123 protein-coding genes and 2 pseudogenes (2 of these 125 running past the window's edge) are annotated in these 109,041 nt (G+C 70.0%); 68 read left to right on the top strand and 57 right to left on the bottom strand.

Annotated features, from left to right (window positions below; translation table 11 throughout):
- From PW734_04510 to PW734_04460, 11 genes and pseudogenes are all read right to left on the bottom strand, one after another.
- A protein-coding gene (locus PW734_04510; GenBank protein ID MDE1170463.1) for a hypothetical protein crosses the window boundary here: on the bottom strand, positions 1–548 show its beginning. It extends 1,150 nt beyond the left edge of the window; only the first 548 of its 1,698 coding nucleotides appear in the window; its start codon is at positions 546–548; the stop codon falls past the left edge of the window.
- Between the two features lie 14 nt (positions 549–562).
- Entirely contained in the window at positions 563–1,588 is a 1,026-nt protein-coding gene (locus PW734_04505; GenBank protein ID MDE1170462.1) for a hypothetical protein, read from the bottom strand.
- Positions 1,575–2,015: a biopolymer transporter ExbD gene (locus PW734_04500; GenBank protein ID MDE1170461.1), complete on the bottom strand. Its 441-nt coding sequence runs from the start codon at positions 2,013–2,015 to the stop codon at positions 1,575–1,577. The genes PW734_04505 and PW734_04500 overlap by 14 nt, the downstream gene beginning before the upstream one ends.
- The gene (locus PW734_04495; protein ID MDE1170460.1) at positions 2,012–2,434 is read right to left on the bottom strand and encodes a biopolymer transporter ExbD; all 423 of its coding nucleotides are present in this window, start codon (positions 2,432–2,434) and stop codon (positions 2,012–2,014) included. The genes PW734_04500 and PW734_04495 overlap by 4 nt, the downstream gene beginning before the upstream one ends.
- A complete protein-coding gene (locus PW734_04490) occupies positions 2,431–3,201 on the bottom strand; it encodes a MotA/TolQ/ExbB proton channel family protein (GenBank protein MDE1170459.1) in 771 nt (256 codons plus the stop codon). The genes PW734_04495 and PW734_04490 overlap by 4 nt, the downstream gene beginning before the upstream one ends.
- A 5-nt stretch (positions 3,202–3,206) precedes the next feature.
- Positions 3,207–4,046, bottom strand: coding sequence for a hypothetical protein (locus PW734_04485; GenBank protein MDE1170458.1), 840 nt, complete (start codon positions 4,044–4,046; stop codon positions 3,207–3,209).
- A gap of 55 nt (positions 4,047–4,101) precedes the next feature.
- Positions 4,102–4,746, bottom strand: a complete 645-nt coding sequence (locus tag PW734_04480) for a hypothetical protein (protein MDE1170457.1) — start codon at positions 4,744–4,746, stop codon at positions 4,102–4,104.
- 117 nt (positions 4,747–4,863) lie between these two features.
- Entirely contained in the window at positions 4,864–5,532 is a 669-nt protein-coding gene (locus PW734_04475) for a hypothetical protein (protein MDE1170456.1), read from the bottom strand.
- 9 nt (positions 5,533–5,541) lie between these two features.
- A complete protein-coding gene (locus PW734_04470) occupies positions 5,542–5,757 on the bottom strand; it encodes a hypothetical protein (protein ID MDE1170455.1) in 216 nt (71 codons plus the stop codon).
- Between the two features lie 34 nt (positions 5,758–5,791).
- Positions 5,792–6,400, bottom strand: coding sequence for an RNA polymerase sigma factor (locus tag PW734_04465; protein MDE1170454.1), 609 nt, complete (start codon positions 6,398–6,400; stop codon positions 5,792–5,794).
- A gap of 136 nt (positions 6,401–6,536) precedes the next feature.
- A pseudogene (locus tag PW734_04460) lies at positions 6,537–6,980 on the bottom strand (chemotaxis protein CheW).
- A gap of 153 nt (positions 6,981–7,133) precedes the next feature.
- Here PW734_04460 and PW734_04455 point away from each other — a divergent pair.
- The 9 genes from PW734_04455 (at position 7,134) to PW734_04415 (ending at position 11,333) form a co-directional block, all read left to right on the top strand.
- Positions 7,134–7,868: a TraR/DksA C4-type zinc finger protein gene (locus PW734_04455; protein MDE1170453.1), complete on the top strand. Its 735-nt coding sequence runs from the start codon at positions 7,134–7,136 to the stop codon at positions 7,866–7,868.
- Between the two features lie 18 nt (positions 7,869–7,886).
- A complete protein-coding gene (gene rpsR, locus PW734_04450; GenBank protein MDE1170452.1) occupies positions 7,887–8,132 on the top strand; it encodes a 30S ribosomal protein S18 in 246 nt (81 codons plus the stop codon).
- A 23-nt stretch (positions 8,133–8,155) separates the two neighbouring features.
- Positions 8,156–8,419 carry a 50S ribosomal protein L28 gene (gene rpmB, locus PW734_04445; protein ID MDE1170451.1) on the top strand — a complete coding sequence of 88 codons (264 nt, stop codon included), beginning with the start codon at positions 8,156–8,158 and terminating at the stop codon, positions 8,417–8,419.
- Positions 8,420–8,464: 45 nt separating this feature from the next.
- A complete protein-coding gene (locus PW734_04440; GenBank protein MDE1170450.1) occupies positions 8,465–8,674 on the top strand; it encodes a hypothetical protein in 210 nt (69 codons plus the stop codon).
- Between the two features lie 98 nt (positions 8,675–8,772).
- Positions 8,773–9,678, top strand: a complete 906-nt coding sequence (locus tag PW734_04435) for a permease (GenBank protein MDE1170449.1) — start codon at positions 8,773–8,775, stop codon at positions 9,676–9,678.
- On the top strand, positions 9,675–10,424 hold the full coding sequence (locus PW734_04430; GenBank protein MDE1170448.1) for a TIGR03943 family protein: 750 nt from the start codon (positions 9,675–9,677) through the stop codon (positions 10,422–10,424). Before PW734_04435 ends, PW734_04430 begins: the two co-directional genes overlap by 4 nt.
- Complete coding sequence (locus PW734_04425) at positions 10,424–10,672, top strand: hypothetical protein (GenBank protein ID MDE1170447.1); 249 nt, start codon at positions 10,424–10,426, stop codon at positions 10,670–10,672. Before PW734_04430 ends, PW734_04425 begins: the two co-directional genes overlap by 1 nt.
- Positions 10,669–10,980, top strand: coding sequence for a hypothetical protein (locus PW734_04420; GenBank protein ID MDE1170446.1), 312 nt, complete (start codon positions 10,669–10,671; stop codon positions 10,978–10,980). Before PW734_04425 ends, PW734_04420 begins: the two co-directional genes overlap by 4 nt.
- 2 nt (positions 10,981–10,982) lie before the next feature.
- Positions 10,983–11,333 (top strand): hypothetical protein, encoded by a 351-nt coding sequence (locus PW734_04415; GenBank protein MDE1170445.1) that lies wholly within the window; start codon positions 10,983–10,985, stop codon positions 11,331–11,333.
- A 1-nt stretch (position 11,334) separates the two neighbouring features.
- On the opposite strand, the gene PW734_04410 is transcribed toward PW734_04415, so the two are convergent.
- From PW734_04410 to PW734_04400, 3 genes are read right to left on the bottom strand one after another with little or no spacing between them, the layout of a single operon-like run.
- On the bottom strand, positions 11,335–11,829 hold the full coding sequence (locus PW734_04410) for an RDD family protein (protein MDE1170444.1): 495 nt from the start codon (positions 11,827–11,829) through the stop codon (positions 11,335–11,337).
- 12 nt (positions 11,830–11,841) lie between these two features.
- A complete protein-coding gene (gene dcd, locus PW734_04405) occupies positions 11,842–12,411 on the bottom strand; it encodes a dCTP deaminase (protein ID MDE1170443.1) in 570 nt (189 codons plus the stop codon).
- Between the two features lie 41 nt (positions 12,412–12,452).
- Positions 12,453–12,719, bottom strand: a complete 267-nt coding sequence (locus PW734_04400; GenBank protein ID MDE1170442.1) for a hypothetical protein — start codon at positions 12,717–12,719, stop codon at positions 12,453–12,455.
- A 246-nt stretch (positions 12,720–12,965) separates the two neighbouring features.
- Here PW734_04400 and PW734_04395 point away from each other — a divergent pair, with 246 nt between their 5' ends.
- The gene (locus PW734_04395; protein ID MDE1170441.1) at positions 12,966–13,193 is read left to right on the top strand and encodes a hypothetical protein; all 228 of its coding nucleotides are present in this window, start codon (positions 12,966–12,968) and stop codon (positions 13,191–13,193) included.
- 464 nt (positions 13,194–13,657) lie between these two features.
- Here the strand turns inward: PW734_04395 and PW734_04390 are convergent, their stop codons facing one another.
- Positions 13,658–14,725, bottom strand: a complete 1,068-nt coding sequence (locus tag PW734_04390; protein MDE1170440.1) for a ribonucleotide-diphosphate reductase subunit beta — start codon at positions 14,723–14,725, stop codon at positions 13,658–13,660.
- Between the two features lie 84 nt (positions 14,726–14,809).
- Positions 14,810–17,758, bottom strand: a complete 2,949-nt coding sequence (locus PW734_04385) for a ribonucleoside-diphosphate reductase subunit alpha (GenBank protein ID MDE1170439.1) — start codon at positions 17,756–17,758, stop codon at positions 14,810–14,812.
- A 481-nt stretch (positions 17,759–18,239) separates the two neighbouring features.
- Here PW734_04385 and PW734_04380 point away from each other — a divergent pair, with 481 nt between their 5' ends.
- The gene (locus tag PW734_04380; protein ID MDE1170438.1) at positions 18,240–20,168 is read left to right on the top strand and encodes an ATP-binding protein; all 1,929 of its coding nucleotides are present in this window, start codon (positions 18,240–18,242) and stop codon (positions 20,166–20,168) included.
- Here the strand turns inward: PW734_04380 and PW734_04375 are convergent.
- Entirely contained in the window at positions 20,165–21,904 is a 1,740-nt protein-coding gene (locus PW734_04375) for a tetratricopeptide repeat protein (protein ID MDE1170437.1), read from the bottom strand. The genes PW734_04380 and PW734_04375 overlap by 4 nt on opposite strands.
- Entirely contained in the window at positions 21,901–24,045 is a 2,145-nt protein-coding gene (locus PW734_04370; GenBank protein MDE1170436.1) for a PcfJ domain-containing protein, read from the bottom strand. The genes PW734_04375 and PW734_04370 overlap by 4 nt, the downstream gene beginning before the upstream one ends.
- A gap of 103 nt (positions 24,046–24,148) precedes the next feature.
- Here PW734_04370 and uvrA point away from each other — a divergent pair, with 103 nt between their 5' ends.
- The gene (uvrA, locus tag PW734_04365; GenBank protein MDE1170435.1) at positions 24,149–29,803 is read left to right on the top strand and encodes an excinuclease ABC subunit UvrA; all 5,655 of its coding nucleotides are present in this window, start codon (positions 24,149–24,151) and stop codon (positions 29,801–29,803) included.
- On the opposite strand, the gene PW734_04360 is transcribed toward uvrA, so the two are convergent.
- Positions 29,757–30,209 (bottom strand): thioredoxin family protein, encoded by a 453-nt coding sequence (locus PW734_04360; GenBank protein ID MDE1170434.1) that lies wholly within the window; start codon positions 30,207–30,209, stop codon positions 29,757–29,759. The genes uvrA and PW734_04360 overlap by 47 nt on opposite strands.
- 78 nt (positions 30,210–30,287) lie before the next feature.
- Between PW734_04360 and PW734_04355 the strand changes: the two genes are divergently transcribed.
- Genes PW734_04355 through PW734_04340 form a run of 4 tightly spaced genes read left to right on the top strand, consistent with a single transcriptional unit; the run spans position 30,288 to position 33,433 of the window.
- Entirely contained in the window at positions 30,288–30,926 is a 639-nt protein-coding gene (locus tag PW734_04355) for a LysM peptidoglycan-binding domain-containing protein (protein MDE1170433.1), read from the top strand.
- A 6-nt stretch (positions 30,927–30,932) separates the two neighbouring features.
- A complete protein-coding gene (locus PW734_04350; GenBank protein MDE1170432.1) occupies positions 30,933–31,868 on the top strand; it encodes an MBL fold metallo-hydrolase in 936 nt (311 codons plus the stop codon).
- Positions 31,865–32,440: a 5-formyltetrahydrofolate cyclo-ligase gene (locus PW734_04345; protein ID MDE1170431.1), complete on the top strand. Its 576-nt coding sequence runs from the start codon at positions 31,865–31,867 to the stop codon at positions 32,438–32,440. Before PW734_04350 ends, PW734_04345 begins: the two co-directional genes overlap by 4 nt.
- Positions 32,441–33,433 carry an ATP-dependent 6-phosphofructokinase gene (locus PW734_04340; GenBank protein MDE1170430.1) on the top strand — a complete coding sequence of 331 codons (993 nt, stop codon included), beginning with the start codon at positions 32,441–32,443 and terminating at the stop codon, positions 33,431–33,433.
- A 73-nt stretch (positions 33,434–33,506) separates the two neighbouring features.
- Here the strand turns inward: PW734_04340 and PW734_04335 are convergent, their stop codons facing one another.
- Positions 33,507–33,845 carry a hypothetical protein gene (locus PW734_04335; protein MDE1170429.1) on the bottom strand — a complete coding sequence of 113 codons (339 nt, stop codon included), beginning with the start codon at positions 33,843–33,845 and terminating at the stop codon, positions 33,507–33,509.
- 79 nt (positions 33,846–33,924) lie between these two features.
- Here PW734_04335 and PW734_04330 point away from each other — a divergent pair, with 79 nt between their 5' ends.
- The 8 genes from PW734_04330 (at position 33,925) to alr (ending at position 39,837) form a co-directional block, all read left to right on the top strand.
- Positions 33,925–34,164: a glutaredoxin family protein gene (locus PW734_04330; GenBank protein MDE1170428.1), complete on the top strand. Its 240-nt coding sequence runs from the start codon at positions 33,925–33,927 to the stop codon at positions 34,162–34,164.
- The gene (locus PW734_04325) at positions 34,161–34,586 is read left to right on the top strand and encodes a DUF309 domain-containing protein (GenBank protein ID MDE1170427.1); all 426 of its coding nucleotides are present in this window, start codon (positions 34,161–34,163) and stop codon (positions 34,584–34,586) included. The genes PW734_04330 and PW734_04325 overlap by 4 nt, the downstream gene beginning before the upstream one ends.
- Before the next feature lie 471 nt (positions 34,587–35,057).
- On the top strand, positions 35,058–36,062 hold the full coding sequence (gene sppA / locus PW734_04320) for a signal peptide peptidase SppA (GenBank protein MDE1170426.1): 1,005 nt from the start codon (positions 35,058–35,060) through the stop codon (positions 36,060–36,062).
- A 9-nt stretch (positions 36,063–36,071) separates the two neighbouring features.
- Positions 36,072–36,860 (top strand): type II CAAX endopeptidase family protein, encoded by a 789-nt coding sequence (locus tag PW734_04315; GenBank protein MDE1170425.1) that lies wholly within the window; start codon positions 36,072–36,074, stop codon positions 36,858–36,860.
- The gene (thiL, locus tag PW734_04310) at positions 36,857–37,741 is read left to right on the top strand and encodes a thiamine-phosphate kinase (protein MDE1170424.1); all 885 of its coding nucleotides are present in this window, start codon (positions 36,857–36,859) and stop codon (positions 37,739–37,741) included. The genes PW734_04315 and thiL overlap by 4 nt, the downstream gene beginning before the upstream one ends.
- On the top strand, positions 37,719–38,129 hold the full coding sequence (tsaE, locus tag PW734_04305) for a tRNA (adenosine(37)-N6)-threonylcarbamoyltransferase complex ATPase subunit type 1 TsaE (GenBank protein MDE1170423.1): 411 nt from the start codon (positions 37,719–37,721) through the stop codon (positions 38,127–38,129). The genes thiL and tsaE overlap by 23 nt, the downstream gene beginning before the upstream one ends.
- Positions 38,126–38,719, top strand: coding sequence for a tRNA (adenosine(37)-N6)-threonylcarbamoyltransferase complex dimerization subunit type 1 TsaB (gene tsaB, locus PW734_04300; protein MDE1170422.1), 594 nt, complete (start codon positions 38,126–38,128; stop codon positions 38,717–38,719). The genes tsaE and tsaB overlap by 4 nt, the downstream gene beginning before the upstream one ends.
- Positions 38,716–39,837 (top strand): alanine racemase, encoded by a 1,122-nt coding sequence (gene alr, locus PW734_04295; GenBank protein MDE1170421.1) that lies wholly within the window; start codon positions 38,716–38,718, stop codon positions 39,835–39,837. The genes tsaB and alr overlap by 4 nt, the downstream gene beginning before the upstream one ends.
- A 270-nt stretch (positions 39,838–40,107) precedes the next feature.
- On the opposite strand, the gene PW734_04290 is transcribed toward alr, so the two are convergent.
- The 3 genes from PW734_04290 to PW734_04280 all read right to left on the bottom strand — a co-directional run bounded on the left by PW734_04290 (position 40,108) and on the right by PW734_04280 (position 41,787).
- Positions 40,108–40,680, bottom strand: a complete 573-nt coding sequence (locus tag PW734_04290; GenBank protein MDE1170420.1) for a peptide deformylase — start codon at positions 40,678–40,680, stop codon at positions 40,108–40,110.
- On the bottom strand, positions 40,677–40,961 hold the full coding sequence (locus PW734_04285; protein MDE1170419.1) for a biopolymer transporter ExbD: 285 nt from the start codon (positions 40,959–40,961) through the stop codon (positions 40,677–40,679). Before PW734_04285 ends, PW734_04290 begins: the two co-directional genes overlap by 4 nt.
- Before the next feature lie 157 nt (positions 40,962–41,118).
- Positions 41,119–41,787 carry a MotA/TolQ/ExbB proton channel family protein gene (locus PW734_04280; protein MDE1170418.1) on the bottom strand — a complete coding sequence of 223 codons (669 nt, stop codon included), beginning with the start codon at positions 41,785–41,787 and terminating at the stop codon, positions 41,119–41,121.
- An 88-nt stretch (positions 41,788–41,875) separates the two neighbouring features.
- On the opposite strand from PW734_04280, the gene PW734_04275 reads away from it, so the two are divergent.
- Positions 41,876–42,184: a hypothetical protein gene (locus PW734_04275; protein MDE1170417.1), complete on the top strand. Its 309-nt coding sequence runs from the start codon at positions 41,876–41,878 to the stop codon at positions 42,182–42,184.
- 16 nt (positions 42,185–42,200) lie between these two features.
- Entirely contained in the window at positions 42,201–42,569 is a 369-nt protein-coding gene (locus tag PW734_04270; protein MDE1170416.1) for a hypothetical protein, read from the top strand.
- On the opposite strand, the gene PW734_04265 is transcribed toward PW734_04270, so the two are convergent.
- On the bottom strand, positions 42,556–43,566 hold the full coding sequence (locus PW734_04265) for a hypothetical protein (GenBank protein MDE1170415.1): 1,011 nt from the start codon (positions 43,564–43,566) through the stop codon (positions 42,556–42,558). The two genes, PW734_04270 and PW734_04265, sit on opposite strands and share 14 nt — an antisense overlap.
- A gap of 160 nt (positions 43,567–43,726) precedes the next feature.
- Here PW734_04265 and PW734_04260 point away from each other — a divergent pair, with 160 nt between their 5' ends.
- Entirely contained in the window at positions 43,727–43,987 is a 261-nt protein-coding gene (locus PW734_04260) for a DNA-binding protein (GenBank protein ID MDE1170414.1), read from the top strand.
- 50 nt (positions 43,988–44,037) lie between these two features.
- On the opposite strand, the gene PW734_04255 is transcribed toward PW734_04260, so the two are convergent.
- Positions 44,038–44,970: a HEAT repeat domain-containing protein gene (locus PW734_04255; GenBank protein ID MDE1170413.1), complete on the bottom strand. Its 933-nt coding sequence runs from the start codon at positions 44,968–44,970 to the stop codon at positions 44,038–44,040.
- A gap of 205 nt (positions 44,971–45,175) precedes the next feature.
- On the opposite strand from PW734_04255, the gene PW734_04250 reads away from it, so the two are divergent.
- The 5 genes from PW734_04250 to PW734_04230 are packed head-to-tail and all read left to right on the top strand — an operon-like array spanning position 45,176 to position 48,308.
- Positions 45,176–46,225 carry a polyprenyl synthetase family protein gene (locus PW734_04250; protein MDE1170412.1) on the top strand — a complete coding sequence of 350 codons (1,050 nt, stop codon included), beginning with the start codon at positions 45,176–45,178 and terminating at the stop codon, positions 46,223–46,225.
- On the top strand, positions 46,222–46,815 hold the full coding sequence (locus PW734_04245; protein MDE1170411.1) for a sigma-70 family RNA polymerase sigma factor: 594 nt from the start codon (positions 46,222–46,224) through the stop codon (positions 46,813–46,815). The genes PW734_04250 and PW734_04245 overlap by 4 nt, the downstream gene beginning before the upstream one ends.
- 48 nt (positions 46,816–46,863) lie before the next feature.
- A complete protein-coding gene (locus PW734_04240) occupies positions 46,864–47,031 on the top strand; it encodes a hypothetical protein (protein MDE1170410.1) in 168 nt (55 codons plus the stop codon).
- The gene (locus PW734_04235) at positions 47,015–47,260 is read left to right on the top strand and encodes a hypothetical protein (protein ID MDE1170409.1); all 246 of its coding nucleotides are present in this window, start codon (positions 47,015–47,017) and stop codon (positions 47,258–47,260) included. The genes PW734_04240 and PW734_04235 overlap by 17 nt, the downstream gene beginning before the upstream one ends.
- Entirely contained in the window at positions 47,241–48,308 is a 1,068-nt protein-coding gene (locus PW734_04230) for a S1C family serine protease (protein ID MDE1170408.1), read from the top strand. Before PW734_04235 ends, PW734_04230 begins: the two co-directional genes overlap by 20 nt.
- A gap of 125 nt (positions 48,309–48,433) precedes the next feature.
- On the opposite strand, the gene PW734_04225 is transcribed toward PW734_04230, so the two are convergent.
- On the bottom strand, positions 48,434–49,018 hold the full coding sequence (locus PW734_04225; protein ID MDE1170407.1) for a class II fructose-bisphosphate aldolase: 585 nt from the start codon (positions 49,016–49,018) through the stop codon (positions 48,434–48,436).
- Between PW734_04225 and PW734_04220 the strand changes: the two genes are divergently transcribed.
- From PW734_04220 to PW734_04210, 3 genes are read left to right on the top strand one after another with little or no spacing between them, the layout of a single operon-like run.
- Entirely contained in the window at positions 48,999–49,421 is a 423-nt protein-coding gene (locus PW734_04220; GenBank protein MDE1170406.1) for a hypothetical protein, read from the top strand. The genes PW734_04225 and PW734_04220 overlap by 20 nt on opposite strands.
- Entirely contained in the window at positions 49,324–50,235 is a 912-nt protein-coding gene (locus PW734_04215; GenBank protein ID MDE1170405.1) for a CbiX/SirB N-terminal domain-containing protein, read from the top strand. Before PW734_04220 ends, PW734_04215 begins: the two co-directional genes overlap by 98 nt.
- The gene (locus tag PW734_04210) at positions 50,213–50,770 is read left to right on the top strand and encodes a DR2241 family protein (GenBank protein ID MDE1170404.1); all 558 of its coding nucleotides are present in this window, start codon (positions 50,213–50,215) and stop codon (positions 50,768–50,770) included. The genes PW734_04215 and PW734_04210 overlap by 23 nt, the downstream gene beginning before the upstream one ends.
- 52 nt (positions 50,771–50,822) lie before the next feature.
- On the opposite strand, the gene efp is transcribed toward PW734_04210, so the two are convergent.
- Positions 50,823–51,380: an elongation factor P gene (efp, locus tag PW734_04205; protein MDE1170403.1), complete on the bottom strand. Its 558-nt coding sequence runs from the start codon at positions 51,378–51,380 to the stop codon at positions 50,823–50,825.
- Positions 51,381–51,397: 17 nt separating this feature from the next.
- A complete protein-coding gene (locus PW734_04200; GenBank protein ID MDE1170402.1) occupies positions 51,398–52,369 on the bottom strand; it encodes a KpsF/GutQ family sugar-phosphate isomerase in 972 nt (323 codons plus the stop codon).
- A 71-nt stretch (positions 52,370–52,440) separates the two neighbouring features.
- On the opposite strand from PW734_04200, the gene PW734_04195 reads away from it, so the two are divergent.
- The gene (locus tag PW734_04195; GenBank protein MDE1170401.1) at positions 52,441–54,756 is read left to right on the top strand and encodes a hypothetical protein; all 2,316 of its coding nucleotides are present in this window, start codon (positions 52,441–52,443) and stop codon (positions 54,754–54,756) included.
- On the opposite strand, the gene PW734_04190 is transcribed toward PW734_04195, so the two are convergent.
- Complete coding sequence (locus tag PW734_04190; GenBank protein ID MDE1170400.1) at positions 54,736–55,815, bottom strand: glycosyltransferase family 9 protein; 1,080 nt, start codon at positions 55,813–55,815, stop codon at positions 54,736–54,738. The genes PW734_04195 and PW734_04190 overlap by 21 nt on opposite strands.
- 58 nt (positions 55,816–55,873) lie before the next feature.
- Between PW734_04190 and PW734_04185 the strand changes: the two genes are divergently transcribed.
- The 3 genes from PW734_04185 to PW734_04175 all read left to right on the top strand — a co-directional run bounded on the left by PW734_04185 (position 55,874) and on the right by PW734_04175 (position 59,446).
- Positions 55,874–56,602 (top strand): polyprenol monophosphomannose synthase, encoded by a 729-nt coding sequence (locus tag PW734_04185; GenBank protein ID MDE1170399.1) that lies wholly within the window; start codon positions 55,874–55,876, stop codon positions 56,600–56,602.
- Between the two features lie 516 nt (positions 56,603–57,118).
- Positions 57,119–58,285 carry a cysteine desulfurase NifS gene (gene nifS, locus PW734_04180; protein MDE1170398.1) on the top strand — a complete coding sequence of 389 codons (1,167 nt, stop codon included), beginning with the start codon at positions 57,119–57,121 and terminating at the stop codon, positions 58,283–58,285.
- A 117-nt stretch (positions 58,286–58,402) separates the two neighbouring features.
- Positions 58,403–59,446, top strand: a complete 1,044-nt coding sequence (locus tag PW734_04175; protein MDE1170397.1) for an aminotransferase class V-fold PLP-dependent enzyme — start codon at positions 58,403–58,405, stop codon at positions 59,444–59,446.
- Here the strand turns inward: PW734_04175 and PW734_04170 are convergent.
- Genes PW734_04170 through PW734_04150 form a run of 5 tightly spaced genes read right to left on the bottom strand, consistent with a single transcriptional unit; the run spans position 59,398 to position 63,942 of the window.
- Positions 59,398–60,108, bottom strand: coding sequence for a phosphatase PAP2 family protein (locus PW734_04170; protein MDE1170396.1), 711 nt, complete (start codon positions 60,106–60,108; stop codon positions 59,398–59,400). The two genes, PW734_04175 and PW734_04170, sit on opposite strands and share 49 nt — an antisense overlap.
- A complete protein-coding gene (locus PW734_04165) occupies positions 60,080–60,799 on the bottom strand; it encodes an ABC transporter ATP-binding protein (protein ID MDE1170395.1) in 720 nt (239 codons plus the stop codon). The genes PW734_04170 and PW734_04165 overlap by 29 nt, the downstream gene beginning before the upstream one ends.
- Before the next feature lie 6 nt (positions 60,800–60,805).
- Positions 60,806–62,104, bottom strand: a complete 1,299-nt coding sequence (locus PW734_04160) for an ABC transporter permease (protein ID MDE1170394.1) — start codon at positions 62,102–62,104, stop codon at positions 60,806–60,808.
- A gap of 12 nt (positions 62,105–62,116) precedes the next feature.
- On the bottom strand, positions 62,117–63,310 hold the full coding sequence (locus PW734_04155; protein ID MDE1170393.1) for an efflux RND transporter periplasmic adaptor subunit: 1,194 nt from the start codon (positions 63,308–63,310) through the stop codon (positions 62,117–62,119).
- The gene (locus PW734_04150; protein MDE1170392.1) at positions 63,307–63,942 is read right to left on the bottom strand and encodes a TolC family protein; all 636 of its coding nucleotides are present in this window, start codon (positions 63,940–63,942) and stop codon (positions 63,307–63,309) included. Before PW734_04150 ends, PW734_04155 begins: the two co-directional genes overlap by 4 nt.
- Before the next feature lie 7 nt (positions 63,943–63,949).
- Here PW734_04150 and PW734_04145 point away from each other — a divergent pair, with 7 nt between their 5' ends.
- Positions 63,950–64,684 carry a hypothetical protein gene (locus PW734_04145; protein ID MDE1170391.1) on the top strand — a complete coding sequence of 245 codons (735 nt, stop codon included), beginning with the start codon at positions 63,950–63,952 and terminating at the stop codon, positions 64,682–64,684.
- On the opposite strand, the gene PW734_04140 is transcribed toward PW734_04145, so the two are convergent.
- A complete protein-coding gene (locus tag PW734_04140; protein ID MDE1170390.1) occupies positions 64,672–66,552 on the bottom strand; it encodes a TolC family protein in 1,881 nt (626 codons plus the stop codon). The genes PW734_04145 and PW734_04140 overlap by 13 nt on opposite strands.
- A gap of 117 nt (positions 66,553–66,669) precedes the next feature.
- Positions 66,670–67,683 (bottom strand): GDP-mannose 4,6-dehydratase, encoded by a 1,014-nt coding sequence (gene gmd / locus PW734_04135; protein MDE1170389.1) that lies wholly within the window; start codon positions 67,681–67,683, stop codon positions 66,670–66,672.
- Positions 67,684–67,758: 75 nt separating this feature from the next.
- Here gmd and ychF point away from each other — a divergent pair, with 75 nt between their 5' ends.
- Entirely contained in the window at positions 67,759–68,871 is a 1,113-nt protein-coding gene (gene ychF / locus PW734_04130) for a redox-regulated ATPase YchF (GenBank protein MDE1170388.1), read from the top strand.
- Between the two features lie 29 nt (positions 68,872–68,900).
- Positions 68,901–69,509 (top strand): L,D-transpeptidase family protein, encoded by a 609-nt coding sequence (locus tag PW734_04125; GenBank protein ID MDE1170387.1) that lies wholly within the window; start codon positions 68,901–68,903, stop codon positions 69,507–69,509.
- Position 69,510: 1 nt separating this feature from the next.
- Here the strand turns inward: PW734_04125 and PW734_04120 are convergent, their stop codons facing one another.
- The 3 genes from PW734_04120 to mutL are packed head-to-tail and all read right to left on the bottom strand — an operon-like array spanning position 69,511 to position 72,588.
- Positions 69,511–70,017 carry a hypothetical protein gene (locus tag PW734_04120; protein ID MDE1170386.1) on the bottom strand — a complete coding sequence of 169 codons (507 nt, stop codon included), beginning with the start codon at positions 70,015–70,017 and terminating at the stop codon, positions 69,511–69,513.
- Positions 70,018–70,027: 10 nt separating this feature from the next.
- Positions 70,028–70,729: a hypothetical protein gene (locus PW734_04115; GenBank protein MDE1170385.1), complete on the bottom strand. Its 702-nt coding sequence runs from the start codon at positions 70,727–70,729 to the stop codon at positions 70,028–70,030.
- Positions 70,730–70,746: 17 nt separating this feature from the next.
- Positions 70,747–72,588: a DNA mismatch repair endonuclease MutL gene (gene mutL, locus PW734_04110; protein ID MDE1170384.1), complete on the bottom strand. Its 1,842-nt coding sequence runs from the start codon at positions 72,586–72,588 to the stop codon at positions 70,747–70,749.
- 239 nt (positions 72,589–72,827) lie between these two features.
- Here mutL and PW734_04105 point away from each other — a divergent pair, with 239 nt between their 5' ends.
- Positions 72,828–73,709, top strand: a complete 882-nt coding sequence (locus tag PW734_04105) for a hypothetical protein (protein ID MDE1170383.1) — start codon at positions 72,828–72,830, stop codon at positions 73,707–73,709.
- Between the two features lie 39 nt (positions 73,710–73,748).
- Entirely contained in the window at positions 73,749–74,261 is a 513-nt protein-coding gene (locus PW734_04100) for a CAP domain-containing protein (protein ID MDE1170382.1), read from the top strand.
- On the opposite strand, the gene PW734_04095 is transcribed toward PW734_04100, so the two are convergent.
- The 3 genes from PW734_04095 to PW734_04085 are packed head-to-tail and all read right to left on the bottom strand — an operon-like array spanning position 74,258 to position 76,558.
- Positions 74,258–75,034: an ankyrin repeat domain-containing protein gene (locus PW734_04095; protein MDE1170381.1), complete on the bottom strand. Its 777-nt coding sequence runs from the start codon at positions 75,032–75,034 to the stop codon at positions 74,258–74,260. The genes PW734_04100 and PW734_04095 overlap by 4 nt on opposite strands.
- Before the next feature lie 5 nt (positions 75,035–75,039).
- Entirely contained in the window at positions 75,040–75,822 is a 783-nt protein-coding gene (locus tag PW734_04090; protein ID MDE1170380.1) for an ankyrin repeat domain-containing protein, read from the bottom strand.
- Positions 75,806–76,558 carry an ankyrin repeat domain-containing protein gene (locus tag PW734_04085; protein MDE1170379.1) on the bottom strand — a complete coding sequence of 251 codons (753 nt, stop codon included), beginning with the start codon at positions 76,556–76,558 and terminating at the stop codon, positions 75,806–75,808. The genes PW734_04090 and PW734_04085 overlap by 17 nt, the downstream gene beginning before the upstream one ends.
- Before the next feature lie 102 nt (positions 76,559–76,660).
- On the opposite strand from PW734_04085, the gene PW734_04080 reads away from it, so the two are divergent.
- From PW734_04080 to PW734_04055, 6 genes are read left to right on the top strand one after another with little or no spacing between them, the layout of a single operon-like run.
- The gene (locus PW734_04080; GenBank protein ID MDE1170378.1) at positions 76,661–77,515 is read left to right on the top strand and encodes a sulfurtransferase; all 855 of its coding nucleotides are present in this window, start codon (positions 76,661–76,663) and stop codon (positions 77,513–77,515) included.
- Position 77,516: 1 nt separating this feature from the next.
- Positions 77,517–77,984, top strand: coding sequence for a Fe-S metabolism protein SufE (locus PW734_04075; protein MDE1170377.1), 468 nt, complete (start codon positions 77,517–77,519; stop codon positions 77,982–77,984).
- On the top strand, positions 77,981–78,697 hold the full coding sequence (locus PW734_04070; GenBank protein MDE1170376.1) for a DciA family protein: 717 nt from the start codon (positions 77,981–77,983) through the stop codon (positions 78,695–78,697). The genes PW734_04075 and PW734_04070 overlap by 4 nt, the downstream gene beginning before the upstream one ends.
- Positions 78,698–78,756: 59 nt before the next feature.
- Positions 78,757–78,888: a hypothetical protein gene (locus PW734_04065; protein MDE1170375.1), complete on the top strand. Its 132-nt coding sequence runs from the start codon at positions 78,757–78,759 to the stop codon at positions 78,886–78,888.
- Positions 78,889–79,482 (top strand): hypothetical protein, encoded by a 594-nt coding sequence (locus PW734_04060; GenBank protein MDE1170374.1) that lies wholly within the window; start codon positions 78,889–78,891, stop codon positions 79,480–79,482. It begins immediately after the preceding gene.
- Positions 79,483–79,525: 43 nt separating this feature from the next.
- A complete protein-coding gene (locus PW734_04055; GenBank protein ID MDE1170373.1) occupies positions 79,526–80,452 on the top strand; it encodes a hypothetical protein in 927 nt (308 codons plus the stop codon).
- Here PW734_04055 and PW734_04050 read toward each other — a convergent pair.
- Positions 80,394–81,089 (bottom strand): ubiquinone/menaquinone biosynthesis methyltransferase, encoded by a 696-nt coding sequence (locus tag PW734_04050; protein ID MDE1170372.1) that lies wholly within the window; start codon positions 81,087–81,089, stop codon positions 80,394–80,396. The two genes, PW734_04055 and PW734_04050, sit on opposite strands and share 59 nt — an antisense overlap.
- 37 nt (positions 81,090–81,126) lie before the next feature.
- Between PW734_04050 and PW734_04045 the strand changes: the two genes are divergently transcribed.
- Positions 81,127–81,825 (top strand): CehA/McbA family metallohydrolase, encoded by a 699-nt coding sequence (locus PW734_04045; GenBank protein MDE1170371.1) that lies wholly within the window; start codon positions 81,127–81,129, stop codon positions 81,823–81,825.
- Between the two features lie 742 nt (positions 81,826–82,567).
- Positions 82,568–83,092 carry a glycosyltransferase gene (locus PW734_04040; GenBank protein ID MDE1170370.1) on the top strand — a complete coding sequence of 175 codons (525 nt, stop codon included), beginning with the start codon at positions 82,568–82,570 and terminating at the stop codon, positions 83,090–83,092.
- On the opposite strand, the gene PW734_04035 is transcribed toward PW734_04040, so the two are convergent.
- A complete protein-coding gene (locus PW734_04035) occupies positions 83,080–83,721 on the bottom strand; it encodes a carotenoid biosynthesis protein (GenBank protein ID MDE1170369.1) in 642 nt (213 codons plus the stop codon). The genes PW734_04040 and PW734_04035 overlap by 13 nt on opposite strands.
- Entirely contained in the window at positions 83,718–85,160 is a 1,443-nt protein-coding gene (crtI, locus tag PW734_04030) for a phytoene desaturase family protein (GenBank protein MDE1170368.1), read from the bottom strand. Before crtI ends, PW734_04035 begins: the two co-directional genes overlap by 4 nt.
- Before the next feature lie 81 nt (positions 85,161–85,241).
- Here crtI and PW734_04025 point away from each other — a divergent pair, with 81 nt between their 5' ends.
- The 9 genes from PW734_04025 to PW734_03985 all read left to right on the top strand — a co-directional run bounded on the left by PW734_04025 (position 85,242) and on the right by PW734_03985 (position 93,767).
- A complete protein-coding gene (locus PW734_04025; protein MDE1170367.1) occupies positions 85,242–86,282 on the top strand; it encodes a hypothetical protein in 1,041 nt (346 codons plus the stop codon).
- An 89-nt stretch (positions 86,283–86,371) separates the two neighbouring features.
- Positions 86,372–87,556 (top strand): FIST N-terminal domain-containing protein, encoded by a 1,185-nt coding sequence (locus PW734_04020; GenBank protein ID MDE1170366.1) that lies wholly within the window; start codon positions 86,372–86,374, stop codon positions 87,554–87,556.
- A gap of 1 nt (position 87,557) precedes the next feature.
- Positions 87,558–87,998, top strand: coding sequence for an NUDIX domain-containing protein (locus PW734_04015; protein MDE1170365.1), 441 nt, complete (start codon positions 87,558–87,560; stop codon positions 87,996–87,998).
- A 41-nt stretch (positions 87,999–88,039) separates the two neighbouring features.
- A complete protein-coding gene (locus tag PW734_04010) occupies positions 88,040–88,426 on the top strand; it encodes a GntR family transcriptional regulator (GenBank protein MDE1170364.1) in 387 nt (128 codons plus the stop codon).
- Positions 88,423–89,337, top strand: a complete 915-nt coding sequence (locus tag PW734_04005; GenBank protein ID MDE1170363.1) for an ABC transporter ATP-binding protein — start codon at positions 88,423–88,425, stop codon at positions 89,335–89,337. The genes PW734_04010 and PW734_04005 overlap by 4 nt, the downstream gene beginning before the upstream one ends.
- Positions 89,334–91,376 carry a hypothetical protein gene (locus tag PW734_04000; protein MDE1170362.1) on the top strand — a complete coding sequence of 681 codons (2,043 nt, stop codon included), beginning with the start codon at positions 89,334–89,336 and terminating at the stop codon, positions 91,374–91,376. Before PW734_04005 ends, PW734_04000 begins: the two co-directional genes overlap by 4 nt.
- Before the next feature lie 28 nt (positions 91,377–91,404).
- Complete coding sequence (miaB, locus tag PW734_03995; protein MDE1170361.1) at positions 91,405–92,757, top strand: tRNA (N6-isopentenyl adenosine(37)-C2)-methylthiotransferase MiaB; 1,353 nt, start codon at positions 91,405–91,407, stop codon at positions 92,755–92,757.
- Entirely contained in the window at positions 92,754–93,305 is a 552-nt protein-coding gene (locus PW734_03990; protein ID MDE1170360.1) for a hypothetical protein, read from the top strand. The genes miaB and PW734_03990 overlap by 4 nt, the downstream gene beginning before the upstream one ends.
- A gap of 3 nt (positions 93,306–93,308) precedes the next feature.
- On the top strand, positions 93,309–93,767 hold the full coding sequence (locus PW734_03985; protein ID MDE1170359.1) for a hypothetical protein: 459 nt from the start codon (positions 93,309–93,311) through the stop codon (positions 93,765–93,767).
- Here the strand turns inward: PW734_03985 and PW734_03980 are convergent.
- Positions 93,730–96,603 (bottom strand): phosphoenolpyruvate carboxylase, encoded by a 2,874-nt coding sequence (locus PW734_03980; protein MDE1170358.1) that lies wholly within the window; start codon positions 96,601–96,603, stop codon positions 93,730–93,732. The genes PW734_03985 and PW734_03980 overlap by 38 nt on opposite strands.
- A gap of 78 nt (positions 96,604–96,681) precedes the next feature.
- Between PW734_03980 and PW734_03975 the strand changes: the two genes are divergently transcribed.
- Entirely contained in the window at positions 96,682–97,065 is a 384-nt protein-coding gene (locus PW734_03975; protein ID MDE1170357.1) for a response regulator, read from the top strand.
- 9 nt (positions 97,066–97,074) lie between these two features.
- Here the strand turns inward: PW734_03975 and glmM are convergent, their stop codons facing one another.
- Genes glmM through folP form a run of 4 tightly spaced genes read right to left on the bottom strand, consistent with a single transcriptional unit; the run spans position 97,075 to position 100,227 of the window.
- Positions 97,075–98,427 (bottom strand): phosphoglucosamine mutase, encoded by a 1,353-nt coding sequence (gene glmM / locus PW734_03970; GenBank protein ID MDE1170356.1) that lies wholly within the window; start codon positions 98,425–98,427, stop codon positions 97,075–97,077.
- Positions 98,424–98,645 (bottom strand): hypothetical protein, encoded by a 222-nt coding sequence (locus PW734_03965; protein ID MDE1170355.1) that lies wholly within the window; start codon positions 98,643–98,645, stop codon positions 98,424–98,426. The genes glmM and PW734_03965 overlap by 4 nt, the downstream gene beginning before the upstream one ends.
- Before the next feature lie 4 nt (positions 98,646–98,649).
- A complete protein-coding gene (gene cdaA, locus PW734_03960) occupies positions 98,650–99,390 on the bottom strand; it encodes a diadenylate cyclase CdaA (protein ID MDE1170354.1) in 741 nt (246 codons plus the stop codon).
- A gap of 6 nt (positions 99,391–99,396) precedes the next feature.
- Complete coding sequence (gene folP / locus PW734_03955; GenBank protein MDE1170353.1) at positions 99,397–100,227, bottom strand: dihydropteroate synthase; 831 nt, start codon at positions 100,225–100,227, stop codon at positions 99,397–99,399.
- An 83-nt stretch (positions 100,228–100,310) separates the two neighbouring features.
- On the opposite strand from folP, the gene PW734_03950 reads away from it, so the two are divergent.
- A complete protein-coding gene (locus PW734_03950; GenBank protein ID MDE1170352.1) occupies positions 100,311–100,709 on the top strand; it encodes a hypothetical protein in 399 nt (132 codons plus the stop codon).
- Positions 100,706–102,790 carry a VWA domain-containing protein gene (locus tag PW734_03945; protein ID MDE1170351.1) on the top strand — a complete coding sequence of 695 codons (2,085 nt, stop codon included), beginning with the start codon at positions 100,706–100,708 and terminating at the stop codon, positions 102,788–102,790. The genes PW734_03950 and PW734_03945 overlap by 4 nt, the downstream gene beginning before the upstream one ends.
- On the opposite strand, the gene PW734_03940 is transcribed toward PW734_03945, so the two are convergent.
- The 7 genes from PW734_03940 to PW734_03910 form a co-directional block, all read right to left on the bottom strand.
- On the bottom strand, positions 102,783–103,484 hold the full coding sequence (locus PW734_03940) for a hypothetical protein (protein MDE1170350.1): 702 nt from the start codon (positions 103,482–103,484) through the stop codon (positions 102,783–102,785). The genes PW734_03945 and PW734_03940 overlap by 8 nt on opposite strands.
- On the bottom strand, positions 103,484–103,873 hold the full coding sequence (locus tag PW734_03935) for a hypothetical protein (GenBank protein ID MDE1170349.1): 390 nt from the start codon (positions 103,871–103,873) through the stop codon (positions 103,484–103,486). Before PW734_03935 ends, PW734_03940 begins: the two co-directional genes overlap by 1 nt.
- Before the next feature lie 45 nt (positions 103,874–103,918).
- Positions 103,919–104,695, bottom strand: a complete 777-nt coding sequence (locus tag PW734_03930; GenBank protein ID MDE1170348.1) for a hypothetical protein — start codon at positions 104,693–104,695, stop codon at positions 103,919–103,921.
- Positions 104,692–105,501 carry a hypothetical protein gene (locus PW734_03925; GenBank protein ID MDE1170347.1) on the bottom strand — a complete coding sequence of 270 codons (810 nt, stop codon included), beginning with the start codon at positions 105,499–105,501 and terminating at the stop codon, positions 104,692–104,694. The genes PW734_03930 and PW734_03925 overlap by 4 nt, the downstream gene beginning before the upstream one ends.
- On the bottom strand, positions 105,498–106,274 hold the full coding sequence (locus tag PW734_03920; GenBank protein ID MDE1170346.1) for a hypothetical protein: 777 nt from the start codon (positions 106,272–106,274) through the stop codon (positions 105,498–105,500). Before PW734_03920 ends, PW734_03925 begins: the two co-directional genes overlap by 4 nt.
- A complete protein-coding gene (locus PW734_03915; protein MDE1170345.1) occupies positions 106,271–107,038 on the bottom strand; it encodes an ankyrin repeat domain-containing protein in 768 nt (255 codons plus the stop codon). Before PW734_03915 ends, PW734_03920 begins: the two co-directional genes overlap by 4 nt.
- Before the next feature lie 74 nt (positions 107,039–107,112).
- Complete coding sequence (locus tag PW734_03910) at positions 107,113–108,027, bottom strand: hypothetical protein (protein MDE1170344.1); 915 nt, start codon at positions 108,025–108,027, stop codon at positions 107,113–107,115.
- 176 nt (positions 108,028–108,203) lie between these two features.
- On the opposite strand from PW734_03910, the pseudogene rpmH reads away from it, so the two are divergent.
- From rpmH to yidC, 4 genes and pseudogenes are all read left to right on the top strand, one after another.
- Positions 108,204–108,320: pseudogene (gene rpmH / locus PW734_03905) on the top strand (50S ribosomal protein L34).
- Between the two features lie 34 nt (positions 108,321–108,354).
- A complete protein-coding gene (locus PW734_03900) occupies positions 108,355–108,738 on the top strand; it encodes a ribonuclease P protein component (protein MDE1170343.1) in 384 nt (127 codons plus the stop codon).
- A complete protein-coding gene (gene yidD / locus PW734_03895; protein ID MDE1170342.1) occupies positions 108,722–108,982 on the top strand; it encodes a membrane protein insertion efficiency factor YidD in 261 nt (86 codons plus the stop codon). Before PW734_03900 ends, yidD begins: the two co-directional genes overlap by 17 nt.
- A gap of 4 nt (positions 108,983–108,986) precedes the next feature.
- Positions 108,987–109,041 carry the 5' portion of a membrane protein insertase YidC gene (gene yidC, locus PW734_03890; GenBank protein ID MDE1170341.1) on the top strand. It continues 1,673 nt past the right edge of the window, so the window shows 55 of its 1,728 coding nt (coding positions 1–55); it begins with the start codon at positions 108,987–108,989; its stop codon lies beyond the right edge, outside the window.

Below are 109,041 nucleotides of genomic sequence, written 5' to 3'. Positions count from 1 at the left end.
TTGACCTGTGTCAGGGAGCCGGTCTGCCAGGAGAGCGGCGCGTTGCGGCCGATGGCCAGGCGGATCGGCGGCAAGCCCGGCCCGAACGGGCCGATCCAGACCGCCCCCTTATTGATGCGGATCTCGTACGCCCAGCGGCGGACCATCTCCATGGGGTCGTCCTGCTCCGATTCCTCCCCCTGGTCCTGCGCCGTCTGCGGAAAGGCGTGGTCCAGGGCGTTGAGGAAAACCTGCGGCCGCACCAGCTCCACCAGGCGGAAACGGCGGTGCAGGATCAGGTATTTCCACTTCCACTCGATCCCGATCGCCTCCGCCGTGAAATAGTCCCCCATGGAGACGCCCCGCAGCTCCACCCGGTGCAACGCCTTCCAGCGCACACGGTCGATCTGCATGTCGACCCCCGCCACCCGCGCGCCGAGGGTCACCAGGGGCCCCAGGAAAAAGCCGATCAGAAACAGGCCGACGACAATCGTGACCAGGCAGGCCGCAAGAGCGCGCGCGCCGCGGTGGCGGAAGAGCCGCCGCCAGAATTCCCGGTCCGTCAACATCCCTGGTACCTTCCTCAAGGTTCGCCGCGCGTCAAGGTCGCGCCTTCCAGGAAAACCAGATTGCCGCCGGTGTCCGCCGCCAGGCGGCGCATGGCGGCCTCCTCCCCGGGCCGGGTCCGGGAGGTGCGGAAAAAGAAGACGTCGACCCGGGGACCCGGCCCCAGCTCCCCGGCCAGCCGGGCCAGCGCGGCGGCGTCCAGGAGGACCAGATGCGCCTCCCCGGAGGGAAGCTGGATGTCCCACTGGCCGTCCGTGACCACCACGATCCGCTCCGGCCCCAGCGCCCAGGCCTGCCGGAGCATCACGTCGCCCCGGGTGCCGTCCCCCTCCACGCGGCGCGTCCCCTCGCCCGAGCGGACGGAGAAATTCCGGCCCCGGGCCGCCTGCCTCTCCAGCCACGCCCGCGCGTCCCGGCGGTTTTCCGGCGTGGCGTCCGCCAGATCCGGCTTCCACGCCAGCACCCCGTCCTTGAAGGCCAAAAGGCCGAAGCGGGCCTGCGGGCCGAGGCCCTCCACCGCGCGGGCCGTCCCCGCCATGAGGCGGGCCGCCGCGTCCGCGTCCCGCATGAACATCGAGCTGGAAAGGTCGACCGCCACAACGATCCGCCCGCCCGCGCCCGCCTCCGCGCCGAAGAGGGAAAAGCCCGCCCCGGAGCCGCTCCCCACGCCCGTTCCCGCCCCGCCGCCGGAAACGCCGCCGCCCCGGCCACCGGGGAGCGAGCCGGGCGGAGCGGGCTCCGCCGCCGTCCACGCCGGCAGCGGCGCGGCGGACGGCGGGATCTCCGTCACGGCGGGCGCGGGCGGAAGGGCGGAAGAGGAGGCCGGGCCGCCCGGACGCCCGCCCGGCTCCTCCGGCGGCAGCCCCGGCGGGGGCACGGCCGCGCGCAGCGCCACGGCAGCGGGCGGCCGGTGCCAGGCGCGGGAAACGACCCAGCAGGCCGCCCCCGCAGCCAGCACGGCGTGGAACAGGAGGCTGGCCAGCAGGACCCGGGAGAGGGTCCGGTGCCGCCGGAAAAATTCCTGGAAACTAAGGCGCGCCATCGGGACCGGCCAGGGTGACGCCGGAGACGCCCGCCCGGGCGCAGGCGGCCAGGACGTCGGCGATCCGCTGGTGGACCGCCGCATCGTCCGGGACCAGGATGACGCGCGCGGGAATCCCGTCGGCGGCGCAGGCCGCGCGGAAGCGGGCCAGGATGGCGGCAAGGCGCGGCAGCTCCCGGTCGGACGGGGCACCGACGGGCAGCTCGTTGAGCAGCACCTCGCCCCCCGCGCGGAGGACGATCCGCTGCGCGTCGGGCAGGGGCACCGGCGCCTCCTGCGCCGCCGTGCCGGGCAGCTCCAGGGCCAGCTCCCCTTCCGGGCGGGAAAGCGGCTGCACCATGAAGAAGACCAGGAGCAGGAAAAGAACGTCGACGAACGCGGCGATCTGCAGTTCCGGCGCGGGCAGGGAGCGGCGCGCGATCCTCACCGCTCCGCCTTTCGGTCCGGCTCCTGCGCCGTGCCCAGGATCACCTCCGCCGCGCCCGCCTCCGCGCTCCAGGAGACGATCTCCCGGATGCGCCGCGCCGGCGTGGCCGCGTCCGCCCGCAGGAGGACGCGCAGCGGGGCGGGCCGCTCCCGCAGGGCCTGGCGGAACGCGGCGGGATCGATCTCCCGCCGCCCCAGATAGAGGCGGCCCGCGCCGTCCAGGTTGGCGACGAGCCGCCCTCCCTCCCCGTCCTGCGGGGCGGACGCCGCGGCGGCCTCCGGCAGGCGCACGGGCAGGGACCGCTCCCGGCCCGCGAGATGGGCGGTGAGAAGGAAGAAGGTGAGGACGAGGAAGATCACGTCGCACATCGGCGCGATCTGCAGCCCCACCGGCTCCGTTTCCCGGCGGCGGATCCTCATGCGTGCGGCGTCCCGGGAGACGACGCCTCCAGGGCGTCATAGAGGCGGCCGATGCGGCGGCCCGCCTCCGCCGCCTGGGTGGAAAGGCGGTTGCGGTAGTGGAAGAAAAGGAACATGGCCGGGATGGCCAGGAGGAGGCCGGTGGCGGTGGCCACCATCGCCTCGCCGATGCCGCCCGCCAGGTCGGCCGGGGCGGAGCGGCCGCTTTTAAGCTGCTCGAAGCTGGCGATCATGCCCGTGACCGTGCCGAGCAGGCCGAGCATCGGCGCGAGCGTGGCGATGACGTTCAGGTAATGGACCCAGGTGAGGAGCTTTCCCTCCTCGTAATAGACGACGTCGGCAGCCGCCGCCTCCATGGCGGGCCTGCCGGCGGCGATGCGGGAGAGCCCGGCGGCCAGGCTCTTGGAAAGGAGGGAAGTCCCTTCCCGCGCGCGCCGCCAGGCCTCCGCCCACTGTCCCTGGCTGAGGTAGGCGTGGAAGGCGGCCTCCTCCTCCGGCGGCAGGAGCGCCCGGCGGGAAAGGGAAAGCTGGAGGTAGAGGGCGATGGCGACCATCGCCACCGAGGCCGCCGCCAGCGGATGCATGACGAAGCCGCCCGTCCGGTAGAGGTCAAGGAGCGTCCGGTCCTTCGCCGGGGCCGGGACGGCGGGCAGGGCGGGCGCCGGAGCCGCCTCCGCCGGGGCCGCCAAGGGCGGCAGCGGCGGGGGCGTTTCCGCAAGGGCAGGCGGGAGAAGGAGGAGGAACAGCAGGAGGGCGGAGCGGATCATAAAAGTCAAAGGGAGGCGCGCAGCGTCCGCGCGGCGGGCAGGGAGGCCGGATCGGGAAAGGCGCGCAGGAGGTCCTCCGCATAGCGCCGGGCCGCCGCGCCGTCTCCGGCGGCGGAGGCGAGGCGGGCGGCCTCCAGCAGCCCCCGGGCCGCACGGGCCCGGTCCCGGGGAAGAAAAACGGAGGGGCGCAGGAGAGCGTCGGCGGCCTCCTGATAGAGCGCGGCGCGCTCGGGACCGGGAGGGAGGGCGCGCCAGCGCGCGGCGGCGCACCGGCCCAGGGCAAGCCACCCGTCCGCCCGCGCGGCGGGATCGGCGGGCGGGCGGGCCAGGAAGGCGCGGGCGGCCTCGGCGGAGCGGGCCTCCGCCGGAGGCATCGCCTCCAGCGCCACGGCTTCCGCCCGCTCCCGGCAGGCGGGGGCAAAGGCCCCGGCCTGCACCTGCGCTGCGATTTCCGCCGCGGCGGCGGAATCCCCCTCCCGCAACAAAGCCCCGGCCAGGCCGAGGCCCGCCTCCGCCGCATCGGAACCGGAAAGCCCCAGAAACGCGCGGCGCTTTTCCCACCAGGCGCGCCAAGCGGGCGCGGAACCGTCTTCCCGCAGAAGCCGCTCCTCGGCCGGGGTGCGGGCCAGGGCGATCCGGGCGATCTCCGCCGGGGCGCAGGAAAGCTCCGCCCGGCCTTCCGGGCCGGGGAGGCTTAGGGAAAGGGTCAGCGCGTCACCCGCAGCGGAAAGGACTCCCTCCAAATGGCGCCCGTCCTTCAGCCACACCTCGTCGGCGCGCAAGAAGACGGGGAATAGAAGGAGAAGGCCCCCGGCCAGCCAGCACGACAAAGACAGCAGCGGCACCCCCTTCATTTGGGGGTTCAAACTACCGCCCCGCCCGGGAGCGGCAAGCCCCGGATCAATGGAAGCTCGTCGCGGCCTGCGTCGCCCCGTGAGGGTCGGTCATCGAATCGCCCGTGTCGTCGACGTCGTCGTCCTGCGGGTCGGTCGATTGGACTTGGCCCTTGCCGTCGGCGCGGACATTCCGGCGCTTCGTCGCGCGGTGGGCCAGCTGGGCCAGGACGGCGTATTCCTCCGCGTGCTCGGAGGTGGGATGGAAGGCGGCCGTGGGCAGCTTGCCCGGCGCGAGGGGGGCGGCGGAATGGCCCTTGGCCTCGGCCGCCTCGGCGGCGCGGTCTTTCTCGACCTCGCTCAGCTTCTGGCGCAGCTCCAGGACGCGGGCCCGCTGCTCACGCAAACGGTTTTGGAGAGTGTGGTAGCCGGGAGTGGCCCGGTTTTTCCGCTCGCCCTCGATGGCGGCCTGCAGGGCGCGGACCTCCGGGTCGTCCGCCATGTGAGGATAGGCGGCAACGAAGGCGCGCAGGTCGCGCAGCGCCTCGGCTTCCAGCACTTGGGCCATTTCCTGTTCCCGGCGCAGGTCGGTTTTTTCCTGGACCGGCAGGGGCGGCGGCATGACCAGCGGCGCGGCGGCCACGGGATCTTTCAGATCTTTTTCCTGCCTCGGAAGCGGCATCGGCTTCGAAGACTCGAGCTTCAGCTTCATCCTCTTCATAATAGATAATTCGGCTATTGGCCGATGGGCGAATCTTAAACCGCTGATAATCAACAGTCAAACTCTGCCCCACCCCTTTCCCCCGGATTCTCCGTAAAAAGCTGGTCCTCAACGGCCTGCGGCAGGAGGAAAAAGCCCCGCTTCCCGCACCGCCCGGTAGAGGCCGTCATAGGGAAGCGGGTGGGCCTGGATCAGCTCCAGGAAGGCCTGCCGCCGCTTTTCCAGAAGGCGGCCCAGCTCCGCTTGCTGATCGGGGGTAAGGGCGAGCCGCTCGGTGAAGATATGGAGCGTGGGCGTATACATGACGATCCGCATGACCCGCATCAGGAGGCGGCGGGGATCCCGGGCGGGCGACGGCGGCGCGGGCGGCTGGCCGGAACGCTCGGCCGCCATCTGATTGAACTCGCCCACCCAGTCGATCGCCTCCTCCGGGCGGCGGAAGGCGCGGGCCTTTTGTTCCGGGGTAAGGAGCGCCTCGAAAGAAGCGTGGAAATCGTTTTCCAGGACGTCGAAGCCCTTTTGGAAAGCCTCCAGCTGCGGCTGGAGGGCGGCGACCGCCCTTTCCAGCTGGGCCGCCTGCTGCGGGGTGGGGCGGGGACGCGGGCCGGGGGGATGCCCCGGGCCGCCGGGGCCGGGCCCCGGGCCGAAGGCGCCGAAAGGGGGCGGAGGCGGCAGCGGGCAATCCCAGGCCAGGCGGTAGCCCAGGAAAAGGCCGCCGCCGAAAAGCGCCAGCGCCATCAGGACGGCCAGGACCCGCTGCTTCGTCACAATGCTCACCCCTATCTCTTAATCGACTTCGTAGCTCTGCGTCCAGGCCGCAACTTGGGCCCAGGCCGCCTGCCGCTCTCCGGCCAGCCGGTCGACGCCGGCCAAAAGGGTGCCCGCCGCCAAGGCGCAGACCAACCCGGCGGCCAGCATCGTGCGCGGCATCTGCCAGGCCTCCCGGTCCGCGCGGACGCGCGCCGCCTCCGCCAGGACGCGGGCGGCCAGATTCGGCCTCAATCCGGCGGCTCCCGCCGCTTTCAGGGCCTCTAGATCATGCCAAACTGTTTCGTCTCCGGTCTTCATCGGCTTCCTCCTGTTTTCTCATCCGTTCCATCCGTTCTTTCAACGCCCGGCGCGCGCGGTGGACCCGCGTCTTGAACGCGCCGACGGTCAATCCCAGCGTCTCCGCCGCCTGGCGGTAGTCGCCGTCCCGGTCCTGCGCCAAAAGGAGGAGCGCCCGCTCCTTCTCCGGCATCGCCGCCAGGGCGGCGCGGAGCCGGATCAGGTCCTCCGGCGGCTCCGCCGCCGGGGCGGGCGGCGCGGCGACCTCGTGGTGCGTCTCGGAAAGGGGGAAAAAGAGGCGCCGGAATTTTTCCCGCCGCAGATAGGAAAGGCAGTGATTGCGCGCCAGACGGAAAAGCCACGGCTCGAAGCGGGCCGTCTCCCGTAGTTTCGGCAGGGAGAGGACCATCTTCACGAAGATAGCCTGGCAGAGGTCGTCAACGGGGGCGGACTGGGAGATCAGCCCGTAGACGAACCCGCCCAGTCGGCGCTGGTAACTTTCGACAAGAAACTGCTGGGCGGCCTCCTCCCCGGCCTGGGCCCTCTGGACCCACGCCTCCAAGGCGGGATCGGCCGGTTCCAGGGTCGTTTCTTTCACGGCAGCCATCTCAGGCAGGTCAAAGCCTACCTCCTCCCAAAAGGGGCGCAATCCGGGAAACGGCCTCTCTAAAACCAGGGTATGCATGGGGTTCCCTAGGCCGGACGCCCCGAAAGAGCCCCGGTTACAAAAAAGTTCAGGAAACGGCCAAGACGGCCAAAGCGTCGGCGGTGCCGATCCGGTCGATATTCAGGAGAGTCATCACCCGGCCCTTGGCCTGGGCCATCCCCAGAAGATAATCGGCCTGCAAGGGAGTGCCGAACTGGGGAACCGCACCCAAATCGGCCGGGCCGAAGGGGAGAACCTCCTCCACGGCATCGACAATGAGCCCCATCAAAGCCTCCTCCCCCTCTCCATGAACGACTTGCACCACAACCGCACAAACCCGCCCCCGATTTTCCAGAGGCCCCAGGCCGAAGCGGACCCGGAGGTCGACAACGGGAATGATCTTCCCCCGCAGGTTGATAACCCCCCGGACGTAGGGGGGAGTCTGGGGAACGGGGGTTACCTCCTCCGGCATGCGGAGAATCTCCCGGACCTTCCCCACGGGGATGCCGTAAGCGTCCCGGCCCAGGGTGAAGGTGAGGTATTTCCCCGGCGGCGGGAGGGCGGCGGAGTCCGGGGTTCATGGCGGGCTTCCCGAATCTATCCGGGAAAGGTCTTCTCCCGCAACCGATTTCCCCTCCTTTTTTTCTTGGCAAGGGAGGCCCCCTCCACTAGAAACGACCCCCCTATGGCGAAAGCGGACCGTAAAAAAGCACCGATCAAGAAGGCTTCCCCCAAGCCCGTGAAGGCGAAGGCGGCCGCTCCCAAGGCCAAGCCCGCGCCGAAGAAGGCCGCTCCCGCCAAGGCGAAGCCGGCCAAGGCCGCGGTCGTCAAGGTTCAAGCCGCCAAAGCCCCCGCCGCCAAGCCGGCCCCCAAGGCCAAGGCGCCCGCGAAGGCCGCCCCCGCCGTGGCCGAGCGCGCGCCCGTGCCGATCAAGCAGCCCTACAACAACGATTTCCTGGAGCGCCAGAAACAGCGCCTCCTGGAACTGCGCGACCACCTGCTCAACCAGATGCAGGGCGTTGCCCAGGACACCCTCCGCGTCCGCGCCGAGGGGAGCGAAGCCTCCGCCTTCGGCATGCACCAGGCCGACGCGGGCAGCGACGCCTACGACAAAGATTTCGCCCTGAGCCTCCTTTCCCAGGAGCAGGACGCCCTCTACGAGATCGAGGAGGCCCTCAAGCGCATCGAAGGACGCACCTACGGCGTCTGCGAGATGTCGAACAAGGCCATCCCCAAGGTCCGCCTGGAGGCGATTCCCCACGCCCGCTTCACCGTTGAATGCCAGGCCCAGCTCGAGCGCGAGAACAAAGGCCGCCGCCGCTGGGACACCATCCCGCAGTTCATGGATTCGGCCGAGACGCTGGTCGACGAAGAGGATGACTCCTCCGAGGAAGACGACCGCCGTAAGGAAAAGGATTAAACCAAAAGAGAGAACGCAATGAGCCAGACCAAAGACACCGGCAAAGACGGCAAGCGCCGCCGCCGTCCGCCCAAGAAAGTCCACAAGAAGCGGATCAACATCAACAAAGAGGCCCTCGACTTCAAGAACACCGAGACCCTCAAGAAGTTCATCACGGAGAGCGGCCGCATCCTGCCCCGCCGCGTCACCGGCATGCCGGCGAAGCTCCACCGCAAGCTGACCCAGGAGATCAAGCGCGCCCGCAACGTGCTCTTGGTCAAATAAGGGCTTAACCAGGAATACACATCATGTCCCGTCGTTGCTCCATCACCAATGTCGGCCCCACCAAGGGCCACCGCATCATCCGCAGCGGTAAGGCGAAGAAAAAAGGGGGTATCGGTACCCACGTCACCGCCAACACCGCCCGCGTCTTCATGCCCAACCTGAAGACCAAGCGCGTCTTCGTCCCGGAACTCGGCCGCACGGTCTCCGTCAAACTGACGGCCCGCGCCCTGAAGACCTTGACGAAGAACGGCGGCTACCAGACCTTGAAGAAGGCGGGCCTGATCTAAGCAGGCCGCGCCCGAAACCAACCAACCCTAAACGAGGAATCCGACATGGCCTTCAGCGTCAAAAGCAACAAGAACGGAAAGACCTTCTACCTGCACGGCCGCGAGCAGACTCTGCGCGGCGGCACCAAAGTGAAGCTCTACTACTTCGGCGGCGAAGCGAAGGAAGGCGCCCTGGACGCCCTCCCCGAAGGCTACGAGGTCAGCGAGAACAGCCGCACCGGCCTCCCGATCCTCAAGAAGAAGGCCGCCAAGTAGGCGACCGCTTCTCTCTTCACAAAACCCCGCCCGTTGAAACGGCGGGGTTTTTTGTTGCCCTCCCCCGTCCTGGGCGGTTCCATCTCAAGGAAAGGCCCGTGAGCACGTCCTGGTTTTCCTTTCCCGACTTCTTCCTCTCCTTTTCCGCCCTCCTCCTGGAAGGGCTCCCCTTCCTCCTGGTCGGCGCGCTCGGCTCCGCCCTGGTCGACCTCTTCCTGCCGGAATCGTGGCTCCGCCGCTTCCTGAAACTCGGCCCGGCCGCCGGCATCGGCGCCGGGATGGCCGCCGGGCTCCTCTTCCCCATCTGCGAGTGCGGCGCCCTCCCCGTCGCCCTCCGCCTCATCCGCAAAGGGGTGCCCCTGCCCAGCGCCGCCGCCTACCTCTTCGCCGCGCCGCTCTTCAACCCCCTCTCCATCCTCAGCACCTACCTGGCCTTCCGCACCCGCCAGCCCTGGCTCATGACCGGCCTGCGGCTCGGCATGGGGGCCCTCCTCGTCGGCTCCCTGGCCCTCTGGATCCGCAGCCGGGACAGCCGGGAAATCCTCCGCCTCCGCCCCGCCGCAGAGGGGGCCGCCCTCCCCGCCGACCCGGAGGAACCCGCCTGGCGGGCCCGCCTGCGGCAGACCGTCCGCAGCGTCGGGGAAGACCTCCTCTCCGTCGCCGCCTTCCTGGCCCTCGGCGCCGCCGTAGCCGCCTTTCTCAACACCAGCATCAACCGGGCTTGGCTCCAGCCGCTGGCCCAGAACGGCTTCTGGGGGCCCGTCGCCGCCGTCCTCCTGGCCCAGCTCCTCTCCCTCTGCAGCACCACCGACGCCTTCGTCATCGCCGCCCTGCCCCAGTTCACCCGCGCCGCCGCCCTCGCCTTCCTCGTCGCCGGCCCCATCTTCGACCTCAAACTCTGGTGGATCTACCAGGCCCTCTTCACCCGCCGCGCCGTCCTCCAGATTTGGCTCCGCGTCACCGCTGGCGCATTGGTCCTGGCGTGGCTATATTCCCTATTATGATCCGGGCGCAGCTCGACCACTTCCGCGCTCCCCTGGTCCTCGGCGCCCTCGGCGCGGGGCTCCTCCACGCCTACGTCACCGGACAAGTCGGCACCCTCCTCCACCCCCTCCTTCAGCCGTGGGTCCTGGCGGGAGCCGTCGGCCTCCTGGCCGCCGCCCTTCTCCACCTCCTCCTGGCCCCCGCGCCTGAATTCCGGCCCGCACCGGAACTCGCCCTCCTGGCCAAACGCCTGGGGCGCGACACCCTGGTCGTCGCCGCCCTTCTGGGCGGCCTGGCCCTGGCCCCGCGCGACTTCTCCTCCCTGGCCCTGGCCAACCGCCAAGGAGCCGACCCCGCCCTTCTCCTCCCCCAAACCGCCGACGCCAAACCCCCGGAATGGAAAGCCGACGCCACCGGCGCGATCCCCGTCGAAACGACCGACCTGGCCCTGGCCGCCGAGCACGCCGACACCACCGCCGCCCTGGAAGGCCACGTCGTCCGCCTCCACGGCCAGCTGGCCCCCGTTCCCGGCCAGGCGGGGGCATTCCAAGTCGTCCGCTTCCTCATGTTCTGCTGCGCCGCCGACGCCCAGCCCGTCGCCGTCCGCGTGAGGGGGGAGGCCCCCGCCGCCGTCCGCCCGATGGGGTGGGTCGAGGTCAGCGGCCCCGTCCACTTCGTCCTGGGCGCGGAAGGAAAGATGGAGCCCGTCCTCACCCTCCAAGCCGCCCAATCCATCCCCGCCCCCGCCGACAAATTCCTCTACTGATGCCCCTCGACCCCGCCCTCCTCGCCCTCCTCTGCTGCCCGGAAAACCTCCAGCCCCTCTCCGAGGCCGACGCCGCGCTCGTCGCCCAAGTCAACGCGCGGATCGCCTCCGGCGCGCAGCGCAACCGCGCGGAAAACCCCGTCACGGAACCCGTCGACGCCCTCCTGGTCCGGGAAGACCGCGCCTGCGGCTACCCCGTGCGCGGCGGCATTCCCGTCCTCCTCGTCGAGGAGGCGCTGCCGTTGTGAGCGCGCCGGGCACCACCGGCTTCGTCCTGACGGCGAGCCCGGCCAGCCCGCGCTTCGACGCCTGCCTGGAAGCCCTCGACCGCGCCGCCGCGGCGGAGGAGGAAGTCTTCTTCTACCTCCTGGACGACGGCATCATCGCCGCCGTCGACCCCCGCCTGACCGGCCGCCTCGGGCCCAGATTCCACCTCCTGGGCTGCGCCTACGCCGCCGAGCAGCGCAGCCTCCCCCGCGTGCCGGAAGTGACCTACGGCGGCCTCAAAATGCTGGGGGACCTCATCGCCCACACCGCCCGGTTCGAGGCCTACTGAAAATGGAAAAGAAAAAGGTCCTCCTCCTCGCCGCCAGCGACCCGCGCCAGGGAGGCCGCGTCGCGGAAGCCTTCCGCGTCGCCGACGGCCTTTCAATCGCGGATGAGCTGGACGTCGCCCTCCTCCTCACCGGCGCCGCCGCCCAGGCCTTCGCGGAGAAAGCGGGCCTTTCCCAGGACTGGCAGGACGGCGCCGGCCTCCTCCGCCATCTCGCCGCCCTCCGGCGGCGGCACATCCCCCTCTTCGTCGAAGGGGAGGCCCGCGCCGCCCTGGAAGAAGCGGGCATAAAAACAGCGGCGCCCGGGGAGGCCGAAGCCCTCCGCCGAAACGCCGCCGTGGTGATCGAGTTCTGATCTACGACACTTTCTCCGCCTCCTCGTCATAAATAACAAGGGTCCTGGCAAGATAGTCGTGGAGCGCCTGTTTCTTCGGGGTGAAGGCGATGAGAAGACCATTGGCCAGGACAATCAACCCCACCACCCCGGCGGTCATCGGTGTCGCCCCAAAATCTCGCTGCAGTTTCCGGATAAGAATTATCCACATCCCAACTGCCAGCCATCTTCCCACGGAGTGAAGAAAAGAAAGGCGCTCCCCCTGGTAATTGACCACCTTGATACCGCACCACCTCATCCCGAGCGTGGCTTGCCACAAGGAAGCAACCAACAAAATTTCGTAAAGCGAATTTGTAATGCGAACCGTATCACCCCAGAAGCGAAAAACCGCGCCCGGAACCCCCATCTTCCTGGCCGCCACCGCGGCCAGGGTCAGCATCGCAAAAATTGAAAAGTCCCAAAACCCCGCCGCCAACCGGATCCAAAATCCGGCGTAGCGGGGGCCCCTCTCCGTCATGCGCGGAAGGAACTACATCCGCGGCACGGTGATGCCGCGCTGCTTCATGTATTTGCCGCCCCGGTCGGCGTAGGAAGTCTCGCAGATCTCCTCCGCCTCGAAGAAGAGAACCTGGGCCAGGCCCTCGTTGGCGTAGATCTTCGCGGGAAGCGGGGTGGTGTTGGAGATTTCCAGGGTGACGTGGCCCTCCCACTCCGGCTCGAAGGGGGTGACGTTGACGATGATGCCGCAGCGGGCGTAGGTCGACTTGCCCAGGCAGACGGTCAGCACGTTGCGCGGGATGCGGAAGTATTCGACCGAGCGGGCCAGGGCGAAGGAGTTCGGCGGGACGATGCAGACGGGGGCCTTGATGTCGACGAACGACTGCTCGTCGAAAGCCTTCGGATCGACGACCGAATTGAAGACGTTGGTGAAGACCTTGAACTCGTCGGAGACGCGCAGGTCGTAGCCGTAGCTGGAGACGCCGTAGCTGATGAGGCGGCCGCCGTCCTCGCCGTGGCGGACCTGCCCCTCGGCAAACGGCTCGATCATCCCCTTTTCCAGCGCCATGCGCCGGATCCAACTGTCAGCGTGAATGCCCATCGGGAAACTGTACCGGCCGCCCCGCGGAAGGCAATGCGCGGCTACTTGCTCGCCCTCGGTTTCCGCTTCGGCTTGGCGTAGCTGACGGACCGGGGGGCTTCCATGACCTCGAACTGGCCCGCCCCCGCATGCTCGGCGACCTTGAGGGCGCCCTCTTCCGAAACACCCAGCTCCTTGGCCAGGCAATAGCGGTAGAAGCCCGACTTGGTCATGCCCCGGCGCTTGGCTTCCAGGTGGGCGGCCCGCAACAGCTCCCGCGAGGCGCTGAACGCGTCAACAGCTTGGTCTTCTCTGCGCTCCCGGGTCATGCGTGACCCCATTTATACGGATTATTAAAACCCTGGCAACCCAGGCTCGACAGGCCAAATGCGTATCGTTATACGGTTTATTACGATGAAGGGGAGGCCCAAGGAGTTGGAGGGGGAGACGGCGTCGGCGGCGTTTCGGCTGCCCAAATGGATGCGGGATCTGGCCCGCAAGCAGGCGCGGGCGGAGGGAATCACGTTCAGCCAGTATATGCGCCGAACGCTGCGGCGGGAACTGACCCGAAAGCGATGAGCGCCATTCCCGAAGGCAACCGCCGGGCGTTGGAGGGCCATGTCGATGCGCTGGTGGTGCGGCGTCTTTTGGAGCTGGCCCAAGCGCTGGCCCGCTCCCGCCAGCCCTTTGCCGAAGGACAAGCCCGCCTCTTTTTGGCCCGAGTGGTCGCCGCACCGCCCACGGACCGGGACCGAGTGATCGAGGAAGCCCGCCGCTATCTGGCCGAAAAAGCCCAGGAATGAAGCCGAAGGCGCGCCCGCCTCTGCTGGCCGGGGCCGCTCATTTCGAGCCGGTTCCCCGGCGGCGGCGCCCACAAAGCAAGCCCCCCTCGCCTCCCCCTTCGGACGAAAAGACGGGCTGAGCGCCGGCGTCCGGCTAGGGAAAACCACCCGCCGAATCCTCGCCCGCCGAGGGATCTCCCGGGGCCCCCAGTCCATCCCAACCCGTGTCCCGCTTGGCTTGTTTAAATGCCTCGTCTCGACTGGCTCCTCCCCGCTGGTAATGGGCCGCGCGCTCGTTGAGCGCGGCGAGGCCTTCACTCTGCGTGGAGGGCCCCAGTTGAGTCTGGGGCGTGCGGAAAGGGGAAAAGGGCGGGGGCGTGTTCTCGGCGGTGGGCGCATGCAGGGCGGAGCATCCCCCCAACAAACAGAGGATGCCCCATCGCGCCCACTTCATACGCCGCGCCGAACGCGAAGCGAAAAAGCCCCTACCAGGTCGAATTCAGCGCGCTGCCGTGCTGGTACTCGGTGACACGGGTTTCGAAGAAGTTCTTCTCCTTGCCCAGGTCCATGGTCTCGCTCATCCAGGGGAAGGGGTTCTTGGAGCCGTACTTGGCCTTCAGGCCGATGCGCTCCAGGCGGCGGTCGGCGATGTGCTGGACGTACTCCCGGAAGAGGCCGGCGTTGAGGCCCAGGATGCCGCGCGGCAGGCAGTCCTGCGCGTAGGCGATCTCCAGCTCGACGGCCTTCTCGATCATGGCCTCGATCTCCGCCTGGAAGGCGGGGGTCCAGACGTTGGGGTTCTCTTCCTTGATGCCGTTGATGAGGTCGCAGCCGAAGTTCAGGTGGATGGTCTCGTCGCGCAGGATGTATTCGAACTGCTCGCCGATGCCGACCATCTTGTTCTGCCGCTTGAAGGAGAGGATCATCACGAAGCCGGAGTAGAAGAAGATCCCCTCCATGATGACGTAGAAGCCGATAAGGTTCTTGAGGAACTTCTGCACGCCCTCGACGGTGTCGGTCCGGAAGTCGTCCTTCACGATCTCCGAGGTGAGGGTCATCTCGAAGGCGTCCTTGTCGTGGATCGAGTTGACCTCATGGTACATGTTGAAGATCTCCCGCTCGTCCAGGGCGAGGGATTCGACGATGTAGTGGAAGGTGTGGGTGTGGACGGCCTCTTCAAAGGCCTGGCGCAGGAGGTATTGGCGCGCCTCCGGGTTGGTGACGTGCTTGAAGATGGCCAGGGTGATGTTGTTGCCCACCAGGCTCTCCGCCGTGCTGAAGAAGCCGAGGTTGCGCAGGATGACCTGGCGCTCGTCCGGGGTGAGGGTGTTGGACTTCCACAGCTCGATGTCGCGCTGCATGGGCACTTCCGAGGGCATCCAGTTGTTGGCGCAGCCGTTGAGGTAGTGCTCCCAGGCCCACTTGTACTTCAGGGGCATGAGCTGGTTGACGTCGACGGTGTTGCAGTTGATGAGGCGCTTGTCGTCGACGTTGATGCGCTTGCTCAAGTCGTGAGGCTGGGGGCGCTCGTCGGAAACGTTGCAGCAGGACATATTAGAAACTCCTTAGGGTAATGTTGGAAGAGGGAATCCAAAGGAGAGGAACCTGGGTTCCTCCCCTTTGCGTCTGGTTTCAGATCACTGGCAGCTTTCGCAGCCCGGATCGGTGATGGAGCAAGCCTTCGGCAGGGTGTCGGCGGTTCCGGCGGTGACGGTTTCCAGGTTGCCGTCTTCCTTCGCCGCGACGGCGACGGCGGGGGCGGCCTCCGGGCGGTCGATCTTGATGTTGGCCGACGCGCTCTTGTTCTTCATCCAGCGGGGCTGGACGCCGCGGCGGTTGACGTCGAGGGTCGACTTTTCCACGGAGGTGGCGGCGACGGAGCGGAGGTAGTAGGTGGTCTTCAGCCCCTTGCGCCAGGAGAGGAAGTACATGTCGTTCAGCTTCCGGCCGCTGGGGGCGGCGATGTAGAGGTTGAGCGACTGGCCCATGTCGATCCACTTCTGGCGGCGGCTGGCCGCCTCGATGATCCACTCGGGATCGATCTCGAAGGAGGTGCGGTAGACTTCCTTGATGGGGTCGGGGATGCGCTCGATCTCCAGGACGGAGCCGTCGAAGTATTTGAGGTCGTCGAGCATCTCCGGGTCCCACAGGCCCAGGGCCTTGAGGTCCTCGATGAGGTAGGTGTTCACGGTGGTGAACTCTCCGGAGAGGTTCGACTTGGCGTAGAGGTTCTTGTAGGTCGGCTCGATCGACTGGGAGACGCCGGTGATGTTGGAGATGGTGGCGGTGGGGGCGATGGCCATGCAGTTGCTGTTCCGCATGCCGTGCTTCTTCACCGACTCCCGGACGGGGGCCCAGTCCTTCGAGACGCTCAGGTCGACCTGGAAGTCGCCCGGGGCGCGCTCTTTCTCCAGGAGCTTGAGGGTGTCGATGGGCAGGAGGCCGCGGTCCCACTTGGAACCCTTGAAGGACTGGTAGGCGCCGCGTTCCGCCGCCAGCTCGGAGGAGGAGAGGATGGCATAGTAGGAGATGGCCTCCATGCTCCGGTCGGCGAAGTCGACGGCGGCCTGGCTGGCGTAGGGGATGCGCATCTTGTAGAGCGCGTCCTGGAAGCCCATGAGGCCAAGGCCGACGGGGCGGTGCCGCAGGTTGGCGGTCTGCGCCTCCGGGGTGGGGTAGAAGTTGATGTCGATGACGTTGTCGAGCATCCGCATGGCGGTGCGGATGGTCTTGGCCAGGAGGGCCTCGTCGAACTGCCCGTTTTCCCCGATGTGGTTGGGCATGTTGACGGAGGCCAGGTTGCAGACGGCGGTCTCCTCCGCCGAGGTGTTGAGCAGGATCTCGGTGCAGAGGTTGGAGTTGTGGACGACGCCGACGTGGTCCTGCGGGGAGCGGACGTTGGACGGGTCCTTGAAGGTGACCCAGGGATGGCCCGTCTCGAAGAGCATGGTGAGCATCTTGCGCCACAGGTGGGTGGCGTCGACGCGCTTGAAGAGGGCGATCTCGCCGCGGTCGGCCATGGCCTCGTATTCCTCATAGCGCCTCTCGAAGGCGGCGCCGTAGAGCTCGTGCAGGTCGGGCACGTCGCTGGGGGAGAAGAGGGTCCAGGTGGCCTGGGCGGCCAGGCGCTTCATGAACAGGTCGGGGATCCAGTTGGCCGTGTTCATGTCGTGGGTGCGGCGGCGCTCGTCGCCGGTGTTCTTGCGCAGCTCCAGGAAGTCCTCGATGTCCAGGTGCCAGGTCTCCAGGTAGGCGCACATGGCGCCCTTGCGCTTGCCGCCCTGGTTGACGGCCACGGCCGTGTCGTTGGCGACCTTCAGGAAGGGGATGACGCCTTGGCTGCGGCCGTTGGTGCCGCGGATGCGGGAACCGGTGGCGCGGACGTTCGTCCAGTCGTTGCCGAGGCCGCCGGCCCACTTGGAGAGCTTGGCGTCGTCGGAGATGACCTTGAAGATGTGGTCCAGGTCGTCCATGACCGTGGAGAGGTAGCAGGACGAGAGCTGCGGATGGAGCGTGCCGGAGTTGAAGAGGGTGGGCGTGGAGGAGGTGAGGAGGAACTTGGAGAGCACCTCGTAGAACTCGATGGCGCGGGCGTTCTTGTCCTCCTCCTTCATGGCCAGGCCCATGGAGACGCGCATCCAGAAGTACTGCGGGGACTCGATGCGGCGGTCTTTCTCGTGCAGGAGGTAGCGGTCGTAAATGGTCTGCAGGCCCATGTAGGTGAACTTATCGTCCCGCTCCAGGCGGAGGGCGGCGGCGACCCGGTCCAGGTCGAACCCGGCCAGCTCCTTCGTCAGGCGGCCGACCTGGATGCCGTGGGTGATGTAGTCCTTGAAGTGGGCGCGGTGGGCCGCGGCGACTTCCAGCGGGGCGAAGCCCGCCGGCAGCACTTCCTTATAAATGGTGTTCAGCAGGAGGCGGGCCGCCACGTAGGTGTAGGCGGGTTCGCGCTCGATGCGGGCCTTGGCCGTCATGATGAGGGCCTGCTCCACCTCGGAGCTGCGGACGCCGTCGTAGAGGCTGGTCATGACCTCTTCCGCCATCTCGCGCCAGGAGCAGCGGTCCTCCAGGCCGCGGCAGGCCTGCATCAGGTCGCGGCGGATGCGCTGGGGGTCGAGGGGCTGGACGGTGCCGTCGGCCAGGGTGATCTTGATCTCCGCCTGGGGCTGGCCGTCCACGTCGCGGTCGCCGCGCAGGGCGCGGGCGCGGCGGCGCTCCTCCCGGTACAGGATGAAGCGGCGGGCGATGGCCAGATGGCCGTCCTGCATGAGCTCCAGCTCCACCAAGTCCTGGATCCGCTCGACGCTCAGGTCCTCGCCCTGGACGGCCAGGCCCTTGGCGTGGCCGGCCACCCGGTCGGCGATGTCGCGCACGGTGGCCAGGAGGCCCTCCGGCAGCGCCGCGTCCTTCACCACATCGTGCTCGACCTTGAACGTCGCCTCGATCGCCAGGAAGATCCGCTCCTCGTTGAACGGCTCGACGCGGCCGTCGCGCTTGCGGATCGAAAACTCGCGGTTCTGGAGCGGGTCGATCCCGGCAAGGTCAAGCTGGCCCTGGGGACGGTCGGAAGAGGCGGGGAAGGTCATAGGCGAGGGGGCTGGATTGGGGTTTCTTAAGTTTTTGTAGTAAAAATTTTCGGTGGACTCCGAAGGGCGAGGCAAGGCGGTCGGGGGGAAGGGTTCGTGGAGGGCGGGAACTGCGTTATTTCCTGAATCGTTTCGGCAATCTCAAACTCTCTATCTTGATTCTTCGGAAACCCTAACGAACTTTTTTACTTCTTTTTTGCTAAAATTATACTTTCCGTGGGAGATGGCAAGCCAAATTACCCCACTAATGGGGTTTTTGCCACCCGCGAGGGACTCATTTGCCGGAGCAAAGGGAGGGTGACAAGCGTTTTCTGTTTTTTTTGGCGAAGGAGGGCCATTTTCCACTTTCCGTAGGGGCCACAAAGCTAAAACTATGCCACAAATGGTGGTCGGAGTATTTAGTTAATACGCATAAATTTTTAATTTAAAATCATCGGTAAGTTGACAGTACGGAGGCAATTAGGGAGAATGGCCGACCGGAATGCTGCCCGCCCCGACCCCCCACCGGTTGATGCAGCGCAATACGGCGCTGGCTTCCCTCTTCTCTCCCGCCAGCGGGGCCAACCCGCTGGCCATGATCGTCGCCGCCCTGGACCAGGCCAAGGAAGGGTATCTGGTGATGACGCCGGACGGCGACTTGGAAGCGGGCCGCATCACCTACGTCAACCGCGTCTTCTGCCAGATCACCGGCTACGCCGCCGACGAGCTGCGCGGCCGTTCCCCGGCGCTTCTCTACACGCCGGAGATCGAGGACACGCTGCGGCGCGAGGTGCGGCCGCACCTGGAAAAGCACGACTCCTTCGTCCGCGAACTGTCGCTGCTCACCAAGCGCGGCGAGGCGGCGTGGATCGAGCTGCAGATCGTCCCCGTCGACCTCCCGCCCCACGTCGCGCGGCACTGGGTGTGGATCGTGCGCGACATCTCCGAGCGCAAGCGCGTGGAGCAGCACTTGGAGCAGATGGCCAACTTCAGCCGCTTCAACCCGAACCCGATCTACGAGATCGCCGAGACGGGCGAGGTCCTCTACTCCAACGAGGCGGCGCGCCGCCTCTCCGCCTCCTTCGACCTGGAGGACCCGGCCGACATCCTCCCCGCCGACGCCGCGCGGCTGGCGCAGGACTGCCTGCGCACGGGCGAGCCGATCGTGGGGCGCGAGGAAGGCCGGGGCGAGCGGACGCTGACCTGGGCCTTCTTTCCCATCCCGGAGACGCGCGTGGTCCACTGCTACGCGGGCGAGCTGACGGAGCGCCGCCGCCTGGAAAGCCAGCTGCGCCAGGCGGAGAAGCTCAAGTCGATCGGCCAGCTGGCCGGCGGCGTGGCGCACGATTTCAACAACATCCTGACCGTCATCCACGGCTTCTCCTCCCTCCTCCTTTCCAAGGAGCACGCCGACCCCGCCGTGGGGCAGCAGCTGGAGCAGATCGCCACCGCGGCGGAGCGCGCCCGGGACCTGACGCGCCAGCTCCTCACCTTCAGCCGCCGGCAGATGATGAAGCCGACGACCCTGGACCTCCACGCCATCATCCGGGAGATGGGCCAGATGCTCACCCGCCTCCTGGGGGAGCAGGTGGAGCTGTGCGTCGCCTGCCGGCCGGAGGAAATCCTCATCGAGGGGGACCGCAGCATGATCGAGCAGATCATCCTCAACCTGGTCACCAACGCGCGCGACGCCATGACGCGCGGCGGCCTCGTCACGGTGGAGACCTCGGTCGTCGACATCCCGCCCGACGCCCCGCTGGGGCCGGAGGCGCGGCCCGGCCGCTTCGCCCGCCTCTCCGCGCGGGACACCGGCTGCGGCATGGACGCGCGGACGCTCTCCCGCATCTTCGAGCCCTTCTTCACCACCAAGGAAACCGGTAAGGGAACCGGCCTGGGCCTGGCCACCGTCTACGGCGCGGTCAAGCAGCACGACGGCTGGGTCGAGGTCCGCAGCGAGCCCGGCGCGGGCAGCACCTTTGACGTCTACCTTCCCCTCTCCACGGAGCGGCGGGAAGCCGTCCAGACTCCCGCGCGGGAAGGCAAAGCCCCCGGCGGGCAGGAAACCGTCCTCGTCGTGGAGGACGAGGCCGCCGTCCGCCAGCTGGCCGTCACCATCCTCAAGAGCGCGGGCTACACCGTGCTGGAGGCCAAGAACGGCCTGGACGCCATCGGCGTCATGGAGCGGGAGGGCGGCCGCGTCGCCCTGGTGCTGACCGACCTGGTCATGCCGGGCCTCATCTCCGGCATCGACCTGGGGGAAAAGCTCTCCGCCGAATACCCGGGCGTGAAGGTCGTCTACACCAGCGGCTACAGCCCGGACATCGTCGGCGGCGGCGCCGCGCTCAAGGACAAGCCCTTCCTGAGCAAGCCCTACACCCCGCCCAGCCTCCTGCGCCTCATCCGCAACGTGCTGGACGGCGTTCTGGCTTAGGCCGCCAATTCCTTCAGCGCCGCCGCGACCGCCGGAGCCCACGCCCCGCGCGCGGGCTGGCGGAAAAGCCGCGCCGTGGGATACCAAGGGGAGTCGGCCCGGTCCAGGAGCCAGCGCCAGTCGGCGTAGAAGGGCAGCAAAACCGAGGCCGGCCGCGCCAAGGCCCCCGCCAAATGCGCGGGGCTCGAGTCGACGGCGACGACGTGGTCGAGCACGGACAGGAGGGCCGCCAGGTCGTCCAGATCGGCGGCGTCGGCGACGGCCGCGCGGGGATACCGCGCCAGGAGCGCCCGCTCCGCCTCCGTCAGCCCCTTTTGAAAAATCACCGGCAGGAAATCCTCCCGCTCCAAAAACGGCAGGAAGTCCTCCAGCCGCGCCGAGCGCCAGCGGTCGCGCTCGTGGGTGGGGCTGCCCCGCCAGGCCAAGCCCACGCGGCGGCCCTTCCCGGACGGCAAGGCGGCGCGCCAATGGGCCGCGCGCGCCCCGTCGGGGGTGAGGTAGGGGACGCGGCCCGGGATGTCGGCCACCGTGTCGGTCCGCAGGGCCAGGGGGAGGCTCATCATCGGGATGCGGCGGGCGGCGCCCGGGGGCACCGCCACGTCGGAAAAGACCCGCGCGGCGGGAAAGCTCCGCGCCGCCAGCGCGCGCAGCGTCTCCGGCACCTGGAGCCAGCAGGCCGTGCCGCGCGCCTCCAGGAGCGGGACGTAGCGGAGCATGTGGATCGTGTCCCCCAGCCCCTGCTCCGCCTGGAGGAGAAGCGGCCCCGGCCCCGGCTCCCCTTCCCCGAGCCAGAGGGGGCAGCCGGCCGGCGGCGGCGGCGAGATCGGCCTGCGGCCGCTCCAGCGCCGTTCGTAGCTCTCCCAGCCCCGCCGCAGCTCCCCGCGGGCCAGGAAAACCCCGGCCTGGATCCAGAGCGCCTCCTCATGCCCGGGGTGAAAGGAAAAAAGCCGCTCGTGGACGGCGAACATCTCTTCCACGCGGTTCATCTCCAAAAGCGCGTTGGACCAGTTGTAAAGCGCGCCCGCGTCGTCCGGCTGGAAAGAAAGCGCCTCCTGATAGAGAGCCACGGCATCCTCATGCCGGTTGAGCTTCTGCAGGATTGCCCCCGCGTTGACCCTCCCCCGGACGTAGCGGGGATCGGCGGCGAAGGAGGCGAGGTAAGAGGCCAGCGCTTCTTCCAGCTTCTCTTGCGCTTCCAGCGCCGCGCCCAGGTTGTTGTGCGCCGCCGCCAGGCCGGGCTCGAGTTCCAGCGCCCGCCGGTGCGCGGCCACGGCCTCCCCCAGCCGGCCCAGGTCCTTCAGCAACGCGCCGAAATTCGTCAGCACGCCCGCGTCCTGCGCCAGCACCAGGATCCTTTTGTAAGCCCGCACCGCCTCCTTCAACCGGCCCAGCTTTTGGAGCGCCTCCGCCAGGCCGCGCCAGGCGTAGGCCTCTTCCGGCCGGATGACCAATAGCCGCTGGTAAACGTCGGCCGCCTCCGCAAAGCAGTCCGTGGCGCCCAGCGCGGCGGCCAGCCCGCCGAGCATATCCGCGTCCTGCGGGCGAAAGGCCGCCGCCCGCCGGAGCCACGGCAGCGCCTCCGCCGCCTTGCCCTCCTGCAGGAACGTGACCCCCAGCAAATGAAGCGCGACGGGGTTGTGCGGCGCTTGCTGCAGAACGCGGGCGTAGGCGACGCGGGCGTCGGAAACCCGGCCCTTTTGGTGCAGCGCGATGGCCGCCTGAAGATCGTTACTCAATCTTCCCGCACTCTAGCAAAAGGACGGTCGGCCACAAGGAGCGCGCGCAAAGCGGGAGCGCGGCTGGGGAAGACGGCGCCCACCAGGGCGGCGGCCAGCTCCCGCCGTCCCGCCGCCCGGATCGCCGCGTCCTGCAGCGGCTCCTGCCGGTCCAGGACGGCCAGGGCCTTTTCCCGCAGGCCGCTGGCGCGGAACCATTCCCGCGCGGAAAGGTCGTGGAGGCGGAGGCTCTTGCCCGTCCGCCTCCCGTCGGGGCCGATCTCCTCGGCGCTTCCGGCGATGAAATCGGTCCGGCGGCTCTGCCGGTCCCAGGCGTGGGTCTCCGGGTTGCACTCGTACGCGCGGCGGCGCGGCTCCTTGTATTCGGCAAAGGCGGCCTCCACGTTCGGCTGCGCCAGCTCGTAACCGATCGCGCGCAGCAGGAGGGGCCGCTTGTGAGCGCGGCGGCTGGCCTCCGTCTCCCCGCGCCAGGGGCGGGCGTCGAGGCGGCCCGCGTCGTAGGCGTCGCGGAACCAGTCGAGGGCGGCCCGCTCCGCCGCGCCCGGCGCGGCATTGTGAAGCGCCCGGTGCTGGTGGACGACGAGCTTGCCCCGCTCGACGGAGACCTCGGCGGTGGAACGGGCCAGCCCGCCCGGGTCGCGGACGGAGAGAATCTGCCGCTTCCCCGCCAGGCACTGGCTGCCGTAGGAGCCCCAGCCCACGCAGTGCGAGAGGTCGCTCCCCTCCTTTTTCAGCTCCTCGTCGGTGGTGAGGACGTGGACGGAAAAGCCGTTCGGGGCCGGGTGGGCTTTCGTCTCCGTCAGCGGCTCCCAGGAGCCCTCGACGGCCAGGGGGAGGAGGACGTCGGGAAAGCCGTTGCGCTCGCGGTCGTGCCAGGCGTGGGCCAGGCCGGTGATCTTGTCCAGGCTCCGCCCGGCGTGGAGGACGCGCTGGACATCGGGCAGGAGCGCCTCGGAAAGCCTGGCCGCGTCGAGCTTCTTCAAGACGCCGTCGCCCAGGGGGACGCCGGTCTTTTCCGACCAGGCGACGAGGGCCTGCGGCAGGACGACGCGCTGGACGAATTCCTGCCCGGGATCGGTCAGATAGCCGTGGGCCGGAACGTAGATGCCGTCCCAGAACGCCCGCCGCTGGGCGGCGTTGCCATGGAGATAGGGCTCCGCCAGCGCCTCGAGCGTGGCGGGGAGGCGCCCCTCCGCCGCGCCGAAGAGAGAGCGATGGGCGTCGAGGACGTGCCTAAAAAGAGCGCGCCCGTAGCGCTCCTCCTGCCGCTCCGGATCGAACAGCTCGCGGACGGCCTTGTAGAAGCGCCGCTCGCGCGGATCCAGATCGGGCCGCCGGAGGATCGCGTCGAGGACCAGGCAGGACTGGCCGTCGGCCCGCGCGCGGTCGTGGTCCCACATCTCGTCGCTCTTCCACGCGCCGAGGAAGAGCGGCTGGCCGTCCACGAGCCAGCCGAAAGGGGAGGCCCCCTTCTCCAAAAGATGGGCGACGAGGGCGCGGTTGTCGCCCCGGGCCTCCATGGCGTTCAGGAGGAGCCGGTCGGCGGGCACGCCGACTTCCATCAGCCGGTCGGCCAGCGCCCGCTGGCGCGGGGCCCTCTCCTCCGCCTGGTAAGCATCGTGAAACATGAGGCCGCCCGCCATCCGCGCGACGCGCTCCTTCTCCACATAGGGGAGAACCTCCTCGAACAAAAACGCGTCCAGATCGCCCAGCGCCTGGTGGAGGAGGGAATCCTCGCTCTCAAAGGCGCGCTCCTTGTCCTTGAAATGCTCCGGCGCGAGGCGGTCGAGCGCGGGAAGCGCCAGCTCCGGCGGCGGATCGCCCTCCCGCTTCCGGTAGCCCGCCGCGGCGAGAAACGCCTCCCGCTCCGGCGAGGTGCGCCCCGCGTAGTGGCCGCCCTCCGGCCCCACGAAGGAAAGGGTCAGGCCGCTGCCGGGGTGGAACGGGGTGGAAATGAAGTAGTCCCCCAGCGCGGGCAGGCGGGCCGCCACGGCCTCTTCCGCGCCCGGATGGACTCCCAGCCGGCCGCCGCCCCCATAATGATAGAGACCGTCCAACTTCATCCACAGCCCGTCGGGAAAAGAGAGGCCCCACTCTTGGGCGCGGGCCGCATAGGCGGCGGCAGGGGGCGGGTTGGGCATGTACCCAATTCGGCTTTTGCCCCGCCGCCCTGAGTAAATTTATTCATTTGAATAATTCAGGATGCGCGGCGCCGTTTTTCTGGTAGATTGAGGGTTCCGCTCCATGGCCCTGTCCTGCATCTCGATCCGCGGCGCGCGCGTCCACAACCTGAAGGGCGTCGACGCCGACATCCCCCACCGCGCGCTGACCGTCATCACCGGCCTTTCCGGCTCGGGGAAGTCGTCGCTCGCCTTCGACACCCTCTACGCGGAGGGGCAGCGCCGCTACGTGGAGACCTTCTCCCCTTACACGCGGCAGTTCCTGGAGCGGGTCGACAAGCCCCAGGCCGACTCGATCGAGGGAATCCCGCCCGCCATCGCCATCGAGCAGGCCAACGCCGTCCGCACCTCCCGCAGCACTGTGGGCACGATGACCGAGGTGGCCGACCACCTGAAGCTCCTCTACGCCCGCCTGGCCGTGGGGAGCTGCCCGGACTGCGGCCGGGACCTCCGCGCCTGGACGACGGCCCAGATCGTCGACGAGGCCGCCGCGCGCGGGGGCGAGGCGCTCGTCCTCTTCGCCGTCCCCTTCCCGGCCAAGACCCCCTTCGCCGAGGCGGCCGCCTTCGTCGGCGCGCAGGGCTTCCTGCGCGTCTGGCACGAGGGGCAGGCCGCCCGCCTGGACGAGCTTTCCCAAACCCTGCCTCACGCGCCGCGGGAAATGCTCGTCGTCCAGGACCGCGTCGCCGACGCCGCGCGGGACCGCGCCCGGCTGGCGGAGGCGGTGGAAGCCGCCATGCGCCTGGGCAAGGGCCAGGTCCGCCTCCTCTGCGGGCCGGACCGCGCCGAGCACCGCTACAGCCGGGAGGCCGTCTGCCCCCACGACGGCGCGCGCCTGCCGGAGCCGACCCCCGCCCTCTTTTCCTTCAACCATCCGCGCGGGGCCTGCCCGGCCTGCCGCGGCTTCGGCCGCACGATCGAGATCGACTACGACCTGGCCCTGCCGGACAAGAGCCTCTCCATCCGCCAGGGCGTCGTCCGCGCCTTCCAGGGCTCCCAGATGGGCGAGTCGCAGAAGGACCTCCTGCGCGCCTGCCGCCGCCAAGAGATCGACGTCGACGTTCCCTTCGCCCAATTGCCGAAGGCCGACCAGCGCTTCGTCCTCGACGGGGAGGGCGGCGACCCGGAGAGCGGCGCCTGGTACGGCGTGAAGGGCTTCTTCCAGTGGCTCGAGTCGCGCACCTACAAGATGCACGTGCGCGTCCTCCTTTCCCGCTACCGCTCCTACCGCACCTGCCCGGCGTGCGACGGCGCCCGCTTCCAGCCGGAGACGCTGGCCTACCGGCTGCGCGGGAAGGAGGAGAGCCACTCCATCGCCGCGCTCAACGCGCTCCCCCTCGGCCAGGCCCTCGCCTTCGTGGAGGGGCTGCCGCTTTCCCCGCACGACGAGCCCTCCCGCCGCCTGCGGCAGGAGGTGGCCGTCCGCATCGGCTACCTGCGGGACGTCGGCCTCGACTACCTGGCGCTCGACCGCGCCACGCGCACCCTCTCCGGCGGGGAGGTGGCCCGCGTCAACCTCACCTCCTGCCTGGGCAACTCGCTGGTGAACACCCTCTTCGTCCTCGACGAGCCGACCATTGGCCTCCACCCGCGGGACACCGGGCGGCTCCTCGACGTCATCGAGCGGCTGCGCGACCGGGGAAACACCGTCGTCCTCGTCGAGCACGACGAGGCCGTGATGGCCCGCGCCGACCACGTCCTCGACCTCGGCCCCGGCCGGGGCGAGCAGGGCGGCCGGATCCTCTACGCCGGGCCCTACGCCGGCCTGGCCGCCGATCCCCAGTCGGTCACCGGCCGCTTCCTTTCCGGCCGGGCCTCCATCCCCGTCCCCACAAAACGCCGCGCGCCCCGCCCCGGCGCCGCCCTCCGGCTGGAGGGGGCGCGGCTCCACAACCTCGACGGCCTCGACGTCGAGATCCCGCTCGGCCTCCTGGTCGCCGTCACCGGCGTCTCCGGCTCGGGGAAAAGCACCCTGGTCAACGAGGTCCTCGCGGAAAACCTGGCCCTGGCCGGGCGCCTGGCGAAGGAGCGCGGCTCGGCGCAGAAGACCGTCTCCAGCCCCACCCTGGACAAGCTGACCGGCCACGGCCTCCTCTCCGGCGTCATCCGCGTCGACCAGTCGCCCCTCACCCGCACCTCCCGCTCCAACCCCGTCGTCTACCTCGGCGCCTACGCGCCGGTCCGGGAACTGCTGGCCGCCACGGAGGGGGCGGAAACCGCCGGGCTGCGCGCGGCCGACTTTTCCTTCAACGGCGGCGCCGGGCGCTGCCCCCGCTGCGGCGGCGCGGGCGTCGAGAAGGTGGAGATGCAGTTCCTGGCCGACGTCTTCCTGACCTGCCCCGCCTGCGAGGGGAAGCGCTTCCTCCCCCACGTCCTGGACGTCCGCTACCGGGGGAAGAATATCGACGACATCCTGGGCCTGACGGCGGAGGAGGCCCGCGCGTTCTTCGATCCCGACGCGGAGGCGGCCCCCGCGCAGGCCGCCCAGCACCGGAAAATCTGCGTCGCCCTCGACCTCCTGCGGGACGTCGGCCTGGGCTACCTCCGCCTGGGCCAGCCGCTCACCCAGCTCTCCGGCGGGGAGGCGCAGCGGATCAAGCTGGTCCGCCACCTCTCCGGCGCGGCGGGCGAGGACGAGGAGGACGGGGAAACCCAAGGCGCGTCCGGCGCGGAGGCAGGCACGCGCCTCTTCATCCTCGACGAGCCGACGACCGGCCTCCACTTCGAGGACGTCCGCCTCCTCGTCCAGGTCTTCCGCCGCATGGTGGAGCGCGGCGACTCGGTCCTGGTCATCGAGCACCACCTCGACGTCATCAAGGCGGCCGACTGGGTGATCGAGCTGGGCCCGGAGGGCGGCGCGGCGGGCGGCAGGCTCGTCGCCGCCGGGACGCCGGAGGCGGTCGCCGCCGACCCGGCCAGCCGCACCGCGCCCTTCCTCAAGGAAAAGCTGGCCCCCGCGAAAAAGGCCTCCGCCCCGCGCGCGCCGAAGAAGGCCCCCCTCCGCCTGCGGGAGGAAGGGCCGGAGGAGATCGTCATCCGCAACGCGCGGCACCACAACCTCAAGAACCTCTCCCTCTCCATCGCGCGGGGGGAGATGACCGTCGTCACCGGCCTCTCCGGCTCGGGCAAGTCGACGCTGGCCTTCGACATCCTCTTCGGCGAGGGGCAGCGCCGCTACCTGGACAGCCTCAACGCCTACGCCCGCCAGTTCGTCGAGCAGATGGAGAAGCCGGAGGTCGACTCGATCACCGGCATCCCGCCCGCCGTCGCCATCGAGCAGCGGCTCTCCCGCGGCGGCGGCAAGAGCACCGTGGCCACCGTCACGGAGGTCCACCAGTTCCTCCGCCTCCTCTACGCCAAGCTCGGCACCGCGCACGACCCGGAGACGGGGGAAGCCGCCGTCCACCAGACCCCGGCGGAGGTCGCCGCGCGGCTGGAGAAGCACCTGCGCCAGGCGAAGGAGCTGACCCTCCTCTCCCCCCTCATCAAGGCGCGCAAGGGCCTCCACACGGAGGTGGCCGCCTGGGCGCGGAAGAAGGGCTACCCCGCCCTGCGCGTCGACGGAAAGTGGGTGGAGCCCGCCAAGTTCAAAGCCCTCGACCGCTTCCGGGAGCACACCCTCGACGTCGTCCTGGGGAACCTCTCCGCCAAGGCCCCGCCCGCCGAGCGCCGCCGGAAGGTGGAGGAGGCCCTGGCCCTGGGCCGCGACACCTTCTACGCCCTCGACAACCGGGGGAAGGAGACGATCTACAGCACCGCCCTCTACTGCCCCGGCTCCGGCCGCGCCTTCGACGAGCTCGACCCGCGCCTCTTCTCCTACAACTCCCCCCACGGCTGGTGCCCGGACTGCATGGGCTACGGCACGGTGGCCGACGTCCCCGCGCCGGACGAGAGCCGCTCCGCCGTGGAGCAGGAGCTGGATCTGGAGCGCGCCCGGGAAAACGGCGCGGAGGAGGAAGTCCTTTGCCCGGCCTGCGGCGGCGCCCGCCTCAACCCCCTGGCCCGCGCCGTCCGCCTTCCCCACGGGAAGGGGCCTTGGCTCAGCGCGGGCGGGCCGACGCTGCCCGACCTGGGCCGCCTCTCCATCGCGGAGGCCGCCGCCTTCTTCGCCACCGTGAAGTGGAAGGGCCGCGCCGCCGCCGTCGGCCGCGACATCCTGCCGGAAATTTCCCAGCGCCTCCGCTTCCTGGCGGAGGTCGGCCTCGGCTACCTCACCCTGGACCGCGCCGCGCCGACCCTCTCCGGCGGGGAATCCCAGCGCATCCGGCTGGCCGCCCAGCTAGGCTCCAACCTGCAGGGGGTCCTCTACGTCCTGGACGAGCCGACCATCGGCCTCCACCCGCGCGACAACGCGCGGCTCCTCGACTCCCTCGACGCGCTCAAGGCCAAGGGGAACACCCTGGTCGTCGTCGAGCACGACGAGGAGACGATGCGCCGCGCCGACCGGATCATCGACCTGGGCCCCGGCGCGGGGCGCGACGGCGGCCACATCGTCGCCGACGGCACCTGGCGGGAAATCGCCGCCCACGCCACGTCCCCCACCGGCCTCCTCCTGGGCAATCCGCTCCCCCACCCCATGCGCGGCGCGCGCCGCCCCTGCGGGAAGGAGACCGCCTTCCTGCGCGTCACCGGCGCGCGGGCCAACAACCTGGACGGCCTCGACTTCGCCATTCCGCTGGAACGCCTCACCGTCCTCTGCGGCGTCTCCGGCGCGGGGAAGAGCACCCTCATGCAGGAGGTGCTCAAGCCCGCCGTGGAAGCCGCCCTCGCCGCGCGCGGACGGAAGAAAAAAGAGGCCGGCCCCCGCTGCTGGAAGACCGTCTCCGGCGCGGAGGAACTCTCCGGCGTCTGCGAGGTCGACCCCTCCCCGATCGGCAAGACCTCCCGCTCCACCCCGGCCACCTACCTGGGGCTCATGGACGGGCTGCGGAACCTCTACGCCCAGACGCCGCTGGCCCGCCAGCGCGGCTACGACGCGGGCCGCTTCTCCTTCAACAGCGGCCCCGGCCGCTGCGAAAGCTGCCAGGGCCAGGGCACCATGAAGGTGGAGATGCAGTTCCTCCCCACCGTCCTCCTCCCCTGCGAGGCGTGCGGCGGCAGGCGCTACAAGCCGGAGACGCTGGAGGTCCTCTTCAACGAAAAGAACATCGCCGAGGTGCTGGCGATGAGCGTGGAGGAGGCCGCCGGGTTCTTCGCGGGCGTGCCGCGCCTTCAGCGGCCGCTGGAACTTTTGCAGAAGACCGGCCTGGGCTACCTGACCCTGGGCCAGCCCAGCCCCACCCTCTCCGGCGGGGAGGCGCAGCGGCTCAAGCTCGTCACCCAGCTCTTTGGCTCCCTGGAAGCGACGCTGCAGACCCGGCTGAAGAGCCGCGCCCTAATCCAGCCGCGCCAGCTCTTCCTCCTGGAGGAACCGACGATCGGCCTCCACCTGGCCGACGTGAAGCGCCTCCTGGAAGTCCTGCACGAGCTGGTCGAGGCAGGCCACACCGTCGTCGTCATCGAGCACCACCTCGACGTCATCGCGGAGGCCGACCACCTGATCGAGCTGGGCCCGGAAGCGGGCGCGGCGGGCGGAAAGATCATCGCCTCCGGCACGCCGGAGGAGGTGGCGCGGGCACAGGGATCGCCGACCGCGCCCTTCCTCAAGGAAACGCTGGACCGGAAGCCGAAGCCTAAGGCCGGTAAGGCGACCCGGCGTCCTTCTTCAGCCGCTCGATAAAGGGCTGGGGGCCGCCCTCCTGGTAGCCGTCGAAGCGGGCCAGCACCTTCTCCGTCGGGGAGATGAGGAGGAGGGTGGGAAAGCCGTCGACCTTGTATTTTTGGGCCAGGCTTTGGTTCTGCTGCGTCAGGGCGACCGGCAGGGGATGCTTCTGCGGGAAATCGGCCCGCAGGAGGACCAGCTTATCCTGCGCGTAGGCCTCAAACTCCGGCGTGGAGAGGACCTCCTTGTCGAACTTGACGCACCAGCCGCACCAATCGGAACCGGTGAAGTCGATGAAGAGGGGTTTCTGTTCCTTGCGGGCGGTGTTGATCGCCTGGACGTAATCGGTCAGCCAGACGGCCTCCGCACGCAGCCCACAAAGGGCGGTTCCCCACACGAGCGCGAGCAGCAGGAGCCGTTTCATGAATAAAGATTACCCCCATTGAAGATTCCGCGCCAAGCTTGCTTGGGCCCGGTTTTCCCTTAAAAGTACGGTCCCCTCATGAAATGGTCTTTTCTGGCCCTCGCCGGACTCCTCGCTCTTTCCCCCCTGCTCTCCGCCCAGGTCGATCCCGGCGCCGCCCAGGACGCCGAGGCCGAGCGGAAGCGCCTGCTGCGCGCCGCCGACGAAACCGCCGCCCTCCAGGCCGCCGCCGATTCCCAGACCGCCCAGCTCACCTCCCTCAAGCAGCAGGTCGACGACCTCCGCGCCGCCCTCCAGGCCGCGCAGGGGGACCTGGCCTCCCTGAAGGGCGACAACGCCTCCCTGCGGGAGACAGTGCAGAAGATGGAGGCCGCCCGCGCCGAGGAGCGGAAGGTCCTCCTGGCGGAGGTCGGCAAGATCGTGGCCGATTCCTCCTCCAAAAAGGACGCCGACGCGCCCGCGCCCGCTCCGAAGCCCGCCAAGAAAAAGGCCGCCAAGGCCGCCACGCCCGCCGCCGACGCCCCGGCCTCCGCCCCCGACAAGCCGGAGGAGGGCTACGACTACGTGGTCTCCAAGGGGGACACGCTCCATGCCATCGCCGCCGCCTACCAGGACCACGGCGTGAAGGTGACGGTGGCCGACATCCGCGCCACCAACCACCTCTCCCGCACGGAATCGATCCACGTCGGCCAGAAGCTTTTCATCCCGAAGAAATAGGGAGCCATGTCCTCCGCCCCGCACCACCATCCGGCCTCCCACTTCCGGGGGGACGAGACCGGCGCGCAGATCGACGCCCTGCGCAAGCCGCGCCCGGGCCGGGGAAAGAACTTCATCACGGAGGTGCTCCTGCCCTCCCTCCTCATGCGCAAGCAGGGGACGCAGCACAAGCCGATCTTCCCGAAGGTGGGCAAGGGCCAGGTCTGCCTGACCTGGATCGGCCACGCCTCCTTCCTGATCCAGACGGAGCAGCACAACATCCTCATCGACCCGAACTGGGCCAACTGGATGCTCGTCATCCGCCGCCTGCGCCACGCCGGGCTCTCCATCCAGGACCTGCCGAACATCGACCTGGTCCTGGTCACCCACGCCCACTTCGACCACCTCAACCGCCGCTCCCTACGGCAGGTGGCGGCGCGGCAGCCCATCGTCGTCCCCTCCGGCGTCTCCAACCTGGTCCACGACCTCGGCTTCGAGAAAGTGCACGAGATGAACTGGTGGGACTCCTGGCAGTTCCGGGGCCTGAAGATCACCTTCACCCCGGCCAAGCACTGGGGGGCGCGCGTCCTCACCGACCGCCACCGGGGGTACGGCGGCTTCTGCGTGGAGTACCAGGGCCGCTCCATCTTCCACTGCGGCGACACCGCCTACTGCCCGGAGCTGAAGGAGATCGGCAAGCGGCTCAAGCCGGAGATCGTCCTCATGCCCATCGGCGCGTACGAGCCGCCCTCCCGCCGGGACGTCCACATCGGCCCGGAGCAGGCGGTCCTGGCCTTCCGCGACCTGCAGGCGCAAATGATGATCCCGATGCACTTCGGCACCTACCGGATGAGCTACGAGCCCCTGCACGAGCCCGCGCAGCGCCTGCTCGTCGCCGCCGCCAAGGTCGGCATCACCCAGCAGATCAAATTCCTCTTCGAGGGGATGCCCCAGATTTTTTGAGCGCCAAAGCCGTCCAGCGGGCCGAACTGGCGGAGCGCCTCCGCGCCCTCTCCCTGCCGGAGCGGGACGGCGGCTCGGCCGCCATCGCCGCCCGCCTCCGCGCCCTGCCCGCCTGGCAGGCGGCGATCGCGCGGGGGGAGGGGCTGGCCCTCTTCCTCCCCTTCGGCGCGGAGCCGGACTGCGGGCCGCCGCCCGGGCCCGCCGCCTACCCGCGCCTTGCGGAAGGCGGCATAGAACTGGCCCTGGTGGAAAACCCCGCCGACCCCGCCGCCTGGGAGTGGACCCGCACGGCGCAGGGCCACCGCTTCCGCCAGCCCGCGGCCGCCGCGCCGCGCGTCGCGCCGGAAACCGTCACCCTCATCGCCGTCCCCGGCGTCGGCTTCGACCGGCGGCTGCGCCGCCTGGGCCGCGGCGGCGGCTGGTACGACCGGCTTCTGGCCGGTCTGCCTCCGGGCGCCCTGAAGGCGGGCCTTTTCTTCTCCTGCCAGGAACTTGCGGAAATCGCCGCCGCCGGGCATGATGTCCCCTTGGACCTCGTCCTGACCGAACACGAAACGATCGAAATAACGTAAATGAAGCGCTTTGCCGTCCTTACCTCCGGCGGCGACTCGCCGGGAATGAACCCGGCCATCGCCTCCGTCACCCGCACCGGCCTGAACTTCGGCTTGGAAGTCGTGGGCATCCAGAATGGATACCAGGGCATCTTTGACGAGCAGTTCGTCCCCCTCGACGCCCTGAAGGTCAGCGGGAAAAACCGCGATCCCGGAACCTTCCTGCAAACCAGCCGCTGCCTGGAATTCCGCGAGGAAGCGGGCCAGCGCCGCGCCGTGGAGGTGCTCCGCCGCCAGGGGATCGAGGGGCTCATCGTCATCGGCGGGGACGGCTCCCTGACCGGCGCGCAGAAGCTCCACCAGCTCGGCTTCCCCGTCGTCGGCCTTCCCGGCACGATCGACAACGACATCTACGGGACCGACATGGGCATCGGCGTCGACACGGCGCTGAACACCATCATCCACCTCGTCGACATGATCCGCGCCACGGCGGCCAGCCACCGGCGCTGCTTCATCGTGGAGGTCATGGGCCGCGACAGCGGCTACCTGGCCCTCATGACGACGATCTCCACCGGCTCCCAGATCGCCGTCATCCCGGAGTACAAGCTCAACGCCCCGCGCATCCTGGAAAAGCTGGCCCGCCGCTTCGAGCACAACCACAACAACAGCGTCATCATCGTGGCGGAAGGCGTCTGCAGCGGGGAGGAGCTGATGAAGCGCCTGCACGACGCAGGCCCCATTCGTCAGGAAATGCGTTTGACTGTCCTGGGCCACGTCCAGCGCGGCGGCGTGCCCACCCACTTCGACCGCCTGCTGGGCAGCCGGATGGGGGAACGCGCCGTCCTGGCCCTCACGGAAGGACAGAGCGGCGTGATGGTCGCCCAGGCCCAGGGGCAGATGCAGCTGCGCGCCCTCTCCGACATCCTGGGAAAGAAAAAACCCCTGCCCGCCGACGCGATCCGCGTGGCGCGCAACCTGGGCACCGAGTTCGGCGACCCGTTCGACGAGGCGTAGGAAAATCCCGGCACGAAAAAACCCAGCGGCGCCTTGCCGCTGGGTTTTTTTGTTTCGGGTGATTCGGGAAAGATTACTGGGAAGACTCGGTCGTCTTCGTCGTTTTCGTGGTCTTCTTGGCCTTCTTCTTCTTTTTGGCCTTCTTCTTGGAGGAGGAAGACTTCTTGGCCGTGGTCTTCTTGGCCGCCGCCTCCGTCTTGGCGGGGGCGTTGGTGGCGGTGTTTTCCGCCGGCGCGGGGGCCGAGGGGGTGGCGGTGGAGCTCGACGGCGTGGCGTCGGCCGGCGCCTGGACGGCGGGAGCGGGCTCCGTCACGGGAGTGACGGGGGCGTTGGAAGCGGGGGTCTGGGCCAGAGACAGGCCGGTGAAGGAGGCCAGGGTCGCGGCGACAATCAGCAGGGAGAGCTTGCGCATAGGTCGGGATTTAACCGGGGCGTTTGGAAAAAGTCGCGCGCTTTTCGACAAATTTTCGTTTTGGGCGTAGGGTACCCCCATGCCCACTTTGTACGTGAAGACCGGCTGCCCCTGGTGCACCGAGGCGGAGGAAGTCCTGAACCGCCACCATATTTCCTATGACCGGGTCGACGTCCTCCGGGACCGCCAGGCCTTCAAGCGGATGCAGGAAATTTCCGGCCAGACGAAAGCCCCCACCCTGGAATGGGAGGACCACCTCCTGGCCGACTTCGGCGGGGAGGAGCTGGAGGCCTTCCTCAAGGAGAACAAGCTGGCTTGAGCAAGTCGGACCGAGTCGCCGAGCTGCTCGCCGCATGCGGGGAGGCCGATCCCGGCCACGACCCGCATTACTCCGGCTATTTCGCCTGCTTCAACCAGCAGCTTTATTACGAGGCCCACGACGTCCTGGAAGCCCTCTGGCTCCCCCGCCGCCGCCAGCCGGACGGGGACTTCTACAAGGGGCTGATCCAGCTGGCCGGGGCCTTCGTCCATCTGAAGAAGGGGCGGCTCAAGCCGGCGGGCAACCTCTTCGCCCTGGCCGAGGCGAACCTGCGGCGGTACCCGGCGGTGCACCACGACTTCGCGCTGGGCGATGCGCTGGAACTCTGCGCGCGGTACCGGGCGCGATTGGCCGTTTCCGATTTCCGGGAGAACCCGTGGACGCCGGAGACGGCGCCGCGGCTCTCCCTTTCGGGCGGCTGAACGCCGCCCGAAAGGGGCGGGGATCCAAGGGGGGCTGCGCCCCCCTTGCGTCTGTGAAACCTCCGTCCACCGGGCGGCGCGCTGGCGCTGGCGCGTTAAAGTTGGGCCCTTGGGTCACGTCCTGTCCTGGGGCGTGAGAGCGGCGCCCCATTCTGTCTCCGGTCTGCGGGTCGGGGCCCGCCGGGCGAGCGGCCCGCCGGGCGAAGAGGAGGCCGGAAGGACGACACTCATTCCGAGGAAAAGCCCCGACGCACTCAACCGAGCCGGAACGGAGCCGGGCGGCCCTAAGCCACATCCCAGGGCAGGAGGCCGCCGGAGGGACTCCCATTTTCCGCGCCAGCGTCCACGCGCCGCCCGGTGGACGGAGATTTTACAGACGCAAGGGGGGGCCGGCGTCCCCCCTTGGATCCCCCTCCCAGGTGGCCCGGCCCTTGCGCGATGGCCAATCGGTCGGCTACGGTGGACGTCTCTATGCGCAAGTCCTCCGGCTGTCTCGGCATCCTGCTCGTCCTGCTCCTCGCGGTGAGCCTGGTCGTGAATGTCATCCTTTTCATCGCCAACAAGATGAAGGGCCGCGGCGTGAGCGGCCCGGTCACCTTCGACGAGGATTACGTCTCCGGCGCGGCAAGCGCCTCCGACAAGATCGTCCTCATCGACCTGCGCGGCCTGATCGACTCCGCCGGCAGCGGCGACTACGGCGCCGACCTGGTCGACGACATCCGCCTGCAGGTGGAGCAGGCCGCCCGCGACCGCGACGTGAAGGGCGTGGTCCTCCGCATCGACTCCCCCGGCGGCGAGGTGACGGCCAGCGACGAGATCTACCACTACATCTCCTCCCTGCGCGACGGGGGCAAGCCGGTCACCGTCTACATGGAGTCGATCGCGGCCTCCGGCGGCTATTACAGCGCGCTGGGCGGCACCTACCTGATGGCCAACCCCCTCTCCCTCACCGGCTCGATCGGCGTCATCCTGGAGACCTTCAACGTGGGCGACCTCCTGGGGAAGATCGGCGTCCGCGCGCTGGTCATCAAGTCCGGCAAGATGAAGGACCTCCTCTCCCCCTTCCGCCCGGCCACGCCGGAGGAGCTCGCCTACGTCCAGGGGCTCATCAACGAGACCTACAGCCGCTTCGTCGGCCTGGTGGCGAAGGAGCGCAAGCTCGACGAGGCCAAGCTCCGCGCGGGCATCGCCGACGGGCGCGTCCTCTCCGGCGCGCAGGCGAAGGACGCGGGCCTGGTCGACGGCCTCGGCTACTTCGAGGACGCCGTGAAGAAGGAGCAGGAACTCTGCAAGCTCCAGAAAGCCCGCCTGGTCCAGTACGTCCCGCCGGTCAACTACGGCCGCCTGGTGAAGGGCCTCCTGGCCTCCCCCATCGGCCACCTGAAGGTGGAGCTGCCCGGCGCCGCCACACCCGCCGCCCTGCCGCTGCGCAGCGGGAAGTTCTACTACCTGCCCGCATCCGCCGTCGGTTACTAGGGCCTCCGCGTGGACGACGTCGCCCTGCCCGCCTGGCTCCTTCCCGTCTGGGGGGCGCTGACCTGCCTGGCCGCGTGGGCGCTGGGCCGCTTCCTGCGGGGCCGCCCCGTGCGGACCGGCGGCGTCCGCCCCTTCGACCCTCCCGCGGCCGACCTCCTCGGCTTCTTCGTCTTCCTCCTGGCCGGGGCGGTCCTCCTGGGCGGCTTCTGGTTCAGCGGCACCGCGCTGGCGGGCGTCCTCCTCCTCTGGGTCTACCGGGAGGGGATGCCGGGGCTGCGCGCGCGGCTCGGCCTCGGCTGGGGCGACCTCTCCCCCGCCGCCGCCCTGGGCCTGGGCCTCTGGATCGCCGCCGTCATCTCCCTGCCGCTCCAGCTCTTCTCCGGCGCCATGGGCGCCCTCTTCCAGGCCTTCCACTGGAAAACGCCTCTGGAGCCCGCCGTCGACCTCTTCCTAGGCACGCACGGCTGGCGGCAGCTGGTCCCCGTCGTCCTCGCCGCGCTGGTCCTGGCCCCGGTGGCGGAGGAGGTCTTCTTCCGCGGCTTCCTGCAGGCCCTCTTCAAGGCCCGCTTCGCCGCGCTGGGGGAACGGCGCGGCGCGATCGCCGGCGGCCTCCTCTCCGCCCTTTGCTTCGCCGCGCTCCACGCCCACGCCCTCACCTTCCTGCCGCTGGCCGCCATCGGCCTCGTCCTGGCCCTCGTTCACGAGTGGTCGGGCTCCCTCCTCCTTTGCATCGCCGTCCACTTTTGGTTCAATCTCTCCACCGTCCTCATCCTTCTCTCCGGCCATACCACCCTGTGAGCCCGCTCCCCGCCGAAGACCGCCTCATCCCCCTGCTGACCCGCTCCTGGAAAACGGGCGGGGACGTCCGCGTCGGCCCCGGGGACGACTGCGCCGTCCTCCGCCTGGGCGGAAAAACCCTCCTCTTCAAGACCGACGCCGTGGTGGAGGGCGTCCACTTCCTCCCCGCCACGCCCGCGCCGCTGGCCGGGCGCAAGGCGCTGGCCCGCGCGGTGAGCGACGTGGCCGCGATGGGCGGCAGGCCGACCCACGCCCTCGTCACCCTGGCGCTGCCGCCCCGGACCGCCGCCGCGCGCGTCGCCGGGCTCTATAAAGGGCTCTCCGCCCTGGCGGAGGAATGCGGCGTCGCCCTCGTCGGCGGGGAGACGACGCGCGCGCCGCGCCTCCTCCTCTCCATTTCCCTTCTGGGCCTCTGCGCGGCCGCGCCCGTCCTGCGCTCCGGCGGCAAGCCGGGCGACGACCTCTGGGTCACCGGCCCCCTGGGCCGCAACGCCACCCGCGCGGGGAAAAACCACCACCTCCGTTTCACCCCCCGGCTGAAGGAAGGCGCCTGGCTGGCCCGGAACCGCGCCGCGCACGCCATGATGGACTTGAGCGACGGGCTGGCCGCCGACCTTCCCCGGCTGGCCCAGGCCTCCCGCTGCGGCTTCCGCCTGGACCCCGCGCTCCTGGCCCGGGCCGCCGCCTCCGGCGCCACGCCCGCCCAGGCCCTCCAGGCCGGGGAGGATTACGAGCTGCTCTTCGCCGCCCCGCCGCGTCTCCGCGCGCGCTTGGAACGGTGGCCCTTTCCCCACGCCCCCTGCCGCATCGGCGCGCTGACCGCGCCCGGACGGGGGCAATCCCCGCGCACCCTCGGCCATGGATTCGATCATTTTGCCTGACGCCGCGGCGGCGCGCGCCGCGGGCGCGGCCTGGGCGGCCCGCTGCAAGGGGAGCGAGGTTTTCGCCCTCCACGGCCCCGTCGGCGCGGGGAAGACGGAGCTGGCGCGCGGCCTCGCCGCGGGCCTCGGCTTTTCCGGGGAGGTGACCAGCCCCACCTTCTCCCTCCTCCACGAATATCTGGGCGGCCGCTTCCCCCTCTACCACCTGGACCTCTACCGGCTGGCCCACGCGGAGGAAGTCCGCGGGCTGGGGCTGGAAGACTACGTCGGGGAAGGGGTGATCGCGATCGAATGGCCCGCACTGGCCCTCCCCTACCTGCCTCCGGAAACGGAACACTGGCAAATGGACCTCCTCCCCGACGGCGCGCGCCGCCTCTTCCGCCTATGATCACGCTGGCCATCGAGACTTCCGCGCGGGAAGGCTCCGCCGCCCTGGGCGACGGCGTCCGCGTCCTGCGCGAGGAGCGGTGGAGCGACGACGGCGCGCAGCCCGGCAAGGGGCGCCCCTCCGTGGCCCTCTTCGCCGCGCTCGAGGCCCTCGATCTCAAGGCGCGCCCGCCGGAGCGGATCGTCGTCGGCCTGGGGCCGGGCTCCTTCTCCGGCGTCCGCGTGGCGCTGGCCGCCGCGCAGGGCCTGGCGCTGCCCGGCCGCGTGCCCGTCCGGGGCGTGGCCAGCACCGCCTCCGTCGGGCGGCGGCTGTCCCACGTGACGCGCCTGGGCGTCTTCGCCGACGCGCGGCGCGGCGACTACTACTGCACGATTTACGCCAACGGGAACCTGGAAAAGCCCGCCTTCCTGGTTCCGCGCGGGGAGGTCGACGTCCTCCTCTCCAAACTGACCCTGGCGGTGAGCGCCGATCCGCTGGAGGGGATCCCGGAACGGGCCGTCCCCCGCGCCGCCGACTTCCTTTCCCTGCCGGACGACGCCCCGGAATGGAGCGGCGCCCTGGAGCCCATCTACCTGCGGGAGGCCGCGTGAAGGCGCCCCTGCGCACCTGGATCGAGGTCGACGGGGCCGCCCTGCGCCACAACCTTTCCTTCCTGCACAAGCGGGCGGACGGCGCGCGGATCGTCGCCGCCGTGAAGGCCAACGCCTACGGCCACGGCCTCCTGCCCGTGGCGCGGGAGCTGGCCGCCGCCGCGAGCCCCGTCGCCGCCTGCGGCGTGGCCGACGTGGACGAGCTGCGCGCGCTGCGCCGGGGGCGCGGCTGGGTCCGGCCCGTGCTGCTCCTCTCCGCCGCGCAGAAGGAGGAGATGGAGGAGATCGTCTCCCTGCGCGGATGGCCCACCCTCTCCACCGTGCAGGAGGCCCGCTGGCTGGCCGCCGCCGCGCGGAAGCTGGGGCGGACGGCGGAAGCCCACTTCAAGGTCGACACCGGCATGGGCCGCCTGGGCCTGCCGCCGGAGGAGGCCGTGGCCGCGCTCCGCGCCGTCCTCCGTCTCCCCGGCCTGCGCATCGGCGGCCTGTGCAGCCATTGCGCGGCGGCGGACGACGATCCCGCCTTCACCCGGCGGCAAGCCCGCGTCTTTCACGCCTGGCGCGCCGCCTTCCCGGAGATTCCCTGGCATCTGGAGAACAGCGCGGCCCTCCTTTCCGGCGCGGCGACGGACGGCGGCCGCCACGGCGACTGGGTCCGCCCCGGCCTGGCCCTCTACGGCCTGGGCCCCCGGCCGGAGGACGAGCCGCTCCTCCGCCCCGTCCTTTCCCTGAAAGCCCGGCTGACCCTGGTCCGCCGCCTCCCGGCGGGCCGCACGATCAGCTACGGGGCGACGTACCGGCTCCCCCGCCCGCAGACGCTGGCGGTGGTGGCGGCGGGCTACGGCGACGGCTACCCGCGCGCCCTTTCCAACCGGGCCGACGTGCTGGTGCGCGGCGTCCGCTGCCCGGTGCGCGGGCGGGTGACGATGGACCAGATCATCGTGGACGTTTCCGGCGCGCCCGGCGCGCGCTCCGGCGACGCGGCGGTGCTGCTGGGGCGGCAGGACGGGGAGGAGATCGCCGCCCGGGAGCTGGCGGAGAAGGCGGGGACGATTTCCTACGAGATCGTCACCCGGCTGGCGGAGCGGCTGCCCCGCCGCTACTTGCGCTGGAGTTAGGTCGTGTTAACGAACCGGAAGGGGCCGCGCCGGCGGGGCTTTGCCCCGCTCCCTAGGCGCGAGCGACGCGGTGGATTCAACGAATCCATAAGGAGTCGAGCAACGACGGGGGCGGGGCAAGGGACCCCGGCCCGGAGGGTTGCGTCTAAAAAGCCTTCCATCCGCGTTGCTCGGCCACTTATGTGTCGCTGTGGACACACCGCGCGGCCTCTCGCCTTGATGGAAGGCTTTTTAGACGCAACGCGACCCCTTCCGGTTCGTTAACACGACCTAGGCTTCCCCCGAGGGGGCGTAAGCCGCCTCCAGCGCCTCCAGCTCCGGCTTGATGGCGGCGCGCGCCTCGGCGGAGAGGTAGTCGATGAAGAGCTTCCCCTGGAGATGGTCGTACTCGTGCTGGATGACGATGGCCAAAAAGCCGGTCGCCTCCATCTTCACGGGCGTCCCGTCGGCCAGGTGGGTGGAGAGGACGACGCGGCGGCTGCGCGGCACCTCGACGCGGAGGCCGGGGAAGCTGAGGCACCCCTCGCCGCTGTCGACCTTCGCCTTCGTCTTTTCCAAAAGCGGGTTGATGAGAAAGAGGGGCATGTGCTCCTCGACGTCGACCGCCTTGCCCTCGATGAGGAGGCCGCTGGGACGGTCCTCGTCGTCGATGCCCGCCACGTCGACGACGGCCAGCTGGAGCGCGCGGCCGATCTGCTGCGCCGCCAGGCCGACGCCGCCGGAGGCCTCCATCGTCTCCAGCATGTCCCCAATGAGGGCGTGGAGCTTCGCGTCGAACTTCTCGACCGGCTTGCCCTTCTCCCGCAGGACGGGATCGGGATAGTGGACGAGAGGGAGGATCATGGGGCGGCGGCCGCCGTCTCGGCCGTGAAGGTGGGCAGCTCGGCGATGCCGGCGGTTTTCACCGCGTCCATGACGCGGACGACGACCTCGAAGGGGGCGCGCTTGCTCGCCTTGAGGGCGAACTTGGCCGTGGGGTCCTGGGCCATGCGGCTCTTAAGGAGGGTGCCCAGCGCGGCGGGATCGACGGGCTGGTCGCCCAGGTAGACCTTCTCGTCCTCCGTCACGGTGATGATTTCCGGCGTGGTCTGCTGGGCGGCCTTGGCGGTGGTCGACTTGGGCAGGTCGAGCTTGATCTGCGGCTCCTCCCTCTTGAACGTCGGTGGTGACGATGAAGAAGATGAGGACGATGCAGAGGATGTCGATCAACGAGACGACGTTGATGAGGGGCGTGCGGCGGGTCTTGTAGTTGCGGAACCGCATGCGGGGAAAGGGCCTCCTTTAGGAAGCGGAGGCCGGCTCGGCTTCGGCGGACTGGGTGTAGACCTTCGCCAGGAGGTCGGCGGCGTAGCCCTCCAGCTCGACGGCGTAGTTTTCCACCCGGCGGCTGTAGATGCTGAAGGCGACCAGGGCCGGGATGGCGACGAGGAGGCCCGCCACGGTGGTGTTCAGCGCCTCCGAGATGCCGCGCGCGATGGCGACGCCCTGGCTGGCGATCTGCTGGTCGCCCACGTTGCCGAAGATGACGATGAGGCCGGAGACGGTGCCCAACAGGCCCAGGAGCGGCCCGATGCCGACGCAGACTTCCAGAATCACCAGGCCGCGCTCCAGCCGGACCAGCTCCGAGCGGGCGCGGGTCTGCAGGGCCTCGGCGTTGTCGACCTTCGACCACGGCAGGTTGAAGAGGGCCAGGCGGACAAGGCGGTCCAGGACGGTGCGGTCACCCCCCTCGATGAGGAGCCCCTCGATCTCCACCGTGCTCTGGCCGTGGCGGAGGGTCTCGATGGCGTCGGCCAGCCGGGGGTTGATCACCAGGCTGCGCCGGAGGGCGAACGCCCGCTCCAGGATGACCGCCAGGGAAAGGATGGAGGCGAAGATGATCGGCAGCATGAAGACGCCGCCGCGCGAAAAGAACTGGGCAATCGAGTTGATTTCTCCTGAAAAGGACATGGGAAAACCCCAGATTTATCTGGCGGACCGGCCCCTGACGAGGTTTTTTGGGGGGGCGGTCCCCATAAATAGCCGAATTACCGGTACGATGAAGACGCCGAACCTGAAAGGAATCTGGGAACGCCACCCCAGCTTGGAACAACCGCTCCTCCGCGCCGCGCAGGTTTCCTCCAGCGTGACCGGCCTCTTCACCGGAGCCATGGCCCTGGACAAAGGGGTGACCCACCACCCCGTCCAGGCCGCCGCCGCGGGGCTCCTTTCCGTGGGCCTCATCGTCGTGACCAACAAGGTCGTCAGCTACGCGGAGAAAAAGGGCCTCGACCTGGACGGGGCCCGCAAGGCCGCCGAGGCGGCCGCCTTCCGTTTCCCGACACCCGTCGAGGAACGCCGCCGCTAGGCCCCCCTTTCCCCTCATGATCGCGCCGGCCCCCTCCCCTTCCGGCGCGCGGCTGCGCCACGTCTGGCGGGCCGTTTCCGCGCCCGTCGCCGACTATGTGCGGCGGGAGTTCAACACCTCCACCGGCCTGGCCGCCTCCTTTTGGTACATGCTGGGCAGCGCCGTGGCCGACGGCCGCCACCACGACTGGAAGCGCGTGGCGTGGGAAGTCCCCGCCGCCGCCGCGTTCAAGGCGCTTTCCCATTGGAAGGGCCGCCGGGAAGTGGAGGAGGACCGCCGCCGTTTTCCCGAGGCCTTCGCCGCCTTCGCCCGGCACGGGCTGGAGTGCGCCCTCGACCACGTCCGCACGCGGCGCCGCCACGCGGACGACCTCAATAAATCGTAAAGGTGATGTCGTCCCAGAAACCGTCCCCGAGCTGCTGCTTGAGGTTGTCGGTGAAGGGTTCCCCGTAGGACTCGGCGACCGCCTTCAGGGAGATGCTCCGCAGGATGTCGACCCGCCCGCTCTCCGCGCTGACGGAGACGTTGCTGATGACCCCGTTGGCCTGGACGTAGAATTTTATGTGGACCTCCCCGATGGCCAGGAGCGTCATGTTCCGCTCCACGCTCAGATACCAGCGGGAGCCGATCATCCGGTAGAGCTTGGCCTTGTAGCGGCCCATCTCCGTTTCCTTCGACGCGGGGGAGGGATCGCCCAGGGCCCCGCCGCCCACCACCTCGCTCCGCTGCTGGCTGAAGCTGGCGCTGGACGGCGGCGGGGACTGGACGGCGGGCTGCACCTGCGGCTGGGGCGGCGTGGCGGGCTGCGGCGTCTCCTTCTCCGCCTTGGTCTTCGCGTCGTTCGGAGCGGGGAAAAGCGGCACCGCGTCCGGGGAGGGCGGCACGTCCGGCGCGCTCTTCGCGCCCGCGGGCTGCGCCTGCGGCTGGGGCGGCGTCTTCGTCGGCTGCGGGGCGGCCTTCGGCGCGGCGGGCGTCGGCTGCGCCTGCGTGGCGGGGGCGGCCTCCGACTCCTGGGAGCGGATCTGCGGGCTGTTCGGCGAGTCGTGGTAGACCAGGCCGCCGCGATGCGCGCCCGCCATGCTGGGCAGGCTGCTGTTCGGGTCCTTCGGCGGCGCGCCGCTCTTCAGCAGCGTGTTGCGGTCGGACTCCAGCACGGTGCGCGGGTCCGGCTTGTCCGCCGCCTGGGAGGGCAGCGTGGGGACGAAGGAGGAGGGATTGAGCGTGAGGGCCAGGGAAGGCGGCGCGGGCGGCGTGATCGGCTTGGGCCGCACCAGCAGCAGCAAACGCCGGATGTTCGGATCGGTCCAAACGAAGGCGGTGACAAGGTGGACCAGCAGGGAAAGGAGCAGGAAATACTGAAGCCGGTTCAAGCGCGTCCGCACGGACGGAAGCTAGCAAACCATTCGGACGATGAACAGGGCAGTAACAGGCACTTTAGATAAACCTAAAAGTGAACCAAAAATTGACCGGCGCGCGGTTTGACAAAAATAGGCCGGACATTACGTTGAAATGTTCGCTCTTTCGTTGAGCCGAAGAATTTTTATGGACGCATCCGCACGCACGCTGAAGAACGGCAAGATCGAAGTCGAACGCAAGACCTTCCTGTTCGACCTGAAGGAAAACGACCGGGGGCGCTTCCTCCGCATCACCGAGGATGTCCGCGGCCGCCGGGACACCATCATCATCCCGGCCCCCGGCCTGGAGGATTTTCGCCGCGCGATCGAGCTGATGATCACCGCCAGCAACGAGGCCGGCCCCGCCCCGGGCCGCCCGCCGGAATTCCACCCGCAAGAGCAGCAGTAGGCCTTCGCGCCTTCCGTTCGCCGAAAAAAACGCGCCCCTCCCGCGCCGGCTTAATGCTGGCCCGGACCCGGGGGCGCGTTTTGCATTTTGGCGGCCACCTTCCCCGCGAAATCGCGCAGGCGCGCGTCCTCCTGCGGGTTGGCGGCCATCGCCCGCAGGGCGGGCGCCGCCTGCGGGTCGCGGAGGGAAAAGAGCGCCAGCACCGCCTCCCCGCGCACCTTCAGCTCGGGATCGGCCAGCGCCTTGCGGACGGACGGCAGCGCCTCCGGGTCCCGCGCCGCGCCCAGGGCGCGCAGCGCGTCCTGGCGGAGCCCCGCGTCCGGCGAGGCGAGGAAGCCGACGAGGGCCGGCGTGGCGCGGCGGTCCTGCACCGCCGCCAGGGCCAGCGCGGCGGCGCGCGCGCGGGCCGGGTCGCCGCTTTGCAGGGCGCGGACATACGGATCGGCTCCGGCGGAGGAGACCAGGAGGGCCAGCGCCCCTTCCGCCGCGTGGCGGACGGCGGCATCCGGATCGTGCAGCGCGCCGAAGAGGGGCTCGACCGCGCGCGCGTCCCCCAGCTTGCCGAGGGCCAGGGCCGCCTCCGAGCGGGTGAACCACCACGGATCCTTCAGCCCCTCGACCAGGGCCGGGGCGGCGGCGGGCTGGCGCAGCTCTCCCAGGGCGGCGGCGGCGGCGCGCCGCACCTCCTGGTCCTTGTCCCGCCGGAGGGACTTTTCCAAACCCTCCCGCGCGTCGGCCGCGCCGACAAGGCCCAGAGCCTGCGCGGCGGCGGCGCGGAGGGCCGGGTCCCGGTCGTCCAGCGCGTCGCGCAGGACGGGGTCGCTTGGGGAGAGTCCGGCGGGCGCCGCCAGCTGGCGGTAGCAGAGGCAGGCCAGGTCGATCCGGCCCGCCCGGAGGAGGAGGCGGACCTGGGCCCGGCGCAGCGCCTTGCTGCCCGGGTCGCGGGCCACGCCGTCCTGGAGAAGGGCGAAGGCCTGGCGCATGTCCCCCGCCTTGGCCAGAGTTTCCGCCTGTGCGGAGAGTGTCCCGGTCCCGCCCGCAGGCGGCCAGGCAGAGGAGGAGGAGAAGGGCGGCGCCCTGTCGGAATCGGATCATCGCTTTAGGCCCGGTTGGCGGAGTGGAGTTATCGGCGCTCCCTCTCTTTCGGGCAAGGGGAAACGCCCGCTTGCCCCCCGCCCCGAAGGGACTATGATGTCCGCCTCCATGACCGCCACCGTCCCCCCCGCCACGCCGCCGCTCCAAGCGGCCGGGGCCGATTGGGCGGCGGCCGTCGCGCCCGTCGCCGGGGCGCTGCGGGAGCTCGACGCGCGGCTCCACGCCCAGGCGGCGGAGTTCGATCCCGGCATCGCCCCCTTCCTGGAATACGCCCTCGACAGCCAAGGCAAGCGTCTGCGCCCCGTCCTGGCCCTCCTTTCCGGGGCCGCCACCCGGCCCGACGGCGCGCCCGACGCCCTCCACGTCGACCTGGCCATGGTCATGGAAATGATCCACCTGGCCACCCTGGTCCACGACGACATCATGGACGGCGCCGAACAGCGCCGGGGGCGGCCCACCGCCTCCCTCCGCTGGGGCCCCGACCTGGCCGTCCTCCTGGGCGACTGCCTCTTTTCCCACGCCCTGCGCCTCTGCGCCCGCCGCTTTTCCCAGGAAGTGAGCCAGGAAATCTCCAGCGCCGTCTGCGAGGTCTGCACCGGCGAGATCCTGCAGACGCGCCGCCGCTTCGACCTGGACCTCTCCCTGGAAGACTACCTCCGCATCCTGCGCATGAAGACGGCGGAGCTTTTCCGCGTGGCCTGCCTGCTGGCCGGGCGCCTCTCCGGCGCGCCCGCCGCCGCGTGCGACGCGCTGGGCCGCTACGGCGAGGCCCTGGGCGTGGCCTACCAGATCTACGACGACTGCCTCGACCTCCTCGGCCGCGAGGAGGAGGCGGGCAAGACCCTGGGCACCGACCTGGAGCGCGGCAAGCTGACCCTTCCCTTCCTCTACCTTCTCCAGGCCCTCTCCGGCGCGGAGCGGGAGGCGGCCGCCCAAGCCCTCCTCCACGGCACCCCGGCGGAACGCGCCGCCCTCGTCGCCCAGGCGCGGGAGCGCGGGATGCTCGCCAAGTCCCTCGCCTTTCTGGACAAGCACCTGGCCGCCGCCGCCGAGGCGCTGGCCGTCCTGCCCCCTTCCGCCGCGCGGGAAAGCCTGGCCGCCATCGCCGCCTCCGTGGGCCGCGCCGCCGCCGCGCTGACATGAGCGGGCGCGACTCCGGGGAATGGAGCGACCAGGAACTGGTCCGCCAGACCCAGGCGGGCGATCCCGGCGCGTTCGACCAGCTGGTCCTCCGCTACGAGGGCCGCATCAAGGCGCTGCTCTACGGCATCCTCCTCAACCACGAGGAGGCGGAAGACGCCGCCATCGAGACCTTCTTCAAAGCCTTCCGCTCCATCGCCCACTTCCGCGGGCAGGCCCAATTTTCCACCTGGCTCTACCGCATCGCCAAGAACACCGCCTACAACGCGCTGCGCCGCCTGCGCCGCCGTCCGGCCATCCTGCCGCCCCCGCCCGACGGGGACGACGACCTGCAGGAGAACTTCCACTTCATCGACAAGAACCCGGCGTCCGACGTCCTGCGCCAACTCGGAAACCAGGAACTGCAAAATAAATTGAACGAATGCCTCCGGCTCTTGTCTGAAGATCACAGGATGGTCGTCACGCTGTTCGATATCCAGGGGGTGGCGCATGCGGAAATCGCGCGGATCATGGGCTGCTCGGAGGGGACGGTGCGTTCCCGGCTTCATTACGCGCACAAACAATTGCAACAGCTCCTGAAAAACTATAAATAAGGGGCCCCCGGTCCCGGCTTTCACCCGCTTTCCCACGGCCTGTTCCCTATGTCGCAGATCGACCCCTCCCTCGCCATCCTCCTGCGCGCGCGCCGGGAGATGTATTCCCGCACCGCCTCCGTCCTGCCCCGGCTCCACCGCCGCCTCCACCGCGCCGCGATGGAAAAGACCTCCCTGCGCCAGGCCACTGCGCCGCCGCGTGGCCGAGGCCTTTGAGCGGTTCCTCTGGCCGGAAGGGGCCCGCCTGCGCGCCGTCCTGGCCGTGCTGGCCCTCGCCGCCTTCGCCGCCGCCGCCTGGCTGGCCGTCGGCCTGCCGCAGGGGAGCCCGCCCGCCCTGGCTCAGCATCCGGGCCAGCCCCTGCCCGCCCACGCCACGCCCGCCGCCCCGGAACTCTTCGTCCTGGCCGGCGTCCCGGCTTCCGCCGATGAGATCGTCTCTTTCTAGGCTCCTCGGCCTCTTCCTCCTGGCCACCGCCGCCGCGCGGGGCCAGAACGCGCCCGCCTCCGTCTTCGACGCCATCGGCACCCAGGTGGACAAGGTCTTCGCCTCCGCCAAGCCCGCCCTGGCCCTCGTCCGCGCGCAGCAGGAAAGCTTCCGCACCGCGGGCACCGGCTTCTTCATCGACGGGGACGGCACGCTGCTCACCACCGCCTCCCTTCTCCTGCCGCCGCAGGCCCCCTTTCCCGCGGACAAGCCCGCCGTCACCGTCGAGACGGGCGGCAAGGTTCTCCCCGCCGCGATCGTCGGCGTCGACCCGCGCACCGGCGTGGCCGTGCTGAAGGTGGCGGGCAGCCACCCCTACCTGACCCTGCCGGTCGCCGCCGACGCGGCCGCCGTCAAGCCCGCCACGCCGGTCGTCGGCGCGGGCTTCCCCTTCGACCTCCCCGCCGCGCCCCTCTTCGGCATGGTGACGGGGTGCGACAGCCAGTGCCTGGGCCGCTTCTTCGCCACCAGCCACCTGCGCACCACCCTGGCCGTCGCCCCCGGGCAGCTCGGCGGGCCGGTTTTGGACGGCAAGGGGAACGTCCTGGGCATGATGGTCGTCTCCGCCGACGAGCGGAAGACCACCTACGCCCTGCCCGCCGCCGCCCTGGGCAAGGTGGCGGAGGACCTGCGCCTCCACGGACGCGTCCTGCACGGCTGGGTCGGCGTCGGCGTCGATCCGGGGGCCGACGGCGTCCGCATCGCCCAGATCTTCACCGGCACGCCCGCCGCCGCCAGCGGCCTGGAGCCGGGGGACACCGTGCTGAAGATCGACGGCCGCGCCATGCGCCACCCGTGCGACGTGATCGACGCCTCCTTCTTTTCCCGCGTGGGGGAGGAGATGAGCGTCGTCGTCGACCGCGGGGGCAAGACCCTGACCTTCGCCTTCCCCGTCGGCGAGCGGCCGGAACGGATGCCCGTGGCCGTGGCCCGCGGCGCCCAGCCCGCCCCCGGCGCGCCCGCCGTCCACGTCCTGAAGGCCAGCGCCGTGGCCGCTTCCCAGGACTGATCCCGAACAGAAAAAAGCCCGCGCCGCGTTTTCCGCGGGCGGGCTTTTTTCGTGTTCCGGCGGGGGAGCCTTACTTCTTCAGCGAGGCGCGCACCGTCTCGAGCGTCCCGGCGGCGCCGAGCTTTTCATTCTTGTGCGCGATGAACTTGGCGTATTCCTCGACGAAGGTCTTGCCGGGGGGACGGAAGTCGAAGTGCGTCCGCGTGGTCGCGGAAGTATTCGCGGTGAACGCGGGTCCAGACCAGGCGGCCGTCCGTGTCGATGTTGATCTTGGTCACGCCCAGCTTGGCGGCGGGCAGGTACTCGTTCTCGTCGACGCCGCAGGCGCTCGGGTCGAGCTTGCCGCCGGCGGCGTTGATCCGGCGGACCTCCTCCGCGGGGACGCTGGAGCTGCCGTGCATGACGATGGGGGTGCCGGGAATCTTCTCCTGGATCTCCTTGATCACGTCGAAGTGGAGGGACTGGTGCCCCTTGAACTTGTAGGCGCCGTGGCTGGTGCCGATCGCGGCGGCCAGGGAATCGCAGCCGGTCTGCTTCACGAACTCGACGGCTTCCGTGGGGTCGGTCAGGCAGGCGTGGCCCTCGTCGACCTTGATGTCCTCCTCGACGCCGCCGAGCTTGCCCAGCTCCGCCTCGACGCTCAGGCCCTTGGCGTGGGCCCGCTCCACGACGCGCTTGGTGATGGCGACGTTGGTGCGCGAAGTCCTCATGGGAGGCGTCGATCATGACCGAGCTGTAGAAGCCGGAATCGATGCAGTCGTAGCAGGTCTCCTCGTCGCCGTGGTCGAGGTGGACGGCGAAGATGTTCTCCGGATACATCTCCGAGGCGGTGCGGATGAGGGCCTCAAGCATGCGCTTGTCGGCGTATTTCCGCGCGCCCTTGGAAAGCTGGATGATGAAGGGGGCCTTGGAGTCGGAACAGCCTTTGAAGAGGCCGAGGATCTGCTCCATGTTGTTCACGTTGTAGGCGCCGATGGCGAACTTGCCGTAGGCGACCTTGAAGAGCTGCGCGGTGGTGACGATCATAGGTGGGCCCTCAACAAAACGCCAAAAGGGGCCTTTTGGCAAGTTTCGCAAGCCGGGGCTCTTTTCAAAGGGCCCGCCGCATTCTAGAATCCCTCCCTCATGCCGCGCCCCCGCCCCGACACCGCCCTGGTCCTCGCCGGGCACGGCTCCACCGTCAACGCCGACTCCAGCAGGGCCGACCTACCGCCACGCCGACCTGCTGCGGGAAAGCGGCCTCTTCGCGGAAGTGCACGAGTGCTTCTGGAAGGAGGAGCCAAACTTCCGCCACGTATTAGAGGGGGTCGACGCGCCCCGCGTCTACGTGGTGCCCGACTTCATCAGCTCCGGCTATTTCACGGAGGAGGTGATCCCCCGGGAGCTGGGCCTCTCCGGCCCCGTCACCCGCCGGGGGGAGCAGGAGATCTATTACTGCGAGCCGGTGGGCCTCCACCCAGCGATGACCGGCGTCCTCCTGGAGCGCGCGGCGGAGGTGACGGCGGGCGCGCCGCCCGATCCGGCGCGGACCGCCCTCTTCCTCATCGGCCACGGCACGGGCCTGAACGACAACTCGACGAAGGTGGTCTACGAGCAGGCCGCCCGCATCCGGGAACGCGGCCCCTACGCGGAGTGCCACGCGGCCTTCATGGAGCAGGCCCCCTTCATCAAGGACTGGCGGGAGACGACGGCGCTGCCGCACGTCATCGCCGTCCCCTTTTTCATCGCCGACGGGCTCCATTCCTACGAGGACATCCCCGTCCTCCTGGGGATGACGGAGAACGTGCGGGAGCACGGCTTCCGCAACCCGCACCCGATCGGCGGCCGGACGCTCTGGTACGCCAGCGCGATCGGCACCGATCCCCGGATCGCCGAGGTGGTCCTGGCCCAAGTGGAGAATTTCGATGCGCGGCACGGCGTGGCTTGAGGCGCGGCTAGGGGAAGGCCCGCAACAGCTGGGCCAGATCTGGATCGCGGGCGGCGCGCTCCGCCACATCGACGACCGGGACGCCGCGGAAGGCTCCCTCGCCCCCCTGGCCGATCTGGCCGCCCTGCGGGAGACGGTGAAGACGGACGACGGCGGAAATTTCCGCCCCCTGCGCGGCGCGCCGACGCTGCGGCGCGGCTGGCGCTCCCCCATCCTGGCCGCGCCCGCGCTGGCGCGGTGGCTCAACGTCCTCTACCCCGGGGCGCTGGCCTTCGCGGAGCTGGGCGGGGCGCTTCCCGTCACCCCCTTTGAGGAGACCGCCCGGCGGCAGACCGGGATGTACCGCCTGCTCCACGCGGCGACGCCGGAACAGGCGCGGCGGACGATCGAGGAGGTCTGCGACGCGGGCTGCCTGCGCCAGCGCCTCTGGAGCGGCGGCCCGGCCCGCGCGGAGGGTCTCCCCCTCCTCTGCCCGGAGGCGTGCAACTACTTCGTGGGCCGCTGCCGGGAATCGCTCGCGGCGGCGCGGGCATAAAAAAGCCGCCGCTTCCCCGGAGGGAGGCGGCGGCTTTCTTTTGCCTAAGAGATTAGGCGCGGCCCAGGTAGCGGCCGTCTTCCGTGCTGATCTTGAGCAGCTCCCCTTCCTTGATGAAGAGGGGGACCTGGACGGCCAGGCCGGTTTCCATGACGGCCATCTTCTGGACGTTGTTGGCGGAGTCGCCGCGAACGCCTTCGGGGGAATCGGTGACCTTGAGGGTGACGCTGGAGGGCAGCTCGACCTCGGCGGCCACCTCGTCGGTGAAGAGGACGTCGACGGACTGGTTTTCCGTCAGGTAGTCCTTGATCTTGCCCACCAGCTCGCTCGACAGGGTGAGGGAGTCGAAGGTGACGGGGTCGATGAAGTTGTAGTCGTCGCCGTCCTTGTAGGAGAACTCGTACTTCTTGCGGGTGATGGGGACGACGTCGAGCTTGTCCGTGGAGCCGAAGCGCTCGACGGAGGACTTGCCGGTCTTCAGGTTGCGGATGGTCATCTGGACGAAGGCGCGCAGGTTGCCGGGGGTGCGGTGCTGGGTTTCCAGCACGATGCAGACGGCCCCGTTGAACTTGATGGCCTGGCCGCGGCCGATGTCGTTGGCGTTGGGCATAATAGTCTCTCTTTTCCTTAAACGATGCGGTGTTTGGTGATGTCCTGGGCGTCGACCAGGCCGACGGGCCGGTTAGTATCGTCGACGACCACCAGGTCGTCGATCCGATTTTTCTGGAAGAGGGAGAGGACCTCGACGGCCAGCTTGTCGACGCGGACGGTGACGGGCTTCGGCGTCATGACGGCCTTCAAGGGCAGGTCGCCCACCTTGGCGTCCCGCTCGTAGCGGCGGATGAAGTCGCCGTGGGTGAAGATGCCGGCCAGCTTGCCGTTTTTCTTCACGACGACGACGGCGCCGGTCCGCTTCAGATTCCACTGCTTGAGGGCGTCGCGCACGCGGGCCTCCTCCGGCAGGACGGCCAGGCTGGCGGCCGGGCGCATGACGTCGAAGACTTTCAGGAGGAGGCTCTTCCCCAGGTTTCCGCCGGGGTGGAGGCGGGCGAAGTCGTCCTTGCGGAAGCCCCGCTCCTCCAAAAGGACCATGGCCAGGGCGTCGCCCATGGCCAGCATGGCGGTGGTGCTGGCGGTGGGAGCCAGGTTGTGCGGGCAGGCCTCCTTCGGCACGCGGACGTCCAGGACGGCGTCGGCGTGGCGGGCCAGGGTGGAATGGGCGCGGCCGGTGAGGGCGACGATCTTCAGGTCGTCCCGGTCCAGGACGGGAAGGAGGCGGAGCAGCTCGTCGGTCTCCCCGCTGTAGCTCAAGAGGATGAGGGCGTCCCCTTCCGAGACGACGCCCAGGTCGCCGTGGATGGCGTTGACCGGGTCGAGGACGACGGCGGGCGCGCCGGTGCTGGTCAGGGTGGCGGCCAGCTTCTGGCCGATGGCGCCCGACTTGCCGATGCCGCAGACGACGATTTTCCGCCCCCGCTTGAGGGCGGCGGCCAGGATGCCGACCGCCTCCGGAAAAGAGGGGCCCAGGTGGCGTTGGACAAGGCGGAGGCCTTCCAGCTCGATCTGGATGACGCGGCGGGCCTTTTGCAGGGCGTTCATGGGGAAGTGTTTTTCTAGAGCGGCCCTTTTGAATTAACAAGGCCCGTCCGCGCCGGGTAACGTCAGCCCCCATGCGTCCCCGGCTCCTTTTCCTTGGCAGCGCCCTGGCGCTCGTCGGCGTCCTGGCCTGCCTCTGGCTGCCGGAGGGGCCCAGCAAAAAAGAGATCTTCGTCCCCCTGGCGAAGGCGGCCGACTTCGAGCGCGGCTGCCTCTCCGTCCACGGGCCGGTCTGGTGGACGCCCTTCTACCTCCAGGGGCAGAGCTGGGCCGGTTTTTGGTCGACGCCCCTGAGCGTGGCCTGGCTGGAGGCGGGCCGCCTCCTCTTCCATCCGTGGGGGCCGCTGGTCGGCTACAAGATGGCCGCGCTTTTGGCTCTCCTGGCGGCGGGGGCGGCGATGTACGCCTTTGTCGAAGAGCTGGCCGGCTCCGCCTGGACCGCGGCGGCGGCCGGGTTTTTCTACCTCCTCGCCCCGGAAACCTGCCTCGCCCTGGGGGAGAACGAGCATCTGGCCTTCGGCGGCGCGGGGCTTTGCTTTGCCATGCTGCCCCTGGCCTGCCGGGGTCTCCTGCGCCTGCGGCGCGGGGCGGAGGAAAAGGTTTTCCCCGGAGGGCGGCTGGCGGTGGCGCTGCCCGTCGGCGCGTTCTTCCTCCTGGCAACGAAGATGGCCGTCCTCTCCCTGCCGCTCCTGGGCCTCTACGCGCTCTGGCTGCGGGGCGACCTGCGGGACGCCTACGCGCGCCACCGCTTCACCTGGGCCGCGCTGGCGGGGCTTTTCTGGGGCGGCGTCCTGGGCGGGTTGCCGCTCCTGCCCCTCCTGCGGGAAGAGCCGTGGATGACCCTCTTCTCCACCGATCCGCTCCTCCAATGGCAGTCGGTATTCACGCTGAAGACCCCCTTCTCCTGGCTCGACCGCGGCGGCGACCTCCTCCTCCACGCGCCGCCGACGATGCAGTTCTCCGGCAAGGCCTTCTACGTCGGCCTCCTCTGGGCGGCGGCGCTGGCCGGGGCCTTCCTGGCCCGCGGGCCGTGGCGCGGATGGCTGGCCACGCCCGCCGGGCGGCAGTGCCGCCTCTTCACCGCGCTGGCGCTCGGCTTCGCCTGGCTCTCCTACGGCTTTCTTTCCCCCTGGATGGGGCAGCGCGTCCTCCTGCAGGCGGGGACCCTGATGCCGGGCTGGGCCATGCCGGTCCTCTGGGCCGCGCTGCTCCTGCAGGCGGCGCTGGTCTACCGGCTGGCGGCGTTCTGGCTCGCCGGACGGGCGCACCGCCTCCTGGCGACGCTCGTCTTCGTCTTCGTCTCCGGATTCGCGGCGCTGCAGATGATCCCGCCCTTCGGGCAGGTGCGCGCTCCTTCCGCGTTCTGGATGCTCAACGGCACGTTCTGCGTGGCGGTGGCGGGCGCGCTGGCGCTGCGGGCCGCCGTCGCCCGGCTGACGCCCCTGCCCGATCCCCGGCGGCGCGCCCGCGTCCGCGCGGCGATCCTCGCCGCGGTCGTGGCCCTGCTCTGGCTCGACTTTTCCCCCTACCTCGCCGCCTTTTCCCGCCAGGGGCTGCCGGAACCGGTCTGGCGCGACTTCCAGGAAGCGGCGGCCTTCCTCAAGGCGCAGCCGTGGGGCTACGTCCAGTCCATCTCCGGCCGCTACTTCGACCTTCTCCTGCCGCAGTGGGCGAACAAGCCGCTGACCTGCGAGGCCGCGACCAGCTACTTTCAGCCCCGCTGGATCCGCCCCTACCAGAACCTGGCGCGGGACAACGGCGACGCCTTCGACACGATGCTGCCCGCCTCCGGCGTCGGCTACGTCCTGGTCGACCGGCTCGACCCGATCTTCGATCCCTCCCTCTTCGCCTACCTCAAGCAGCGGCGGCCCACGCTCTTCGAGAACGCGGGGTTCACCGTCTTCGGCTCCCCGCGCAGCATCGCCCCCGCGCTGGCGACGGGGCGCGTCGTCTCCCTGCCGCCCCGCGCGCCGATGGGCCGCGCCCTGGGAGAAATCGGCCAGGACCGCTGGCCGATCGACCGGGGCCCCGGCACGCCGCCAGACGCGCCCGCGCCCGCGCCGGGGAGCGAGGAAGGCAGCATCCGCCTGCGCCCCGCCCGGCCCCGCGCCGCCGATTACCACACCGTCTCCTTTTCCTTCACGCCGCCGGGCCAGCCGTGGGTCATCCTGCCGGAGTCTTACCACCCGGACTGGAAGGCCGAGTCCGACGGGCGCCCCGTCCCCGTCTACCGGGCGGCCGGGTGCCTTTTGGCCGCGCGCGCGGCGCGGGAAGGCGCGGGAATCACGTTCCGCTTCACGCCGCCCTGGTGGTACAACGGCGCGCTTTTGGCCGCCGCGCTGGCGTGGGTGGCCTCCCTTCTAGCCTGGCTACGCCGGACGCAGGTCTAAAAACGCCTCCGCCACCCGCTGCGGCGGCAGGTCCTGGACGCAGGCGAAGTCGATGCCCGCCGGGCAGGAGAGGGGCTTGGCGGAATATTCGAAGCAGGGCTGGCAGGGCAACCCCAGGGAGACGACCCGGTGCGGCACGCCCCAGGGGCGGACGTAGGCCGGGTTCGTCGGCCCGAAGAGCGCCACGGAGGGGAGCCCCCGGAAGGAAGCCAAATGGAGGAGCCCCGCGTCATTCCCGATGAAGGCGGCGCAGCGGTCGAGAAGCGCGGCGCACTCCAGGATGCTCTCCGGCGCGGCGCGGCGGGCCAGCTCCGGCGGCAGCGCGGCGGCCAAAAGGTCGGTCCGCTCCCGGTCGCTCGCCCCCTCGAAGAGGAGGAAGGCGGCGCCGGGCCGGTGCCGCGCGATTTCCCGCAGCGCCTCGGCGAAGCGCCTCGGCGGGTAGCAGCGGCGGTTCTGGTTTTTAAGCGGATTGGACCCCGCATGGACGGCGACGACCGCGCGCCCCGCGCGCCACGCCTCCATCTCCGCCCAGCGCCGCGCGGCGGCCGCCTCCGCCGCCGCCGGGATGCGGAGGGCGGCGCGCGGCCACTCCCCGGACAACCCGGCCGGCCTGAGCCCCGCCGCGGCCAGGAGGTCGAGGTTTCCCTCCACCGCGTGGCGGTCCGGCCGCTGCGGGGCGCGGACCTGGTTGAGAAAGCCGAGGCTGCCGAGCGGGTCCCGGCGGTAGCGGTGGGCCAGGCGGCGGGCGGGACCGGAAAGGAAATTGGCCAGGTTGTATTCCAGGCGGTTGGAGCCGTAGGGGATGACGCCCCAGTCGAAGCGCCGCCGCCGCAGCCCCAGGAAAAAGGCGAGACCCCCCGCCTTCGACCCGGCCAGGAAATCGTGGTCGATCACCTCGTCCACCAAGTCGACGTTTTCCAAAAGCTCCCGCACGGAGGGGAACATGGTCAGCGCCGTGACGCGCAGCCCGGGATCGGCCCGCTTCCAGGCGGCCAGGGCGGGGAGAAAGAAAAGGGTGTCACCCAGGCCGGAGAGGTTGAAGACGAGGGCCTTTGCCATCAGGTCCTGGCATAACATAGTTCTGGCGCTCTGCGGAAGGCCGATTAGCTTGGAGGGAGTGGGCCGCGCGCTGATCGTCATCCCGACCTACCGGGAGCTGAACAACCTCCGGGAGCTTCTCCCGCACCTGGCCGCGTACCGGGACCGCTTCGACATCCTTCTGGTCAACGACGAGGCCGGGGACGGCACCGGCGACTGGGTCCGCACCCATCCCGACTACGGCCAGACCCTTTTCCTTTTGGAACGCCCCGGCAAGCAGGGCCTGGGCACCGCCTACCGGGAAGGCTTCCGCTGGGCGCTGGCGCGGGACTACGCCTCCGTCTTCGAGATGGACGCCGACCTCTCCCACGCGCCCGACGCCCTGCCCGCGCTCCTGGCCGCCCTGGAGACGTGCGACGTCGTCGTCGGCTCCCGCTACCTGGAAGGGGTCCGCATCCTCAACTGGCCCATCTCCCGCCTCCTCCTCTCCCTCACCGCCGCCCAATACGCCCGCTTTCTCACCGGGCTGCCGCTGACCGACCCCACGAGCGGGTTCAAGGGCTTCCGCCGCCGGGTCCTGGAGCGGATCGACCTGGGCCGCGTCCACTCCACCGGCTACGCCTTCCAGATCGAAATGAACTTCCTGGCCTGGTGGAAAGGCTTCCGCCTCGCCGAAGTGCCGATCGTCTTCACCGACCGGCACGAGGGCGACTCCAAGATGTCCGGCGCCATCGTCCGCGAAGCGGTGTGGGAGGTCTTCCGGCTCGGGTTGCGGCGGCTTTTCTCGAAACGGGCAACAAGGCCGTAGGAGCCGGACGGACTGGTCATCGCGCAAGGGCCGGGCCGACGCGGCGGGGAGGTCCAGGAGGGGGCGCCCGCCCCCTCATGCGTCTGTAAACACCCCGCTTCCGGTGGGCGGCGCGCTGGCGCTGGCGCGGTAAAGTTGGGCCCCCAGATCGCTTCCTGCGCTGGCGCGTCACTTATGGCCGCATGATTCCGTTCCGGCTCAGTTGAGTGCGTCGTGGGCTTTCCTTTGAATTTAGGGTCGTCCTTCCCGCGTCCTCTTCGCCCGGCGGGCCGCTGCCCGGGCGGACTCACCTCCTGCCGGACCGGCGGGCCCCGACCCGCAGACCGGAGACGGCGCCCCACGGCCCAGGCCACCCAAGGAGTCAGGAAGCGACCCAAGGGCCCAACTTTACCGCGCCAGCGCCAACGCGCCCTCTTCCAAACAAAACGCTTACAGACGCAAGGGGGGGCGCAGCCCCCCCTTGGATCCCCGCTTCCCGCTTGTCAGGCCGCCAATGCCGATCGACACTAGGAGCCTATGACGACGCCTCGGGCCTACCTCGACCACAACGCGACCACCCCCATCGCCCCCGAGGTCTTCGAGGCCATGGTCCCCTTCCTCACCGAGCAGTACGGCAACCCCTCCAGCGCCTACGACTTCGGCAAAAGCGCCGGGGCCGCCGTCGCCCGCGCGCGGGAGCAGCTCGCCTCCCTCCTCAATTGCGAGCCGCGCGAACTCCTCTTCACCAGCTGCGGCACCGAGTCCGACAATGCCGCCATCCTCTCCGCCCTGCGCACGACGGGGAAGAAGCACCTCGTCACCACGCAGGTGGAGCATTCCGCCGTCCACAAGCTCTGCGAGGACCTGGAGACGCGCGGCTACCGGGTGACCTGGCTGCCCGTCGCCGAGGACGGCACGCTCGACCCCTCCCAGGTCGACGAGGCGATCCACGACGACACCGCCGTCGTCAGCGTCATGTGGGCCAACAACGAGACCGGCGTCCTCTTCCCCGTGGAGGAGATCGCCGCCCTCTGCCGCACGCGCGGCGTCCTCTTCCACACCGACGCGGTGCAGACCGTCGGCAAGCTCCCCATCGACCTCTCCGGCGGCCAGGGGCCCGACTTCCTGGCCCTCTCCGGCCACAAGCTCCACGCCCCCAAGGGCATCGGCGCCCTCTACATCCGCTCCGGCGTCCGCTTCGTCCCCTTCCAGATCGGCGGCGGGCAGGAACGGGAACGGCGCGGCGGCACGGAAAACGTCCCCTACATCGTCGGCCTGGGCCGCGCGGCGGAGCTTTCCGCCGAGAATCTGCTGGAGGAGGAAACCCGCACCCGCGCCCTGCGCGACAAGCTGGAGGCCGCCCTCCTGCGCGTCCCCGGCGCGGCCCGCAACGGCCACGCCACGCTCCGCCTGCCGAACACGGCCAGCCTCCGCTTCGAGGGGGTGGAGGCCGAGGCGGCCCTCCTGGCCCTCAACAAGCGCGGCATCTGCGCCTCCGCCGGGTCGGCGTGCACCACGGGGAACCTCGCCCCCTCCCACGTCCTCACCGCCATGGGCCTTTCCGCCGCCGACGCGCGCGGCACCCTCCGCTTCTCCCTTTCCCACATGACGACCGACGCGGAGATCGACTACGCCCTGGGCGCGATCCCGGAGGCGATCGCCGAGGTCCGCAGCCACCTGCCCGCCACGCTCCAGCCGAAGTAGCCATGCCCGCGCAAACCCAGGTCTTCTTCGACGAGGCGGCCCGCCAGCAGTTCTTCCCCGTCACGCGCAACCGCATCTTCCTGGGCCACGCCGGGGTCTCCCCGCTCCCCCCGCGCGGTGGCGGAGGCCGTCGCCCAGACGGCCCTGGGCGGCATGGCGGAGACGCAGGAGCCGGAGGCCGCCAAGCGGATGGTGGAGGAGGCGCGCGCCTCCTGCGCCGCCCTCTTCGGCGCCCAGGCGGAGGAGATCGCCTTCGTCGGGCCCACCGCCGTCGGCCTCAGCCTGGTCGCCGCCGGGATCGATTGGCAGCCGGGGGACGAGGTCGTCTACTACGCGGAGGACTACCCCTCCAACGTCTATCCCTGGACCGACCTGGCCCGCCAGGGCGTGAAGCCCGTGGCCGTCGAGACGCCGGTCTCCGGCCACCTCACGCCGGAATTGGTCTTCGCCGCGCTGACGTCCCGGACCCGCCTCGTCGCCCTGCCCAGCTGCCACTTCCTCACCGGCTACCGCGTCGACGTGAAGACGATCGGCCGGGAGCTGGCGCGCCGGGACATCCTCTTCTGCGTCGACGCCATCCAGTCCCTCGGCGCCACCCCGCTGGACGCCGCCGACTTCGACTTCCTCTCCGCCGGGGCGCACAAGTGGCTGCTGGGGCCCCTGGGTTCCGGCGTTTTCTACGTGAAGAAAAGCCGTTTCGACCTCCTGCGGCCCATACTCCTCGGCTCGATGAACGTCGTCTCCCCCCGCTTCATCCCGCAGAAGGAGATCGCCTTCCCCGCCCACGCCCGGCGCTATGAGGCGGGCGGGCTAAACGTGGCGGGCATCGCCGGGCTCAACGCCGCCGCCGGGCTGCTCGGCGCGGTCGGCGTCGAGCGGATCGCCGAACGGCTCCTCTCCCTGCACGCCTACGCGGCCGACCTCCTGCGCCACGCCGGGTTCACCGTCCTCTCCGACGCGTTCCCGGAGGAGGCCAAGAGCGGCATCATCACCGCGCACAAGCCGGGAACCGACCTAAAGCCGCTCTTCGACCGGCTGGAGGCGCGGAACATCGCCGCCTCCCTGCGCTGGGACGCCAAGGGGAACGGCTACCTGCGCTTCTCCCCCCACTTCTACAACACCGACCGCGAGCTGGAAGAGACGGCGGAAATCCTGGCCTGACGCCGCTCCTCGCGGAATCCGCGCGCCGTCCGCCCGAAGTGGAAGCCGACGGCAAGGCCCCACGCCCCGCCGACGATCAGGTCGGAAAGGTGGTGGCGCTGCAAGTAAGCGCGCGACCAGCAGACCCCCGCCGCGCCCGCCAAGGCGATCGGCATGAGCGGCGGCACTGCCGCGCCGAGCGCGCCCGCCGTGGCAAAGGACGTCGCCGCGTGGCCGGAGGGAAAGCTGTGGTAGCGGTCGGAGGAACGGAAGCCGCAAAGCCCGTCGCGGACGCCCTCCGCCGTGGCGCAGGGCCGGGGCCGCCCCAGCGAGACGCGCAGCAGCGTGGCCGGAACGCCCGCCACCGCCGCGGCGAGGAAGAGCGCCCAGCCGATGCGGCGCCATTGCCGCCACCGCGGCCCGGCGGCTCCCGCCAGGAAGCAGAGCAGCACCAGCGCCATGGTGCCGGGCAGGAAATCGCCCCAGAAACTAAAGCCCCGCGCCCAGACGCCGGCGCGCCCAGACGCGCCGGGGCAGCGCGCCTCCAAAACGGGCTCGAACGGGTGGGCGGCGCACGCCGCCGCCGCGACGGCCAGCGCAAGGAAAAGCCAGAACCGCCCGGAGGGACGGCGCCGCCATGCGGCGGCGGCCAGATCAACGCCTTCCCGAAACCACGTTTTCATTGCGGGTCGTCTGCACAATAAGTCCGTCCTTCATCTCGTGCACCCAGTCGCACCGCTCGGCGATGGCGGGGTTGTGCGTCACGAGGAGAAGGGCCTTCTGCTGCTCGTGCACCAGGCGGGTGAGCAGGTTGAAGATGCGCTCGGAGTTGACCGAATCGAGGTTGCCGGTCGGCTCGTCCGCCAGGAGCACGGTGGGATCGTTCGCCAGGGAGCGGGCAATGGCGACGCGCTGCTGCTCGCCGCCGGAAAGGTGGCGGCTGGGACGGGCCGCCTTGGCCGCCAGGCCGACCTCCCCCAGGAGATGCCGGGCGCGCTCCCGCATCGCCTGCTCGGAAAGATGGCCGAGCTGCCGCATCGGGATCATGACGTTCTCCTCCGCCGTGAAGTCTTCCAGGAGAAAGTGGAACTGGAAGACAAAGCCGATCAGCTCGTTCCGCTTGAGGGAGGCGGAGCGGTCGTCGAGCGTCCAAACCGGGCTTTGGCCGATCCAGATCTCCCCCGCGTCCGGCGTGTCCAGGAGGCCCAGCAGGTAGAGGAGGGAGCTTTTCCCGCAGCCGGAGGGGCCGACGATGGCGTGGACGCTCCCCGGCTCCAGGGTCAGGGAGACGCCGCGCAGGACGTGGACGCGGGACTCCTCCTGGCCGAGCCAGCGCTCCAGGTTGACGCAGGTGAGACAGGGCAGGGAATCCATGGTCTTTTATTGCCCGGAGCCGCGCAGGGTGTCGACGGGCGGCAGGGAGGCGGCGCGGCGGGCCGGGAAGTAGCTGGCGATGAGCACGGAGGCAAAGGCGATGACCGCCGCCATGACGTAGTGGCGCCACGACCAGGCGACGACGAAGTAGTCCGCGTGGATGATGCCGCGGATCTTCACCGGGATGCGCGACATGCCGAAGGTGAGGATCGCCCCCAGAACGCAGCCGAGGAGGGAGCCGATGCTGGCGACGATGAGCCCCTGGAAGAGGAAGATGTTCTGGATGTCGCTCCGGCGGTAGCCCATGGAGCGGAGGATGGCGATTTCCCGCACCTTGTTGAGCACCGTCATGGTCAGGATGTTGAAGATGCCGAAGCCGGCCAGGAGGATGATGAGGGAGACGGTGATGGCGGCGGAGAGGCGCAGGGTGCGGAAGACGGCCAGGTTCCCCTGCTCCCGCTCCTGCCAGGAGCGCGCGCGGTGGGAGAGCTGGCTTTCCAGCTGCACGGCCAGCTCCGGCGCGCGGTCCGGGTCGCGCAGGCGGACGATGGCGGTGGAGACGGCGTAGGGCATCTTCATGATGCTCTGGGCGGCGGGCTTGTGGACGTAGCCGCGCGTCTCGTCGATGACGTTGATGCCGGTCTGGAAGACGGCCTCCAGGCTGAAAGGCCGCGTCCCCGCCGCGCCGGTGAGGTAGAGGATGTCGCCGATTTTCACCTGCAACTTGTCGGCGATGAGGGCGCCCATCATGATGCCGTAGGGCTTGCGGCGGAAGCGCTCGATGGAGCCCTGGACGATCTGGCCGCCCAGGCTGGTGGCGCGGAGGTGGGCCTCCAGGTCGATGCCGTCGAGCTTGATCACCTCGTCCTTGAAGTCGGTGCGGGCGGTGACGTTCCCCTCCACCACGGGGGCGACGGCGACGACGCCGTTGTATTCCTGCACCGTGCGCAGGAGGAGGTTGGGGTTGGAAAGGCCGCTGTAATACTTGCGCGGCTGCTGGCCGCTGACCGCCACCATGGCGGGCCCCCGGCGGTCGGCCACGCCGTCCCCGTCCGTGTCGACGTCCTGGGCCTTGGCCTTCTCCCCGTCCAGCATGGAGGAGTAGCGGTTCTGGAAGCGGTCGCTGACGACGATGGCGCCGGAGCTGCCCAGCACGGTGTCGATGAAGAACTGCTCGAAGCCCTCCGTCTGCGCCTGGGTGGAAATGAAGAAGGCGACGCCGAGGACGACGCCGGAAAGGCTCATGGTCAGCGCGCGCTTCCGCGCGGCGGTGAACCGGAGGGCGATGTACAGGGAAGGCTTCACCCGCGCAGTCGGCTACTTGGCGTCCAGGTCGGGGTTGATCTCGATCGCGCGCACCCGCTCCCCGCTGTGGTAGGAGTCCTGGTCGCCGATGATGACCTTCTCCCCCTCCCGCAGGCCGCGGACGATCTCCGTCGTCTGCATGCTGTGGTAGCCCATCTCGACCTCCCGGCGCTTGATCATGCCGTGGTCGACGACGTAGGCCTTGTCCCGGTTCACCACCGCGCGGGTGGGGATGAGAATGGCGTTGGGCCGCTCGCCGATGATGATGTTCATCTCCCCGGTCATGCCCGCCATGAGGTTCTGCGGCGGGTTGTCCAGGCTCAGGATGACGGTGTAGCGCTGGCTGGCCGGGTCGGGGTAGGGCAGGATCTGCGTGACGGTGGCGGTGAACTGGTTGTCCGGGAAGGAATAGAGGCGGACCTTGGCCTTCATTTTCTCGTGGATCTGGCCGACGTCCTCCTCGTTCACCTCGCCGCTGACGTAGGTGCTGTTGACCGCCACGGTGAAGAGGACGCTGTTGGCGCTGACCAGCTCGCCGTCGTTGTTGGAGACGGCGGTCAGCACGCCGTCGATGGGGGCGCGGATGTCGGTCTTGGCCAGCTTGTCCTGCAGGGTCTTGAGGTTCTGCCGGTTGGTCTGCACGGCCTGGTCCAGCTCGATCTGCTCCCCCTTCACCGCGTCCGAATAGCGGCGCACGTCGTTGCGGGCCTGCTGGAGCTGGGAGGCGGAGACGGCGTTGAGGGACTCCAGCTTCTCCAGGCGGGAGAGGGTGTCCTCCGCCGTGCGCAGGGCCCCCTCGTCCGCGGGGCCGACGGCGGCGCGGGCCTGGGCGGCCTGGAGGTCGATCTTGGCCTGGTTAAGGCTGCGGATGTTGTCCTCGTCGACGATGGTGGCCAGGAGCTGGCCCTTCTTCACGTGGAGGCCGATGGAGGCCTGGCCGGAGGAGATGCCGTTGGCCAGCTGGATGTAGCCGTCGTTCTGCGTGCGGACGCCGACGGAGTAGGTCCACTGGATCTTCACCGTGCCGTAGACGGCGGAGATGGCGGTGCCGCGCTGGGCGCGGTAGACCTCCACCACCGGCCGGGAAAGGTAGATCCAAACCGCGATGCCGGCCGCCGCGGCGGCCAGAAGCAGAAGGGGCACCCACCCCTTGCGGGCGGGCCGGGACGGCGGGGCGACGGGCACGGGAGGAGGAATGGGGGTCATGGGGCGCTGGGAGAAGGGGCTTCGGCGAACTGGAGGGTGCGGCCGGTGATCACGTCGTACTGGGCGATGGCGATGTTGTTTTGCAGCAAGGCGTTGAGCCGGTTGAACCGGGCCTGCAACAGATTGCTCTGGGCGTTGAGAAAATCAAGCTGCGGCAGGTCGCCGTTCTGCACCTGGGCCTCCACCTGGCGCAGGTTGCGGTCGGCCAGGGCGATGTTCTGCTCGGTCCCCTGGAGGGCTGAGGCGGCGCGGGCCAGGCCGGCCTCCACCTGCTTGAGCTGGCGCGGGACGTCCTGCTCCAGCCGCTTCAGGTCGATCTCGTACGCGTCCCGCCCGGCGTCGACCTGCTGCGCGCGGCCGTGGATGGCGCCGCCGTCGACCGGCACCCAGGTGTAGCCGGGGCCGAAGAGGACCTGGGTCAATTCCGTGCTGTTGCCCGCCTGGACGACGGTGCCGCTCTTCTGGATCGAGCTTTGCGGGATGTATTGCCCGTCGGCCTGGAAGGCGATGCGCGGCATGTAACCGGCGTGGACGATTTCCGAGTCCTGCTTGGCCGCCTCGATCAATTGGCGCAGGGCCAGGAGATCGGGCCGGTGGGAGAGGGCGTAGGCGGTCTCCGTCGGGTAGTCGATGGAGGCGGTGACCGGTTCCAGTTCCCCGGCGGGAACGGGGAGCCCGGCGGCGGGGTCGTTGGGGGTCGGCGCCCTCCACCGCGGCGGCGGAGAGGTCCCGGCCGAGCCGCTGGGCCAGGTCGATGCGGGCCTGCGCGTAGGCGGCGCGGGAGGCGGCCAGCCCCGGCTCCAGGGCGGCCAGCTGGGCGCGCGCCTGCGTCACCTCCCGGCTGCTCACCTTGCCGACGGAGAGCTGGTCTTCCTGCGCCTTGAGGTTGGCCTGGAGGCGGACCTTGATCGATTCCTGGATCTCCACGGCGGCGCGGGCCTGCTGGGCGATGTAGAAGTCGAGCCGCAGCGCGTAGAGCTCCGCCAGGACGGCCCGGTTGAACTGCTGCTGCGCCAGGGCGATGCCGACGCGCCCGCGCCGGAAGGAGGCGGGGATGGCCGCGTCGTAAAGGGGCTGGCTGAAGTTGCCCGTGGCCAGGATGAAGAAGCGGGTGTGCGGGTTCTGCGCGCCGTTGCGCGGGCCCTGCTGGCCGGCCAGGAAGCCGACGCGGGCGCTGGGAAGGGCGCGCGCCTGGAGGACGAGCTGCGCGCCCGCCGCCTCCTGCAGGGCGCCCTTGGCCGCCAGGATGGCGGGACTCTTCGCCAGGGCCTCCGCGTAGCAGGATTCCAGCGTCACCGCCTCCTCCGCCCGGAGCGGAAGGACCGCGGCTCCCAGGACGGCCAGGAGCAAGGCGGCGCGCCTCATCGGTTGTAGCCTCCGAAGGAAGAGCCGAAGGGCGTCGACGGCGCCGCGCCGGGCGGGGCCAGGGGCGACGGGACGGAGGAAGGCGGCGGGGGCGCCGTGGGCATCGGGGAAGTCGGCGTCGGCGCGAGGGAGGGCGGCGGCATCGGCGCGGGGCCGGGCATGGGGGGCAGGGCGGGGATGGCGGCGGGGCCGGTGATGGGAACGTCGGCCCCCGTGGGCAGGGGCGGCAGCGGCGTGGAGGGCGGCGGGAAGGAGGGGGCGGCCATGCCGCTGGCGGCGCTTTGCGGCGGGGCCTGAGCGGGGCCCTGGGCCTGGTCCGGCGCGGCGGAGGCGGAAGGCGCGGCCAGGGGCTCCGTGGCGGGAGCGGGCGGGGGGAGGTTGTCGTTGACGATCTGGAACTGGCTGGAAAGGGCGCGCTGGAGGTTGGCGGTGGCGGCCAGGTAGTCGTAACGGGCCTGGAACTCGGTGGTCTGCGCGGTGGTCAGGTCGACGCGGCTTTGCAGCACGTCGAGCTGGGTGGCCAGGCCCGCCTCGTAGCTGGCCTGGGAGAGGACGTAGCTCTCCCGCGCCTGGACGACGTTCTTGATCTGGGACTCCACCGTGGAGGCCGCCTGGGCCAGGGTGTTGAAGGCCTGGCGCACCTCCGCCTCCACCCCCAGGCGGGCCTGGGTGCGGCTCATCTTGGCCGCGGCGATCTTCGCCCGCGTCTGCCGCATGCGGCCGGTGGTGGCCAGGCCGTCGAAGATGGCCCAGCTGCCGGAGACGCCGGCCACGTAGCCGTCGTTGTAGCTGTTCAGGTCGCTGCGGGCCGGGTCGCTGGTGAAGTCGTAGCCCAGGAAGAGGTCGACGCGGGGGAGGAGGGCGGAACGGTCGACGATGAGCTGCTTTTCCTGGCTCTCCACGTTGTTGGCCTGGACGCGCAGCTCCGGGCGGGAGGAGACGGCCTTGGCCAGGCAGTCGGCCAGGCTGTAGGCGCGCGGGTCGTAGCCGAGGGAGCCGGTGACGGCGAAGGGCGGCGCGCTGGAGGAGGGCTGGTAGGGGATGTTCAGGAGCTGGCTGAGCTTCACGTAGCCGTTGAGCAGCCGGTTCTCCGCCTCCAGGAGGGAGGGCAGCTCGTTGGCGCGGGAGACCTGGGCGCGGAGCACGCTGGTCTGGCTGGTGAGGCCCGCCTTGTAGCGGTCCTCCTCCGCCTTGAGCTGCTGGTCCAGGAGGTCGACGGCCTGCCGCCGCACCTCGATGTTGGACTGCGCCAGGAGCAGCTCGTAGTAAGCCAGGCGGACCCTGAGCAGCACGTCGTCCACCGCCGCCTGGTAGCCGAGCATCTTGGAGGACTGGGCCAGGCGGGCCATCCGCATCCGGCTGGTGTTTTCCCCGGCAGAAAAGACGTTCTCCGTCAGGCGGAGGGTGACGTACCAGTTCTCGTCGCGGAGATTAGGGTCCTGCTGGGTGCTGGTCAGGGTGCCCTGCTCCCGCTTCTGGTAGAGGCCGGAGGTGGAGAGCTGCGGCAGGAAGGCGGCCCGCGCCTCGATGACGCCGCCGGCGGCCCCCTCGATTCCCTTTTTGGCGATAAGGAGGTCGGGGTTTTGGCGCAGGGCCAAGTCGAGGCAGTCGCGCAGGGTGTAGACCGGCCGGGAAGAGAGGGACGGCCCGTCGACGGGGGGATGGACCAGGTCGGGGTTCTCGTCCCGGGCGGTGATCTGATTCTCCGGATAGGAGACGACCGTCGGCGCGGGGGAGACCGGAACGTCGGGCGCGGGAGTGATCGTCGAGACGATGCCCGCCCCGCCCTCGTTCGGCGTCAGGTCGGCGGCATGGAGCGTCCCGGCGAGCAGGAGCGCACCGATCCAAGCGAAGCTAAGCGGTTTTCGACGACACATGGCGGGGGGCTACTTTTTATCCCCCAAAGGGTTAAAAAGTACGCATTCCATCTAAAAGCCAACGGATTATGCCGCGCCCCCCAGGCCGGTCAAGGCCTTCTCCCCGGGTCGGCAGGGCTATTCGCCGTGGTGAAAAACCTTGCCCGCCAACTGGTTGCGTAATTTTTCCAAGTCGGCGTCGACCATCAGGCGGGTCAATTCCTCGAACTTCACCTTCGGTTCCCAGCCGAGCTGGCGCTTGGCCTTGGAGGCGTCACCGATGAGCAGCTCCACCTCGGCGGGCCGGTAATAGCGCGGGTCGATCTCGACGTGCTTCTTCCAATCAAGTTCCGCGTGCTGGAAGGCGACCTCCAAAAACTCCCGGACGGAGTGCGTCTCCCCCGTGGCGATGACGTAGTCGTCCGGCTTCTCCTGCTGGAGCATGAGCCACATCGCCTCCACGTATTCCTTGGCGTAGCCCCAGTCCCGCTTGGCGTCCAGGTTGCCCAGGAAGAGCTTTTCCTGGAGGCCCAGCTTGATGGCGGCCACCGCGCGGGTGATCTTCCGCGTCACGAACGTCTCCCCGCGCCGGGGCGACTCGTGGTTGAAGAGGATCCCGTTGGAGGCGTGCAGCCCGTAAGACTCCCGGTAATTGACCGTCAGCCAGTAGCTGAACACCTTGGCGCAGCCGTAAGGGCTGCGGGGGTAAAAGGGGGTCGACTCCTTCTGGGGCACCTCCTGCACCAGGCCGTACATCTCGCTGGAGGAGGCCTGGTAGAAACGCGGCGGCCGGTCCAGCTCCCGGAGGGCTTCCAGCAGGCGGACCGTGCCCGTGCCGGTGATGTCGCCGGTGTATTCCGGGGAGTCGAAGCTGACGCGGACGTGGCTCTGGGCGGCCAGGTTGTAGACCTCGTCCGGGGCGATCTTTTGCAGCAGGCGGGAAAGGGAGCTGGCCTCCGCCAGGTCGCCGTAGTGGAGGAAGAGGCGGGCCTTGGCGTCGTGCGGGTCCCGGTAAATGTCGTCCAGGCGGGCGGTGTTGAACGTGCTGGCGCGGCGGATCAGGCCGTGCACCTCGTAGCCCTTTTGCAGGAGCAGCTCCGCCAGGTAGGAGCCGTCCTGGCCCGTGATGCCGGTGATAAACGCCTTTTTCATGGGGGCGGGAACGTTGTCCTCCGCAGGAGGGCTTTGACAAGCCTTTCCGCTCCCGGCAGGGTGCCAGCCCACCTTATGTTGCGCGCCGGAATCGTCGGTCTCCCGAACGTCGGGAAAAGCACCCTCTTCAACGCCATGACCCGGACCCGCAAGGCCCAGGCGGCGAATTACCCCTTCTGCACCATCGACCCGAACGTCGGCGTCGTCACCGTGCCCGATCCGCGGCTGGCCTTCCTCTCCGAGATGTCGAAGACGCAGAAGACCGTCCCCGCCGTCATCGAGATGGTCGACATCGCCGGCCTGGTCCGCGGCGCCAGCCAGGGCGAAGGCCTCGGCAACCAGTTCCTCTCCCACATCCGGGAAGTCGACGCCATCGTCCAGGTCGTCCGCTGCTTCGAGAACGACGACATCCACCACGTCTCCGGCTCCATCGACCCCCTGCGCGACATCGAGGTCATCACCACCGAGCTGGTCCTGGCCGACCTCTCCAGCGTGCAAAAGCGCAAGGAGCGCACCGCCAAGACCGCCCGCGGCAGCGGCGCCGACGCGAAGGACGCCAAGGTGGAGCTGGCCCTCCTGGAACGGCTGGAACCCCACCTGAACGAGGGCAAGCCCGCCCTCCTCCTGGAACTTTCCGACACGGAAAAGCCGATCGCCAAACAGCTCTGCCTCCTCACCAGCAAGCCCACCCTCTTCGCCTGCAACGTGGCGGAGAGCGAGCTGGCCCAGGGCGACTCCCAGCCCATGGTCCAGCGCGTGCGCGAATACGTGAAGGCCCACCACGCCACGGAAGCCGTCGTCATCTCCGCCCAGATCGAGGCCGACCTCATCGACCTCTCCGAAGAGGAAGGGGCCGCCTTCCTCAAGGAACTCGGCGTGCCGGAATCGGGCGTCGGGGCGCTCATCCGCGCCACCTACCACCTGCTGGGCCTGCGCACCTACTTCACCACCGGGGAAAAGGAAACCCGCGCCTGGACCATCCACCAGGGGGACACCGCCCCGCAGGCCGCCGGCGTCATCCACTCCGACTTCGAGCGCGGCTTCATCGCCGCCGAATGCGTCGCCTACGACGCCCTCCAAAGCCTCGGCACCATGGCCAAGGCCAAGGAAGCCGGCAAATGGCGCGTGGAAGGGAAGGAATACGTCGTCGCGGACGGCGACGTCCTCGAATTCCGCTTCAACGTTTAGGCGTTCCCGGCGTCCAACCCCTCCCTCCCATGCGCGCGGCGCTCCTCCTCGCCCTCCTCCTGCCGGCGGCCGCCCTGGCCTCCGCGCCGCCGCCCTTGGTCCTGCCCATGCCGGGCACCGTGCCGAACCAGCCGCGCCCCGTCGTGCCGCGGGGGCGGGACTACTACTTCGACCGCTCCCTCTCCGCCGTCTGGTGGAATCCGCAGCCGGGCGTCCCCCTTAGCCGCATCGAGGTCCGCCTCTCCACCCTCAAGCTCTACGCCTTCCAGGGCGACGCCCTCGTCGGCATCGCCCCCGTCTCCACCGGCAAGGAAGGCCACTCCACGCCGACCGGCCGCTACAAGGTGCTGGAAAAGGACCCCAACCACCACTCGACCGAATACGGCGGCTTCTACAACGCCAAGGGAGACCTGCTGGAAGCCAACGCCACGCCGACGATGACGCCGCCGGAAGGCGCCCACTACGAACCCGCGCCGATGCCCAACTTCCTGCGGCTGACCTGGGACGGGGTGGGCCTCCACGCCGGCTACCTGCCCGGCTACGCCGCCTCCCACGGCTGCATCCGCCTGCCCAAGGGATTCTCCAAGGATCTCTACGACGCCGTCACCGTCGACACCCCCGTCGACATCGTTCCCTAAATCATTTCTCCCGAACGGGCGGCTCCTGGCCCGGGCCCGGCTGCGGCATGGAGCTGGAGCGGGTGGCCGCCTGCAGCTTCAAGGCCGCCAGCTTCTCCGGGTTGGCCAGAGTCTCTTCCAGCGCCGTCAGCCGGGCGGCGTCCGCGCCGATCTTGGCGAAGGCGGTGACATACCCAGACAGGTTCCTCTCCATCTCCGTTTGCGGCTCCTCCGGCTTGCCGTAATTGGGGTTCCGCCCGATCAGCTCCTGGAAGACCCGCCAGTCCCGGCGGAAAAAATGGTCGAGGTCCCCGATCGGGTCCCAGCTCTCCGCCTCCTTCAGGGCGGCGGCCAGCTCCTCCTCCCCCTTCCCCAGGGAATTGGCGGCGTGCAGCCCGGCCAGCTTCAGGGAGCCGACGGCGTATTGGAGGTCGCGCGGAGAGTGATAAGGCCCCTCCTCGTTGATGTTCCGCATGAGGCTGACGTAGGCCTGCGCCCACTCGGTCTTCAACGTGTCGCGCCAGCCCATACGCCCTTTCTTAAAGCACCCCGCCGACGCTGACGGCGGCGTCGACCGCTTCCGCCGTGCCGGGAGCGGGGACGGGGCGGGCGGGACGGAATCCGGCGGCGACTTCCTGGAGCGCCGCGACGACCTTCGACGGCTGGAGCTTTTCCGCCAGCCCTTCCCGGGAGCGGCCCGCCGCCTCGAACTCGGCCAAGGCCGCGTGACACGCGCGGAACCAGGGGGTGGCGCGCACGGCGGCCTCGTTTTCCAGGTAGCGGGTTTCGCCCGTGCGGACGGAACAGGGCACCTTCAACTCGTCCCCGATGTTGGCGGTCAGCACAGAGCGCATCGTTTCAAAGAGGGCGGCGGTGACGACCGGCGCGGTCTGGCGCGCCTCTCCCGGCTCCGGGTGGAGGTAGACCGGCTCCTTCGCGAAGCGGAAGAAGGAGGCGGCGACGTTGGCCCCCGCCTTGGAAAGGGTTTCCAGCTCGGCGCGGGAGGCCCCGTCCGCCTGGGAAAGGGAGCCCTTCATGTAGGCCAGGGCGGCCAGTGCGGCGGCGTAGTAGCCCTGCCGGTAGCCGAAGTAGGGCGGGACGGAGATTTCCTCCGGCTTGGCGGCGGCCAGCGCGGGGACGTCGAGGTTGCGCCCCAGGGCGGCCAGGTCGACGTCGTGAACCTTGGAGTCGTGGATGAAGCCGGTGGTCTCGTCGAACGACTTTTTCAGGTCGAGGCTCATGGTACGTAATTCGGCTATCAGACGACCCGCCCGAACTTCTTTTCCAGCTCCCCCTTGGTGATCTGGATCATGGTGGGGCGGCCGTGCGGGCAGGTGTAGGGCAGGGCGCAGGCCAGGAGGTCGGTGACGAGCCGCTCGGCCTCCGGCAGGGAGAGGCGGTCGTTGGCCTTCACGGCGCGGCGGCAGACGGTCTTGGCCACGACTTCTTCCGAAAGGTGGCGGTCCTTCCGCGTCTGGCCGCCCTCCTGCTGGAGGTCGGCGACCAGGTCGCGGATCAGCTCCGGCACGTTCTTCTGGGCGACCATCGGCGGCAGGGCGTCGACCAGGAAGGCCTGGCCGCCCGCGCCGTTCCCGCCGAAGGCGCTCAAGGAAACGCCCACCGCGGCCAGGGGCTCCAGCTGGCGGGAAAGGAACTCGGCCTCGCGCGGCGGCAGCTCGACGGTGGCGGGCAACAGGAGCCGCTGGGAGGGAACCTCCCCGGCGCGCATCCGCTCCAGCATCTGCTCGAAGAGGACCCGCTCGTGCGCGGCGTGCTGGTCGATGAGGACCAGGCCCTCCGGGCTTTCCGCGACGATATAGAGACGGGCGACGATCCCCAGGATGCGCAAGCCCAGGGGGTTGGCGGCGGCTTCCTCCGGCGGCAGGAGAGGCGCGGCGCTCCGCAGCGCGCTGGGCGCGGGGGCGGAAACATGCTCGGGGACCGGCTCCGCCGGGCGCGCCTCGGGAACGAAGGCGGGCGCGGGCCGCTCCGGCGTCCGCGCGATCTCCGGGCTGAGGAAGGTCTCCTGCCGGGCGGGCGGCACTTCCGTCAGCGCGGCGTAGGCGGGGGGCTCCTCCCGCACGGAGAGGGGGACGGAAACCGGCGCGGCGGCGTAGCCCTGGAGGGCCTCCTGCACCGCGCGCTTCACGAAGAAACGGATCTGGGCGTCGTCGTGGAAGCGGACTTCCCGCTTGGCCGGGTGGATGTTCACGTCAACCCCGGCGGGATCGAGGTCGAGGAAAAGGACGGTGACCGGATAGCGGCCCCGCATGAGGGAGTTGTGGTAGCCCTCCTGAAGGGCGAAGTGGAGGGTCCGGCTCTCCACCGGCCGGTGGTTGACGAAGAGGAACTGCTCCTGCCGCGTGCCGCGGCTGACGCCCGGCTGGCCGACGAAGCCGCGCAGGCGCAGCCCCTCGGCCTGAGCCTCGACAGGGACCAGCTCCTTCCGCCACCCCTCGCCGAAGAGGGTGGCGATCCGCCGCTCCAGGTCCTGCCCGGCCGGCCAGCGCAGGGGGGCCGCGTCGTCATGGACGATCTGGAAGCCCACGTCGGGCCGGGCCAATCCCGCCAAAAGGAGGACGTGCTGAAGGTGAGCCAGCTCCGTCCGGTCGCCCCGGAGGAACTTCCGCCGCGCGGGCAGGTTGTAGAAAAGGGAGCGGACCTCGATCCGCGTGCCGGGAGCCAGGCCCGCCTCCCGGACGGAGGCCAGCTTGCCCCCCTGCACGGAGACCTCCGTCCCGGCCAGGGCGCCGGGCTCGCAGGTCTGAAGGAGGAAGCGGGAGACGGAGGCGATGGAGGGCAGCGCCTCCCCGCGGAAGCCGTAGGAGGCCAGGCGGCGGAGGTCGTCCGTTTCCTTCAGCTTGCTGGTGGCGTGCCGCTCCAGGCAGAGGAGCGCGTCGTCCCGGCCCATGCCGCAGCCGTCGTCGGTGATTTCGAGCAGCGTCCGGCCGCCGTCGCGCGTGCGGACGGAAACCTGCCGCGCCCCCGCGTCCAGGGAGTTTTCCAAAAGCTCCTTCAGGACGGACGCGGGCCGCTCGATCACCTCGCCCGCCGCGATCTGGTTGGCGACGTTTTCGGAAAGAAGCTGGATGCGCGGCATGGCGGAAAGCCCCTTAAAATGGGGCGCGCGCGGCGGTTTGGCTACGGAAATTGTACCGGTACGGCGAGGTACCTGGCATCGCCCATGCTTGAAGGGAGTTACTATGCAGACTGAAACGCTTCTCGCCGGAACCGCTCTCCTCTCCATGACCCTTCTGCTGGGAGTTTTCCTGCGGAAGCTTCAGCTGCAACCGATTCCGATCAAGCGTCAGCGCCATTGATCGTTAACTCATTTTAAGGATGAGTTCCTCCGCCCAGCTTTCCGGGAAGGAAGTGGTCCAGGACGCGGCCCAGGCCGTCGCCCTGCGCCAGCGCCTGGAGCGGGCCAAGGAACTGGACCAGGCCAGCCGCCTCATCCACGCCGGCAGCCGGACGGCCAGCACCGTCCGCAGCGGCACGCAGAAGATGAGCAGCGCCGCCCGCATCGCCACCAGCGAGGCGGGCGTCCGCGCCGTCAGCCGCGTGGCGGGGGAGGAAGCGGGCCGCACCGCCGCCGTGGCCGGCGCCCGCGTCGCGGGCACCGCCCTTTTGAAGAAAGTCCCCATCGTCTGCTCCGGCATCATGGTCGGGGAAGGACTGTGGGACCTGGGCAAGGCGGGCATCGCCGCCGCACGCGGCGGGCGCGACGCCAAGAGCTTTGCCATGCAGGGCGTGCTGCGCCTGGCGGGCGGCGGCGCGGGCCTGGCCGCCGACGTCGCCGCGCTGGGCACGGCGGGCGTCGCCACCCCGGTCGCCATCGGCGTCACCGCCGCGGGCATCGGCGCGGAGGCGACCGCCGCCCAGCTGGAAACGATGCGCAAGAACGGCCAGGCGGCGACCTGGGGCGACGTGGCCAAGGGCAAGGTCACCGCGGCCGCCGCCGTCGACACCTGGCACAGCGTGGCCGGCGCCGCCGCGAAGGCGAAGGACGCCGCGCTCCACGGCGTCTCCCCCGTCAGCCAGACTCCCTCCGGCCAAAGCCCGACTTTGACCGACCGGGGCATCGGCCTCCTGGCTTCCGCCCACAACCAAGTCTCCCGCTGGAGGGACGAGGCGATGAGCTTCTTCTCCACCGCCGGAGCGGCCCACGCCCGGCCCGACCTCGCCGCCGCGCCCGGCCTCCAGCCGGTCCTCAGCCACTGACGTTTGCCCCGGCGCCCGTCCCGGGTTAGCTTTGGCGGCATGAAAGCCCGCCTCCCCCTCTTCCTCCTCGCCCTGCTCTGCCTGGCCCCCGCGCTGCGGGCCGACGACCTCGACGCCTTCCGCGCCGACGCGCTGAAACAAATCAACGCCTTCCGCCAGGAACAGGGCAAGGGCGCGGTGAAACTCGACCCCACCCTCAACGGCACCGCCCTCGACTGGGCCAAGCATTTGACCGGCGTCGGCCAGATGGTCCACCGCGACCGGAGCAGCCTGCGCGCGCTGCTGCACGAGAACGCCTGGACCTCGATCAACGAGAACCTCTTCCAATCCCGGCCCGCCTCCGCGGCCTCCACCGTCGTCACGGCATGGAAGAACAGCCCCGTCCACCGGGCGAATTTGCTGCAGGACAACATCGACCGCATCGGCCTGGGCACCGCCGTTTCCGGCGAGGGGTGGTTCTACGCCGTCTTCAACGGCGCGGGCGTGGCGGCCAAGCGGGGCTTCAGCCTGGGCGACAAGCTCGGCCTGGGCGGCGAATACACCGGGCCTTAATTTTCCCGGAGCGGCCCGCCCTTTTCCGCCCGCCCCGGCCCGGACAGCTCCGGCCGGGCCGCGCCGCGGAAGGCCGCCGCGGGCACGCGCGGCGCGCGGCTGGCCAGCGCCGCCTCGTGGGAGAGGCGCTCAAAATCGACCCCGCCCCGGCTCTCCTCCCGCACGTAGCTCCAGAGTTTCCCCATCTCCCCCACGCGGCGCGTCCAGAGGGAGGGCTCGAACACCTGGTCCAAATTTCCGTGGAGGGCGGCCTCGTCGAGGGCCGTCTTCCCGTCCCGGTTGGCGGCCAGCCAGTGCCGGGGCCGCAGCTCCCATCCGGCCTCCCGCACCGCCGCGGCCAGCGCGGCGATCTGGCGGCGCTGCGCCGCCACGTGCAGGGGCGTGCGGGCGGAAAAACCGTCCGGCACCAAAAGCGCGTCGAGGCCGGGCTCTTCCCCCGCCTCCCGCAAGACGCGGATCACGTCCCGGAAGCGGCCGCCGTGGGCGGCCTCGTGCAGCGGCGTCCAACCGCCCAGCGTGGGGCGGGACAAATCGGCCAGGGAAAGGCTCTCCCCCACCTCGCCGACGCAGGCCGCGACCTGCGGCAGGTAGCCGGTGAACGCCGCCGTGTGGAGCGGCGTGGCGTTGCCCTGGCCGCCCTCCAGGAAGCAGGCCAGGGGAATCCGGTAGAGCGCGGCCACGGCGGGGAAGGTGCCCTGGCGCATCGCGTCGATCAGCCAGCCCCTGGATTCCCAGGAGGCCCGCATCAGCGGCTTGGGATCGGAATCGCCCATAAAGGTTAGCGGCGGAGCTCCGTCTCCGGGGCCTTCCCCGGCGGCGGGCCGACTTCCGGCCGCGCGGCGGCCTTGAAACTTTCCGGCTCCACGCGGGGCGCGCGGCGTCCGGCCAGCGCCACCTCATGGGAGACGCGCTCGAAATCGACCTGGCTCCGGGCCCCCTCCGGGACGTGGCCCCACAGCTCCAGCATCTCCCCCATCCGCCCGCGCCAATCCCGCGGATCGAAGACCTGGAACAGAATTCCGCGGGTTCCCGCCGCGTCCAGGGAAGACCAGCCCGATCGATTCCTGGCCAGCCAATCCCCGGCGCCGAACCGCTCTCCGGACCGGCGCACGACGGCGAGCAGGAAGTTCAAACGCCCTTCCCGGGAGGCCGCCTGCAGCGGCGTGACTCCATTGTCGTCCTCGACGAGGAGATGCTCCTTCCGGAGCGTCTCCCCCGCCGCCTCAAGAACCTCGACCGCCTGCTCCAGGCTGTCGCGGCCGGCGGCGGCCACGTGGAGGGCCGTCTCCCCGCGCCCATTGGGCCGCAAGAGGGCGTCGAGCGTCACCCGGTCCCCCGCCTCCCGCACCTTGGCGGCAACCTTGTCCAAATTATGGCAGGCGGCGGCCGCGTGCAGCGGCGTCATCCCGTCCTTGTCCGGGACCAGGAAACAGGCCAGCGGGATCCGGCAGTGGGTGAACCGGGCGAACTGGGTCGAGGCGTCCTCCCGGCGCACCGCGTCGTCCAGCCACTCCCGCACCTGCTGCGTCGCGGGAAGAAATTCCTTACCAGCGGCGGCCATGGCCCTCCTTTTCCGGAAGCGGGATGGACGGCCGCGCCGCGCCGCGGAACGATGCCGCCTCCAAGCGCGGGCGGCTCAGAAGCGCCGCCTCATGGGCGGCCTTTTCGAAATCGACCTGCTCCCGGTATTTCTCCGGGACGTGGCGCCACAGCTCCGCCATCTCCGCCAGCCGCCCTTGCCATTCCTCCGGCCAAAAAACCTCGCGCAAATTTTCGGCGAAGGCCGCCGCTTCCATGGGGGAAATCCCCTCCTCGTTTTCGGCCAGCCAATCCTGCACCCCCAGCCGCTGCCCCGCCTTCCGCACCGCGACGTGGAGAGAGGCCAGGCCCTTCGCGTGAGCGGCCGCGTGGAGGGGCGTGTCCCCGTCCAGGTCGGGCGTCAGGAGGTGCCGGACCAGAAGGGTTTCCCCCGCTTCCCGCAAGATGGCCGCCACCTCCCACATCCCCTCGGCGGCGGCGGCATTGTGCAGGGGCGTCCACCCCCGGCGGTTCGGCGTCAGAAAGTCCTGGGTCGTCAGCATGTCCCCGGCCTCCCGGACCGCCGCGGCGACAACGGGGAGGCAGTGCTGGGTGGCCGCAACGTGGAGCGGCGTGCACCCCCGCTCGTCCGGCTCGAGGACGACAGCCCTGGGAAAACCGTACCGCTCCGCCCAGGCAAAGGCTTCCCCCTTGTTAATCAGGGAAATCAGCCACGCTCCGCCCGTTTCCAGGCGCGGTTTGGCGGCAGAGGACCCCATAAGGGGTACAATTCGCCTATTTTACCCGGAAAAGCCCTACCGATCAGGCTTGGCAAGGGTGGGGGGTGGGGTAAATTGAATATCCCACAAAATTACTAGACTATGAGCCGCCCCTACGCCCATCCCGAAACGCTCGTCGAAACCGCCTGGCTGGCCGAGCACCTGAACGATCCCGGCCTCCGCATCGTGGAGAGCAACGAGGACGTCCTCCTCTACGACACGGGCCACATCGAGGGCGCCGCCCACATCGACTGGCGCGCCGACCTCCAGGACCCCGTCCAGCGCGACTACATCTCCCCCGAGGCCTTCGCCGCCCTCTGTTCCAAGCACGGCATCACGCCGGAGACGACCGTCGTCTTCTACGGCGACAAGTCCAACTGGTGGGCCTGCTACGCCTTCTGGGCCTTCCACCTCTACGGCCACACGAAGACCAAGATCCTCAACGGCGGCCGGGACAAATGGGTGAAGGAGGGCCGCCCCCTCACCCGCCAGAAGCCGTCCCACCCCGCCGCGCCGTATCCCGTCCCCGCCCAGCGGCGCGACGCGGAGATCCGCGCCTTTTACGAGGACACCCTGGCCCACAGCCAGGCGAAGAAGCCCCTCATCGACGTCCGTTCCCCCGCCGAGTTCAAGGGAGACGTCACCCACATGCCCGAGTATCCCCAGGAGGGCGTCCTGCGCGGCGGCCACATCCCGGGCGCCAAGAGCGTCCCCTGGAAGACGGCGGCCAACGACGACGGCACCTTCAAGAGCGCCGACGAGCTGGCCAAGATCTACGAGGAAGGCTGCGGCCTGGCCAAGGGGGGCGACACCGTCGTCTACTGCCGCATCGGCGAGCGGTCCAGCCACACCTGGTTCGTCCTCCACTACTTGCTGGGCCACGAAAAGGTCCGCAACTACGACGGCTCCTGGACGGAGTGGGGCAACCGCGTCCGCGCCCCCATCGAGCGTTCGTAAGGTGAGCGCGCTCCCTCCCAAGCTCGAGGAAATCGTCGATCTCTTTGCCTCCCTCCCGGAGGAGGAGAAGCGGGAAAACCTCATCCTCTACAGCGACTCGGCCAAGGGCTGCGCGCCGAAGGAAGGGGAATCCTTCGACCTGGAAGACATCCGCAAGGACGAGGAATGCGCCGACACCGTCGGCATCTTCCTGCGCGTCGATCCCGCCACGGAGGCCGCCACCGTCCGCGTCACCCTGGGGCCCCAGGTGCAGACCCTGACCAAGGCGATGACCACCATCCTCTGCCGCGGCCTGGCCGGGACCACCCCGCGCCACATCCTGGAGGTGCCCAGCGACTTCGTCCCCCGCATCGTCGGCGGGGAACTCATCCGCGCCCGCAGCCAGACCACCTACTACGTCCTCTCCCGCATCAAGGGGATCTGCAAGGTCTACCTCGACCGCAAGCGCGCCGCCGAGGCCGCGGCGTGAAGCCCTTCCGGCCCGGCCCGCCCCCCGCCAAGCGGGAGGAGCTGAAGACCTACCGGGAACTGGGCCTGGACCGGGAGACGAAATCCTTCCGCGCCCGGCGCCGCCTCTCCGGCGGCGGCCCGCGCCTGCTCATCGGCGGGGAGGAACCCGCCCGGCCGCCCCTCATCGTCACCCGGGAGGCCTACCAGCGCACCCGCGCGGAAGTCCTTCGCGCCCTCCTTTTGGAGGTCCGCGCCGGGCTGGGCGGCGCCTCCGGCGTGGGGAAGGAAGAGGTCCTCGACGCCCTGCGCCCCCGCGTGGAGCGGGAAACCTACGACCGCCTGGCCCGCGCCCACCATCACGGGCCGCGCCTGGACGCCGCCTTCCAGCGCCTCCACGGCCGCGCCCCCACGCCGGAGGAGCGCGCCGCCCTGCCCCCCATCGCCGCCGCGCCCACCTACGCGGACTACCGTGGCGGCCTCCTCGACTCCCTCGTCGGCAGCGTGCAGCGCCGCCAGGCGCACAATCCCGCCCGCTACCAAACCGTCTGGGCCCAGCTGATCGGCCCGGAACTGGCCCAGCAAAGCCAGCTGGAAAAGGTCGACCAGGGCATCGCCTACTTCCGCTGCCTGAACAGCGCCCTCTCCTACCAGCTCCAGCGCCGGCCGGAGCTGCCCGCCCAGCTGGCCAAGGCCCTGCGCGTGCCGGTGCGGCTCCTCAAGGTGATGTACTGAAATTTTTGGCGCGGCACCGGGGAATAGCCGAATTGGTAGATACAACGACTAAAACCCCGATGAACTTCAACAAGCTCGCCAAAGAAGATCCGCAAGCCGCCGTGACGCTGGCCCTCCAGCTCCCGCGCGGGAAGATGCGCGAACGCGCGCTGGCCATCGTCGCCGATTGCCTGAAGTCTCCCCGCCGCTAAATGATCACGACCCTTACCCAGAAAAAAGAGCGCATCGCCGACGCGATCCGCCACCAGGATTACCACGCCGCCGCCGACCTCCTGGCGGAATTCCCCGTCGAGACTCTCCGCCACACCGGCCTGATCGACGTCTTCAGCGAATGGGGCGCCAAGACCCCGCTGGCCGTCGACTACGCGCAGCTTTTCACCGGCCGGGACCGGGACGCCGCCCTGGCCGGCGCCGCCCTGGGCCGCAGCCTGGCCGACGACCCCTCCATCGCCATGCGCGCCGCGCTGCGCGTCTCCCCCGGCGAGCCCCGCCGCCAGGCCATCGCCGACGTCCTCCTGGTGCTGGCCGACAAGGAAGCCAATCCCCACGCCCGCGCCGACACGGTCCAGGCCGTCGCCGCCATCGAGGAAGCCGCCGCCCAGCCCCGCTCTCAACGGGGCCTCGACTTCCGCCAATTCTCCCTGGCCAAGCCCGACGTGGCCGCCTGGCTCGCCGGCCAGCTGCCGCCCGCCTTCCAGCGCCCCGCCCAGCAGGCGGCGGCGGAGGGAAGAAAGGCCCACGACGCGCTGCGCGAAGAAGCCTTCTGCGCTTCCATCACAGGTTAAATAGGTTTGCCGCAGGCGGCGGGCCGTTTACCCTTCCGCCTGCGTGAAGCGCCTCCTGCTCTCCCTGGCCCTCCTGGCCGCCTGCGCCCTCTCCGCCCACGCCCAGCTCCGCCTGGGCCTGACCGCCGAGCGGAGCAGCTACCTCCTCTACGAGCCGGTCCCCCTCCACCTCACCCTGCAGAACGACGCCGGGTTCGACCTGGTCTTCCAGGACGCCGGGGAGCACCCGTGGCTCTCCTTCCTGGTCACGCGGGCGGACCGCTCCGTCGTTTCCGCCGACCGCCACATCCCCGGCCGGGAGCTGAAGCTGCCGGAAGGCGGCAGCGTCTCCCTGGACGTCGACCTGACGCCCCTTTACGCCATGCGGGAAACCGGCTCCTACAAGGTGCGCGCCGTCGTCGACGTGGGGGGCCGGGAATACCTCTCCGCCCCCATCGAAGTGACCCTTTCCGCCGGGCGGCGCATTTGGTCGGAGACGCGGACCGTCGACGGCTCCCCCCGCATCTTCTCCCTCCTGCGCTTCGCGCCGACGATGCAGGGCACCTTCCTCTACCTCCGCGCGGAGGAGCCCGCCCAGAACCTCGTCTATTCCACCGCGCGGCTGGGGGAAATCGTCGACCTGGGCAAGCCCCAGACCGCCTTCGACGCCGAAGGCCGGCTCCACGTCCTCTTCCTCACCGGCAACGCCGTCTACCGCTACGTCCGCGCGGGCCAGGACGGGGCGCCCCTCTCCCAGAAACTCTACGATTCCCTGCCGGAAAACCCGCCCCGCCTCCAGGCGGCGGCCGACGGCTCCGTCCTCGTCGCCGGAGGGCGGCTGCAGACGGAGGGGACCCGCCGCGAGCGCCTTTCCGAAGTGCAGGGCCGGGTGAAGTCGGCCCAGCCGACCTTCGAGCCCCTCTCCCCGTCCCTTACCCCTTCCGCGCCGCGTGGAGGGCCACAATCCCCCCTGCCAGATTCCGCCAACTGACCGCGGCGTAGCCGCTTTCCCGCAGGAGGGCGGCCAGGGCCCGCTGCCCCGGGAAGGCCGCGATCGAGTCCCCCAGGTATTCATACGCCTCCCGCGGCGCTCCCACGCGCGCGGCCAGGCCGGGCAGAATCCGGCGCAGGTAAAAGAAATAGGCCGGGGCCAGCGCCGCCCACGGGTGGGAAAATTCCAGCACGTAAAGCACGCCGCCCGGCGCCAGCACGCGGGCAATCTCCCGCAGCGCCCGGGGCCGGTCCTCCAGATTCCGCAGGCCGAAGGCGATCGTCACGGCCTGAAAAGACCCGTCGGCAAAGGGGAGGCGAAGCCCGTCCGCCTGCGCCAGGGGGCCGACGCCCTTGCGGCGCGCCTGGTCGAGCATCGGCGCGCAAAAATCGGCCCCCACCCCCAGTCCGGTGAACGCCCTTCCCCGCCGCAGGGCGGCCAGGACCTCCCCGCTGCCGGTCGCCAGGTCCAGGAGCCCCTCCGGCCTCTGGGCCGCCACCTGGCGGACCAAGGCGCGCCGCCAGCCCCGGTCCAGGCCGCCGGAAAGGAGGGCGTTGAGAAAGTCGTAGCGGGGCGCGACGCGCCCGAACATGCCCTGGACCTCCCGCGCGACGGGTGTGCCGGATTCGCTTTTCATGTATATTGGGGGGAGCGTATCGTACCGCTCCGCATTCATGAAGCTGAACATCGACCTGCACGTCCACTCGAAGTTCTCCGCCGACGGCATCGCCGAGCCGGAAGAGATGGTGGCCGCCGCGAAGAAGCGCGGCCTGCACGGATTTGCGATCACCGACCACAACACCTGCGCCTGCGTCGACTACTTTGAGAGCCGCGGCCTCCTGCGCGCCGACGGCCTGCCCGTCGACGGATTCCTCATTGTCCCCGGCCAGGAAATCACCACCGCGGAGGGGCACCTCCTGGCCCTGGGCGTCCGCATGCCCGACCTGAAGGGGATCCCCGCCCGCGAGGCGGTCGACCTGGTCCACCAGGCGGGCGGCCTGGCCGTCCCCGCCCATCCCTACGACTACTTCCGCGCCGGCATCCGGGAGGCGGTCCTCGACACCCTGCCCGTCGACGCCATCGAAACCTTCAACGCCGCCACCACCTTCCGCCGCTGCAACAACCAGGCCCACGCCTACGCCGTCCGGCGCGGGCTGCCGATGATCGCCGCCAGCGACGCGCACCACTGCGACCCCATCGGCATCGCCCACACCATCCTGGACGCCGACGAATTCTCCGTCGCCGGCGTGCTCCGGGCCATCCAGGGCAACTCAACCCTGGAAAAGCGCTACATTTCCCCCCGTGACGCCTTCAAGAAGACCTTCAACAACGTCTTCCGCCTCCGCCGCGGCGGCTTGAAGAGCCGCGCCTAGCCCAGGGCGCTCCCGATGGCCCGCCGGATCGTCTTCCTCGAATCGCGGCACGGCGCCGAATCCCTCCTCACCCGCGGCCTGCGCGGCGGCGCCGCCGCCTGCGGATGGGACACCCGCGTCGAATTCCTCCGCCGCCCGGACGGCGCGCCGGAGCCCGTCCCCGCGCTGGCCGGGCGGCTCCGCGCCCTGCGTCCGGACGCCCTGGCCTTCCTCATGGACGCCCCCCTGGAATGGGAGCCCCTCTTCGACGACCCCCTCCTGGCCCCCCTGCCGAAGCTCTCCTTCTGGTTCGACGACTTCGTCCGCAGCCCGCTGACCATGGAGCGGCCCGCCGTCTGGCGGCGCTGGCAGGCGGAGCGGCGCGTCGCCGCCTTCGTTCACGACGGCCACTGGCGGGAAGCCTGGGCCGCCCACACCGGAGCGCCCGCGCGGCCCGTCGACCTGGCCGCCGACCCGGAAACCTTCCGCGGCGCGCCGGAAGCCGCTCCCGCCTTCCCCGAGCTTTCCCGCCACGCCGTGATGCTCGGCACCATTCCCTCCGCCGCCTCCCTGGAAGCGGAAACCGCCGCGTTTTCTCCCCCCGCCCGCCGCTGGCTGGCCGCCGCCGCCGAGGCGCTGGAGACGGCCCCCTGGCCGCTCCGCCCCTACGATCTGGCGGAGGAAATCCTTCCCTCCTTTAAGCGCCAAGGACCGGCTCCTCGTCGACAAGCTGCGGGAGGACCCGCGCGGCCTCTGGCTGGCCGTGAGCCACCTGTGGCGCCTGGGCAAGCGGACCGCCCGCCTGCGCGGCCTGCGCGCCCTGGCCGCGCGGGTCCCCGTCGCCGTCCTTTCCGGCCACCGGCGGGAATCCTTCGCCGGGGAGGCGGAGCTGCGCGCCGCGCTCCCGCCAGGGGCGGCCCTCGCCTTCCACGACACGACGGAGATCCCCGCCGCCGCCTGGCCCGGCCTCTTCCGCAGCGGCGCCTTCCACGTCCAATGGACCGACCCGCAGAGCATCGAGTCGGGCGCGCCCTGGCGGATGTTCGAGACCGCCGCCGCGGGCACGCCCCTCCTCTCCGACGCGCGGCCCGGCTACCCGGCGCTCTTCGCCCCGGAGAAAGAAATATTCTACGCGCCGGACGAGGCGGCCCTGGCGGAACGCGCCGCCGCGCTCCTCGGCGGGCCGCCGGAGCTCCTGCGGGAAACCGGCGCCGCCGCCCGGCGCGCCTTTTTGGAACGCCACACCTGGGAAGCCCGCTGGCGGCAGATCGAGCGTCAAATCCCGTAGCGAAAGCGGGCCAGCTCGAAGAGGACAAGCATCGACCCCAGCACCGCGGCGGGACGCCGGGAGGCGCGGCCCGCGTCGCGCGGCGCGGCCAGGGCCAGGAGAAAGCCGACGGCGGCCCAGGCGATGAAGTTTTGCGCCGGCGGCTGGCCGTCCGGCGTTTGCCAAATCCAGTAGCCTTTCACCTGGACGGCGAACGGCTCCAGGAGCGCGTCGAAAACCGCCGCCCAGCCGCCCGCCAGGAGCGCGCGGGAAAGCCGGGGCGCGGGCGCGACCGCCGCCAGCCAGCCGCCGAGCACCGCATACCAGGCCAGAGGAATGGCCGCCGGCAGCGGCCCCAGCCGGAACCCGAACGCGCCGGTATACGCGTAAGCGCCAAAGGGAAACCCCGTCCGCACGCCGAGGATCTCCACCGCCGCGCTGGCGGCCAGCACCAGCGCCAGCCACCGCCGCGCGGGGCCCGCGCCCCAGCGCGCCTCCAAAGCCAGGTGGACGACCGCCGCCGCCAACGCCATGAGGACGACGTCCCCCCACGGCCCGACCGCCGCGCGCCGCCAGGTCAGCGCCAGGCCGACCGCCATCCAAACCGCGTAAAGGCCGAAAACCGCCCGCTCGACCCGCGCCCTCGTCATCGCTTTTCCTCCGCGATCCGTGCCGCGACCATTCCCGCCCCGCGCAGGACCAGCGGGATGCCGCCGCCCGGGTGGGTCGTCCCGCCGACGAAGTAGAGCCCAGGCCGCCGCGCGCTCCAAAGCGGCGGACGCAGCAGCGCCGCGCGCAGGGAATGGGAGGCCCAGCCGTAGAGCGCCCCGTGGAGGCTGCCGTCCCGCGCGGCGAAGTCCTCCGGCGCCTGGATCTTCAGCCCCACGGCCATCCGGCGCAGGGCGGGCAGGCCGCTCGACTCGAGCCGCGCCAGGATGCGGTCGGCGTAGGCCGCCGCATCCTCCGGGGAAAGGGAGCCGGGCGGCAGCGCGGGCGCGTTGGCCAGGACGAAGTAATTGTCGCACCCCTCCGGCGCGTCGCCCGGGTCGGTCCGCGCGGTGAGGGCGACGTAGAGCGAGGGGTCCTCCGGCAGGCGGCGGCGGATGAAGAGGTCGTCGAACTCCGCCCGGTAGTCGTCGGAGAAAAAGAGGTTGTGGTGGCGCAGCTGGGAGTAGCGCCGGGGCAGGCCGAAGGTGAGGACGAAGGCGGAGCTGGAAAGCTCCGGCCGCCGCAGCGCGGCCATCTCCCGCGCGGAAAAGTGGCCGTCCAGCCACGTCTGCGCGGCGGCCAGGACATCCTGGTTGCAGACCAGCACGTCGGGCCGCGCCGTCCTCCCGTCCGATCCGGTCAGGACGCCGCGCCCCCACCGCGCCGCCGCCACGCCGTGGCAAAAGCGAACGCCGCGCGCCTCCGCCAGCCGGGCCAGAGCCCGGGCGATCTCCGCCATGCCGCCCCGGACATACCACGCGCCGAAGCGAGCCTCCACGTAGGGAATGATCGAGAAAGTCGCGGGCGTCCGGTAGGGGGAGGACCCGTTATAGGTGGCGAAGCGGTCGAAAAGCTGGCGCAGGTGGATGTCCCGGAAGCTTTTGCGGGACAGCTCCGCCAGGGTCCGCCGGGCCGCCACCTTCGGCAGATGGCGCAGGCGGGGCAGCCCGCGCGGGGAGGCGAGGGCGCGGGCGAATTGCGCGGGCGGGCGGCTCAAATACGCCTCGCCGGAAAGGTCGTAGATCCCTTTGGCGCGGCGCAGGTAGCGGGCCACTTCGGGCCGCGCCCAAAAGCGCTCATCCTCGTCGATCACCGTGCCGTCCCGCCAGAAATAGCGGCAGGCGCCAGGCAGCCGCTCCAAGGCAAGGTGGTCCTCCAACCGCTCCCCGGCGGCGGCGAACAGTTCCTCCAGCACGTGCGGCATCGTCAGAAGAGAGGGGCCCAGATCCCAGCGGTAGCCGTGCTCCCGGCGCTCCCGCAGCTTGCCTCCCGGCACGGCGCCCGGCTCCCACACCTGGACGGCGTGGCGCGCGCAGGCCAGGCGCAGCGCCGCGGCGATCCCGCCCAGGCCCGCTCCGGCCACGACGACGTTCTTGCTCATCGGTACGAGGTGATAGACCGAAGCGCGCCGCCGCGAAAGGGCTTTCGCGCGCGCGCGGCGGAGCCTAAAAGTGGAGGCCCCATGTTCCGCCACCTCCACCGCGCCGCCGCACGGGTCGTCGACGAAGTCGGCTTCGGCGCGATCAACCTGCTCCATGCCCGGCAGCGGCCCGCGCGCGATTTCGCCGCGCGGCTCGACGCTTACGTCGGCGGCTGGCGGCAGGCCACCATGGAGGAATACCTGGCCGTCCCGCAAGAGACAGCGGCGGAGGCCGCGCTGGCCGCGCTCGACTTCCAGCCGCCCGCCCCCGGCCAGCGCGGCCGCCTGCGCTTTCCCAGCCCGCTGCCCGGCGCCCACCCCGCCAACGGCCACGCCGTCTACGACCTCTACGCCGGGCCCGCCGGGTGGAGCGCGCCCACCCTCCTGCTCACCCACGGCCTCATGTCGGTGAGCGACGCGGGCTACCGCTACTGGGCCGCCCGCTGGAACAAGGCGGGCTGGAACGTCGTCTTCGTCCACCTGCCCTACCACTACGCGCGGCGGCCGCGCGGCACCTTCTCCGGCGAGCTCTGCGTCACCGCCGACCTCCTCCGCACCGTGGAAGGGGCCCGCCAGGCCGTCGTCGAACTGCGGATGCTCCTGCGCTGGCTGGCGGCGCAGGGAGGCACGCGCTTCGCCGGATGGGGCACCAGCTACGGAGCCTGGGTCCTGGGCCTCCTGGGCTGCGTCGAGCCGCTGTTGGCCGAAAGCCACCTGGCCCTCATCGAGCCGATCCTGGACATCGACGCGGCCGTCTGGCACTCCCCCGCCTGCGCCGTCCTGCGCCGCTGGCTGCGCCGCCGCGGCGTGACCCCGGAGATGACCGCGCCCCACATGCGCCTCTGCTCCCCCCTCCACGCCGGCGCGCCCGCGCTCCCGCCGGAGCGGGTCCTCCTCCTGGCCGGGCAATACGACCGCGTCGCCCCGCCGGGCGTCATCCGCGCCCTGCACGAAAAATGGCGCGGCTCCCATTTCTACGAGTTCCCCCAAGGCCACATCGGCTACCGCCTGCTGCCGGAGAGCTTCCGCCTGGCCGGGGAACTGTGGGGCGGGGAATTCTCCGCCGTTTCCGGCCCTCCGTAGGTTTACCTAACCCCCTCTCCCGGAGAGAGAAAAGCCGCAGGAGGACCCATTGACAACCCGGCCTTCCTCCCCCAAATTTAGGTATGCCGATGCGAGCCTCCTCCCATCTTTACGCCGGCCCTTACGACGAGACCGCCGTTCGGACCGCCGCGCATGAAGCGCTCGAAAAACTGGGGACCAATCCCACCTTGGGCATCGTCTTCGCGACGCCCGACTATCTCTCCTTCAAGTCCGACTTCCTGGAGCTGCTCCGGCTCCACGCCCACATCCCGCTCCTCGTCGGCGCGTCCGGCCAGGGACTGATCGGCATCGACAAGGAGAGCGAGGAAAAGCCCGGCTTCTCCATCCTGCTCCTCTCCATGCCCGGCGTCACCGCCAAGGCCTCCATCCTCTCCCCCGCCCGCTGCGACGACGCCGAGGCCAACGCCAGCTCCTGGCACCGCGCCACCGGCGTGAAGCCCGGCCAGACCAAGGCCTGGCTCACCTTCATCGACCCCTTCTCCGTCCACATCGAGCGCTGGATGGCCCGCTGGAACGAGGCCTATCCGGGCATCCCCACCGTGGGCGGCCTGGCCAGCAACTCGACCGCGGCGGAAGAAGCCTGGGTCTTCCTGGACGGGGACACCGTGGAAGGCGGCGTCGCCGTCTCCCTGGACGGCCCCGTGGAGGTAAAGACCCTCGTCTCCCAAGGCTGCAAGCCGATCGGCGAGCCCTACACCATCACCAGCGTCGACCAGAACGTCCTCTACACCCTCGGCTCCCAGCCCGCCTACCAGATCCTCGACGGCGCCTTCCAGGCCCTGACGGAGTCGGAAAAGGAACGCGCGCGGGGCCACCTCTTCGCCGGGCTGGCCATGAGCGAATACGTCGAGGAATTCAAGCGCGGCGACTTCCTCGTCCGCAGCATCCTGGGCGCCGACCCGAACACCGGCGCCGTCGCCATCGCGGCCAAGCCGCGCGTCGGCCAGACCCTCCAATACCAGCTGCGGGACGCCGAGGCGGCCTCCGCCGACCTCCACTACCGCCTGGAAGAACTGCAGACGGAAATGGCCAACGGGCCCGTCCCATTCGCCGCCCTCCTCTGCACCTGCAACGGGCGCGGCACCGGCCTCTTCGGCGACGTCGACCACGACGCCCACGCCCTCGACGAGCACTTCCCCGGCATGCCCGTGGCGGGCTTCTTCGCCAACGGCGAGATCGGCCCCGTCGGCGGCCGCAGCTACGTCCACGGCTACTCCGTGGCCCTCGCCATCTTTCGCGAGGCGGCGGAATAGCATGCCCGCCCGCCGGGCCGCGCGCGTCCTTCTCCTGGACCCGCAGGACCGCGTCCTCCTGCTTCACTTCGCCGTCTGGCGCGGGGGCGCCCTCTTCCGTTTCTGGGCCACGCCCGGCGGCGGCGTCGAGCCGGGGGAGAGCGACCTGGACGCCGCCCGCCGCGAGCTGCGGGAGGAATTGGGCCTGGAAGTCCCCCTGACCGGCCCCGTCCACGCCGCGGGCTCCCGCGTCGGCCCGGCGCACGACGAGCTCATCAGCGACGACGTCTTCTTCCTGGGCCGCTGCGCGCCGGAAGCCCCGGTCCTAAGCGCCCCCACGGAGGCGGAGCGCGCCGTCCTGCAAGACCTCCGCTGGTGGACCGCCGAGGAACTGGCCCAAACCCCGGAACCCGTCTTCCCCGCCGACCTGCCCGCCGCCCTCCGGCGGTTGGCGCGGCCTTGACAAAGGGTGTTCTGGTGTATTATTAGATTAATACACTAGCCATGCCGCTGGCTCTCACCCTTTCCCCGGCCTCCGACGCGCCGCTCTACCGGCAAATCGTCCTCCAAGTGGCCCAGGCCGTCGCCTCGGGCCGCCTCGCCGTCGGGGAGCAGCTGCCCGCCGTCCGCGCCCTGGCGGAAGCCCACGTCGTCAACCCCAACACCGTCGCCCGCGCCTACCAGGACCTCATCCGCGAGGGCCTCCTGGAAAGCCGCCCGGGCGTCGGCGTCTTCGTCGTCGAGCGGCGGCCCCTCCTTTCCGAGGCGGAACGGGAACGCCGCCTCGCCGAGGCCGCCGCCCGCTTCGCGCAGGAGGTCGCCCTCCTTGGATTTTCCCCGGCCGCCGCCCGCGCCGCCCTCGACAAACACTGGAAAAGGAGCCCGCGATGAATCCCCCCGCCATCGAAATCGACCACCTGACAAAATACTACGGGGCCCGCCCCGTCGTCCGCGACCTGACCCTCCGCGTCCCGCGCGGCGCCGTCTACGGCTTCCTGGGCCGGAACGGCATGGGGAAGACGACGACAATCCGCACCTTCCTCGGCTTCGAGGCGCCCACCCGGGGCCGCACCGCCGTCCTCGGCCACGATTCCCGCACCCTCTCCCCGGAAACCCGCGCCCGCATCGGCTACCTGCCGGAGGGCCACCACGTCTACGGCTGGATGACCGTGGCCGAATGCGCCGCCTTCCAGCGCGCCGCGCAGCCCGCCTGGAACGACGACGTCTTCCACGCCGTCCTCACCCACTTCCGCCTGACGCCGAAAATGAAGGCCGGGCGCCTCTCCCGCGGCCAGCGCGCCGGGCTCTGCCTGGCCATGACCCTGGCCCCGGAACCGGAGCTCCTCGTCCTGGACGATCCCGCCCTCGGCCTCGACCCGGTGGCGCGGCGCGGCCTCCTCCAGACCATCCTCTACGTCACCCGCCGGGCCGACCGAACCGTCTTCTTCTCCTCCCACATCCTCTCCGACGTCGAGCGCGTCGCCGACCGGATCGCCGTCCTCGACGGCGGTGTCCTGCGGGCGGACTGCACCGTGGAAACCTTCCGCGAGCGGCTCCGCCACTACCTCCTCCGCTTCGCCGGGGCTCCGCCCGCCACGCCCCCGCTCCCCGGCCTGGTCGAGAGCTTCCGCGCCGGAAACGAGCTGGCCCTCACCGTCGCCAATCCCGACGCCGAGACCGAACGGGCGCTGGAGGCGCTGCAACCCGAGTCGATCGAGCCGTGCGCCCTCACCCTGGAGGACGCCTTCGTCCGCTACGTCGGCGACCGCGGCGAGACGAGCTTCTTCATCCCCCAATCATGAAAGCGATCTTCTGGAAGGAATGGCGCGAGAACTGGAAGTGGGCCGCCCTGGCCATGCTCGCCCTCGGCGCGGCGGAGTTTTACGGGCTTCTGGGTGAATCGCAGACGACCAGCTACATGGGAGAGAACGGCCTCCTTCGTTCGGCCTTCCTTTTGGCCACCACGTTCGGCCACGCGACCGTCGGATTCCTGCTGGGCCTTACTCAGTTTCGGCCCGAGCAGAACCGGGACCGCTGGGCTGTCCTCCTTCACCGGCCCGCCCCGCGTTCCGCGCTCTTCCTGGGCAAAGTCCTGGCCGGACTGGCGCTCTACCTCCTCGCGGCGGCTCCCGCCTTGGCCGCCTCCGTCCTTTACGCGGCGACGCCGGGGCACTTCGCCTATCCGTTCCTGCCGGGCATGGTTCGCCCCGCCGCGGCCGACCTGGTGGCGGGCTTCGCCTTCTACGGCGCGGCTATCTTCCTAGTGCTGGAACGCCGCTGGGCCGCGCGCATCCTGGGCATCCTGGCCGCCGCCCTAACTATCGGCGTCTCCCTAAGCGAAGGGTCCTTCCGCGTGGCTCTGGAGGCGACCACCGCCATGTCCCTCGTTCTCCTCCTCGCAGCCTGGGCGTCGATGGGCGGCCCGGCCAACTCTCGCGCGGGAAGGATTGCCCTCTTCGCCGTCCTTTTCTACGGCGCCTGCGGTGCCGGGGGCCTTCTTCTAGCCATCCACAGCCTTTTGGTCTCCCGCGACAATTATTCCGGCAGAGAGCTGATCGTCACCGAGGACGGGGATCCCGTCTGGCTTAAGTTCAGCAACGGCCGCCAAACCATCGTCGACCTGCAAGACCAGCCCCTGCGCGACCCCCGCTACACCGCCTTCGACCGATACAATCATCTGAAAACATTCGAGCGGGTTTGCTTCCTCGTCGGCGACAGCCACGGGCTTTCGCGCACTCCTTCACCGGAGGCCTATCGAGGGGCCACCTGCTACGCCACTTCTCTCGGGCGTTCTTTTGAGGAACCGTGGTATTACATCCCCAGCCAGCGACTATTGCGCGGATATGACGGACACTCCCGCCGTCCCACGGGCGTGGCTGACCAAACCGGCTTCCATGCCTTAGGAACAGCCGCCACCCCCTTGGCGGCGCCGGTTATTTACGAACCGTGGAACTCTTTCAACCCGTTCATGGCCGAAAGCGGCGGTGCCGTTTATGTCTTTGACGCCTACCGACACCAATTCTCGCACCTTCCCCAGACGACCCCTATTTATGGGTTCCGTCTTGTCCCGCTCGGAGAGCGAAACTCCAGAACGGAAGAAACGGGCGTGGTCATCGCCGGCGAGAGCGACCTCGCGGTCTATTCCCTCCCCGGAGCCACGCCCGTGGTCCGTCTTCCCTATGTGCGCGATAGCGATCATTGGGGCACCCTGAGCTTTGCTTACTGGAAAAAGCTCCAGCGCTATTACGTCCACGCCAGCCCCAGCGCATGGATTCCTGAGGAGCAAAGGGACACCACGCCCTCCTACCTCGACGTGTTCGACGCGCAGGGCAAACCGCTCCGCAGCTACGAAATCCCCCCCGCTCCACCACATAAACGCGGCCCCGTCACCCTCGTCGAGCGGCTCAACGGCGCGCTCCGCTCTCCCGCCTACATCGTGGGCAACTGGGCCTACAACGCGGCGGGGAGCGCCCTCCACATCAAGAGGCTCCATGACCGCCTCCAGTACGACTTCGGCACGCCCAAGGCTCGCCGCTGGCAGCTGCGCCACATGGCCTGGGTCTGCGGCGCGGCGGCGCTTTTTTCCGCCACGTCTTATATTCTGGCCCGGCGGCGGCACTTTTCGGCGCGGAGCGCCCGGAACTGGGCCCTTCTCGTCTTCGCCCTGAACCTTGGCGGGTTCGTCGTCTTCCTGCTGGCCGCTCCCTGGCCCGTGGAAGAACCCTGCCCGTCCTGCGGGCGCAAGCGGCCCGTCGACCGGGACCTTTGCCCCGCCTGCGGGGCCGGATGGCCCGCGCCCGCGCCGGACGGGACCGAGATTTTCGATTCCGTACGCGGCTAGCCTCCGCTAGAAAGGGCGGTTCCCGCCCATGCCCTCGGTCTACATCAAAACCTACGGCTGCCAGATGAACGTGCGCGACGCCGAGCAGGTCGCGCGCGACCTGGCGGCGCGCGGCTACGGCCTGGCGCAGAGCCCGGAGGACGCCGACGTCGTCCTCCTCAACACCTGCAGCGTCCGCGACATGGCGGAGCAGAAGGCCCTGGGCCAGATGGACCAGCTCCAGCGGCTGAAGAAAAAGAAGCCCCACCTCGTCCTCGGCCTCCTGGGCTGCATGGCGCAGAGCCGCGGGGCGGAGCTTTTCGACGCGCTGCCCGACCTCGACCTCGTCGTCGGCACGCAGAAGTTTCACGAGGTGGCGGGCTACGTCGACCGGCTGCGCGCCGGGGAGGCCCCCATCGCCGACACGGAAGCCGAGGCCGGCTCCCAGAACGCGATCCGGGACCACACGCTGGCCCCGCAGCAGGTGACCGCCTTCGTCTCCATCATGCAGGGGTGCAACATGCACTGCACCTTCTGCATCGTCCCCTCCACGCGCGGGCCGGAACGGAGCCGCCCGATCCCCCACATCGTGGAGGAGGTGCGCGGCCTCGTCGCCCAGGGGGTGAAGGAGGTGACGCTCCTGGGCCAGATCGTGAATCTCTACGGCCGCCACGAGTTCCCGAAGGTCGGCAACCAGACCCCCTTCACCCAGCTCCTGCGCGCGGTGGCCGCCGTGCCGGGGCTGGAGCGGCTGCGCTTCACCTCTCCCCACCCGATCGGCTTCAAGGACGACGTGATCGAGGCGATCCGCGACCTGCCGAACCTCTGCGAGCAGGTCCACCTGCCGCTCCAATCCGGCAGCGACCGGATCCTGAAGGCGATGCACCGCGGCTACACCGCCGCCAAATACCTCGACCTGGTCCGGCGGCTGCGCGCCGCCATCCCCAACGTCTCGATCAGCACGGACATCATCGTCGGCTTCCCCGGGGAGACGGAGGAGGACTTCGCCGCCACGCGCGCGGTGATGGAGGAGGCCGCCTTCGACCAGGCCTACGTCTTCCGCTACTCTCCGCGCCGGGACACCCCCGCCGCCACGATGGAGGGCCAGCTTTCCGAGGAGGTGAAGAGGACGCGCAACCAGGACCTCCTGGCGCTGCTCGACCGCCTGGTGGCGGAAAAGAGCCGCGCGCGCGTCGGCACCACCGTCGAGATCCTCGTCGAGGGGGAGAGCAAGACCAACCCCGCCCGCTTCCAGGGCCGCACGCGCGGCAACCAGCTGGTCATCCTCCCCCGCGAGGAGCGGTGGCGCGGCCAGCTCCTGCCCGTCCGCATCACGGAGTCGACCGGCTTCACCGACTACGCCGAGCCCGCCATTTTAGAAACCGAGACTCTTTCCGTATGATCTATTCCTTTTCCCTGCAGGCCGTGGCGCTGGCCGTCGGCGCGCTCTGGATCGTCCTCCACCTGCCCGCCGCGCTGGCCCCGGACCGGGCTGCGGCCTTCCTGGTCCGCTTTCCGCGCAGCCGCCCGCTGGGCGTCCTCCTCATGGGCCTGGTGACGATCTGGGGCCTCTGGCTCGGCGCGACGGTCGACCTGGGCGACTTCACCCCCATGCGGCCCGCGATCCTCTGGGTGACGCTGATTCTGGGCGTCTTCATGACCGCCTATTCCCAGGAGTTCCTGGCCGTGCGCGGGCTGGCGGCGCTCCTCCTCCTGGGGGCCAACGTCCTCCTGGACGCCTGCTTCCTGCGCGACGAGCCGTCGAAGCTCGTCCTGGTCTCCTTCGCCTACGTCTGGATCGTCGCGGGGCTGGCCCTTCTCTTTTCCCCCTACCTGATGCGGGACCTCGCCGGGACGCTGCAGAAAAACCCCCGCCGTCTCCGCCTTGCCGCCTGGGCGGGCGCCGCCTTCGGCGCCGTCCTCCTGCTCCTCGGCTGGCTGGCCTACTAACCCATGACCCTCACCGAAGCCGCCCACGGCGTCCGCGACTACGCCCGCGAGATCGTCCAGCTCTCCCGCGCGCACCCGAAGGAAGCCGCCCTGGCCTTCCTGAACCTGGTCCCCTTCGTTGGCACCGCCGCCAAGGGCGCGGCCATCCTCCTGCACCAAGGGCAGGCGCACCGGCTGGAAAAAGCGGGCCAGGCGGAGGAAGCCGCGCTCCTGCGCGCGCGGATCAAGGAAGAGAAGCTCCAAGTCCAGGCCCTGGGCTCGATGAATCTTTTGAGCGGCATCGTCGCCGCCGCCACGCGGCCGCACCAGCAGCCGTCCGACCTCGTCGTCGCCGGGGTGATTTCCACCGCCATCGGGGTGCCGATGGCGGCCCTCGACTTCCTCGCTATCGAGGAGAACGGGCGCCGCGCCCGCGAGGTGGGGGCTACCCCGTCGTCCGCAGGCCGCTCGCAATCGCGTTGATCGAGAGGAGGAGCGTGGGCCGGAGCTGCTCGGCGGAAGCCGGGTCGCCCTCCCGCAGCTTGCGCCACTTCGCCAGGAGCGCGATCTGCTCCCGGTGGAGGAAGGCCAGGGGCTCCTCCCGCATCTGGAGGGTCTTCACCATGCGCGGCCGCCGCGCGGCGAAGGAGCCCTGGAAGATTTCCTCGAAGAGGGAGCGGGTCCGCTCGAACTCCTCCAGGATGATTCCCAAAAACGTCTCCCGCACCTTCTTCCGGGTGACCAGCGCGGCGTAGCTGCGCATCGTCTCCGCGTCGGCGCTGGCCACGTTCGTCTCCACGTTCATGAGGACGTAGCCCAAAAAGGGCCATTCCCGCGCGTGCCCGGCCAGGGCGCGGAAGGTGGCCGGGTCCTTTTCCTTGAGCGTTTCCAGCGCGGTGCCGACGCCGTACCATCCCGGCAGGTAGAAGCGGGACTGCGTCCAGGAAAAGACCCAGGGGATCGCGCGCAGGTCTTCCAAATTCCGCTGGCCGGTGCGGCGGGAGGGGCGGGAGCCGATGCCGCTGACCTCCAGCGCGTCGATCGGCGTGGCCTGCGCGTAGAACTCCATGAAGTGTTCCCGCTGGAGGAGCCGCCGGTAGTGCTCCCCGCTCCACTCCGCCAGGGTGTCGAGGAGCGGCTCCAGCCGGTGCGGCTTGCGGGGCTGGTGCTCCTGCCGGAGGGTGACGCCCGCGGTGCCCGCCAGGAGGATTTCCAAATTGTAGGTGGCCGTGATGCGGTTGGCGTATTTCTGCGCGATGGTTTCCCCCTGCTCGGTCAGGCGCAGGTCCCCCTGAAGGCTGCCGACGGGGACCGCTTCCAGGAAGCGGTGGGTGGGGCCGCCGCCGCGGCTGATGGTGCCGCCGCGCCCGTGGAAGAAGCGGAGCCGGACGCCGCACCGCTTCCCCACCGCGGTGAGGGTCTCCTGCGCGCGGTGGAGGTTCCACTGGCTGGAGAGGATGCCGGAGTCCTTGTTGCTGTCGCTGTAGCCGATCATCACCTGCTGGACGAGGGGGCCGGGATGGGTCAGCGGCTTTTCCTCCACGTGGGACGGGCCGTGGATGGCGCGGTCCAGGAGGTGAAGAACGGTGCCGTTTTGCTGCGCCTGGAGGCTGCGGCGGGTGATCGGGTGCTGGAGGAACTCCTCCAGGATCTGCGGGCTGTGCTGGAGGTCGTCGATCGTCTCGAAGAGGGGGACGACGGGCAGGAGGCAGACGAGGCCCTCCTCCGTGGTGCGGGCCAGACCGGCCTCCCGCGCCAGGAGGTAGACGACGAGCAGGTCGGACAGCCGCCGCGTCATGCTGACGATGAGCGCGCCGACGCCTTCCGCGCCGTATTTGCGCAGGTGGGAGACGAGGACGACGTAGCAGCTCTGCACCGCCTCCGACTCCGGCCCCAGGAAGGTGTGCGGGTGGGTGAAGGGGCGCGGGGAGGCCAGCTCCATGCGGAGGAACTCGAGCCGCTCCTCTTCGCCCATCTTCAGAAACCCGTCGCCGTCCATGCCGGCGGCGTTCATGAGCTGGGCCAGCGCCAGATCGTGGAAGCGGCTGTTCTGCCGGATGTCGAGCGCGGCCAGGTGGAAGCCGACGACGTCGACCAGGCGGATGACGGGATCGAGGTCCTGCGCGGCGATCCGCCGCGCGCCGACGTCGACCAGGGAGCGGCGCAGCAATTGGAGATCGGCCTGGAGCTGGCGGGCGTGGTGGTAGCGGCCGGAGGCCTCGCTGATGCGGGGGTCGATCCCTTCGGCCAGCTCGAGCGGCAGCTTCGCCGTGACGAGGGAGGCGAACTGCCGCCACGGCTCCTGCGCGTGGCGGCGCAGGAGGGTTTCCCCGGCTTCCTCCGGCAGGTCGGCGGCCAGGCGCCCGATGCGCTGCAGGAGGTAGGCGGGGGGCGGCTGGTCGGCGGCGGAAAGGCAGAGGGCGCCGGTCAGCTCGTCCAGGTGGCGCTTGAGGACGACCAGGGCGCCCAGGCGCAGCTCCTTCAAGGTCTCCTTCGTCGTCTGCGCGGTGACGAGGGGGTGGCCGTCCCGGTCCCCGCCGACCCACGAGCCGAAGGAAACGCGCGGGCGCGCCAGCGGATCGGCCAGAAGCTCGGGGTCGTGGCCCAGGCTTTCCCAGGCCAGGCGAAGGCGGTTGTCCAGATCGGGCAGCACCTCCGGGAAGACGTCGCGCAGGTAGTGGAGGGCGGCGGCCCGCTCGGCGGCGACGTCGGGCTTGATGGTGAGGACCTCGCCCGTCCGCCAGATGCGCTCGAGCACCGTCTCGATCTGCCGGACCAGCTCCTCCTGCTCGCCCGGGGTGAAGATGGGGTTCTCCCGCTGCTGGAGCAGAAGGTAGAGGACGCGGTGCTGCTCCAGGACGGTGGAGCGCTTGGCCTCCGTGGGGTGGGCGGTGAGGACCGGCTCGATGCGGACGCGGCCCAGGGCCTCCGCGAGTTTGGCGGCGGGCAGGCGCAGGCTCTTGAGGCGGGAGAGCTGGTCGCCCCAGAGGCCCGACTCCGCGGCGACGCCGTAGGCCGTCTCCCGCGCGCGGCGGGACTGGGCGGCGGCGTTTTCCTCCACCAGGTTGAGGAGCTGGAAGGCGATGGAGTAGGCCTGGCCGAGGCGCGGGGGCAGCTCGCCGCCCTTCACCAGGCGGGCCTTTTTCCGCGCCGCGCCGGGCGACCAGGGAAGGTGGTCGGCCAGGGAGCCCTCGCCCAAACGGCGGAGGACGTTGGCGAACGTCTCGATGAGAAAGCCGAGATCGCGGTCGACCTTGGCCAAGCCGGCCTCGAGCACGGCCTGGCGGCCGGCGGGGCGTTGGGGAGACTTCTTCTTCAAGAGGCTTCCTTGATTTAGGAGAGGGAGGCCTCCCGGGAAAAGCTTTATTTGGCACGGGAGCTGCGCGAGACTGGGAAAATGGCCTCCTCCCTCAAGGTCCTCATCCTGGAGGACGACCCGGCGATCGGGGAAATCCAGGTGGCCATGCTCGGCGCGCTCGGCTACGTCGCCGTCCTGGCCCGGCACGGCGGCGCGGCGCTCGACGCCTGCCGCGCGCACCGGGACCAGGGGGAACCCTTCCAGCTCGCCCTCCTGGACCTGACGATCGAAGGGGGGCTGGGGGGCCGGGAAATCGTCCCGAAGCTCAAGGAGCTCGACGCGGCGCTCCGCCTCATCGCCTGCAGCGGCTTCTGCGAGGAGACGCTCAACGCCCAACTGCTGCGGGAGGGCTTCGCCGACGTCTTGGCCAAGCCGTTCCGCCCGCAGGAGTTGGCGGCGGTTTTGGAAAAGAACCGGCCTTAAGCCTAAGGCCTAGGCGCCGATGGCCTTCTTAAGCGGCCCCAGGATCTTTTCCGCCAGGACGGGCAGCCGCTCCCCTTCCTTCGCCTCCAGCAGGAGGCGCACCTTCGGCTCCGTGCCGGAGTAGCGCAGGAACGCGCGGCCCTGCGCGCCCATCTCCGCCTCCACGGCGGCCAGGGCGGCGCCGACCTCCGGCAGGTCGGAGAAGGGGACGCGCTCCCGCACCTTCACGTTGACCAGGAGCTGCGGATATTTTTTCAGCACGGCGCGCAGCGCGCTCAGGGGCTTGCCCGTCTCCCGCATGACGCGCAGGAGCTGGAGGGCGGAGAGGAGGCCGTCCCCGGTGGTGGCGTGGGCCGCGCAGATCATGTGGCCGGAGGGCTCGCCGCCCAGGACCAGGCCCTTCTCCCGCATGAGCTCGAGCACCGCGCGGTCGCCCACCGCGCTGCGGTGGACCGCCGCCCCGTGGGCGGCGAACAGCTCGTCGAGCGCCAGGTTGCTCATGACGGTGGCGGCGATCCCGCCGCCGTCCAGCGCCCCCGCGCGGAGCAGGTGAAGGCCGACGACCGCCAGCACCTCGTCCCCGTCCAGAGCGGCGCCCGTCTCGTCGCAGGCGATGAGGCGGTCGGCGTCGCCGTCATGGGAGAGGCCGAAGTCGGCCTTGTGCTCCCGCACCAGGGCCTCGACGACCTCCGGGTGGGTGCTGCCGCAGCCGGCGTTGATGTTCACCCCGTCCGGGCGGTCATGAAAGACGAGGACTTCCGCGCCGAGGGCGCGGAGCGCGGCGGGCGTGGTCTGGAAGGCGGCCCCGTTGGCCGCGTCGACGACGATGCGCGTCCCGGCCAGGGAGAGCCCGGCGGGCCAGGAGGCCAGCACCGCTTTCACGTAGAGGTCGGCCGCGTCGCCGCGCGGATTGACCCGGCCCAGGGCGGCCCCGTCCGGCCGGGGCGCGGCGGGCGGCTCGGGAGAAAGGAGCGCGGCCTCGATGCGGGCTTCCAGCGCGTCGTCGCACTTGTAGCCGCTGGCCTGGAAGATCTTGATCCCGTTGTCCTCGTACGGGTTGTGGGAGGCGGAGAGGACGATCCCTGCCGTGGCGGAGAGGGAGCGGGCGAGGGTGGCGACGGCGGGCGTCGGCACGACGCCCAGCGGGATCACCTCCGCCCCGGCGGAGAGGAGCCCGGCGGCCAGCGCCGCCTCCAGCATGGGGCCGGAGAGGCGGGTGTCCCGCCCGATGAGGACGCGCGCGCGCCCCTCCGGGCCGGGAAAGAGTTCCCCCACCAGGACGCCGAGGCGGCAGGCCACCTCCGGCGTGATCGGGTAGTGGTTGGCGCGCCCCCGGATCCCGTCGGTCCCGAAGAGTTTCATGGCGTGGCGGCGGGGACGTGGGGCGCCGGGGCCGCGGCGGGGCCCGCCGCGGGAAGCGGGGTGACGTCCTCCGGCTTCACCACGGTGCCGGAGAGGATCTGGTCGAAGGTGCCGGGGTCGATCGACTCCTTCACGAAGGCCCAGATGAGGATGCCCAGGATGAGGGAGATCAGCTTTTGCCGCCAGTTCGTGAAGAGGAGATGGTGAAGGGAAGGCATGGCGCTACAGGAGGATGCGGGTCAGCTCGGCGCGGAGGCCGTCGGGGGAGAGCGGGCGGATCAGGTTGCCCCGGTGGGCCAGGGCGATGGTGCCGGTCTCCTCCGAGAGGACGACGACGACGGCGTCGGTCTCTTCCGAAAGGCCCAGGGCGGCGCGGTGGCGCAGGCCCAGGGCGCGGTCGAGGTGCTCCTTCTGCGTGAGGGGGAAGATGGCCGCCGCGACGACCACCTCGCTCCCGCGGATGATGACGCCACCGTCGTGCAGCGGGGTCTTCGGGTAGAAGAGGGTGGCCAGGAGGTCGGCGCTCACGGCGGAGCGCAGCTCGGTGCCGGTGGAGCGGCCGGGGGCGAAGACGTCGTCCCCCTCGATGGCGATGAGCGCGCCCAGGCGCTCCCGCTGGAGGATCTCCAGCGCGTTGACGATGTGCTCGATCACCTCGCTCTGCTGGCGGGTGCCGGAGAGGACGGGGCGGGTGCCCAGCTCGGCCAGGATCTGCCGCAGCTCCGGCTGGAAAAGGACGACGACGCCGATGAAGAAGGAGGGAGAGAAGAGGTCAAGGATCCGGCTCACCACGGAAAGGTGGAGGAAGTGGGAGACGGCGATCAGGGTGACCAAAAGGATGGTCAGCCCGGTGAGGACCCGCGCGCCGCGCGTGCCGTGGAAGAGCTTCCAAATGTAATAGATGGCCGTCGAGATGATGAGGATCTCGATCAGCCAGCTCGGTTGGAAGTGGGGCCAGTTCATGCGACGCTAGGGAGCGGTTGCCAGGGCCTCGACCAGGAGGGAGTTCGCGCGGGCGGCTTGCACATCGTGCGTCCGCCAGAGGTGCGCCCCCTGCCAGGCGGCCCACGCCTCCGCCACGCCCGTGGATAGCGGCAACGCGGCCTCCCCCGCAATCCTTTTCAGGAACGACTTGCGCGAAAGTCCGACCAGGACCGGCCGCCCCACCGCGGCGACCTCCCCGAGCCTCCGCAAAAGGGCCAAATTGTGCTCCGCCGTCTTGGCGAAGCCGAAGCCCGGATCGCAGGCGACCTGCGCCGGATCGAGGCCCCGGCGGGCCCCTTCCGCGAGCCCCTCCCGCAGGAAGGCGGTGACCTCCGCCGCCACGTTCCCGTAGACGGCCAGCGCCTGCATCGTCCGCGGCGTGCCCCGCGCGTGCATGAGGACGTAGCCCGCGCCGGTCCGGGCGGCCAGGGCCTGCAGCTCCGGCCGGGCGGCCACGTCGTTGACGATCTCCGCCCCGCGCTCCAGCGCCCCGGCGGCGACCGCCTCCTTCGTCGTGTCGACGGAGAGGGGGACGGCGAGCCTTCCGGCCAAAGCCTCCAGGACGGGGAAGAGGCGGCGGCACTCCTCCGCCTCCGGCACCGGCTCCGCGCCGGGGCGGGTCGACTCGGCACCGATGTCGATCAGGTCGGCCCCCTCCGCCTCCATCTCCAGGGCGCGGGCGGCGGCCTTTTCCGGGTCGAGCCAGCGGCCCCCGTCGGAAAAGGAGTCCGGCGTCACGTTGAGGATGCCCATGACCAGGGGCCGCGTCCCAAAGGAGAGGACGCGCCGGGAGGTCTTCCAGGAAAGGCCGGGCACCCGGAAAACTTATTTTGAAACGGCCGGGCCGCCAACTCGGTTCTTTCTTTTTCCCGGCAAGGGGCGAAACTGGCTTTCCCGGTATGGCTTCCTCCGCCCTCACCGAAGACGACATCGCCGCCCTGCGGGAGACCTGGCACGCCCACGGCGCCGATGTGCGGGACTACCTTTGGACCCTCCAAGGCCGCAAGGACCCCGCCGCGCTCCGCGCCCCGCTCCACGCCGCCTTCCTCCGCTACGCGGCGCTCCTGAAGCCGCCCGCCGACACGGCGGCCACCCTCTTCCGCTTCGCCCGGGAGGCGGCGAAGGCCCCCTCCAAGCCAAACCAGGAAGAGCTGCTGGCCCTCAAATTCCGCCACGGCCTCTCCCTGAAGCAGATCGGCGACCTCTTCGACTGGAAGCCGGAACAAGTCGCCGAGCGGTTCCACGCCGCCGTCCGCGCCTACAAGCCCCAGCCGGAACCCGCGGCCGCCGCCCGATGAAACCGGCGGACAACCCCCTCCTGACGGCCCACGCCGTCGAAACCCTCCCCCCCGCGCAGCAAGCCCGGATCGACGGCCTCCTGGCCGCCTCCCCGGAAGCCCGCGCCGCCCTGGACCACATCGAGGACCAGGTGGAGGCGATCCGCCAGGCGCAAAAATCCGCGCCCCAGCCCCCGCCGCCCGCGCCGGGAGACGACCTCTTCGCCCCGGAGCACCGCCCCGCGCTGGCCGCCGTGCGGAAGAAAGAGGAAAAGAAGCGCCGGGCCGCCCTCTGGTGGTGGGGCGGCGGCGTCGCCCTGGCCGCCCTGCTGGCCGTGGCCGCTTACGAATATTTGGAGAAGAAAGAGGCGGAGCCCCTTTCCCCCCTGGTAAAGGGCCGCCCCGGCCCCGACCACGCCGCCGCCGCGCCCGCGATTCCCGCGCCGCCGCTGCCGGACCGGCCCGACACCCCGCCCGACGCCGCCCCACCCGAAGACAGCGCCGGCGCGCCCATCCGGCAAGCGCCGCCGCCCCATCCCGCCTTTACCCCCCGGCCCCCCGCCGGCGGGCCGCCCTCCTCCCGGCCCCCGCACTTCCCCCCCCGCGCCGCCGGGGGTCCCGGCGCCGCCGCGCCGCCTCCCGCTCCCCCCCGCCCCGCGCCGCCCTTTCCGAGCGAGACCACGCCCGCCGCCTCCGACGAAAACATCTCCCCCTCCCTGCCCAACACCGGGCCGCAGGAACGCCGCCTTACCCCCGGCCCGCTCCGCCCCGCGCCGGAAAACGGCGGCGGCCCGGGCTTCTCCCTGCCCGAATTCGGCACCTCCTCCGCCGCGCCGCCGCCCTCCCCCGCGGCCGACGGCGGCATCGACGAGGACGGCCCCGGCTTCCAATCGGCCGACTTCGGCGGCGACCTGGCCGACCAACGCGCGCCGCTCCCCCTGGCCCTCCTGAGCAAGGAAGAGGAATCGCCGCTCGACCCTTCCCGGCGCCTCCTCCTCGTCGCCCTCCTGCCGGTCGACGCCGCGCAGACCCGCCGCCCCCCGGCCAACCTGGTCTTCCTCGTCGACGACTCGATCTCCATGGGCGGCCCCGACCGCCTCCCCATGTTCCTCCAGGCCTTCAGCCGCTTCCTGGACCGGCTCCAGCCGGACGATCGCGTCGCCCTCGTCGTCTACGCGGGGGACTCCGCGCTCCTCCTCCCCTCCACGGCGGCGCAGGACAAGCAGGCAATCTTGGCCGGCTTCTCCCGCCTGGCCGCCGTGGCCACCGGGCGGCCCGGCGCCAGCCTCCAGATCGCCTACGACATCGCGCGGGCCAACTTCGTCCGCGACGCCAGCGGCAACCCCGGCCTCAACCGCGTCATCGCCGTCAGCGACGGGGACCTGAACCTGGGCGTCGGCGAAGCGGGCGGCCTCTACGACTACGTCTCCCGCCACACCCAGGACGGCATCACCCTGAGCGTCCTGGGCGTCGGCCGGGAATTCGTCCTGGGGGAAAAAGCGCGGAAGCTCGTCCGCACCGGCAAGGGCCGCGCCAGCGCCACCCACTCCGTCTCCGCCATCGAGCTGGCCCTGGACCGGGAGGTCGCCGCTCCGCCCGCCGCCTCCCTGCGCGACCTAAAGCTGGAACTGGCCCTGGCTCCCGGCGGCACCTACCGCCTCCTGGGCTTCCAGAACGGCCTGCCCCGCGCGGGCAGCGGCCTGCCCACACAGCCCGGGCAGGGCGTCGTCGCCGTCTTCGAATTGGGCGGGGCGGCGGGCGGCTCCGCCGCCCCCGCCGAGATGAAGCTCCACTACCACCGCGCCCTTCCCCCCGGCTCCCCGGACGAAACGCTGACGCGGGTGGCCGGACAGGAATCGGCCTCGCCCCCGGCCGCCGCGCGCACCTTCGACGAGGAAATCGCGGGCTGGGAGGCCCGCCTGGCCCAAATCCCCAAGGGCTCCGCGCCCAGCGCGCCCGCCCCCGCCGCGCCCGCGCCAACCCCCAGCCCCGAAGCCGCCGCGACGGAAGGCGCCGAGGTCAACCCCAACGCCGTGCGGGAATTCCAGAAAAACGCGGCGGGATGGATCGAGCCGCCGCCGCCGAAAGCCGGGACTAATTGATCCAGCGGGTCGGCGCGGGGCCGCGGTCGGCCTCGGCCATGACCTGCTCCGCCCGGCGGAAGGGGGCCTCGTCCTCCGCGACAGGCTCAAACCGCTCCCGCGCGTAACGGTCATCCTCGACCGTCTCCCCCTGGAGAACCACGGGCGTGTCGATCCGCCCCTCCTGGCCGACGCGGCAGCGGGAGAGCCACGCGCCGCCCGAAACCTCGCCCCCCTCCACGCGGGCCTGCAAAAGGACCGTGCCGGGACCGGCGACCGTGGCGCCGACCAGGCGGGAATCCTCCACCCACGCGCCGCTTAAAACCTGGGAATGGATGACGTCCGTGGCCAGGACCTTGCCCCCCTGAATACGGGAATGCTGGACCTCCATCAGCCGGACCCCACCGCGCGGATGCTGGCCGGAGACATAGGCGCCGCCCTCGATCGGCACGTCACCCGTGGTGACCACGCCGGGGCCGACGAGGACGCCTTCCCCCAGCGCGGTGCCGGGGCCGATCGCCGTCCCCTCGCCAAAAACCGCCGCTTCTTCGTCCAGGAACGCGCCCGCGTCGACCCGCGCGCCGGGCCCCACCCAGCCGCCCAGGAGCACCTGTCCGTCGATGACGTTGACGTGCCGCTTCCAAACGGCTTCCTCGCCCGCCTGGTCGTGGCCCGTCCGCTCGATGATCCGGTCCCGCAACTCCTGGAAATCCATTAGAGGAGCCCCTCCTCCTCCAGCTCGTCGAGGCGCTGCTCGTCGTGGTCGCCCACGATCTCCGTGACGTGGGGCAGCTCCAGCAGAACGTCGAGGGGGAGGGTCAAATCGGGGTCGGGCATGCCGCTGGTCTCCATCGCGCGGCGGTCCTGCGTCAGATAGACCCAGGTGAACTCCCCTTGTTGAAGGACGCGGAACTGGAGCGCATCGGACGCCCACATCACGTCGGCCGGGCTCTTCACCGCCAGGGTGAATCCGGGGCCGCTGCCCGTGTGTGGAGCCACCTGCTCCAGGGACTCGAAGCGGTTGAGCCACGATTCGACGCACTCGGAAATGAGCGCGCGGTTGAGCGGCTTGGCAAAAACGGCGACATAGCCCTGGCTGATCATGGCGGCTATTCTAGGGACAATCGCCCGTTCCGACAAGGCGCGGGGCTACTCCCGGTCCCGGCCCCGTTCTTCCCGCGCCGGAAAAGGCGCCGCCGCCCGCCGCGCCGCGCGGAAGACGCCCGGCTCGATCCGGCGGGGGCTGAGCCGCACCGCCTCGTCGAAAATCGGGCCGATGTCGACTTTCTCCCGCCCCTCGGGCGAGACGTGCCGCCACAGGCCGGCCATCTCCCCCACTCGGCCCGCCCATAATTCCGGCACGAAAAGTTTCTTCAGGTGGCCGTTGGTTTCCGCGAAGCGCAGGGGGCTCCACACGTTCGCGTTGCGCTCCTTCACCAGGAACGGCGCGGCGGTCAGCCCTTCCCCCGCCAGCCGCAGCACGGCGGCGTAGGTGTCGAAATAGCCCTGGGCCGCCGCGGTGTGGAGCGGGGTGTAGCCGCTGGTGTCCGTGACGTTGAGTTCCGCCTGGGAAAGCCCCTGGCGCTGCGGCCCCAGCATCGCGGCGACCCGCAGCAAATCGCTGCGCCCCGACACGGCGTGGAGCGGCGTCCAGCCGTCCCCGCTGGGGGTAAGGAAATCGGCGATCGTGAAGTGGTCCCCTTTGGGGAGCGCGGCGGCCACCTGGTCTAGATGCCCGGTGAGCCCCGCCTCATGGAGCGGCGTCCACCCCTTGCGGTCTTCGCTGTCATCCGGGATGAGAAAGTGCCGGGAGGTCAAAGCATAGCGCCGCGCAAAGCGGGCCAGCTCGCCTTTGTTGAAGGCGTTTTCCAACATTTTCCCCGCCTCCGGGGTCAGGGACAGCGGCTCTTTCCGAAACCAGCTCATCGGCCCTCCCGCTCCCTGCCCTGCGCCGTCGGCAGGGGCATTTCGGCGCGCGCGGCCGCCCGGAAGAGTTCCGGCGAGACGCGGCGGCGGCTGAGCAGCGCCGCCGCGTGCAGAAGCCGGTCGAGATCGGACTGCTGCCGCCCTTCTTCCGAAACGTGCCGCGCCAGCTCCGCCATTTCCGCAACCCCCCCCGCCCAGAGTTCCGGCGCGAAGAGGCTTTCCAAATGGCAATGTTGTTCCGCCTCATGAAGGGCCGTGCGCTTGAACATGCGGCAGGGCTGCAAAAAGGGCGCCGCGGAAAAGCCCTCGCCCACCGCGCGCAGCACGGCGGCGCAGGAGGCGTAATCCCCCAGGCTGCTCCCCGTGTAGTGAAGGACAGTTCTGCCGGTGATGCTGGTGGCCAGCAGTTGCTCCATGGTAAAGCCCTGCTGGCCGGCGGGAAGGAGGGCCGCGACCCTTGCGAGGTTTCCGTGCACCGCCGCGGCGTGGATCGGCCTCGCCGACGCGCCGGTCTGCGTCAGAAAATCTGCGGCGGAGAACCGGGCGCCGTCGCGGAGCGGAGAAAAAGGCGAGTCGGCCAAAAGGCGCAGCGCCTCCCGGTCCTTGGCGGCGTCGTGCAAGGGAGTCCATCCCCGATCTTCCGGCCCGTCCACGTCGGGATTGGGGATAAGGAAGTGGGCCGGCGTCAGGCTTTCGTGCGCCTGCATAAAAAGGCTCAGCCGCGCTTCCTTGATCGCGGCGGAGAGCTGGTGGGCGACTTCCAGCGTCAATGGCAGCGGGCCTTGTTCCTTGTGAAAGCGTTTCATGGACGGCGCTCTCCCGCCTTCCAGCTCTCCGCCCCCGTGAGGGGGAGCGCCGCCCGGGCCGCGCCGCGGAACGCGGCGGGCTCGATTCTCCGGCGGCCGATGAGCAGCGTTTCATGCAACACGCGGTCGAGATCGACTTGCCGCCGTCCTTCTTCCGAAACGTGCCGCGTCAATTCCATCAGCTCCGCAGTCCGGCCCGCCCACAATGCCGGCACGAAGAGCGTGCGCAGGCAACCCGACTCTTCCGCGAGTTGCAAAGGCGTCTTTTTGTTCGAGCCGGGCATCAAGAGGGGCGCCGCGGCAGGCCCTTCTCCTGCCATTTTCAGGACCGCGACGTAGGAGGCGAACTCGCCCCTCTGCGCGGCGGCATGAAGGGGGGTGTAGCGCAGATTCGTCGTGAAAACGGTCAGCTCTTCCTGCGAAAACCCTTTCTTTTCCGGCCCCAAAAGCGCGGCGGCCGCCTCCAGCCTTCCCTGCCCCGCCGCGGGATGAAGGGGCGTGGTTCCTCCCTGGAAAGCCCCCCGGTGAAAGTCGGCAAGGGTGAGCCAATCCTGCGCCGGAGAAAGGATCGAGGCCATCCAAGGGAACAGCCCGTAGATCGCCGCCTTGTGCAGCGGCGTGCATTCCTCATGGCTCGGGATGAGAAAGTGCCGGGAGGTGAGCCGGCTCCCCAAATCCTTCAGCACCTCCACCTTCCCTTTCTGCATCGCGTCGCAAAGCAGGGATCCGATCTGCGGGGTCAGCGGCAACGGTGTTTGGTCCGGCGCGTTCATCGCCGCACCTCCCGGGTGGGAATCTCCGGCAGGCCCGGCAGCGCCGCCCGCGCCGCCCCGTGAAACACGGCGGGCTCGATCCGGCGGCGGCTGAGGAGCGCCGTCTCGTTCAGCACGCGCTCGAGGTCGAGCTGCCGCCTCCCCTCCTCGGAAACGTGCCGCCACAGCTCCATCATTTCCGTCAGGCGGCCCGCCCAATGTTCCGGGGCGAAGAGTTTCTCCAAGCGCTGCCACTTTTCCGCCACGTTCAGGGGTGTCCGCGCGGGATTGTCCCGTTCCGGGATCAAAAAGGGCGCGGCGGTCAGCCCTTCCCCCGCCAGACGGAGAACCGCCACGTAGGAGGCCAGCTCGTCCGTGGCGACCGCCTCGTGCAGGGGCGTGGCCCCCAGGTCCGAGGTGAAGACGTTCAACTGCGCCTGGGTCAGGCCCTTCGCCTCCGGCCCCAGGAGGGCGGCGGCGTCCGGCAGGCACCCCTTCCCCGCGGCGTAATGGAGGGGGGTGGCGTCGCTGCCCGCCCGCGCATGCAGGTCGGCCAGGGTGAACCAATCCTGCGCCGGGCCCGTCACCTGGACGATGGACGGGAGGCGTCCCAGACGCGCCGCCTCGTGCAGCGGGGTCCAGCCGGTCTTGTCCGGCAGGAGAAAATGCCGGGAGGTCACGGCCCACTGCCTCGCCAAGGCGCCGAGATCCTGCCCGGTGCGCAGCATCTCGCCGAGCCGCTGGCCGACTTCCCAGGTCATGGGCAGGGGGGTGCGCGACGTCATAGATAGGGTACATTCGGCTATTTTCTCCCCGCGCCGGGAGAAAAAGGGCGAATTTTAAAGAGAGAAAGCGCGCGCTAGCTGGCGCGTTCGAGCTTCCAAGGATGGATGACCGTTTCCGGCATCTTTTCCCCGCCGTAGACGTAGCGGGCCAGGGGGACGGGGCCCCGCTTCAATTCTTCCTTAAAGGTGCGGCCCGCCACCTGGTCCGCACCCAGCCGGATCTCCGCATAGGAGATGGGCCGGGGAGGACCGGCATAGCGGTCATTGTCGATGAACTCGTTGACCCGCTGAAGGTTGGGACGATCGACCCGGGCGCCCTTCTCCACCACGCAATCGATGACGCGCGCCCCGCCCGCCACCTGGCAGGAGCCGGTAAGGGTGGAGTGGTGGGCGGTGGTGTGGCGGCCGGTCAGGCTGGACCCGTCCTCAATAATGGAGGCGACCGCCTCCGCGCCGCCGCCGACGTGGGAGCCCTCCCGCACCAGCGTGCCGCGCACCCAGGTGTCTGGGCCGGTGATGGTGCTGGCGTCGACGCCGGTGCCGAAGAGGGTGGCGCCGGAGATCTCCGAGCGGTCGATGCCGGAAGCGTTGATCTTCGCCCCGGTCACGGTCGAGTCGCGCAAATGGGTGTGGTCCAGGGGCCAGCCCGTCTGCTGGGTGTGGAGGGGGAGGCCCTGCTTGTCCTGGTCCCAGCTGTAGCCGCAGACGTGGGAGTCGACGATGTCGACCTTCCCGTCCGCCACCACCCCCGGGCCGACGATGGACCGGCCCCGGACGCGCGTCTCCTTGGAAAGAGAGACGCCCCGGCCGAAGACGATGGCCTCCGCCTCAACGACGGAGCCGGGATAGAGAACGCATTGGTTATGGACCCAGCCGCCGACGGAGCCGTCCGGGTTGGGGTGGCGATGCCACTGCCACCGATCTCCGGCAAGATCGTCGCCGTATTCGCTTAACCCCTTCAGGCGGCCCCGGATCTCTTCAAATTCCATGTTGGAAATCGTTTAGAACCGATTCGGAATGCCCGGTACTATTGCTGTAATCTGAAAGTTTGCAAACGAAATGGTTAAGGAAATGAGGGTTTGTACGTTTTTTCTTTGTAAAATGCCTTGTCTCCGCGCGCCGCCCCTGCCATCTTCTCCGGCCCACGACAATTTAGGACAAGCATATGAAACGGACCTATCAGCCTTCCAAGAAGCGGCGCGTGCGCCAGTACGGCTTTCTGAGCCGCACCCGTACCAAGTCTGGCCGCGCCATCCTGAGCCGCCGCCGCCGCAAGGGACGCGTCCGCCTGGTCCCCGTCGGCGCGGACCAGAAGTTTGCCCGCCACACCCAGGCCTAGTTCCAGGAAGAAGCTGCCGCGGCGCCGCATCCTGCGCGCCCGGCGCTTCCTGGACGCCGCCTTCTCCCGGGGAGAGGCCCGCCGGATCACCGGCGCCGCCCTTTCCCTCCTTATCCTGAAACGGGAAGATCCAGCGGCTTCCGCGCCCGGCGCGGAGGAAGTCGCCTTCCTCGTCCCCAAGAAACTGGGCTGCGCGGCGGTGCGCAACCGGATCCGCCGCCGGATGCGGGAAGCCTACCGCCTCCACTTCGAGCCCGAGCGGGAACGCCGCCTTCTTTGGCTGGCCAAGGCTCCCGCCGTCCGGCTTGAATTTCCCGGCCTCCTGGCCGCCATGAAAGACCTGCATGCCCGCAGTCTCTGACCTCTTCGCCCGCGCCCTTTGCGCGCTCATCGAGGGCTACCGCCGCTTCCTAAGCCCGCTCAAGGCCCTCGTCGGCGCGGGCGCCTCCTGCCGCTACACCCCCACCTGCTCCGCCTACGCCCAGCAGGCCATCCGCCTTCACGGCCCCGCGCGCGGCGCCCTCCTGGGCGCGCGCCGCATCTGCCGCTGCCATCCCTGGGGCGGCGGCGGACACGATCCCGTCCCCTCCCTCTACCCCTCCTAATCTTATGAACGACACCTCTCCCAAGCCGAACTGGCTCGCCGTCGGCCTTTCCCTGGCGC

It is taken from the genome of Verrucomicrobium sp., from assembly GCA_028283855.1.
Lineage (GTDB): Bacteria > Verrucomicrobiota > Verrucomicrobiia > Methylacidiphilales > GAS474 > GAS474.
This window is presented reverse-complemented; position numbering and strand designations above follow the sequence as displayed.

Coding starts and splice junctions, on each gene's coding strand:
- PW734_04505 (MDE1170462.1), bottom strand. CDS start 1,588: ATGGCGCGCCTTAGTTTCCAGGAATTTTTCCGGCGGCACCGGACCCTC.
- PW734_04495 (MDE1170460.1), bottom strand. CDS start 2,434: ATGAGGATCCGCCGCCGGGAAACGGAGCCGGTGGGGCTGCAGATCGCG.
- PW734_04490 (MDE1170459.1), bottom strand. CDS start 3,201: ATGATCCGCTCCGCCCTCCTGCTGTTCCTCCTCCTTCTCCCGCCTGCC.
- PW734_04480 (MDE1170457.1), bottom strand. CDS start 4,746: ATGAAGCTGAAGCTCGAGTCTTCGAAGCCGATGCCGCTTCCGAGGCAG.
- PW734_04455 (MDE1170453.1), top strand. CDS start 7,134: ATGGCGAAAGCGGACCGTAAAAAAGCACCGATCAAGAAGGCTTCCCCC.
- rpsR (MDE1170452.1), top strand. CDS start 7,887: ATGAGCCAGACCAAAGACACCGGCAAAGACGGCAAGCGCCGCCGCCGT.
- rpmB (MDE1170451.1), top strand. CDS start 8,156: ATGTCCCGTCGTTGCTCCATCACCAATGTCGGCCCCACCAAGGGCCAC.
- PW734_04440 (MDE1170450.1), top strand. CDS start 8,465: ATGGCCTTCAGCGTCAAAAGCAACAAGAACGGAAAGACCTTCTACCTG.
- PW734_04430 (MDE1170448.1), top strand. CDS start 9,675: ATGATCCGGGCGCAGCTCGACCACTTCCGCGCTCCCCTGGTCCTCGGC.
- PW734_04425 (MDE1170447.1), top strand. CDS start 10,424: ATGCCCCTCGACCCCGCCCTCCTCGCCCTCCTCTGCTGCCCGGAAAAC.
- PW734_04415 (MDE1170445.1), top strand. CDS start 10,983: ATGGAAAAGAAAAAGGTCCTCCTCCTCGCCGCCAGCGACCCGCGCCAG.
- PW734_04410 (MDE1170444.1), bottom strand. CDS start 11,829: ATGACGGAGAGGGGCCCCCGCTACGCCGGATTTTGGATCCGGTTGGCG.
- dcd (MDE1170443.1), bottom strand. CDS start 12,411: ATGGGCATTCACGCTGACAGTTGGATCCGGCGCATGGCGCTGGAAAAG.
- PW734_04400 (MDE1170442.1), bottom strand. CDS start 12,719: ATGACCCGGGAGCGCAGAGAAGACCAAGCTGTTGACGCGTTCAGCGCC.
- PW734_04395 (MDE1170441.1), top strand. CDS start 12,966: ATGAGCGCCATTCCCGAAGGCAACCGCCGGGCGTTGGAGGGCCATGTC.
- PW734_04390 (MDE1170440.1), bottom strand. CDS start 14,725: ATGTCCTGCTGCAACGTTTCCGACGAGCGCCCCCAGCCTCACGACTTG.
- PW734_04385 (MDE1170439.1), bottom strand. CDS start 17,758: ATGACCTTCCCCGCCTCTTCCGACCGTCCCCAGGGCCAGCTTGACCTT.
- PW734_04380 (MDE1170438.1), top strand. CDS start 18,240: ATGCTGCCCGCCCCGACCCCCCACCGGTTGATGCAGCGCAATACGGCG.
- PW734_04370 (MDE1170436.1), bottom strand. CDS start 24,045: ATGCCCAACCCGCCCCCTGCCGCCGCCTATGCGGCCCGCGCCCAAGAG.
- uvrA (MDE1170435.1), top strand. CDS start 24,149: ATGGCCCTGTCCTGCATCTCGATCCGCGGCGCGCGCGTCCACAACCTG.
- PW734_04360 (MDE1170434.1), bottom strand. CDS start 30,209: ATGAAACGGCTCCTGCTGCTCGCGCTCGTGTGGGGAACCGCCCTTTGT.
- PW734_04355 (MDE1170433.1), top strand. CDS start 30,288: ATGAAATGGTCTTTTCTGGCCCTCGCCGGACTCCTCGCTCTTTCCCCC.
- PW734_04350 (MDE1170432.1), top strand. CDS start 30,933: ATGTCCTCCGCCCCGCACCACCATCCGGCCTCCCACTTCCGGGGGGAC.
- PW734_04340 (MDE1170430.1), top strand. CDS start 32,441: ATGAAGCGCTTTGCCGTCCTTACCTCCGGCGGCGACTCGCCGGGAATG.
- PW734_04335 (MDE1170429.1), bottom strand. CDS start 33,845: ATGCGCAAGCTCTCCCTGCTGATTGTCGCCGCGACCCTGGCCTCCTTC.
- PW734_04330 (MDE1170428.1), top strand. CDS start 33,925: ATGCCCACTTTGTACGTGAAGACCGGCTGCCCCTGGTGCACCGAGGCG.
- sppA (MDE1170426.1), top strand. CDS start 35,058: ATGCGCAAGTCCTCCGGCTGTCTCGGCATCCTGCTCGTCCTGCTCCTC.
- tsaE (MDE1170423.1), top strand. CDS start 37,719: ATGGATTCGATCATTTTGCCTGACGCCGCGGCGGCGCGCGCCGCGGGC.
- tsaB (MDE1170422.1), top strand. CDS start 38,126: ATGATCACGCTGGCCATCGAGACTTCCGCGCGGGAAGGCTCCGCCGCC.
- PW734_04290 (MDE1170420.1), bottom strand. CDS start 40,680: ATGATCCTCCCTCTCGTCCACTATCCCGATCCCGTCCTGCGGGAGAAG.
- PW734_04280 (MDE1170418.1), bottom strand. CDS start 41,787: ATGTCCTTTTCAGGAGAAATCAACTCGATTGCCCAGTTCTTTTCGCGC.
- PW734_04275 (MDE1170417.1), top strand. CDS start 41,876: ATGAAGACGCCGAACCTGAAAGGAATCTGGGAACGCCACCCCAGCTTG.
- PW734_04270 (MDE1170416.1), top strand. CDS start 42,201: ATGATCGCGCCGGCCCCCTCCCCTTCCGGCGCGCGGCTGCGCCACGTC.
- PW734_04260 (MDE1170414.1), top strand. CDS start 43,727: ATGGACGCATCCGCACGCACGCTGAAGAACGGCAAGATCGAAGTCGAA.
- PW734_04255 (MDE1170413.1), bottom strand. CDS start 44,970: ATGCGCCAGGCCTTCGCCCTTCTCCAGGACGGCGTGGCCCGCGACCCG.
- PW734_04250 (MDE1170412.1), top strand. CDS start 45,176: ATGATGTCCGCCTCCATGACCGCCACCGTCCCCCCCGCCACGCCGCCG.
- PW734_04245 (MDE1170411.1), top strand. CDS start 46,222: ATGAGCGGGCGCGACTCCGGGGAATGGAGCGACCAGGAACTGGTCCGC.
- PW734_04240 (MDE1170410.1), top strand. CDS start 46,864: ATGTCGCAGATCGACCCCTCCCTCGCCATCCTCCTGCGCGCGCGCCGG.
- PW734_04230 (MDE1170408.1), top strand. CDS start 47,241: ATGAGATCGTCTCTTTCTAGGCTCCTCGGCCTCTTCCTCCTGGCCACC.
- PW734_04225 (MDE1170407.1), bottom strand. CDS start 49,018: ATGAGGACTTCGCGCACCAACGTCGCCATCACCAAGCGCGTCGTGGAG.
- PW734_04210 (MDE1170404.1), top strand. CDS start 50,213: ATGCGCGGCACGGCGTGGCTTGAGGCGCGGCTAGGGGAAGGCCCGCAA.
- efp (MDE1170403.1), bottom strand. CDS start 51,380: ATGCCCAACGCCAACGACATCGGCCGCGGCCAGGCCATCAAGTTCAAC.
- PW734_04200 (MDE1170402.1), bottom strand. CDS start 52,369: ATGAACGCCCTGCAAAAGGCCCGCCGCGTCATCCAGATCGAGCTGGAA.
- PW734_04195 (MDE1170401.1), top strand. CDS start 52,441: ATGCGTCCCCGGCTCCTTTTCCTTGGCAGCGCCCTGGCGCTCGTCGGC.
- PW734_04190 (MDE1170400.1), bottom strand. CDS start 55,815: ATGGCAAAGGCCCTCGTCTTCAACCTCTCCGGCCTGGGTGACACCCTT.
- nifS (MDE1170398.1), top strand. CDS start 57,119: ATGACGACGCCTCGGGCCTACCTCGACCACAACGCGACCACCCCCATC.
- PW734_04170 (MDE1170396.1), bottom strand. CDS start 60,108: ATGAAAACGTGGTTTCGGGAAGGCGTTGATCTGGCCGCCGCCGCATGG.
- PW734_04165 (MDE1170395.1), bottom strand. CDS start 60,799: ATGGATTCCCTGCCCTGTCTCACCTGCGTCAACCTGGAGCGCTGGCTC.
- PW734_04155 (MDE1170393.1), bottom strand. CDS start 63,310: ATGACCCCCATTCCTCCTCCCGTGCCCGTCGCCCCGCCGTCCCGGCCC.
- PW734_04140 (MDE1170390.1), bottom strand. CDS start 66,552: ATGTGTCGTCGAAAACCGCTTAGCTTCGCTTGGATCGGTGCGCTCCTG.
- gmd (MDE1170389.1), bottom strand. CDS start 67,683: ATGAAAAAGGCGTTTATCACCGGCATCACGGGCCAGGACGGCTCCTAC.
- ychF (MDE1170388.1), top strand. CDS start 67,759: ATGTTGCGCGCCGGAATCGTCGGTCTCCCGAACGTCGGGAAAAGCACC.
- PW734_04125 (MDE1170387.1), top strand. CDS start 68,901: ATGCGCGCGGCGCTCCTCCTCGCCCTCCTCCTGCCGGCGGCCGCCCTG.
- PW734_04120 (MDE1170386.1), bottom strand. CDS start 70,017: ATGGGCTGGCGCGACACGTTGAAGACCGAGTGGGCGCAGGCCTACGTC.
- PW734_04115 (MDE1170385.1), bottom strand. CDS start 70,729: ATGAGCCTCGACCTGAAAAAGTCGTTCGACGAGACCACCGGCTTCATC.
- mutL (MDE1170384.1), bottom strand. CDS start 72,588: ATGCCGCGCATCCAGCTTCTTTCCGAAAACGTCGCCAACCAGATCGCG.
- PW734_04105 (MDE1170383.1), top strand. CDS start 72,828: ATGAGTTCCTCCGCCCAGCTTTCCGGGAAGGAAGTGGTCCAGGACGCG.
- PW734_04100 (MDE1170382.1), top strand. CDS start 73,749: ATGAAAGCCCGCCTCCCCCTCTTCCTCCTCGCCCTGCTCTGCCTGGCC.
- PW734_04095 (MDE1170381.1), bottom strand. CDS start 75,034: ATGGGCGATTCCGATCCCAAGCCGCTGATGCGGGCCTCCTGGGAATCC.
- PW734_04090 (MDE1170380.1), bottom strand. CDS start 75,822: ATGGCCGCCGCTGGTAAGGAATTTCTTCCCGCGACGCAGCAGGTGCGG.
- PW734_04085 (MDE1170379.1), bottom strand. CDS start 76,558: ATGGGGTCCTCTGCCGCCAAACCGCGCCTGGAAACGGGCGGAGCGTGG.
- PW734_04080 (MDE1170378.1), top strand. CDS start 76,661: ATGAGCCGCCCCTACGCCCATCCCGAAACGCTCGTCGAAACCGCCTGG.
- PW734_04065 (MDE1170375.1), top strand. CDS start 78,757: ATGAACTTCAACAAGCTCGCCAAAGAAGATCCGCAAGCCGCCGTGACG.
- PW734_04060 (MDE1170374.1), top strand. CDS start 78,889: ATGATCACGACCCTTACCCAGAAAAAAGAGCGCATCGCCGACGCGATC.
- PW734_04050 (MDE1170372.1), bottom strand. CDS start 81,089: ATGAAAAGCGAATCCGGCACACCCGTCGCGCGGGAGGTCCAGGGCATG.
- PW734_04045 (MDE1170371.1), top strand. CDS start 81,127: ATGAAGCTGAACATCGACCTGCACGTCCACTCGAAGTTCTCCGCCGAC.
- PW734_04035 (MDE1170369.1), bottom strand. CDS start 83,721: ATGACGAGGGCGCGGGTCGAGCGGGCGGTTTTCGGCCTTTACGCGGTT.
- crtI (MDE1170368.1), bottom strand. CDS start 85,160: ATGAGCAAGAACGTCGTCGTGGCCGGAGCGGGCCTGGGCGGGATCGCC.
- PW734_04025 (MDE1170367.1), top strand. CDS start 85,242: ATGTTCCGCCACCTCCACCGCGCCGCCGCACGGGTCGTCGACGAAGTC.
- PW734_04020 (MDE1170366.1), top strand. CDS start 86,372: ATGCGAGCCTCCTCCCATCTTTACGCCGGCCCTTACGACGAGACCGCC.
- PW734_04015 (MDE1170365.1), top strand. CDS start 87,558: ATGCCCGCCCGCCGGGCCGCGCGCGTCCTTCTCCTGGACCCGCAGGAC.
- PW734_04010 (MDE1170364.1), top strand. CDS start 88,040: ATGCCGCTGGCTCTCACCCTTTCCCCGGCCTCCGACGCGCCGCTCTAC.
- PW734_04005 (MDE1170363.1), top strand. CDS start 88,423: ATGAATCCCCCCGCCATCGAAATCGACCACCTGACAAAATACTACGGG.
- PW734_04000 (MDE1170362.1), top strand. CDS start 89,334: ATGAAAGCGATCTTCTGGAAGGAATGGCGCGAGAACTGGAAGTGGGCC.
- miaB (MDE1170361.1), top strand. CDS start 91,405: ATGCCCTCGGTCTACATCAAAACCTACGGCTGCCAGATGAACGTGCGC.
- PW734_03990 (MDE1170360.1), top strand. CDS start 92,754: ATGATCTATTCCTTTTCCCTGCAGGCCGTGGCGCTGGCCGTCGGCGCG.
- PW734_03985 (MDE1170359.1), top strand. CDS start 93,309: ATGACCCTCACCGAAGCCGCCCACGGCGTCCGCGACTACGCCCGCGAG.
- PW734_03975 (MDE1170357.1), top strand. CDS start 96,682: ATGGCCTCCTCCCTCAAGGTCCTCATCCTGGAGGACGACCCGGCGATC.
- glmM (MDE1170356.1), bottom strand. CDS start 98,427: ATGAAACTCTTCGGGACCGACGGGATCCGGGGGCGCGCCAACCACTAC.
- PW734_03965 (MDE1170355.1), bottom strand. CDS start 98,645: ATGCCTTCCCTTCACCATCTCCTCTTCACGAACTGGCGGCAAAAGCTG.
- cdaA (MDE1170354.1), bottom strand. CDS start 99,390: ATGAACTGGCCCCACTTCCAACCGAGCTGGCTGATCGAGATCCTCATC.
- PW734_03950 (MDE1170352.1), top strand. CDS start 100,311: ATGGCTTCCTCCGCCCTCACCGAAGACGACATCGCCGCCCTGCGGGAG.
- PW734_03945 (MDE1170351.1), top strand. CDS start 100,706: ATGAAACCGGCGGACAACCCCCTCCTGACGGCCCACGCCGTCGAAACC.
- PW734_03940 (MDE1170350.1), bottom strand. CDS start 103,484: ATGGATTTCCAGGAGTTGCGGGACCGGATCATCGAGCGGACGGGCCAC.
- PW734_03935 (MDE1170349.1), bottom strand. CDS start 103,873: ATGATCAGCCAGGGCTATGTCGCCGTTTTTGCCAAGCCGCTCAACCGC.
- PW734_03930 (MDE1170348.1), bottom strand. CDS start 104,695: ATGAGCTGGTTTCGGAAAGAGCCGCTGTCCCTGACCCCGGAGGCGGGG.
- PW734_03925 (MDE1170347.1), bottom strand. CDS start 105,501: ATGAAACGCTTTCACAAGGAACAAGGCCCGCTGCCATTGACGCTGGAA.
- PW734_03920 (MDE1170346.1), bottom strand. CDS start 106,274: ATGAACGCGCCGGACCAAACACCGTTGCCGCTGACCCCGCAGATCGGA.
- PW734_03915 (MDE1170345.1), bottom strand. CDS start 107,038: ATGACGTCGCGCACCCCCCTGCCCATGACCTGGGAAGTCGGCCAGCGG.
- PW734_03910 (MDE1170344.1), bottom strand. CDS start 108,027: ATGGAATTTGAAGAGATCCGGGGCCGCCTGAAGGGGTTAAGCGAATAC.
- yidD (MDE1170342.1), top strand. CDS start 108,722: ATGCCCGCAGTCTCTGACCTCTTCGCCCGCGCCCTTTGCGCGCTCATC.